The 114,158-nt window shown below is 67.9% G+C and carries 99 protein-coding genes, 1 tRNA gene and 1 riboswitch (2 of these 101 running past the window's edge); of the genes, 49 read left to right on the top strand and 51 right to left on the bottom strand.

The annotated features are described in order from the left end of the window. From C2U31_RS07515 to C2U31_RS07490, 6 genes are all read right to left on the bottom strand, one after another. Positions 1-2,210, bottom strand: the 5' portion of a protein-coding gene (locus C2U31_RS07515) for a multidrug efflux RND transporter permease subunit (RefSeq protein ID WP_103272273.1). 904 nt of this gene lie to the left of the window's left edge; 2,210 of the gene's 3,114 nt are visible here — the first part of the coding sequence; the start codon lies at positions 2,208-2,210; the stop codon falls past the left edge of the window. Continuing rightward, on the bottom strand, positions 2,207-5,305 hold the full coding sequence (locus C2U31_RS07510) for an MdtB/MuxB family multidrug efflux RND transporter permease subunit (RefSeq protein ID WP_103272272.1): 3,099 nt from the start codon (positions 5,303-5,305) through the stop codon (positions 2,207-2,209). Before C2U31_RS07510 ends, C2U31_RS07515 begins: the two co-directional genes overlap by 4 nt. Before the next feature lie 12 nt (positions 5,306-5,317). After that, on the bottom strand, positions 5,318-6,580 hold the full coding sequence (locus tag C2U31_RS07505) for an MdtA/MuxA family multidrug efflux RND transporter periplasmic adaptor subunit (RefSeq protein WP_103272271.1): 1,263 nt from the start codon (positions 6,578-6,580) through the stop codon (positions 5,318-5,320). Positions 6,581-6,701: 121 nt separating this feature from the next. Then, on the bottom strand, positions 6,702-7,454 hold the full coding sequence (zapD, locus tag C2U31_RS07500; protein WP_103272270.1) for a cell division protein ZapD: 753 nt from the start codon (positions 7,452-7,454) through the stop codon (positions 6,702-6,704). Positions 7,455-7,525: 71 nt separating this feature from the next. Then, on the bottom strand, positions 7,526-8,146 hold the full coding sequence (gene coaE, locus C2U31_RS07495) for a dephospho-CoA kinase (protein ID WP_103272269.1): 621 nt from the start codon (positions 8,144-8,146) through the stop codon (positions 7,526-7,528). A gap of 49 nt (positions 8,147-8,195) precedes the next feature. Further along, positions 8,196-9,059 carry an A24 family peptidase gene (locus C2U31_RS07490; protein WP_103276302.1) on the bottom strand — a complete coding sequence of 288 codons (864 nt, stop codon included), beginning with the start codon at positions 9,057-9,059 and terminating at the stop codon, positions 8,196-8,198. Positions 9,060-9,276: 217 nt separating this feature from the next. Between C2U31_RS07490 and C2U31_RS07485 the strand changes: the two genes are divergently transcribed. Continuing rightward, positions 9,277-10,053, top strand: a complete 777-nt coding sequence (locus tag C2U31_RS07485) for a copper resistance protein NlpE N-terminal domain-containing protein (RefSeq protein WP_103276301.1) — start codon at positions 9,277-9,279, stop codon at positions 10,051-10,053. 110 nt (positions 10,054-10,163) lie between these two features. On the opposite strand, the gene C2U31_RS07480 is transcribed toward C2U31_RS07485, so the two are convergent. The 4 genes from C2U31_RS07480 to C2U31_RS07465 all read right to left on the bottom strand — a co-directional run bounded on the left by C2U31_RS07480 (position 10,164) and on the right by C2U31_RS07465 (position 12,633). Continuing rightward, positions 10,164-10,535, bottom strand: a complete 372-nt coding sequence (locus tag C2U31_RS07480) for a response regulator transcription factor (RefSeq protein ID WP_103272268.1) — start codon at positions 10,533-10,535, stop codon at positions 10,164-10,166. A gap of 109 nt (positions 10,536-10,644) precedes the next feature. After that, positions 10,645-11,499 carry a pantoate--beta-alanine ligase gene (panC, locus tag C2U31_RS07475; RefSeq protein ID WP_103272267.1) on the bottom strand — a complete coding sequence of 285 codons (855 nt, stop codon included), beginning with the start codon at positions 11,497-11,499 and terminating at the stop codon, positions 10,645-10,647. 38 nt (positions 11,500-11,537) lie between these two features. Further along, positions 11,538-12,428 (bottom strand): ScpA family protein, encoded by an 891-nt coding sequence (locus tag C2U31_RS07470; RefSeq protein WP_103272266.1) that lies wholly within the window; start codon positions 12,426-12,428, stop codon positions 11,538-11,540. Between the two features lie 16 nt (positions 12,429-12,444). Continuing rightward, positions 12,445-12,633, bottom strand: coding sequence for a DUF3460 family protein (locus C2U31_RS07465; protein ID WP_103272265.1), 189 nt, complete (start codon positions 12,631-12,633; stop codon positions 12,445-12,447). 97 nt (positions 12,634-12,730) lie between these two features. On the opposite strand from C2U31_RS07465, the gene C2U31_RS07460 reads away from it, so the two are divergent. Both C2U31_RS07460 and glpK read left to right on the top strand, forming a co-directional pair. Beyond that, positions 12,731-14,185: a DHA2 family efflux MFS transporter permease subunit gene (locus C2U31_RS07460; protein WP_103272264.1), complete on the top strand. Its 1,455-nt coding sequence runs from the start codon at positions 12,731-12,733 to the stop codon at positions 14,183-14,185. After that, on the top strand, positions 14,172-15,698 hold the full coding sequence (gene glpK, locus C2U31_RS07455) for a glycerol kinase GlpK (RefSeq protein ID WP_103272263.1): 1,527 nt from the start codon (positions 14,172-14,174) through the stop codon (positions 15,696-15,698). The genes C2U31_RS07460 and glpK overlap by 14 nt, the downstream gene beginning before the upstream one ends. 27 nt (positions 15,699-15,725) lie before the next feature. Here the strand turns inward: glpK and C2U31_RS07450 are convergent, their stop codons facing one another. Further along, entirely contained in the window at positions 15,726-16,280 is a 555-nt protein-coding gene (locus C2U31_RS07450; RefSeq protein WP_103272262.1) for a hypothetical protein, read from the bottom strand. Position 16,281: 1 nt separating this feature from the next. Beyond that, positions 16,282-17,217 carry a LysR family transcriptional regulator gene (locus tag C2U31_RS07445; protein WP_103272261.1) on the bottom strand — a complete coding sequence of 312 codons (936 nt, stop codon included), beginning with the start codon at positions 17,215-17,217 and terminating at the stop codon, positions 16,282-16,284. Between the two features lie 172 nt (positions 17,218-17,389). Here C2U31_RS07445 and gtdA point away from each other — a divergent pair, with 172 nt between their 5' ends. The 9 genes from gtdA (at position 17,390) to C2U31_RS07400 (ending at position 25,632) form a co-directional block, all read left to right on the top strand. After that, on the top strand, positions 17,390-18,442 hold the full coding sequence (gene gtdA, locus C2U31_RS07440; protein ID WP_103272260.1) for a gentisate 1,2-dioxygenase: 1,053 nt from the start codon (positions 17,390-17,392) through the stop codon (positions 18,440-18,442). Between the two features lie 59 nt (positions 18,443-18,501). Beyond that, positions 18,502-19,200: a fumarylacetoacetate hydrolase family protein gene (locus tag C2U31_RS07435; protein ID WP_103272259.1), complete on the top strand. Its 699-nt coding sequence runs from the start codon at positions 18,502-18,504 to the stop codon at positions 19,198-19,200. 22 nt (positions 19,201-19,222) lie between these two features. Next, a complete protein-coding gene (gene maiA, locus C2U31_RS07430; RefSeq protein ID WP_103272258.1) occupies positions 19,223-19,861 on the top strand; it encodes a maleylacetoacetate isomerase in 639 nt (212 codons plus the stop codon). 15 nt (positions 19,862-19,876) lie between these two features. Continuing rightward, on the top strand, positions 19,877-20,254 hold the full coding sequence (locus C2U31_RS07425; protein ID WP_103272257.1) for a chorismate mutase: 378 nt from the start codon (positions 19,877-19,879) through the stop codon (positions 20,252-20,254). Beyond that, positions 20,247-21,230: a tripartite tricarboxylate transporter substrate binding protein gene (locus tag C2U31_RS07420; RefSeq protein WP_103272256.1), complete on the top strand. Its 984-nt coding sequence runs from the start codon at positions 20,247-20,249 to the stop codon at positions 21,228-21,230. Before C2U31_RS07425 ends, C2U31_RS07420 begins: the two co-directional genes overlap by 8 nt. Before the next feature lie 27 nt (positions 21,231-21,257). Further along, positions 21,258-22,610, top strand: a complete 1,353-nt coding sequence (locus C2U31_RS07415; protein ID WP_103272255.1) for an FAD-dependent oxidoreductase — start codon at positions 21,258-21,260, stop codon at positions 22,608-22,610. A 69-nt stretch (positions 22,611-22,679) separates the two neighbouring features. After that, complete coding sequence (locus C2U31_RS07410) at positions 22,680-23,903, top strand: 3-hydroxybenzoate 6-monooxygenase (RefSeq protein ID WP_103272254.1); 1,224 nt, start codon at positions 22,680-22,682, stop codon at positions 23,901-23,903. Positions 23,904-23,928: 25 nt separating this feature from the next. Further along, the gene (locus tag C2U31_RS07405) at positions 23,929-25,170 is read left to right on the top strand and encodes an ABC transporter substrate-binding protein (protein ID WP_233772694.1); all 1,242 of its coding nucleotides are present in this window, start codon (positions 23,929-23,931) and stop codon (positions 25,168-25,170) included. Between the two features lie 90 nt (positions 25,171-25,260). Next, on the top strand, positions 25,261-25,632 hold the full coding sequence (locus C2U31_RS07400; protein WP_103272253.1) for a hypothetical protein: 372 nt from the start codon (positions 25,261-25,263) through the stop codon (positions 25,630-25,632). Positions 25,633-25,712: 80 nt separating this feature from the next. On the opposite strand, the gene C2U31_RS07395 is transcribed toward C2U31_RS07400, so the two are convergent. The 8 genes from C2U31_RS07395 to C2U31_RS07360 form a co-directional block, all read right to left on the bottom strand. After that, positions 25,713-27,320, bottom strand: coding sequence for an efflux transporter outer membrane subunit (locus tag C2U31_RS07395; RefSeq protein WP_103272252.1), 1,608 nt, complete (start codon positions 27,318-27,320; stop codon positions 25,713-25,715). A gap of 86 nt (positions 27,321-27,406) precedes the next feature. Next, positions 27,407-30,481: an efflux RND transporter permease subunit gene (locus C2U31_RS07390; protein WP_103272251.1), complete on the bottom strand. Its 3,075-nt coding sequence runs from the start codon at positions 30,479-30,481 to the stop codon at positions 27,407-27,409. 2 nt (positions 30,482-30,483) lie between these two features. Then, the gene (locus C2U31_RS07385; RefSeq protein WP_103272250.1) at positions 30,484-31,683 is read right to left on the bottom strand and encodes an efflux RND transporter periplasmic adaptor subunit; all 1,200 of its coding nucleotides are present in this window, start codon (positions 31,681-31,683) and stop codon (positions 30,484-30,486) included. A 398-nt stretch (positions 31,684-32,081) separates the two neighbouring features. Continuing rightward, positions 32,082-33,098: a tripartite tricarboxylate transporter substrate binding protein gene (locus C2U31_RS07380; RefSeq protein ID WP_103272249.1), complete on the bottom strand. Its 1,017-nt coding sequence runs from the start codon at positions 33,096-33,098 to the stop codon at positions 32,082-32,084. 109 nt (positions 33,099-33,207) lie between these two features. After that, on the bottom strand, positions 33,208-33,948 hold the full coding sequence (locus C2U31_RS07375; protein ID WP_103272248.1) for an amino acid ABC transporter ATP-binding protein: 741 nt from the start codon (positions 33,946-33,948) through the stop codon (positions 33,208-33,210). Positions 33,949-34,008: 60 nt separating this feature from the next. Beyond that, positions 34,009-35,112: an amino acid ABC transporter permease gene (locus C2U31_RS07370; protein WP_103272247.1), complete on the bottom strand. Its 1,104-nt coding sequence runs from the start codon at positions 35,110-35,112 to the stop codon at positions 34,009-34,011. Position 35,113: 1 nt separating this feature from the next. Next, positions 35,114-36,334 carry an amino acid ABC transporter permease gene (locus C2U31_RS07365; protein ID WP_103272246.1) on the bottom strand — a complete coding sequence of 407 codons (1,221 nt, stop codon included), beginning with the start codon at positions 36,332-36,334 and terminating at the stop codon, positions 35,114-35,116. Positions 36,335-36,459: 125 nt separating this feature from the next. Then, positions 36,460-37,476, bottom strand: a complete 1,017-nt coding sequence (locus tag C2U31_RS07360; protein ID WP_103272245.1) for an amino acid ABC transporter substrate-binding protein — start codon at positions 37,474-37,476, stop codon at positions 36,460-36,462. A 292-nt stretch (positions 37,477-37,768) separates the two neighbouring features. Here C2U31_RS07360 and C2U31_RS07355 point away from each other — a divergent pair, with 292 nt between their 5' ends. Both C2U31_RS07355 and C2U31_RS07350 read left to right on the top strand, forming a co-directional pair. Beyond that, positions 37,769-38,473, top strand: a complete 705-nt coding sequence (locus tag C2U31_RS07355; protein WP_103272244.1) for a cell division ATP-binding protein FtsE — start codon at positions 37,769-37,771, stop codon at positions 38,471-38,473. After that, on the top strand, positions 38,470-39,378 hold the full coding sequence (locus C2U31_RS07350) for an ABC transporter permease (RefSeq protein WP_103272243.1): 909 nt from the start codon (positions 38,470-38,472) through the stop codon (positions 39,376-39,378). The genes C2U31_RS07355 and C2U31_RS07350 overlap by 4 nt, the downstream gene beginning before the upstream one ends. Before the next feature lie 706 nt (positions 39,379-40,084). Here C2U31_RS07350 and C2U31_RS07340 read toward each other — a convergent pair. Beyond that, entirely contained in the window at positions 40,085-40,813 is a 729-nt protein-coding gene (locus tag C2U31_RS07340) for a FadR/GntR family transcriptional regulator (protein WP_103272242.1), read from the bottom strand. A gap of 178 nt (positions 40,814-40,991) precedes the next feature. Between C2U31_RS07340 and iaaH the strand changes: the two genes are divergently transcribed. After that, entirely contained in the window at positions 40,992-42,458 is a 1,467-nt protein-coding gene (iaaH, locus tag C2U31_RS07335) for an indoleacetamide hydrolase (protein WP_103272241.1), read from the top strand. Between the two features lie 21 nt (positions 42,459-42,479). Here the strand turns inward: iaaH and metH are convergent, their stop codons facing one another. Further along, positions 42,480-46,253 carry a methionine synthase gene (gene metH, locus C2U31_RS07330; RefSeq protein ID WP_103272240.1) on the bottom strand — a complete coding sequence of 1,258 codons (3,774 nt, stop codon included), beginning with the start codon at positions 46,251-46,253 and terminating at the stop codon, positions 42,480-42,482. A 391-nt stretch (positions 46,254-46,644) separates the two neighbouring features. Between metH and C2U31_RS07325 the strand changes: the two genes are divergently transcribed. The 7 genes from C2U31_RS07325 (at position 46,645) to C2U31_RS07295 (ending at position 56,547) form a co-directional block, all read left to right on the top strand. After that, positions 46,645-48,687: a TonB-dependent receptor gene (locus C2U31_RS07325; protein ID WP_103276299.1), complete on the top strand. Its 2,043-nt coding sequence runs from the start codon at positions 46,645-46,647 to the stop codon at positions 48,685-48,687. Between the two features lie 136 nt (positions 48,688-48,823). Then, the gene (locus C2U31_RS07320; protein ID WP_103272239.1) at positions 48,824-49,708 is read left to right on the top strand and encodes a cobalamin-binding protein; all 885 of its coding nucleotides are present in this window, start codon (positions 48,824-48,826) and stop codon (positions 49,706-49,708) included. A gap of 154 nt (positions 49,709-49,862) precedes the next feature. Next, positions 49,863-50,666, top strand: coding sequence for a thiazole synthase (locus tag C2U31_RS07315; RefSeq protein WP_103272238.1), 804 nt, complete (start codon positions 49,863-49,865; stop codon positions 50,664-50,666). Between the two features lie 61 nt (positions 50,667-50,727). Continuing rightward, positions 50,728-51,549 (top strand): bifunctional hydroxymethylpyrimidine kinase/phosphomethylpyrimidine kinase, encoded by an 822-nt coding sequence (gene thiD, locus C2U31_RS07310; RefSeq protein WP_103272237.1) that lies wholly within the window; start codon positions 50,728-50,730, stop codon positions 51,547-51,549. A gap of 133 nt (positions 51,550-51,682) precedes the next feature. Beyond that, a complete protein-coding gene (locus C2U31_RS07305; protein ID WP_103272236.1) occupies positions 51,683-52,363 on the top strand; it encodes a protein-L-isoaspartate O-methyltransferase in 681 nt (226 codons plus the stop codon). Between the two features lie 82 nt (positions 52,364-52,445). After that, positions 52,446-53,786, top strand: coding sequence for a TolC family outer membrane protein (locus C2U31_RS07300; protein ID WP_103272235.1), 1,341 nt, complete (start codon positions 52,446-52,448; stop codon positions 53,784-53,786). 130 nt (positions 53,787-53,916) lie between these two features. Continuing rightward, positions 53,917-56,547, top strand: a complete 2,631-nt coding sequence (locus tag C2U31_RS07295) for an autotransporter outer membrane beta-barrel domain-containing protein (protein WP_103272234.1) — start codon at positions 53,917-53,919, stop codon at positions 56,545-56,547. 87 nt (positions 56,548-56,634) lie between these two features. Here the strand turns inward: C2U31_RS07295 and rfaE2 are convergent, their stop codons facing one another. From rfaE2 to ubiE, 6 genes are all read right to left on the bottom strand, one after another. Next, positions 56,635-57,120: a D-glycero-beta-D-manno-heptose 1-phosphate adenylyltransferase gene (gene rfaE2, locus C2U31_RS07290; protein ID WP_103272233.1), complete on the bottom strand. Its 486-nt coding sequence runs from the start codon at positions 57,118-57,120 to the stop codon at positions 56,635-56,637. Positions 57,121-57,136: 16 nt separating this feature from the next. Next, positions 57,137-58,015 carry a ferritin gene (locus C2U31_RS07285; RefSeq protein ID WP_103272232.1) on the bottom strand — a complete coding sequence of 293 codons (879 nt, stop codon included), beginning with the start codon at positions 58,013-58,015 and terminating at the stop codon, positions 57,137-57,139. 232 nt (positions 58,016-58,247) lie between these two features. Continuing rightward, a complete protein-coding gene (gene ubiB / locus C2U31_RS07280) occupies positions 58,248-59,801 on the bottom strand; it encodes a ubiquinone biosynthesis regulatory protein kinase UbiB (RefSeq protein WP_103272231.1) in 1,554 nt (517 codons plus the stop codon). Positions 59,802-59,804: 3 nt separating this feature from the next. Further along, positions 59,805-60,446, bottom strand: a complete 642-nt coding sequence (locus C2U31_RS07275; RefSeq protein WP_103272230.1) for an SCP2 domain-containing protein — start codon at positions 60,444-60,446, stop codon at positions 59,805-59,807. A 180-nt stretch (positions 60,447-60,626) separates the two neighbouring features. Beyond that, on the bottom strand, positions 60,627-61,640 hold the full coding sequence (locus C2U31_RS07270) for a Tim44 domain-containing protein (RefSeq protein ID WP_103272229.1): 1,014 nt from the start codon (positions 61,638-61,640) through the stop codon (positions 60,627-60,629). Between the two features lie 157 nt (positions 61,641-61,797). Beyond that, complete coding sequence (gene ubiE / locus C2U31_RS07265; RefSeq protein ID WP_103272228.1) at positions 61,798-62,574, bottom strand: bifunctional demethylmenaquinone methyltransferase/2-methoxy-6-polyprenyl-1,4-benzoquinol methylase UbiE; 777 nt, start codon at positions 62,572-62,574, stop codon at positions 61,798-61,800. Between the two features lie 164 nt (positions 62,575-62,738). Here ubiE and phoB point away from each other — a divergent pair, with 164 nt between their 5' ends. The 9 genes from phoB to serA all read left to right on the top strand — a co-directional run bounded on the left by phoB (position 62,739) and on the right by serA (position 72,964). Beyond that, positions 62,739-63,437 (top strand): phosphate regulon transcriptional regulator PhoB, encoded by a 699-nt coding sequence (gene phoB / locus C2U31_RS07260; protein WP_103272227.1) that lies wholly within the window; start codon positions 62,739-62,741, stop codon positions 63,435-63,437. Between the two features lie 14 nt (positions 63,438-63,451). Further along, a complete protein-coding gene (gene phoR / locus C2U31_RS07255) occupies positions 63,452-64,759 on the top strand; it encodes a phosphate regulon sensor histidine kinase PhoR (protein ID WP_103272226.1) in 1,308 nt (435 codons plus the stop codon). A 50-nt stretch (positions 64,760-64,809) separates the two neighbouring features. After that, complete coding sequence (locus C2U31_RS07250) at positions 64,810-65,484, top strand: heavy metal response regulator transcription factor (protein WP_103272225.1); 675 nt, start codon at positions 64,810-64,812, stop codon at positions 65,482-65,484. 80 nt (positions 65,485-65,564) lie between these two features. Then, positions 65,565-66,959: a heavy metal sensor histidine kinase gene (locus C2U31_RS07245; protein WP_103276298.1), complete on the top strand. Its 1,395-nt coding sequence runs from the start codon at positions 65,565-65,567 to the stop codon at positions 66,957-66,959. A 321-nt stretch (positions 66,960-67,280) separates the two neighbouring features. After that, positions 67,281-67,787 carry a plastocyanin/azurin family copper-binding protein gene (locus tag C2U31_RS07240; protein ID WP_233772692.1) on the top strand — a complete coding sequence of 169 codons (507 nt, stop codon included), beginning with the start codon at positions 67,281-67,283 and terminating at the stop codon, positions 67,785-67,787. 217 nt (positions 67,788-68,004) lie between these two features. Further along, positions 68,005-69,819 (top strand): copper resistance system multicopper oxidase, encoded by a 1,815-nt coding sequence (locus C2U31_RS07235; RefSeq protein ID WP_103272224.1) that lies wholly within the window; start codon positions 68,005-68,007, stop codon positions 69,817-69,819. Positions 69,820-70,062: 243 nt separating this feature from the next. After that, positions 70,063-70,914 carry a copper resistance protein B gene (locus tag C2U31_RS07230; RefSeq protein ID WP_369869781.1) on the top strand — a complete coding sequence of 284 codons (852 nt, stop codon included), beginning with the start codon at positions 70,063-70,065 and terminating at the stop codon, positions 70,912-70,914. A 205-nt stretch (positions 70,915-71,119) separates the two neighbouring features. Next, a complete protein-coding gene (locus C2U31_RS07225; protein WP_103272223.1) occupies positions 71,120-71,578 on the top strand; it encodes a DUF411 domain-containing protein in 459 nt (152 codons plus the stop codon). Positions 71,579-71,764: 186 nt separating this feature from the next. After that, positions 71,765-72,964, top strand: a complete 1,200-nt coding sequence (gene serA / locus C2U31_RS07220; RefSeq protein ID WP_103272222.1) for a phosphoglycerate dehydrogenase — start codon at positions 71,765-71,767, stop codon at positions 72,962-72,964. Between the two features lie 59 nt (positions 72,965-73,023). Here the strand turns inward: serA and C2U31_RS07215 are convergent, their stop codons facing one another. Then, entirely contained in the window at positions 73,024-73,890 is an 867-nt protein-coding gene (locus C2U31_RS07215) for a LysR family transcriptional regulator (protein ID WP_103276295.1), read from the bottom strand. A 183-nt stretch (positions 73,891-74,073) separates the two neighbouring features. Here C2U31_RS07215 and C2U31_RS07210 point away from each other — a divergent pair, with 183 nt between their 5' ends. Genes C2U31_RS07210 through C2U31_RS07195 form a run of 4 tightly spaced genes read left to right on the top strand, consistent with a single transcriptional unit; the run spans position 74,074 to position 77,065 of the window. Continuing rightward, on the top strand, positions 74,074-74,505 hold the full coding sequence (locus tag C2U31_RS07210; protein WP_103272221.1) for a VOC family protein: 432 nt from the start codon (positions 74,074-74,076) through the stop codon (positions 74,503-74,505). Between the two features lie 24 nt (positions 74,506-74,529). After that, positions 74,530-75,264, top strand: a complete 735-nt coding sequence (gene pxpB / locus C2U31_RS07205; RefSeq protein ID WP_103272220.1) for a 5-oxoprolinase subunit PxpB — start codon at positions 74,530-74,532, stop codon at positions 75,262-75,264. Next, on the top strand, positions 75,261-76,250 hold the full coding sequence (locus C2U31_RS07200) for a biotin-dependent carboxyltransferase family protein (protein WP_103272219.1): 990 nt from the start codon (positions 75,261-75,263) through the stop codon (positions 76,248-76,250). Before pxpB ends, C2U31_RS07200 begins: the two co-directional genes overlap by 4 nt. 50 nt (positions 76,251-76,300) lie before the next feature. Next, on the top strand, positions 76,301-77,065 hold the full coding sequence (locus tag C2U31_RS07195; RefSeq protein ID WP_103272218.1) for a LamB/YcsF family protein: 765 nt from the start codon (positions 76,301-76,303) through the stop codon (positions 77,063-77,065). 64 nt (positions 77,066-77,129) lie between these two features. Here the strand turns inward: C2U31_RS07195 and C2U31_RS07190 are convergent, their stop codons facing one another. Further along, a complete protein-coding gene (locus tag C2U31_RS07190; protein WP_103272217.1) occupies positions 77,130-77,831 on the bottom strand; it encodes a GntR family transcriptional regulator in 702 nt (233 codons plus the stop codon). Between the two features lie 114 nt (positions 77,832-77,945). Beyond that, positions 77,946-78,584, bottom strand: coding sequence for a trimeric intracellular cation channel family protein (locus tag C2U31_RS07185; RefSeq protein WP_103272216.1), 639 nt, complete (start codon positions 78,582-78,584; stop codon positions 77,946-77,948). A gap of 222 nt (positions 78,585-78,806) precedes the next feature. Between C2U31_RS07185 and C2U31_RS07180 the strand changes: the two genes are divergently transcribed. After that, positions 78,807-79,676 carry a universal stress protein gene (locus tag C2U31_RS07180; RefSeq protein WP_103272215.1) on the top strand — a complete coding sequence of 290 codons (870 nt, stop codon included), beginning with the start codon at positions 78,807-78,809 and terminating at the stop codon, positions 79,674-79,676. 23 nt (positions 79,677-79,699) lie between these two features. On the opposite strand, the gene C2U31_RS07175 is transcribed toward C2U31_RS07180, so the two are convergent. From C2U31_RS07175 to C2U31_RS07160, 4 genes are all read right to left on the bottom strand, one after another. Further along, entirely contained in the window at positions 79,700-80,989 is a 1,290-nt protein-coding gene (locus C2U31_RS07175) for a muropeptide transporter (protein WP_103272214.1), read from the bottom strand. A gap of 125 nt (positions 80,990-81,114) precedes the next feature. Next, positions 81,115-81,729: a methionine biosynthesis protein MetW gene (metW, locus tag C2U31_RS07170; protein ID WP_103272213.1), complete on the bottom strand. Its 615-nt coding sequence runs from the start codon at positions 81,727-81,729 to the stop codon at positions 81,115-81,117. Continuing rightward, positions 81,726-82,985: a homoserine O-acetyltransferase gene (locus C2U31_RS07165; RefSeq protein ID WP_103272212.1), complete on the bottom strand. Its 1,260-nt coding sequence runs from the start codon at positions 82,983-82,985 to the stop codon at positions 81,726-81,728. Before C2U31_RS07165 ends, metW begins: the two co-directional genes overlap by 4 nt. Further along, positions 82,975-83,056, bottom strand: a riboswitch (SAM riboswitch). It overlaps the preceding gene by 11 nt. 286 nt (positions 83,057-83,342) lie before the next feature. Then, on the bottom strand, positions 83,343-84,089 hold the full coding sequence (locus C2U31_RS07160) for a GntR family transcriptional regulator (RefSeq protein WP_103272211.1): 747 nt from the start codon (positions 84,087-84,089) through the stop codon (positions 83,343-83,345). 198 nt (positions 84,090-84,287) lie between these two features. Here C2U31_RS07160 and C2U31_RS07155 point away from each other — a divergent pair, with 198 nt between their 5' ends. From C2U31_RS07155 to C2U31_RS07135, 5 genes are all read left to right on the top strand, one after another. Next, positions 84,288-84,569 (top strand): UxaA family hydrolase, encoded by a 282-nt coding sequence (locus C2U31_RS07155; protein WP_103272210.1) that lies wholly within the window; start codon positions 84,288-84,290, stop codon positions 84,567-84,569. A 35-nt stretch (positions 84,570-84,604) separates the two neighbouring features. Beyond that, entirely contained in the window at positions 84,605-85,780 is a 1,176-nt protein-coding gene (locus C2U31_RS07150) for a UxaA family hydrolase (RefSeq protein ID WP_103272209.1), read from the top strand. Positions 85,781-85,967: 187 nt separating this feature from the next. After that, the gene (locus tag C2U31_RS07145) at positions 85,968-86,984 is read left to right on the top strand and encodes a tripartite tricarboxylate transporter substrate binding protein (protein WP_103272208.1); all 1,017 of its coding nucleotides are present in this window, start codon (positions 85,968-85,970) and stop codon (positions 86,982-86,984) included. Between the two features lie 18 nt (positions 86,985-87,002). After that, positions 87,003-87,974 (top strand): hydroxyacid dehydrogenase, encoded by a 972-nt coding sequence (locus C2U31_RS07140; RefSeq protein WP_103272207.1) that lies wholly within the window; start codon positions 87,003-87,005, stop codon positions 87,972-87,974. A gap of 32 nt (positions 87,975-88,006) precedes the next feature. Continuing rightward, positions 88,007-89,014: an Ldh family oxidoreductase gene (locus C2U31_RS07135; RefSeq protein WP_103276294.1), complete on the top strand. Its 1,008-nt coding sequence runs from the start codon at positions 88,007-88,009 to the stop codon at positions 89,012-89,014. Positions 89,015-89,051: 37 nt separating this feature from the next. Here C2U31_RS07135 and C2U31_RS07130 read toward each other — a convergent pair whose 3' ends face one another. Further along, complete coding sequence (locus tag C2U31_RS07130; RefSeq protein ID WP_103272206.1) at positions 89,052-89,948, bottom strand: AEC family transporter; 897 nt, start codon at positions 89,946-89,948, stop codon at positions 89,052-89,054. A 124-nt stretch (positions 89,949-90,072) separates the two neighbouring features. Between C2U31_RS07130 and C2U31_RS07125 the strand changes: the two genes are divergently transcribed. Then, complete coding sequence (locus tag C2U31_RS07125) at positions 90,073-90,387, top strand: helix-turn-helix domain-containing protein (protein ID WP_103272205.1); 315 nt, start codon at positions 90,073-90,075, stop codon at positions 90,385-90,387. On the opposite strand, the gene C2U31_RS07120 is transcribed toward C2U31_RS07125, so the two are convergent. Next, a complete protein-coding gene (locus C2U31_RS07120) occupies positions 90,371-90,913 on the bottom strand; it encodes a hypothetical protein (RefSeq protein ID WP_103272204.1) in 543 nt (180 codons plus the stop codon). The genes C2U31_RS07125 and C2U31_RS07120 overlap by 17 nt on opposite strands. Before the next feature lie 60 nt (positions 90,914-90,973). Between C2U31_RS07120 and C2U31_RS07115 the strand changes: the two genes are divergently transcribed. The 3 genes from C2U31_RS07115 (at position 90,974) to C2U31_RS07105 (ending at position 94,075) form a co-directional block, all read left to right on the top strand. Next, positions 90,974-91,867, top strand: coding sequence for an alpha/beta hydrolase (locus C2U31_RS07115; protein WP_199770967.1), 894 nt, complete (start codon positions 90,974-90,976; stop codon positions 91,865-91,867). A gap of 32 nt (positions 91,868-91,899) precedes the next feature. Continuing rightward, positions 91,900-93,471, top strand: coding sequence for a glutamate--cysteine ligase (gshA, locus tag C2U31_RS07110; RefSeq protein ID WP_103272202.1), 1,572 nt, complete (start codon positions 91,900-91,902; stop codon positions 93,469-93,471). A gap of 82 nt (positions 93,472-93,553) precedes the next feature. Next, positions 93,554-94,075, top strand: coding sequence for a lipocalin family protein (locus C2U31_RS07105; protein ID WP_103272201.1), 522 nt, complete (start codon positions 93,554-93,556; stop codon positions 94,073-94,075). Positions 94,076-94,373: 298 nt separating this feature from the next. Here C2U31_RS07105 and C2U31_RS07095 read toward each other — a convergent pair whose 3' ends face one another. The 10 genes from C2U31_RS07095 to C2U31_RS07050 form a co-directional block, all read right to left on the bottom strand. Then, positions 94,374-95,252 carry an alpha/beta hydrolase gene (locus C2U31_RS07095; RefSeq protein WP_103272200.1) on the bottom strand — a complete coding sequence of 293 codons (879 nt, stop codon included), beginning with the start codon at positions 95,250-95,252 and terminating at the stop codon, positions 94,374-94,376. Continuing rightward, on the bottom strand, positions 95,245-96,006 hold the full coding sequence (locus C2U31_RS07090) for a GntR family transcriptional regulator (RefSeq protein WP_103272199.1): 762 nt from the start codon (positions 96,004-96,006) through the stop codon (positions 95,245-95,247). Before C2U31_RS07090 ends, C2U31_RS07095 begins: the two co-directional genes overlap by 8 nt. A gap of 123 nt (positions 96,007-96,129) precedes the next feature. After that, positions 96,130-97,173: a carbon-nitrogen hydrolase family protein gene (locus tag C2U31_RS07085; protein WP_103272198.1), complete on the bottom strand. Its 1,044-nt coding sequence runs from the start codon at positions 97,171-97,173 to the stop codon at positions 96,130-96,132. Positions 97,174-97,187: 14 nt separating this feature from the next. Continuing rightward, the gene (locus C2U31_RS07080) at positions 97,188-97,880 is read right to left on the bottom strand and encodes an ABC transporter ATP-binding protein (RefSeq protein ID WP_103272197.1); all 693 of its coding nucleotides are present in this window, start codon (positions 97,878-97,880) and stop codon (positions 97,188-97,190) included. Next, positions 97,867-98,787, bottom strand: a complete 921-nt coding sequence (locus tag C2U31_RS07075) for an ABC transporter ATP-binding protein (RefSeq protein ID WP_233772690.1) — start codon at positions 98,785-98,787, stop codon at positions 97,867-97,869. Before C2U31_RS07075 ends, C2U31_RS07080 begins: the two co-directional genes overlap by 14 nt. Next, a complete protein-coding gene (locus C2U31_RS07070) occupies positions 98,777-99,757 on the bottom strand; it encodes a branched-chain amino acid ABC transporter permease (RefSeq protein WP_233772689.1) in 981 nt (326 codons plus the stop codon). Before C2U31_RS07070 ends, C2U31_RS07075 begins: the two co-directional genes overlap by 11 nt. A 2-nt stretch (positions 99,758-99,759) precedes the next feature. After that, positions 99,760-100,674: a branched-chain amino acid ABC transporter permease gene (locus C2U31_RS07065; RefSeq protein WP_103272195.1), complete on the bottom strand. Its 915-nt coding sequence runs from the start codon at positions 100,672-100,674 to the stop codon at positions 99,760-99,762. Continuing rightward, a complete protein-coding gene (locus tag C2U31_RS07060; protein ID WP_103272194.1) occupies positions 100,671-101,837 on the bottom strand; it encodes an ABC transporter substrate-binding protein in 1,167 nt (388 codons plus the stop codon). The genes C2U31_RS07065 and C2U31_RS07060 overlap by 4 nt, the downstream gene beginning before the upstream one ends. A gap of 71 nt (positions 101,838-101,908) precedes the next feature. Then, a complete protein-coding gene (locus C2U31_RS07055) occupies positions 101,909-102,820 on the bottom strand; it encodes a fumarylacetoacetate hydrolase family protein (protein ID WP_103272193.1) in 912 nt (303 codons plus the stop codon). 85 nt (positions 102,821-102,905) lie between these two features. Beyond that, positions 102,906-104,030 carry a cupin domain-containing protein gene (locus C2U31_RS07050; RefSeq protein ID WP_103272192.1) on the bottom strand — a complete coding sequence of 375 codons (1,125 nt, stop codon included), beginning with the start codon at positions 104,028-104,030 and terminating at the stop codon, positions 102,906-102,908. Between the two features lie 184 nt (positions 104,031-104,214). Between C2U31_RS07050 and C2U31_RS07045 the strand changes: the two genes are divergently transcribed. Together C2U31_RS07045 and C2U31_RS07040 are read left to right on the top strand one after the other, a co-directional pair. After that, the gene (locus C2U31_RS07045) at positions 104,215-104,460 is read left to right on the top strand and encodes a hypothetical protein (RefSeq protein ID WP_103272191.1); all 246 of its coding nucleotides are present in this window, start codon (positions 104,215-104,217) and stop codon (positions 104,458-104,460) included. Positions 104,461-104,610: 150 nt separating this feature from the next. Further along, the gene (locus tag C2U31_RS07040) at positions 104,611-105,570 is read left to right on the top strand and encodes a tripartite tricarboxylate transporter substrate binding protein (protein ID WP_199770966.1); all 960 of its coding nucleotides are present in this window, start codon (positions 104,611-104,613) and stop codon (positions 105,568-105,570) included. A gap of 56 nt (positions 105,571-105,626) precedes the next feature. Here the strand turns inward: C2U31_RS07040 and C2U31_RS07035 are convergent, their stop codons facing one another. Next, complete coding sequence (locus C2U31_RS07035) at positions 105,627-107,723, bottom strand: bifunctional diguanylate cyclase/phosphodiesterase (RefSeq protein ID WP_103272190.1); 2,097 nt, start codon at positions 107,721-107,723, stop codon at positions 105,627-105,629. Between the two features lie 240 nt (positions 107,724-107,963). Here C2U31_RS07035 and C2U31_RS30460 point away from each other — a divergent pair, with 240 nt between their 5' ends. Then, the gene (locus C2U31_RS30460) at positions 107,964-108,101 is read left to right on the top strand and encodes a hypothetical protein (protein WP_158658323.1); all 138 of its coding nucleotides are present in this window, start codon (positions 107,964-107,966) and stop codon (positions 108,099-108,101) included. Here C2U31_RS30460 and C2U31_RS07030 read toward each other — a convergent pair. Continuing rightward, a complete protein-coding gene (locus C2U31_RS07030; RefSeq protein WP_103272189.1) occupies positions 108,079-111,270 on the bottom strand; it encodes an autotransporter outer membrane beta-barrel domain-containing protein in 3,192 nt (1,063 codons plus the stop codon). The genes C2U31_RS30460 and C2U31_RS07030 overlap by 23 nt on opposite strands. Before the next feature lie 604 nt (positions 111,271-111,874). Next, positions 111,875-111,949, bottom strand: a tRNA-Arg gene (locus tag C2U31_RS07025). 236 nt (positions 111,950-112,185) lie between these two features. Between C2U31_RS07025 and C2U31_RS07020 the strand changes: the two genes are divergently transcribed. Continuing rightward, positions 112,186-113,100 (top strand): cytochrome c5 family protein, encoded by a 915-nt coding sequence (locus C2U31_RS07020; RefSeq protein ID WP_103272188.1) that lies wholly within the window; start codon positions 112,186-112,188, stop codon positions 113,098-113,100. Between the two features lie 186 nt (positions 113,101-113,286). Here the strand turns inward: C2U31_RS07020 and C2U31_RS07015 are convergent, their stop codons facing one another. Beyond that, positions 113,287-114,158, bottom strand: partial view of a 3-hydroxyacyl-CoA dehydrogenase gene (locus C2U31_RS07015; RefSeq protein ID WP_103272187.1) — the 3' portion only. The gene runs 652 nt beyond the window's last position; the window shows 872 of its 1,524 coding nt (coding positions 653-1,524); the start codon falls outside the window, past its right edge; the stop codon is at positions 113,287-113,289.

Raw genomic sequence — 114,158 nt, 5'->3', positions numbered from 1 at the left:
TGGCTGAAGGAATTGTTGAGCACGGTGGAGATGGTGCTCATGCTGACGCCGAGCCGGGTGGCGGCCTCGCGGTCGATCACCAGGTTGATCTGGCGCCCCTTGTCCTCGACGTCGGTGTCGACGTCGGTGATCTCGGGCACCTCGGCCATGGCGCGCTGCACCTTGGGCATCCAGGTCCTCAGCAGCTGCAGGTCGCCGGACATCAGCGTGTAGTCATATGAGCCCTGGCTGGAACGGCCGCCGATGCGGATGTCCTGCTGCGCCACCAGGAACATGCGCGCGCCCGGCATGTTCTGCAGCTTGCCGCGCAGGCGGTTGATGACCACGTCGGCCGATACGCCGCGCTCTTGCAACGGCTTGAGCTGGATCTGCATGAAGCTGCTGTTGCTGCCGCCGCGCCCGCCGGCGAAACCGGTCATGCTCTGCACGGCGGGATCGGCCAGCACCACCTTGCGCAGCGCGTCCAGCTTGGGCACGGTGGCCTGGAACGAGGTGCCCTGGTCGACACGGAAGAAGCCCAGCAGCTGGCCGGTGTCCTGCTGCGGGAAGAAGCCCTTGGGCACCACCGCGTACAGATAGACGTTCAGCCCGACGGCCGCGGCCAGGATCAGCATCATCAGCCGGCCATGCGCCAGCGCCCAGCCCAGCGTGCGACGGTAGCCGTCCTGCATGGCCACGAAGCCGCGCTCGGACCAGCGCGCCAGCCGGCCCGGCGGCCGGGGTTCGGCCGGCTCGGCGCGCAGCAGCCGCGCGCACATCATGGGCGTGAGCGTCAGCGACACCACCAGCGACACCGTGATGGCGGCCGACAGCGTGACGGCGAACTCGCGGAACAGCCGCCCGACCACGCCGCCCATCAGCAGGATCGGAATGAACACCGCCACCAGCGACAGGCTCATGGACAGCACGGTGAAGCCGACCTCGCGCGAGCCGCGCAGCGCGGCGCGCATCGGCGTCATGCCGCGCTCGACGTGGCGCATGATGTTCTCCAGCACCACGATGGCGTCGTCCACCACGAAGCCGGTGGCCACGATCAGCGCCATCAGCGAGATCGTGTTCAGCGTGTAGCCGCACAGGTACATGACGCAGAAGGTGCCGATCAGCGACACCGGCACCGCGACGCTGGGGATCAGCGCGGCGCGCCAGCGGCGCAGGAACAGCAGCACCACCAGCACCACCAGGCCCACCGCGATGACCAGCGTCAGCTCGGCCTCGTGCAATGAGGCGCGGATGCTGGGCGTGCGGTCCTGCGCCACCGACATCTTGACGTCGGCCGGCATCAGCGCGGACAGCATGGGCAGCTGGGCGCGCACCGCATCCACCGTCTCGATGATGTTGGCGTCGGCCTGGCGCCGCAGGATCATCAGGATGGCCTTGCGGTCGTTGAAGAAGCCCGTCTGGTAGAGATCTTCAACCGAATCCTCGACCTTGGCCACGTCCGACACGCGCACCGGCGCGCCGTCGCGCCAGGCCACGATCAGCGGCTTGTATTGCTCGGCGCGGCTGAGCTGGTCGTTGACCATGACCTGCCAGTGATAGCGGTCGTTCTCCAGCACGCCCTTGGGGCGGTTGGCGTTGGCATTGGCCAGCGCCGTGCGCACGTCGTCCAGCGACACGCCGCGGTTGGCCAGCGCGCCGGGCAGCACGGTCACGCGCACGGCCGGCAGCGAGCTGCCGCCCACCGTCACTTCGCCCACGCCGTCCACCTGCGACAGCTTCTGTGCCACGATGGTCGAGGCCAGGTCGTAGAGCTGGCCCTGGCTGAGCGTGTCGGAAGTCAGCGCCAGCGTCATGATGGGCGCGTCCGACGGGTTGGACTTGTGATACGTAGGATTGCTGCGCAGGCTGGTCGGCAGCAGCGAGCGCGCCGCGTTGATGGCGGCCTGCACATCGCGCGCGGCGCCATTGATGTCGCGGCTCAGGTCGAACTGCAGCGTGACGCGGGTCGAGCCCTGCGAACTGCTGGAGGTCATCTCGGTCACGCCGGCGATGCTTCCCAGCGAGCGTTCCAGCGGCGTGGCCACGCTGGAGGCCATGGTCTCGGGGCTGGCGCCGGGCAGGCTGGCCGACACCGAGATGGTGGGAATGTCCACCTGCGGCAGCGGCGCCACCGGCAGCAGGAAGAACGACAGCAGCCCCGCCAGCACGACCGCCAGGGTGAGCAGCGTGGTCGCCACCGGACGGACGATGAAGGGCGCCGAGATGATCATGAAGCGCCCCTGGGCCGCGCCGGCCGCGCGCCGCGCCAGCGACGCGACAGACGGTCGAACATCAGGTAGATGACCGGCGTGGTGAACAGCGTCAGCACCTGGCTCAGCAGCAGCCCGCCGACCATCACCAGGCCCAGCGGCTGGCGCAATTCAGCGCCCGTGCCGGTGGACAGCATCAGCGGCAGCGCCCCGAACAGCGCCGCCAGCGTGGTCATCAGGATGGGACGGAAGCGCAGCAGCGCCGCCTCGTGGATGGCCGCGCGCGGCGACAGGCCGCGCTTGCGCTCGGCGTCGAGCGCGAAGTCGATCATCATGATCGCGTTCTTCTTGACGATGCCGATCAGCAGGATGATGCCGATGATGCCGATCATGTCCAGCTCGGTGCCGCTGATCAGCAGCGCCAGCAGCGCCCCCACGCCGGCCGAGGGCAAGGTCGACAGGATGGTGATGGGGTGGATGTAGCTCTCGTACAGCACGCCCAGCACGATGTACATGGTGACCACCGCCGCCAGGATCAGCCACAGCGTGCTCGTCAGTGAATTCTGGAAGGCCAGCGCCGCGCCCTGGAAGCGCGTCTCCACGCCGGCCGGCATGCCGATCTCGGCCTCGGCGGCCTTGATGTCCTCGACGGCGCCGGATAGCGAGGCGCCCGGCGCCAGGTTGAGCGACACGGTCACCATGGGGAACTGATCCAGCCGGTTCACGGCCAGCACGGTCTTGCCTTCGGTGATGCGCGCCACCGAGGACAGCGGCACCTGTCCGCCGGTCGATGTCGGCACGTGGATCTGGCCCAGCGCCGCCGGATTGGTCTGGAACTGCGGCTGCGCCTCGAGCACCACGCGGTACTGGTTCGACTGCGTGAAAATCGTGGAGATCAGCCGCTGACCGAAGGCGTCGTACAACGCCTCATCGATCACGGCGGCGGTGATGCCCAGGCGCGAGGCCGCGTCACGGTCGATCTCCACCCAGGTCTGCAAGCCCTCGTCCTGCAGATCGTCGGTCACGTCCGACAGGCCGGGCACCTGGCGCAGCCGCTCGACCAGCTTGGGCGTCCATAGACTCAGCACGCCCAGGTCGGGATTGGACAGCGTCATCTGGTATTGCGTGCGGCTGACGCGGTCCTCGATGGTCAGGTCCTGCACCGGTTGCATGTAGACGGTCAGGCCGTCCTGCGTGGCCAGCGAGTCCTGCAGCCGCGCCATGACCGCGCGCAGGTCGCCGCTGCGCTCGGCATGCGGCTTGAGCGCGATCAGCATGCGGCCGGCGCTGAGCGTGGCATTGCTGCCGTCCACGCCGATGAAGGACGACACGGCGGCCACGTCAGGATCCTTCAGCGCCTTGCTGGCGGCGGCCTGCTGGCGCTCGGCCATGGCCGTGAAGGAGATCGATTGCGGCGCCTGGGTGATGGCCTGGATCAGGCCCGTGTCCTGCTGCGGGAAGAAACCCTTGGGGATCATGATGTACAGCAGCACCGTGAGCGCGAAGGTCGCCAGGGCCACCAGCAGCGTCAGCGGCTGGTGCCGCAGCACCACTTGCAGCATGCGGTCATAGGCGGCGATGACGCGGTCGATAAGGCCGCCCGTGATCTGGTGGAAGCGGCCGTGGTGCTGCTCGGATTCGGCGCGCAGCAGGCGCGCGCACATCATCGGCGTGAGCGTCAGCGATACGAACAGGGAAATCAGGATGGACACCGCCAGCGTGATGGCGAACTCGCGGAACAGCCGGCCCACCACCTCGGTCATGAAGAGCAGCGGGATCAGCACGGCGATCAGCGAGAAGGTCAGCGAGATCAGCGTGAAGCCGATCTGCGAGGCGCCCTTGAGCGCCGCCTGCAGCGGGCTCTCGCCCTCCTCGATGTGGCGGGCGATGTTCTCGATCATGACGATGGCGTCGTCCACCACGAAGCCGGTGGCGATGGTCAGCGCCATCAGCGTCAGGTTGTTGATGGAGAAGCCGGCCAGGTACATGATGCCGAAGGTGCCCACCAGCGACAGCGGCACCACCACGCTGGGAATCAAGGTGGCCGTGAGGCTGCGCAGGAACACGAAAGTCACCATCACCACCAGCGCCACGGCCAGCAGCATCTCGAACTGCACGTCGGCCACCGAGTCGCGGATGGTCTGGGTGCGATCGGACACCACGGTCACGTCCAGCGTGGCGGGCAGCGACGCGCGCAGCTGCGGCAGCAGCGCGTTGATCCGGTTGACCACGTCGATCACATTGGCGCCGGGCTGGCGCTGGATGTTCAGCAGGATGGCCGGCTTGTCGCCCGCCCAGGCCGCCTGCCGCACGTCCTCGGCCCCTTCCACCGCGCGCGCCACGTCCGACAGGCGCAGCGGCGCGTTGTTCTTGTAGGCGATGATCAGGCTGTTGTAGTCGGTGGGCGTCTTGAGCTGGTCGTTGGCGTTGATCGTGGTCGAGCGCAGCGGGCCGTCCAGGTTGCCCTTGGGCTGGTTGACGTTGGCGCCGACGATGGCCGTGCGCAGGTCCGACAGCGACATGCCGTTGGCGGCCAGCGCCTGCGGATTGACCTGCACGCGCACCGCCGGCCGCTGCCCGCCGGCCACGCTGACCAGGCCCACGCCCGGAATCTGCGACAGCTTCTGCGCGACGCGCGTGTCCACCAGGTCGCGCACCTGCGGCAGCGGCATGGTCTGCGAGGTGATCGCCAGCGTCAGCACCGCGGCGTCGGCCGGATTGACCTTGTTGTAGGTCGGCGGCACCGGCAGGTCGTTGGGCAGCAGGTTGGAGGCCGCGTTGATGGCCGCCTGCACCTGCTGCTCGGCCACGTCCAGCGGCAGGCTCAGGTTGAATTGCAGCGTGATGACCGACGCGCCCCCGGAACTGGTGGACGACATCTGGTTCAGCCCCGGCATCTGTCCAAACTGGCGCTCCAGCGGCGAAGTGACCAGCGAGGTCATCACGTCGGGGCTGGCGCCGGGGTACAGCGTGGTCACCTGGATGGTCGGGTAATCCACTTCCGGCAGGGCCGACACCGGCAGCAGCCGGTAGGCGATGAAGCCGGCGATCAGGATGGCCACCATCGACAGCGTGGTGGCCACGGGCCGCAGGATGAACAGGCGCGACGGGCTCACGGCGGCGTCCGCTTATCGGGTGGCCGGGGTGGTGCCGGCGGGCGCGCCCGCGCCCAGCGACTTGTCGGTCGACTTGGGTATCGTGTCCGATCCCTTGGCCACGTCGACCTTGGCCCCCGCGCGCAAGCGGTCGGTGCCCTCGGTCACGACCCGGTCGCCGGGCTGCAGGCCCTCGTTGACCGCCACCATGCCGTTGTTGACGGCGCCCAGCTTGACCTGCCGCACGGCCACCGTATCGTCGTCCTGGACCAGGAAGACGAAAGCGCCGGCCGAGCCTTGCTGCACCGCCGCGATGGGAATCGCGGTGGCGTCCTTGCGCGTGGTCACGTGCAGGCGGGCATTGACGAACTGGTTCGGAAACAGCGCGTCGTCGGCATTGTCGAAGCGCGCCTTGAGCTTGAGCGTGCCGGTGGCGACGTCGATCTGGTTGTCCAGCGTTTCCAGCTTGCCGGTGGCGATGCGGCGGGTATCGGCCCGGTCATAGGCCTCCACGGTCAGCGTGTGGCCGGCCGCCAGCTCGGCCCGCACTTCGGGCAGTTGGGTCTCGGGCAGCGTGAACACCACGGAGATGGGCTGGGTCTGGGTGATGACCACCAGGCCATTGGTGTCGGAACTGGACACCAGGTTGCCCTTGTCCACCTGGCGCAGGCCGAGACGGCCACTGATGGGCGCGGTGATGCGCGAGTAGTCCAGCTGCAGCTTGGCATTGTCGACATTGGCCTGGTCGCTCTTGACCGCGCCTTCGTACTGGCGCACCAGCGCGGCCTGCGTGTCGACCTGCTGTTTGGCGATGGAGTCCTGCTTGTACAGGGCCTGGTAGCGCTGCAGGTCGCGGCGGGCGTTTTCCAGCTGGGCCAGATTCTGCATCTGGGTGCCCTGGGCCTGGGCCAGCGCGACCTGGAAGGCGCGCGGATCGACCTGTGCCAGCAGGTCGCCGGCCTTGACCATTTGGCCTTCCTTGAAGGGCACGTCGACCAGCTCGCCGCTGACGCGGCTGCGCACGGTGACGGTGCTATAGGCCGTGACCGTGCCCAGGGATTTGAGATAGATGTCGATGTCCTGCTTGACCGCGGCCGCCGCGCGCACCGGCACGGCCATGTTGGCCATGGCGGCCATCTGGCCGCGTCCCGCGCCGGGGCGGCCCGCGCCGGGCTTGGCCGAAGGCCGCAACGCCAGCCATACGATGCCGGCGACGACCAGCAGCAGAATGGCCCACCCGAGCAAGCGGCGTCGGGTCCAACGGGAAGGCGGAGTAACGGGACGGCTTTGAGACATGGAAGCGGATCCGGCGCGAGCGGGAAAAGCCGTATTGTCTACTAGGCGACGTTGAATTCGTATGATGCCCGGCCGCGCTGAAATAGCCCGCAACAGGAATCAGGGCCTGAAAGGCCCGCGCTCAGGAATTGCAGAGCGTCATCTGGAAGGGCACGTCCCGCGCCACCGGCTGGGGCTTGAAATCCCCGTCCTGGGTGGAAAAACGTATCCAGATCATATACTTATTGGCGCTGATCTCGGGAAACACGCCGTGCGCCGGGTCCACCCACACGCGCAGCATCTGGAACTGCTTGCCGCCCAGCATCTGCTGGTAGGCGCCCTGCTCGGCCACGGTGTCGCTCTTGCGGCCGGACTCGCGCAACAGACGCAGCGCCAGCGTCAGGCCGTCGTACAGGGGAACGAAGGGCGCGGTCCAGGCCTGCAGGTCGGCGCAGCGCGCGGCCTGGGGCTTGTGCTGCCAGGAGTAGTACGAGGGCATGTCGACCTGGATCGCGCCGCCCGCCACCGACAGGCGGCCGCGCAGGCTGGTCAGCCATTCGTTCTCGCGCAACGACTGGCCGGTCTTGCCGGTCGCCGACAGCGTTTGCGCGACCTTCTCCATTTCGCGCAACATGCCCTCGAGCGCGTCCTGCGCCACGCCAGGATGGTCGCGCAATGCGCCAAGCGCCAGGCGCTGCCGTTCCAGGTCCTGCAGCAGCGCGCCCTTGATGTCGGTGCGCTCGCAGGCGTCGAGCAGGTCGAACAAGGCGGTGACGGCAACCTGGTGCTGGCGGAAATCTCCCTCGCGAGCGAAGAAGAACAGCCTGTCGAACAGGTATTCCAGCCGCAGATAAGCGCGGATGCGCTCGTTGAAGGGATATTCGTAAACAATCACGCTATATGCAGGCCCGTCAGGGGTCGGCCGCGTGGGCCGGGTTATTCATGAGCGCCGCATCGGCGCCAGGCTCACGGCCTTGCGGCCGCCAATGCCAACCAACGCTCATGCAAGGTCTTCGTCCGCGCGCGCAGTTGTTCTGGCGTCGTGTCGCCATCGTTGGCGACGACATCGTCCGCGACCGCCAGCCGGCTTGCCCGCGCAGCCTGTGCCGCCATGATACGCCGTATGGCAGGCTCCGTCAGCCCGCTGCGCGACTGCACGCGGGCGATCTGCGTGGCGGGATCGCAATCGACCACGCAGATGCGGTCCACGCGCGACCGCCAGCGCGGCAGCGACTCGACCAGCAACGGCACCACGAACACCAGGTAGCAGCCGCGCGCCGCGTCGGCCTGGCGCTCTGTCTCATCGCCGATCAACGGATGCAGCACGGCTTCCAGCCGCTGCCGCACCGAGACATCGGCGAAGGCGCGCTCGCGCATCCAGGCGCGGTCCAGCGAGCCGTCCTCGGCCAGCGCCTCGGCGCCGAACGCCTGCTCGATCGCGGGCATGGCCGAACCGCCGGCAGCGGTCAGCGCCCGCGCGATCTCATCGGTGTCCACCACGGACGCGCCCCATTCGGCCAGCATGTCCGCCACGCGCGACTTGCCCGAGCCGATGCCCCCCGTCAAACCTATTTTGAATATGCTCATCGCTTCGTCCCATGTATGGCCGCTCGCGCGCCGGCGCCATGCTCGATGGTCATGGCAACAGCCTTGCCAGCCCGGGCTCGCCGCCCAGCAACAGCACCGCCACCCCGGCCAACGCCAGGTAGGGGCCGAAAGGCAAGGGTTGGCCACGGCGGGCTCGGCCGGCCAGCGTCATCGTACCGCCCACCAGCACGCCGGCCAGCGACGCCGCCAGCAGCAGCATGGGCAGCGCGCCCACCCCGAACCATGCGCCCAGCGCGGCCAGCAGCTTGAAGTCGCCGTAGCCCATGCCTTCGCGCCCCGTGAAGTAGCGGAACGCGTGGAAGATCAGCCACAGGAAGCCGTAGCCCGCCACCGCGCCCAGCACCGCCAGCGGCAGCGGCGTGAAACCGTCGCCCAGATTGACCAGCAGCCCGGCCCAGGCCAGCGGCAAGGTGATGGCGTCGGGCAGCAGCGTGCTCTCCAGGTCGATCCAGGCCAGCGCCACCAGGGAGGCCGACAGGCCCATGCCGCACAACGCGATGGGCGTGGGGCCGAAGCGCCAGGCGCAGGCGGCGAACAATACGGCGGTCAGCAGTTCGATCGCGGGATAGCGCCAGCCGATGGCCGCGCCGCAGGCCGCGCAGCGCCCCTTGAGCAGCAGCCAGCCCGCCAGCGGCAACAGGCGCCAGCCCCGGACCGGCGCCGAGCATTGCGGACAATGCGAGACCGGCGCGCGCAGGCCATAGACCGGCGCGCACGCCGGCTCCGTGGCGGCGGCCGGCTCGGCTGACTCCTGGCAATGCGCCTGCCACTCTCGCTCCATCATGCGCGGCAGCCGATGGGTCAGCAGCGTCAGCCAGCCGCCCACGGCCAGGCCGGCCAGCGCCGCCAGAGCCAGGAACAGGGATTGAGGCAGGTCAAAGGCTTGCCACATGGCCGTCATGCGCCCCCGCCGTCCGGCCTGGCGCATGGCCGAGCCCCGCTGATACGCGAGGGGCCGGGCAGGCATGCCAGGCGTTCATGCCTGGGGACGTGTCGTAATTTGGGCATAAAGACTGGCCGCTCGACGGAGCGGCGATTGGATTCGTATCGAATCTTCGCATAAGTGCGTAAAATCGGAGACAGACTCAATTCACGGATAAGCTGCCATGATGACCGCGCGCGACGATACCTCCACCCGCCCCCGCAAATTCAACATCATGGCGCTGCTGCTGGCCGGCTCGGCACTCGGCATCGCCGGCTGCGCGCAACAGCGCACCGAAGGCTATTACGACCCTCCGGCTGAAAGCACCGTCACGGACGCCCAGTCCCAAGGCTCCGGCGCCGGCTACCGCACCGTCCTGCGCGCACCGTCGCAAGTGCAGATCGCGCTCAAGCCCGACGCCCCCCGCAAGACCGCGAGCCAGCAGGCCCAGGCCGCGCAAGCGGGCCATACCACCGAGGACGGCCAGCCCGTGCCCGAAGGCGCCGACAGCGGCGCCGCCTCGGGCGCGGCGCCCGCCCCGGCCCTGCCGGCATCCACGCCCAGCGCCGCCGCGCACAGCCTCGTGCCGCAACCGCAGACCTACATGGGTACGCTGCCCTGCTTCTCGCCCGCCATGCAGTGCACGGCGCAGCGCGTGACGCTGACGCTGGCGCCCAACGGCCGCTGGCGCGGCCGCGTCGCCTACCTGGAAAGCGACGCCAAGCAGGGCGCGCCGGTGGTCGAGCAAGGCTGCTGGGACGCCACCGACGAACGCCCGTCGCGCGTGATCCTGCTGGACGGCAAGGGCAACGTGCGCGCCGAATTCGCCGCCGCCGCCAACAATGTGCTGCGCGTGCGCTCCATCGCCGGCCAGACGCCCAACCTGAACTACAACCTGACCCGCCAGCCCGACCTGGACCCGATCGACGAGCTGGCCAAGGCCGCCGCGCCGCAGTGCCCTTGAGCGCCGCCGGCAACGGCTGAACGCGGCGGGCAGCTATCCCGGCTGCCCGGCTGCGACACGACAGGCCCGCCTTCTGGCGGGCCTGCGCGTTTCCGGACCTGGCGCCCGCGCTAGGACCGGCCCCGGCCGCGCGGGGCGGCCGGACGGACAGGGCGCGAACAAGAACCGGAGGAATCGGACGCAGCGGCGGAGGCGGACGAACCGGAAGCGCCAGCGCAAACCGCGGCCGCGTCGGGATGCCGCAGCAACGGCGACGCTCCCGCGCGCCAGTGCTCGCACAGCCGGCACGCCAGCTGCATGGCGTTGCGGACGCCAAGTTTTTCGAAGATGTGGGCGCGATGGGCCTCGGCCGTGCGCAGCGAAATGCCAAGGTCGATGGCGATGACCTTGTTGGCGCGGCCGGTGGCCACATAGAGGACGATTTCGCGTTCGCGAGGGGTCAGCGAAGCGAGCAGGGAATCGAGATCGGAGCGTAGCTGCATGGGCAAAGACGGCTGGCATTCCTGTGAATACCCGCAGTCTGCCGCGGCGTTGGCCAGGCCGTAAGCTGGCAATTCTGACAGCGGCGGGCCGCGCCCGCCCCCCCGGCGGCTACACCCGGTAGGCCAGTTCCAGGTTGTCGATCAGCCGGGTCGCGCCCAGCTTGGCGGCGGCCAGCGCCACCAGCGGTTCGCCGGCGGCCAGGTCGGCGGCCTCGGGACGCTTCAGGTCGCGCTGGCGGCGCACCGAGATGTAATCCACCAGCCAGCCACGGCGCGCCAGGCTGGCGGCGGCCTCGGCCTCCAGCGCGGCCGAGTCGGTCGCGCCGGCGACCAGCCGCTGCTCGATGGCGCGCAGCTCGGCGTACAGCGCCGGCGCCTCGGCGCGCTCGGCGTCGCTCAGGTAGCGGTTGCGCGAGGACAGCGCCAGGCCGTCGTCGGCGCGCACGGTCTCGTGCGCCAGCACTTCCACCGGCAGCTGGAACTGGCGGCACATGTTGCGCACCACCATGAGCTGCTGATAGTCCTTCTTGCCGAACACGGCCACGCGCGGCTGCACGCAGGAAAACAGCTTCAGCACCACGGTGCTCACGCCCGTGAAGAAGCCGGGCCGGAACTCGCCTTCCAGAATGTCGCCCAGGTCGTCGGGCGGCTGCACGCGGTAGTTCTGCGGCTCGGGATACATCTCGCGCTCGTCGGGCGCGAACAGCACGTAGACGTCGCGCTCGCGCTCCATCTTCTCGATGTCGGCCGCCAGCGTGCGGGGATAGCGGTCGAAGTCCTCGTTGGGCCCGAACTGCAGCCGGTTGACGAAGATGCTGGCCACCACCGGGTCGCCGTGCTGGCGGGCCATCTTCATCAAGGACAGGTGGCCTTCGTGCAGGTTGCCCATGGTGGGCACGAAGGAGACGCGGTTCTGGCCGCGCAGCTGGTCGCGCAGTTCCTGGATGGTGTGGACGACTTTCAAGGGAATTCTCCGGGGTTGGGCGCAGCCCCGCCGGCGGATCAGGCCGCGACGGCGGCCACGCTCGTGTAGGCCAGGCGCACGTAGATCGGCGCGTAGGGCTCGGCCTGCGTGATCTCCAGCAGCGATTCGCGGGCCAGCTCGAGCATGGCGATGAAATGCACGACGACCACGGCCGCGGGCGCGCCTTCGCGGATGCGCTCCATGAAGAGGTCGCCGAACTCCATGAAGCGCACGTCGTTCAGACGCCTCAGGATATGGGTCATGTGGTCGCGCACGGACAGCTGTTCGCGCGTGATGTGGTGGTGCTGGTTGAGCCGGGCGCGCTTCATGATGTCGGCCCAGGCCGCGCGCAGGTCGTCCACATCGACCTCGGGCAGCATGCGCTCCACGCTCAGGTCGGCCACGGCGTGGCTGCTGACGAAATCGCGGCCCAGCTGGGGCATGGCGTCGAGCTTCTGCGCCGCCAGCTTCATCTGCTCGTACTCGAGCAGGCGGCGGACCAGTTCGGCGCGCGGGTCCTCGGGCTCTTCGCCGGTGTCGGTCTTCCTGACCGGCAGCAGCATGCGCGACTTGATCTCGATGAGCATCGCCGCCATGAGCAGGTACTCGGCGGCCAGCTCCAGGTTGTGGATGCGGATCTGGTCCACATACGACAGGTATTGCCGCGTGACATCCGCCATGGGAATGTCCAGAACGTTGAAGTTCTGCTTGCGGATCAGGTACAGCAGCAGGTCCAGCGGCCCCTCGAACGCCTCGAGGAAGATCTCCAGCGCATCCGGCGGGATATACAGGTCCGTCGGCATCTGGAACAGCGGCTCGCCGTAAAGGCGAGCGAAGGCCACGCTGTCGACCGTGTCAGGGGTGCTGTCGACGGGCGGTTCCACGAGCGCGGCCAGGGCGTCGCCTGGGACGGAGCCGTTCTTGGACATGGCTGCCGCGACGGTATCAGTCGGCCTGATACACGTACGGCTTTTGCGGCACGCGGGCCGCGCGGAAGCCTTCCTGCAGTTCCTGGTCCTGCGGCTTGTCCCAGAGGCGGGCGCGGCCTTCGCGCTGGCGCTCCTCGGTGCCGGGATGGGACTTCTTGTAGTCCTTCAGGAAGAGAGTGATCTCGGATTCGTAGTTGGTTGCCATGACACCAATTTCAGCGGGTTTCTGATCCCGGGAGTTTACTGCACCCCGGGCCACCCCCGGCGTTACAATCTTCCGGCACCCAACGCCCCCTCCCGCCATGCCCGCAGACACCGCCGCAGCCGCCCATCCCGCTCCGCCCTCGACCCCGGACGCGCAGCGCGCGGCGCGGATGATTCCCTTCATCGTGGGCTGCGCGCTCTTCATGCAGATGCTGGACGCCACCGTGGTGGCCACCGCCCTGCCGGCCATGGCCCGGGCCCTGGATTCGACCCCGGTGCGACTGAACGTGGCCATCACCTCCTACCTGCTGTCGGTGGCCGTGTTCGTGCCGGTCAGCGGCTGGGCGGCCGACCGGTACGGCGCGCGGCGCGTGTTCGTGGCCGCCATCGGCCTGTTCACCCTGAGTTCCGTCGCCTGCGCCCTGGCCCAGGACCTGCCGCAGCTGGTCCTGGCGCGCATCGTGCAAGGCATGGCCGGGGCCATGATGGTCCCGGTGGGCCGCATCATCCTGCTGCGCACGGTGCCCAAGCAGGATCTGCTGAAGGCCATGTCCTTCCTTTCCATCCCGGCGCTGCTGGGGCCAGTGATCGGACCGCCGCTGGGCGGTTTCATGGTCACCTACATGTCCTGGCACTGGATCTTCCTGATCAACATCCCGATCGGCGTGCTGGGCATCGCGCTGGTGCTGCGCTACGTGTCCGAGATCCGCGAGGAAAGCGCTCCCGGCCTGGACTGGCTGGGCTTCCTGCTGAGCGCTGCCTGTCTGGCCATGCTGGTCAGCGGCTTCGAGGCCATCGGCCGCGACATCATGCCGTTGCCCGCGTTGCTGGGCCTGCTCGCCGCCGGCGCCGCCTGCGGCCTGCTCTACGCCTGGCACGCCAGGCGCGTAGAGCATCCCATCATCGACCTGTCGCTGATGAAGATCCCCACCTTCGCCATCTCCACGCTGGGCGGCAACCTGTGCCGCTTCACCGTGGGCGCCACGCCCTTCCTGCTGGCCATGCTGCTGCAGGTGGGTTTTGGCCTGACGCCGTTCTCGGCCGGACTGATCACCTTCGCCAGCGCCGCCGGCGCGCTGCTGATGAAGTTCGTGGCCACGCCCATCGTCAGGCACTTCGGCTTTCGCCGCGTGCTTACCGTCAACGCGGTGCTGGCCGGCGCCTTCGTAGCCGCCAGCGCCGCCTTCACGCCCACCACGCCGGTCTGGCTGATGATCGCCGTGCTGCTGGTCGGCGGCTTCTTCCGCTCGCTGCAGTTCACCGGCGTAAATACGCTAACCTATGCCGATATCCCGCCGGCCAAGATGAGCCGCGCCAGCAGCTTCGCTGCGATGGCGCAGCAGTTGGGCATCAGCCTGGGCGTGGGGGTGGCCGCCGTCACGCTGAACGTCAGCATGACCTTGCGCGGCGCCGAGACGCTGGCCATACGCGACGTGGTCGCGGGTTTCATCGTCATCGGCCTGATGTGCGCGGCCTCGGTTTTCTCCTTTAGACGCCTCGAGCCTCTGGCCGGGGCACACCTGAACGGCGCAAAGCAAAGTGACGACGAATGAGTTTGTCCTCGCCCTGGACCAGGGCACGACCAGTTCCCGGGCCATCGTGTTCGACCGCGACGGCGTAGTGCGCGGCGTCGGCCAGCGTGAATTCCACCAGCACTATCCCCGGCCGGGCTGGGTCGAGCACGATGCCGGCGAGCTCTGGCACAGCCAGCTCGACGTGGCGCGCGAAGCGCTGCGCAACGCCGCGGCCACCGCGGCCGACGTGGCCGCCATCGGCATCACCAACCAGCGCGAAACCACGCTGATCTGGGAGCGCGCCACCGGCCGCCCGCTGGCGCGCGCCATCGTCTGGCAGGACCGCCGCACCGCGCCGCTGTGCGACCGGCTGCGCGCCGACGGGCACGCCGATTTCCTGCAGTCCCGCACCGGCCTGGTGCTGGACGCGTACTTCTCGGGCACCAAGCTGTCCTGGCTGCTCGACCACGTGCCCGGCGCGCGCCAGATGGCCGAGCGCGGCGAACTGGCCTTCGGCACCGTCGACACCTGGCTGGTGTGGCAGCTGACCGGCGGCGCGGTGCACAGCACCGACCCCAGCAACGCCTCGCGCACCATGCTGTTCGACCTGCACACGCAGGACTGGAACGATGACATCCTGGCGCTGCTGAACATCCCGCGCAGCGTGCTGCCCGGCATCGCGCCGAGCAGCGCGGTGATCGGCAACGCCCTGCCAGAATGGCTGGGCGGCCCCATCCCCATCGCCGGCGTGGCTGGCGACCAGCAGGCCGCCACCTTCGGCCAGGCCTGCTTCACGCCCGGCATGGCCAAGAACACCTACGGCACCGGCTGCTTCATGCTGATGAACGTTGGCGACAAGCCGGTGCGCTCGGCCAACAACCTGCTGTCCACTGTGGGCTGGGGCCTGCCCGATGCCGGCTCGCCCGGCGCCTGGAAACCTGCGTACATGCTGGAAGGCGGCGTGTTCGTGGCCGGCGCGGCGGTGCAGTGGCTGCGCGACGGGCTGGGCATCATCCAGCGCTCGGAAGAGATCGAGGCGCTGGCCGCCAGCGTCGCCGACACCGACGACGTGTTCATGGTGCCGGCCTTCGCCGGCCTGGGCGCGCCGCACTGGGACCCCTACGCGCGCGGCACACTGGTCGGGCTGACGCGCGGCACCACGCGCGCCCACATCGCCCGCGCCACGCTGGAATCCATCGCGCTGCAAAGCGCCGAGCTGCTGACCTGCATGAACGGCGACAGCGGCATCGCCCTGACCGAGCTGCGCGTGGACGGCGGCGCGGCGCGCAACGACCTGCTCATGCAGATGCAGGCCGACCTGCTGGGCGTGCCCGTGGTGCGCCCGCGCGTATCGGAATCGACCGCGCTGGGCGCGGCCGGCCTGGCCGGCCTTGCCGTGGGCTTCTGGTCCGGCCAGGACGAGTTCGCCTCCAAGTGGCAAGCCGAGCGGACCTTCCAGCCAGCCTGGCCGGAATCCGTGCGCGCAGCCCGCATGCAGCGCTGGCGCCAGGCGGTGGAGCTGTCCAAGGGCTGGTCCAACACCGCCAGGTAACGGCCACGCCCGGTACCGCCGGCGCGGTCAGCGCCGGCGGCCCTCGCGCCGGTCCATCGCCCGCCGCGCCATCCGGTAGCCGGCGTAGACATAGAAGGCACTGCTGTCCAGCACCAGCCAGGCGCCCAGTCCGCAGGACAGCGCCAGAGCCGGCCCCACCGCGCGCATGTCGCCCTGGGTCCAGGCGATCAGGCCCAGCGCGCCGGCGGCCGCCAGACCCAGCGCCAGCCGCCTGAGCAGCACCAGCCCGTAGGCGTGTCCGCCCATGAAGGCCACCACGCCGATGGCCAGGACCAGCGCGGTCGCGGCGCAGGCCAGCACCAGCGCGAAGGCCGCCGCCGCCGCGCCCGCCAGCGGCAGCAGCAGGCTCAGCAGGCCCAGCCCCACGCCCACCCCGCCCGCCATCGTCAGCACCGCCAGCGCCAGCGGCGACCACATGCCCGGCGGCGCGCGATGCGCGTCCATCTCGGCGACGAAGCGATGCATCGCCGTCGACTCCCTGGACCCGGCGCCGTCCAGCTCCGCCTCCAGCCGGCGACACTGCGCGATCAGCGCATTCAGGCCACGGCGGGACGCGGGCATGTCAGGACCTCGCCGCGCCCGGCGCGTGTTCGGCCACCGTGGCGCGCAGGGCCGCCATCGCCTCCTGCACGGCCGCCGGCCGGAAGGCATCCTCGCGCCAGTACATCGCCACCGAGCCGAAGCCCGACAGGCGCACCGGCAGGATGCGCATGGCCCGCAGCTCCGAGAAGCGCAGCGCGGCGCGGTGCGAGGCCACGCCGATCATGTCGCTGTTGTTGAGCAGCGTGAGATTGATGGTCACCGAATTGGATTCCACGTGGTCGGCTGCCGCGACCTGGCCGGCGGCGGCCAGCGCGGCGTCCAGCGCATTGCGGATGGGCGTGCCCCTGGGCCACAGGATCCAGCGGTACGACAGCAGCTGCGGCCAGTCCGGCTGCGCGACGGCGAACAGCGGATGGCGCGGCCGCGCCACCAGGTGGATGGGTTCCAGATAGAGCGCCTCGTAGCGGATGGCGGGATCGTGATGCTCGGGCGCCGAGCGCCCCACCACGATGTCCAGCCCACCTTGCGCCAGTTGCTCCAGCAGCCGGTCGGTGGTGCCTTCGACCAGTTTCACGCGCGCCTGCGGCATGCGCTCGAGCAGCTTCATCACCGCCAGCGGCACCGTGTCGGACGCCGACGCGCCCGAGGCGCCGATCACTACCCGCCCGCCGCCGCCCTCACGCAGCGCGGCCATGTCCTCGCCGGCGCGGTCGAGCTGAGCCTCGACGCGGCGCGCGTGGGCGATCAGCACGTCGCCATGCGGCGTGGGCCGCAGCCCGCGCGCGTGCCGCTCGAACAGCGGCAGGCCGATATCGTCTTCCAGATCCTTCAGCCACTTCGACAGGCCGGGCTGCGTGGTATTGAGCATGGCCGCCGAATGGCTGATGTTGCGGGTCTGGTCCAGGCTGAGCAGCATCTTCAGGTTGCGCAGGCGCAACCGGTGGGTCCAGTCCATGCAAGCCCCTTGCTTGTCCCTGAGGTATATATTTCTTCGTATGGATAATAAGATAATTTCATTTCAAAACACATAGCTGCCTGCGCATAATCATCTCCACCATCCGGACCGCGCCCCGCCGCGACGGTCCCGAGCAGAAGCCGGCTTGAACCGGCTCGCCCAGGAGACAAGCATGCAGGACAGCCACACCGCCGGCGCGGATCGCGCCGCCTATTACGCGCGCATCGCCAAGAAGCACATGGCCCCGCTATGGGAGTCGCTGCACAACCTGGTGCCGCGCGAGCCCGCGCCGCGCTGCGTGCCCGCCATCTGGAAGTACGAGGACGTGCGCGCCGACGTCATGGCCTCCGGCGCGCTGATCAGCGCCGAGGAAGCCGTGCGCCGCGTGCTGATCCTGGAGAACCCCGGCCTGCCCGGCCAGGCCAGCATCACGCAAAGCCTGTACGCCGGCCTGCAGCTGATCCTGCCCGGCGAGATCGCGCCCAGCCACCGCCACACCCAATCCGCGCTGCGCTTCATCGTCGAGGGACGCGGCGCCTACACGGCGGTCAATGGCGAGCGCACCACCATGCGCCCCGGCGACTTCATCATCACCCCGTCCTGGACCTGGCATGACCACGGCAACGCCGACAGCGCCGACGGCGGCGAGCCGGTGGTCTGGCTGGACGGCCTGGACATCCCGCTGCTGCGCTTCCTGGACGCGGGCTTTGCCGAGAACTACCCCTCGGCCACCCAGCCCGTCACCCGCCCCGAGGGCGACAGCATGGCGCGCTACGGCCACAACATGGCGCCGGTGCGCCACCAGGCGACGGGCGGCACCTCGCCGATCTTCAACTACCCGTATGAGCGCAGCCGCGAGGCGCTGGACCAGCTCTACCGCCACGGCGAGCTGGACCCTTGGGACGGCGTCAAGCTGCGCTACCTGAACCCGGCCACGGGCGGCTATCCCATGCCCACCATGGCCACCTTCATGCAGCTCCTGCCCGCCGGCTTCCAGGGCAAGACCAGCCGCTGCACCGACTCCACCGTCTACTGCGTGGTGGAGGGCCGCGGCACGGCCCGCATCGGCGAGCAGGAATTCCATTTCGGCCCGCGCGACGTATTCGTGGCGCCGTCCTGGCAGCCGCTGCAGCTGGCGGCGCTGGAAGACGCCACGCTGTTCAGTTATTCCGACCGCCCGGTGCAGGCCGCGCTGGGCGTCTGGCGCGAAGCGCGCGCCGACTGAACGCGCGGCGCCCGCGCGCCTTTCCGTTTTCCGACAGTCCCGCATCAGAAGGGTGATCCATGTCTTTCGTCTTTGCCCCCGCCGCGCCCGTCGCGGTGCCCGTGGCCGGCAGCGCCGACCGCTATCCCGTGCGCCGCGTCTATTGCGTGGGCCGTAACTACGCCGCCCATGCCCGCGAGATGGGCTTCGACCCGGACCGCGAACCGCCCTTCTTCTTCTGCAAGCCGGCCGACGCCGTGGTGCCGGTGGCCGAAGGCGAGACGCTGTCCCTGCCCTACCCGCCCGAGACCGCCAACCTGCACTATGAAATCGAGCTGGTCGCCGCCATCGGCAAGGGCGGCGCGAACATCGCCGTGGAAAACGCGCTGGACCATGTCTGGGGCTATGCCGTGGGCCTGGACATGACACGCCGCGACCTGCAGATGAAGATGCGCGAGGCCGGCCGCCCCTGGGAGCTGGGCAAGGCCTTCGACCAGAGCGCGCCGATCGGCCCGCTGCGCCCCGCCGCCGCGCTGCCCGACATCGCCCGCGCCGGCATCTGGCTGCAGGTCAACGGCCGCGACAAGCAGCGCAGCGACATCGGCAAGCTCATCTGGTCAGTGGCCGAGACCGTGGCCTACCTGTCGAAGTACTTCCGTCTGGAAGCCGGCGACCTGATCTATACCGGCACCCCCGAAGGCGTGGGCCCGGTGGTGCGCGGCGACCTCATGACCGGCGGCGTGGACGGCCTGGGCACGCTCAGCGTGCGCATGGCCTGAGACCTTCCGCGAAGAGCCGCCCATGCAACTGCACAACTTCTTCAACAGCTCCACCTCGTACCGCGTGCGCATCGCGCTGGCGCTCAAGGGACTGTCCTACGAATACCTGCCGGTGAACCTGCGCAAACAGGAACAGCGCGCCGCCGGATATGTGGCGCTGAACCCGTCCGCCGGCGTGCCGCTGCTGATCGACGGCGACACGCAGCTGTCGCAGTCGCTGGCCATCATCGACTACCTGGACGCCACCCATCCCGAGCCGCGCCTGCTGCCCACGGATGCGCTGGCGCGGGCGCGCGTGCTGGAACTGTCGCTGGCCATCGCCTGCGACATCCATCCCGTCAACAACATGCGCATCCTGCGCTACCTGCAGGACGTGCTGGGCGCCAGTGACGCGCAGAAGAACGACTGGTATCGCCACTGGATCGCCGAAGGCATGTCCGCCGTCGAGACGCTGCTGCAGCGCCACGGCCAAGGCGCCTATTGCTTCGGCGACGCGCCCACGCTGGCCGACTGCTGCCTGGTGCCCCAGGTGGCCAACGCGCAGCGCATGGGCTGCGATCTGACGCCATACGCCCATGTCATGCGCGTCCATGAGCACTGCGTCGCCCAGCCCGCCTTCCAGCGGGCCGCGCCCGCCCAGCAGCCCGACTACATCCAATAGCCACAGCAGGAAACCATGCAAGAACCCGATACCCAAGGCCGTCCGCTGCGCGAGTACCTGGACCCGGACTACCGGCCCCTGTGCGCCACGCTGGCCGACGTGCGCGCCAACATCGACCGGCTGGACGACCAGATCGTCAAGCTGATAGCCGAGCGCGCCATGTACGTGAAGGACGCCGCCCGCTTCAAGCGCGACGCCTACCAGGTCAGCGCCCCGGCGCGCCAGGCCGAGGTCTTTGAAAAGGCGCGCCGCCTGGCCGAGCGCCACAACCAGGGCTTCGCCAATCTGGAGCAGGTGGTCGACGCCGCCTACCGCGCCATGGTGGCGGCCTTCATCGCCAATGAACAGACCTACTTCGATGCCATGAAGGACGCGGGAGACAACCATGCATAAGCCCTTGACCCTGGCCGCAAGCGCCGTCGCGCTGGCCCTCGCCGCGCTGGCGCCGCTGGCCGCCGCCCAGGCCCAGGCCTGGCCCAGCCAGCCGCTCAAGGCGCTGGTGCCGTTCGGCCCCGGCTCCAGCCCGGACCAGGTGGCGCGCATCGTCACCGAGAAAGCGGGCGCGCTGCTCGGCCAGAGCATCGTGGTCGAGAACAAGCCCGGCGCCAGCGGCAACATCGGCACCTATGCCATCGCCAATGCCAAGCCCGACGGCTACACCTTCGGCGTGTCCATCACCGGCCCGCTGGTGAACAACACGCTGCTGTTCGACAAGCTGCCCTATGCGCCCGCCACCGACCTGGCGCCGCTGACGCTGGCGGTGCACCAGCCCAACGTGCTGGTGGTGCCGGCCGGTTCCGGCATCGCCAACGTCGGCCAGCTGCTGGACGCGCTGAAGAAGAACCCGGACAAGTACAACTTCCCCTCGACCGGCACGGGCACCGTGTCCCACCTGGCGGTGGAACTGCTGCTGCAGCAGATCGGCGCGCGCGCCACGCATGTGCCCTATCCCTCGTCGCCGGCCGCGCTGACCTCGCTGATGTCGGGCGACACGCAATTCGGCGCGCTACCGCCCATCGCGGTCATGCCCATGGTCAAGGACGGCAGGCTGAAAGCGCTGGCGGTGACCTCTTCCAAGCGCTCGGCGCTGCTGCCAGAGATTCCCACGCTGGCCGAGGCCGGCGTGCAGGGCATCGAGGGCTCGGCCTGGATCGGCTTCGTCATCTCGTCCAAGGTGCCGACCGACATCCAGAAGAAACTGTCCGACGCGCTGATCCAGGCGATCCGCGATCCGGAGGTCGCCAAGCGCCTGCAGGCCCAGTTCATGGATCCGGTGGGCGACACGCCCGCGCAGTTCCGCGCCTACATGGACGACGAGCTGCAACGCTGGAGCCCCATCATCAAGAAACTCGGCATCAAGGGCCAGTAAGCGCGCCGCGCCGGCAAGGAGACACGGATGTACATCACCGAACCCGCCCGCCAGACCCCGCTGCACGGCGAATACGATGTCGTCGTGCTGGGCGGCGGCCCGGCCGGCCTGCTGGCTGCCGTCAGCGCCGCGCGCAACGGCGCCAGCGTGCTGCTGGTCGAGCGCTATGGCTTCCTGGGCGGCATGGGCACGGCGGCCGGCGTGTCGAACTTCTGCGGCCTGCACGCCAACGTGCGCGGCACGATCCGGCAGGTGGTGCACGGCATGACGGATGAGCTGCTGGACCGCATGCGCGCGCTGGACGGGCTGAACGAGCCTCACCTGATCCTGGGCAAGATCCACGCCCAGGCCTACGACATCTCGGCCTTCAAGTGCGCGGCCGACGGCCTGCTGCGGGACAGCGGCGCCGGCGTCCTGTTCCATGCGCTGGCCACCGGCATGGCGCGCGGCGCCGATGGCGACGTGGACACGCTATTCCTGGAAACCAAGTCGGGCCGCCGCGCAGTGCGCGGCCGCGTCTTCATCGACTGCTCCGGCGACGCCGACCTGGCGGCCTGGGCCGGCCTGCCCTTTGAAAAGGGCGACGCCCACGGCGGCATGCTCTATCCCACGCTGATGTTCAAGGTCGGCAACGTCGACGGCGCGCGGGCGCAGGAAGCCTGGAAGACCATACCGGCGCTGATGGACGCGGCCGCCGCCAGCGGCGAATTCACCTTCCCGCGCCGGGGCGCCATCGTGCGTCCGCAGAAGCACGACTACGAATGGCGGGTCAACGTGACCCAGCTGGCCGATGCCGATGGCGGCGCGGCCGACGGCACCGACGCCGAATCGCTGTCGGCCGGCGAGCTGGAAGGCCGCCGCCAGATCGTGCAGTACCTGGCCTTCCTGCGCGCCAAGGTGCCGGGCTTCGAGCAGGCCTATGTGCTGGACATCGCGCCGCAACTCGGCATCCGCGAAACCCGGCGCATCGTCGGCGAGTACATGCTGACGCAGGACGACGTGCTGGGCTGCGCCGACTTCGACGACAGCATCGGCGTGAACGGCTGGCCGCTGGAGATGCACATGGCCGGCGACGTGAAATGGCTGTGGCCGCCCATTCCCGAATCGCGCGGCTACAACCAGCTGCCCTACCGCATGATGCTGCCGCGACGCGGCGCCGGCGTGGCGCGCAACGTACTGGTGGCCGGCCGCTGCGCGTCCATGACGCACGAGGGCCAGTCGGCCGCGCGCGTCAGCGGCAGCTGCTTCGCGATGGGCGAGGCCGCCGGCGCCGCGGCGGCGCTGGCGTTGAAGGCCGGCACGCTGCCGGCTGAACTGCCCATGGCGGTCTTGCAGGCGCGCCTGCGCGAGCAAGGCGCGTTCCTGGGCGGCCAGGACTGAACGGGCAACGCCGCCCTCGGCGGTGGCATGAATCATGACGATGGACACAACGGCGGCAGGGGAACAGGCATGAACACGGCAAGGGCGGACAGCGCCGCGCGACAATCGGTCATCGTGGTGGGCGGCGGCATCGGCGGCCTGGCCGCGGCGCTGGCGCTCACGCGCCAGGGCGTGGAGGCGCAACTGCTGGAACAGGCGTCGCGGATCGGCGAGATCGGCGCGGGCATTCAGCTCGGCCCCAACGCCTTCGCGGCGCTGGACGCACTGGGCGTCGGCCGCGCCGCGCGCGAGCGCGCCGTCTTCACCGACCACATCATCATGATGGACGCGGTCGATGCCCGCGAGGTGGTGCGCATCGATACGGGCGAGGACTTCCGCGCCCGTTTCGGCGGCCCCTACGCCGTCATCCACCGCGCCGACATCCACCTGTCCATCCTGGAAGCCGTGCGACAGAACCCGCTGATCCGCTTCCACACCTCCACCCAGATCGCCGACGTGTCGCAGCAAGGCGGGCGCGTCGACGTGGTGGACACGCAAGGCCGCCGCTACCAGGCCGATGCCGTGATCGGCGCCGACGGCGTCAAGTCCGTGATCCGCCAGCGGATGGTGGGCGATCCGGTGCGCGTCACCGGCCATGTGGTCTACCGGGCCGTGGTCGAGCGCGACAACATGCCCGAGGAACTGCGCATCAACGCGCCCGTGCTCTGGGCCGGCCCGCACTGCCACCTGGTCCACTATCCGCTGCGCGGCGGCCAGCAATACAACCTGGTCGTCACCTTCCACAGCCGCGAGCAGGAGGAATGGGGCGTGCGCGACGGCAGCAAGGAAGAAGTGCTGTCGTACTTCCAGGACATACACCCGCGCCCGCACCAGATGCTGGACCGGCCCACTTCGTGGAAGCGCTGGGCCACCGCCGACCGCGAGCCGGTCGAGCACTGGGGCCAGGGACGCGTCACGCTGCTGGGCGACGCCGCGCATCCCATGACCCAGTACATGGCGCAAGGCGCCTGCATGGCGCTGGAAGACGCCGTGACGCTGGGCGAGGCCGTGCGCGCCTGCGGCCATGACCTGGAAGCCGCCTTTCGGCGCTACGAGTCGGTCCGCATCCCGCGCAGCGCCCGCGTGGTCTGGTCCGCGCGCGAGATGGGCCGGCTGTATCACGCGCGCGGCGTCGAACGCACCGTGCGCAATTCGCTGTGGACCGGCCGCAGCCAGTCCCAGTTCCAGGACGCGTTGCAATGGCTCTACGGCTGGAAAGTGGAGCAATGCCTCGCGGGACCCATCCAGCCATAGAAAAACAGGCACAGGAGGAGACGACATGAAGCACGCATCGACCCGCGGCGCCGTCCGCATTGCCGCAACACCCGCCGCCGGCGCGTCCCGACGCGCCATCCGACGCGTCGCCGCGTCGGCCGTCACGCTGCTGGCGCTGTACGCGCACGCCGCCGGCGCGCAGCAAAAACCCGTGGACATCGGTTTCATCGGCACGCTGTCCACGCCCGCCGGCTATATCGGCGAGGACGAGCGCGACGCCTTCATGCTGGCCGTCCAGGAAGGCGGCGGCAAGCTCGGCGGGGTGCCAGTCAACGTGCGCGTCGAGGATGACGCGCTCAAGCCGGCCAACGCCAAGCAGAGCGCCGACAGGATGGTGCAGAGCGGCGTGCGCCTGTTCACCGGCGTGAACTTCTCGAACGTGCTGGCCGCAGTCGCGCCCGCCGTGCTCAATGCCGGCGGCTTCTACGTCAGCCTGAATGCCGCGCCGTCGAACTACGCCGGCCGCGCCTGCAATCCCAACTATTTCTCGGTGGCGTTCCAGAACGACTCCTACGCCGACACCGCCGGCATGGCCGCCAACGACCTGGGCGCCAGGCGCGTGGTCGTCATGGCGCCCAACTACCAGGCCGGGCGCGACGCCGTGGCCGGTTTCAAGCGCGCCTACAAGGGCGAGATCGTCGAAGAGATCTACACCAAGCTCGATCAATCAGATTTCTCGGTGGAACTGGCGCGCATCCGTTCGCTGGATCCGGACGCGCTGTTCCAGTTCCATCCCGGCGGCGCGGGCATCAACCTGACCAAGCAGTTCGCCAATTCCGGGCTGGCCGGCAAGATCAAGATGATCACGCCGATCTACTCGATGGACGACCGCATGCTGGCCGCCACCGGCAGCGCCGGCAAGGGCTTCTACCTGAGTTCGCTGTGGAGCGCCGATCTGGACAATCCGCAGAACAAGCACTTCGTCGACGCCTTCACCAAGGCCTACAAGCGCGCGCCCACCGCCTACGCGGCCCAGGCCTACGACACGGCCAACCTGATCGGATCCGGCCTGAAGGCGGTCGGCGGCGACATCGCCGGCAAGCCCGACGCATTCCGCGACGCGCTGCGCCGCGCCGACTTCCCCAGCGTGCGCGGCAAGTTCAGGTTCGGCCCCAACCAGCACCCGGTGCAGGACTGGTACCTGCTGCACATCGAGGAAGGCGCCGACGGCAAGCTGGTCTACAAGAACGTCAAGGTGCTGGCGCGCGACCACACCGACGTGCACGCGGCCGAGTGCAAGATGTAGATCGAGGCAGGACAGGCATGGCGGCAGACAAATGCGTGGCGGGACCGTAGTATTCGGAACCTTCCGCATCGCATAGGACACAACGCCGCCATGCCCATCGCCCGAGCCGACTCCTGGAAGCGCCTGCCGGCGCCCGCCAAGCGCGCCGACCTGCCCTTCGACGCCGTCTACGACGCCGACCAGTACGCGCGCCTGCGCCAAGGCCGCATTCCACAAGAGATGGAAGACAAGTGGTTCATCTACCTGGAGGACGGCCAGCTGTGCTTTCACCGCAGCTGGACCGGCACTTGGATCTATGCGCTGCGGCTGGAACCGGAAGACGCCGGCTGGCGCGCGGCGGGCGCCTGGGTCAACCGCGACCCCGACCAATACGGCTGCACCAACCTGGACGTGGACCACCAGCAACTGGCTCGGCTGATCAACGGCCTGCTGGCCGCCCCTCTCGCCGACGAGGACGACTGAACCGGCGTACCAACATCAAGACGGCGAAATGAAAACGGCCCGGCGCTTGAGACGCCGGGCCGTGGATGCTTCTTGCCGTATCAGTTCAGGGTGGCGCCCGAGATCTTGACGATCTCCTGGCACTTGGCCTTTTCATTCTTGACGAACCCGGCGAAGGCTTCCGGCGTCATCGGGCTCGCTTCCGAACCCATGGTCAACAGGCGCTGCTTGACGTCGTCCTGCTTCGTCTCGTCGGCATGGGATTCAACCATCCATCCTCCTCCCAATGCGCGGACGAGCTGAACGACAGTGCGCGCCTGTTCTCCGCGCAGACGCGACGCAGCAAGCTGGTGGCTCAGGAAAGAACGCTCGGCGTCGATAACATCCAACTGGCTGATATGTCCCTCGCGATACTGGAGCCGCGCGAGTTCGGTTGTCCGTTGGGCAGCAGCCCTTGCAGCCTCCTGCGCCACGGCCCGTGTTTTCAGGAACCGAACGCCTGCAAGGCCATCCTCCACTTCGCGAAAGGCAGTCAGCACCGTCTGCCGATAGATGGCCACGTCTTCCTCATACTGCGCGAGACGATAGTCCAACTGAGCGCGTCTGGCGCCGCCATCGAAAAGCGGCAACGACAACGCTCCTCCCACCAACGGTCCGAGCAGGAAGGTTCGGCTCGACCAATCAAAAATCCGCCCGAGTTCCGCAGACTCGAACCCGCCCGAGGCAGTGAGATCCAGCTTGGGAAAGAAGGCCGCTTTCGCCATTCCGATTCGCGCATTGGCGGCCGCCATTGCGCGTTCCGCCGCCGCGATGTCCGGCCGCCGCTCCAACAGACTTGAAGGCAGGCCGGGAGGAATGGAAACGACGACATTCTCCATCTCCTTGACTGGCACAGAAAAATCGGCAGGCAGTTTCCCCGTCAATATCGCCAGGGCATTCTCTGCAATCGCGCGCCGGTGGTCGACAGCAAGCGCCTCGCTGCGCACGCTTTCCAACTCGGTCCGCGCTCGCGAAACATCAAACTCGCTTGCCAGCCCGGCCTCGTGACGATCGAGCACCAATCGGCATGACTCATCACGCAGCGTCACGACCTTGGCGAATATCGCCCTCTCTGCGTCCAATTCCTGGAGCAGGAAATAGTGCTGCGCGATATCTGCCTGCAGCGCCAACAGGACCGATGCGTAGAGCGCCTCATCGCGTTGCATATCCGCCCGCGCAGCGTCTGTCGCGCTCGCCAGTCGCCCGAACAAGTCGGCTTCATATGAAATGCCGGCTTCCACGCGCCATTTGGTTCTAAACGGAGTTGCGGCGTCGTGCGCCACATCTTCGGCCACGGGAGATGGCCGCTCTCGTGAAAGCCCGAATCCTGTTCCGATCCGGGGAAAACGCGCGCCTTTCGCTTCCTGCTGCAGCGCCCGGGCCTTATTGAGCCGTGCCCACGCAGACTGAAGAGATGGATTGGCCTGGCGCGCCGCGTCTTGAAGCAAATTCAACGCAGGGTCGTCGAACAAGCTCCACCATTCTCCACGCACGGAAGCGTCGGCAGGCTGCGCGTCCTGCCAGGCTCCGACGATTTCCCGCTCCGACAGCGCGTACTTGTATTGCGCAGGGAGCGTCATCTGCGGAACGGCATACTCGGGAGCCACGGAACAAGCGGATAGAAAGGCCATGCCACAGATGGCCGACAGCGTCGCGATCTGTCGATACATTCGTCCGGTCATTGCCGAGTCCTTTACATTCAATGGAGCTTTCTGCCTTGCAAGATCCGGTAGCGCGATATTCATGGCGCGCATGTTCACGACATCACCTCCATGTCGCTGAAGCGGCGATCGTTCTTCACAGACGGCGACGCAAGTTGGCGACCAAATCGCGCATAGATGGCGGGAAGCACGAAGAGCGTGAACATCGTCCCGATCAGCAACCCCGTCACCAGCACGGTGGCGATTGCCCGCTGGCTGCCTGCTCCCGCGCCACTGGCAAACATCAGGGGCAGCAACCCGCCAACCATGGCTGCGGTGGTCATCAGAATGGGGCGTATTCTCGTGCGGGCGGCAGCCCGCACCGCATCACCACGAGCGGCGCCAGTACTGCGCTGTTGCGCATTGGCGAATTCCACGATGAGGATGCCGTGCTTTGCTATCAAGCCCACGAGCGTGACCAGGCCGATCTGGGTATAGATGTTCAACGTGCCGAAACCAAAGAACATGGCGGATAGCGCGCCAAAGGCTGCCAGGGGCACTGTCGTCAAAATCAGGAGCGGATCCCTGATGCTTTCGAATTGGGCAGCCAGCACAAGAAAAATAAACGCCAAGGCAAATGCAAAGGTAATCGCAAACCGCCCTTGCTCCTGCAGATATTGACGCGACTCGCCCAGAAAGTCTGATTGCACACCGTCACGCTTCAGCATGTCGGCTTCGGCTTGCAGGAAGCCGACAGCTTGCCCAAGGGTGACGCCCGGATTCGGCACGGCCACCAGCGTTGCACTGTTGAGCTGATTGAACTGCGTCAGCGCGTTTGCCTCGACGCCTTGCTCCAGGCTGACCACGGACGACAACGGAACCATGTCACCCGCCGCGGTGCGTACATGGTATAGCGCCAGCGCGTCCGCGTTGAGACGCAGATGCCGCGGCGCCTGGGGAATAACATCATAGGCGCGGCCTTGAGCTCCAAAGCGATTCACGTATGCCTCGCCCGTCAAGCGGGACAGCGTGTCTCCTATTTCCTTCATGCTCAAGCCCAAATCATGCGCGCGCGCACGGTCTATGCGGACCAACACTGTCGGCTTGGAAAAAGTCAGGTCCGAGTCCACGAATGCGAAGTACCCGCTAGCTCTTGCCGCAGCTTTTATTTTCTCCATCGAGGCATGAACGCTTTCATGCTTGTCGGGAGAGGACAGGACAAATTGAACCGGGAAGCCCCCCACGGAACCAGGCAAGGGCGCCGGCAGGAAAGCGGTGGCGGCGATGCCTTCAACGGTCGGCAGATTTTCTTGCAGAGCGGTCATGATTTCCTTCGCCGAGCGGTGACGCTCCCTCCAGTGGCTCAACATCACGCCGCCCCAGCCACGATTCAGCGCGCTGCCCACGCCCGATACCACGTAGACGATGCCGGATTCCGGAACATCAATCAGAGTTGCCGCCACACGTTTGGCTTCCCCCTCCAGAAATTCCAGATTCGCGGCCTCTGGCGCTTTCATATCCACAATGACTTCGCCTTGATCTTCCGTCGGCGCAAGCTCCGACTGAAGCCCTCCGAAGAGAATGGGGAGACCGACCAAGACGCCCGCGCCAACCATCAGGACTGGTCGCGTGTCGCGCAGCATTTTCCCCAGCAGACGATCATATCGATCCACGATTTTTCCCGTGGCACTTTCAACGGCTTTGCCAAAGCGACTTGTCGCCCCCTTTTGAAGCAACCGGGACGCCGCCATGGGAGAGACGGTAAGGGCGACGATCGCGGATACGACGACGGCCGCAGCCAAGGTGAATGCGAATTCACTGAACAGCGCGCCAGTCAATCCACCCACCAGGCCAAGCGGCGCATAGACTGCCACCAGCGTGGCCGCCATGGTCAGGACGGGAGCGGCAATCTCACGCGCGCCGTGCAGCGCGGCCTCCAGGGCCTTCTCGCCTTCCTCCATTCGTCGATGGACGTTTTCCACCACGACGATTGCATCGTCGACAACCAGCCCGATGGCAAGAACCATCGCCAGCAAGGTCAGGAGATTCAAGCTGAAGCCAAGCGCCAGCATGATTGCGCTTGCGCCCAACAGAGACAGCGGAATGCTGAGCATGGGCACAGCCACCGCGCGGAAAGAGCCCAGGAACAGGAAAATGACCAAAACCACTTCCACGCTGGCAAGGACAAGTTTCAGAAGCACATTGTCGATCGCCGCGTCGATGAATACCGTCACGTCATATGGAATGGCCATGCTGGATCCCGCGGGCAAGTCCAACTTGTTCAATACCGCTTTGACGTCACGTGAAATCGCCAGCGGATTCCCGCTGGGCGTTGCCATTACCTCAAGATAGACAGCGGGTTCGCCGTTCATGCTGGCGACCTGATTCCGGTGCTGCGCGCCTATTTCCACAGTTGCCACGTCTTCCAGGCGTATCGGACTCTTTCCGCTCTTGACCACAAGGCGGCGAAACCCCTCCACACCGTTCAAGTTCGTGTCGGCGTGAACATTGCTGACCGTGAATTCCCCCTTGATTTGCCCCGGCGCCGCCTGATAGTTGTTGTCCTCGATGGCGGCCTGAATATCCGACGCACTGATGCCATGTGCGGCCATGCGCAGCGGATCCAGCCAGATCCTCATGGATAGGGATTGCGCGCCCAGGATGTTGACTGCGGCCACGCCATCAATGGTCGTCAGCATCGGGCGCGCAACGCGTGTGAGATAGTCGGTGATGCGAGTGAGGTTTCCGTCCTCGGGACCATCGAATCCCGCATATATAACGCCGATCGCCCCAGGCGCCTGCCGAACGACAACCGGATCGTAAGCATCCTTTGGCAGCAGATAGCGAACCTCGTTCACCTTTGCAAGCACTTCTGTCAGGGCGGTGTCCGAGTTTTCGTTCAGGCGCAGATGGGCGGTGATAGTGCTGCGCCCTTGCTCTGATGACGACGACATGTATTCCACACCTTGCGTGGTCGCGATCGCCTGAGCCAGCGTGGTTGTGACGAAGCCCTGTATCAGCTCCGCGGAAGCGCCGGGATACTCGGTTGTGACATTGACAACGGCACTTTCTATTTTCGGATATTGGCGCATGGGCAGGTTCAATACCGCGCGCAACCCGACAAGCGCGATAAGCAATGCGAACGCACATGTGAAGACAGGACGCCGAATAAAAACGTCGGTAATGGCCATTTTCACTCTCCCTCAGCAGCGGGGAGATCAAGCGCTTCGCCATCTTGACCTTGTATCCGCAGAGTGACGGGCGTGTTGTCTCGCAAGTTTATTTGGCCTGCCACGACGACGAGGTCGCCCGCACGAAGCTCACCAGCCTTAACGGCCACATCGCCTCCATGATTTTCGCCAACCTGAATGGGCATCAGGCGAGCAACGTCGCGGGCCTGGTCTTTGCGAATGACGAATAGCGACTGCCCCGACAAGGAGTGGCTGATGGCAATCGAGGGTACGTGCAACATGGCCTCGCCTTCAGGTAGTTGCACGCGGACGCGTGCAAAAGCGCCCGGCCATAGATGCCGACGCCCTTCAGCGCTCAGGGTCGCCCTGACAGAAGCTGTGCGATGCGTCGCATCCACCTGCGAATCGATCGACGTGATTCTTCCCTGGACGGTAGGTTGCCCCGTCACCTCGCCAACCAGGGAAATCTGAAGCCCTGGGAAGAGCATGGAGCGATAGCGCTCTGGAACGGCAAAGTCAACATGGAGAGTGTCGAGGTTGGTAAGCGTGGCAATCGGCGTGCCGGCTTCGACGTATTGCCCCAGATTCACTCGCCGGATTCCGAGTTCGCCAGCAAAGGGCGCGCGCACCAGACGCAAGGCGAGCTCGGCTTCTGTCTGCGCAACAAGGGCATTGCTCTCGTCATATGCAGCGACATGCTGCTCATATTCGGCGCGCGACATCGACTGGCCATTCAATCTTTTCGCGCGTTCGAGGCTGAACTGAGCGAGCTGGGCTGTCGCCCGATATCTCTCCAGCTCTTTGATTTTCGCGGCATTGTTGACCTGGAGCAGCGGGGCGCCAGCCTTGACGATTTCGCCACTTTCAAAATGAATCCGGGTCACGCGCCCAGCGGTCTCGGATGCGACAAGCACCTGTTGATCTGCGACCACCGTGCCGACAGCATCAATGGTTTGTTGCGATGCCTTGGCATCTATCCGGCGCACCACCACAGCAACCGCCGCGATTTCGGTGTTCGCTTGCGCCGCTTCGATGGCCGCCCGCTTGCGCAGCGTATCGAACAGAAACAGACCGCCCACTGCGGTGGCGATCATCGTGCCAATCAATACCAGCTTCGCCGGCACTCGACGAACTGGCCTCATGATTTCACCGCGCGGGCGGTATCTGTGATGGCGTCCACATCCCGGCAGACGGGCAGGCATTCACGCTCTTGATGGAAAGGCATGATCCTCGTTTTCAAGTTAGTTAATCTAAATATTCATGAATTCCTCGTGGATTCTAGTTAGCCGAATACATACCAAAAAGCGATATAAAGTAGTCGCTTGATTTAGGAAACCTAAATTCATGACCGTAGAAACTGCGCCACAGGACATGGAATCCTGGCACTTTTCAACCATGCAGACTACGGCCCATGACCGCCGTTGACGTCGTTTGCTTGAAACAGCGTGGCAGCGCCGCGCGCATGATCTGCGAAGACCTTGAGAGGCAGCAGTACCCGTCGCAGACGGCCTGCGAGTCGCCCGTACCAGGCTGATCCCATACTTCAAATACAAACGGCCCGGCGCATGGCGCGCCGGGCCGTCCTTGGTTCAAAGCCGTATCAGTTCAGGCTGGCGCCCGAGATCTTGACGATCTCCTGGTACTTGGCCTTTTCATTCTTGACGAACTCGGCGAAGGCTTCCGGCGTCATCGGGCCCGCTTCCGAACCCATGGTCAACAGGCGCTGCTTGACGTCGTCCTGCTTCATCGCGTCGGCATAGGCCTGGTTCAGCTTGGCGACCACCGGCGCAGGCGTGCCGCCCGTGGTGAAGACGCCGAACCAGGTGCCCAGGTCGAAGCCCTGGACGCCGGACTCTTCCACGGTGGGCACGTCGGCCAGCAGCGAGGAACGCTTGGCGGTGGTCACGGCCAGCGCCTTGACCTTGCCGTCCTTGATCAGCGGCGCGGACGCGGCCAGGTTATCGAACATGAAGTCCGACTGGCCCGACAGCAGCGCCAGCTGCGCGGGCGCGGCGCCCTGGTAGGGAATGTGCTCGACGCTGATGCCGGCGCGCGCCTTGAGCAGCTCGCCCGACAGGTGGCCGGCGCTGCCGTTGCCGCCCGAGCCGTAGTTCAGCTTGCCGGGATTCTTCTTGGCGTAGTCGATCAGGTCGGCCAGCTTCTCGATCTTGTTCTTCTGCGCGAACTCGACGTTCATGACCAGCACGTTCGGCACCGAGGCCACGATGGTGACCGGCGCGAAGTCCTTGACCGGGTCATACGGCAGGTTGGCGAACAGCCAGGGGTTGATGGCGTGGGTCGCCACCGCGCCCATGACCAGCGTGTAGCCGTCGGCCGGCGCCTTGGCCACCAGGTCGGCGCCGATGTTGCCGCCCGCGCCGGAGCGGTTCTCGACGATGACGGGCTGGCCCAGCGAGCCGCGCACCTTCTCGGCCAGCATGCGGGCCATGGTGTCGAGCGGGCCGCCAGGCGGGTAAGGCACCACGAAGCGCAGCGGCTTGGTGGGGAAATCGGTGTTCTGGGCCTGGGCGGGCGCGCCGAAGGACAGCGCGGCGGCCAGCGCCACGGCGCCGCTCAGCAGGACGCGACGGACGGCGCTGCGGGGGGCTTGGTTCATGGGGTCTTGCTCCTGTCTACGCTTGAATGGCGGCTCGTAGCATACCGCAGCGGCCCGACGATGAAAAAACCGCCCGAAGGCGGCTTTTTCATGCCGGATTCGCCGCCCGTCAATGCAGGATCTGGCTCAGGAACAGCTTGGTCCGTTCGTTCTGCGGATTGTCGAAGAACTCGTCCGGGCTGTTCTGCTCGATGATCTCGCCACGGTCCATGAAGATGACGCGGTTGGCCACCTTGCGCGCGAAGCCCATTTCGTGGGTCACGCACAGCATGGTCATGCCGCTTTCCTGGGCCAGGCTCACCATCACGTCCAGCACTTCCTTGACCATTTCGGGGTCGAGCGCCGAGGTCGGCTCATCGAACAGCATGATCTTGGGGCTCATGCACAACGAACGCGCGATGGCCACGCGCTGCTGCTGGCCGCCGGACAGCTGGCCGGGAAACTTCTTGGCCTGGTCGGGGATGCGCACGCGCTCCAGGTATTTCATGGCCGTGGCCTCGGCCTCGGCGCGCGGCTTCTTCAGCACCCACATGGGGCCCAGCGTCAGGTTCTCCAGCACCGTCAGGTGCGGGAACAGGTTGAAGTGCTGGAACACCATGCCCACGTCCTTGCGGATCGTCTCGATGTGCTTGAGGTCGTTGGTGAGCTCGGTGCCGTCCACGATGATGTGGCCCTTCTGGTGCTCTTCCAGCCGGTTGATGCAACGGATCATGGTGGACTTGCCGGAACCCGACGGTCCGCAGACCACGATGCGTTCCCCCGGCGCCACGTCCAGGTTGATGTTGCGCAAAACGTGGAACTGGCCGTACCACTTGTTCACGTCCTGCAAACGAATGATGGCATCAGACATGCCTGTACTCCCGTAGATATCGCTGTGCGCGCCCGCCTCGCGGCGGACGCGCGGTAGTGGCTAGCGCGCGTGGCCAGTGGCCAGTCGCCGTTCCAGCGCCTGGCTGTATTTGGACATGGAAAAGCAGAACACGAAGTAGATGAGCGAGATGAACAGGTACGCCTCCACCCCGAACCCGCGCCATGCCGCGTCGGACAGGGCCGCCTTGGCCGCGAGCGTCAGGTCGAAGATGCCGATGATCACCACCAGCGAGGTGTCCTTGAACAGCGCGATGAAGATGCTCACCAGCGGCGGGATCACGATCTTCAGCGCCTGCGGCAGGATGATCTTGCGCATCTGCTGCCAGTAGTTCAGGCCCAGCGAATCCGCGCCTTCGTACTGCCCCTTGGGGATCGCCTGCAAACCGCCGCGCACGGTCTCGGCGATGTAGGCCGCCGCGAACATGATGATGGCGATCTGCGCGCGCAGCAGCTTGTCGATGGAGAAGCCTTCCGGCAGGAACAGCGGCAGCATCACCGAGGACATGAACAGCAGACTGATCAGCGGCACGCCCCGGATCAGCTCGATGTACACGACGCACAGCGCCTTGATCGCCGGCATCTTCGAGCGCCGGCCCAGGGCCAGCAGCACGCCGATGGGGAAGGCGAAGGCGATGCCGAAGGTCGACAGGATCAACGTGAGCGGCAGACCGCCCCAACGCGCGTTCTCGACGTAGCTCAGGCCGAACACGCCGCCCCACATCAGGAGCGCGACGGCCGTCAGGCCGACGGTCCAGATCAGGGCCAGCTTCCAGTTCCAGAAACGGCGGATGCCGCTGCACACGATCACCGCCACCAGGATGATGGTGGCGATCAGCGGGCGCCATTGCTCGTCGAACGGATAGGTGCCGAACAGGATCAACCGGTGCTTTTCAATGATGAAGGCCCAGCAGGCTCCGCCCACCGACTGGCGGCATTCCTGGGCGTTGCTGGCCGTGTAGTTGGCCTTGATGAAGGCCCACTCCACCAGCGCCGGCACCGCCATCAGCAGGAACCAGGCGGCCAGCACCGTGATGAGGATGTTCAGCGGCGAGGAAAACAGGCGGCTGCGCAGCCAGGCCCAGAGGCCGGTATGCGTCTTGGGCGGCGGCAGGCCTTCACTGGGGGTATGCGTAGTGCTGCTCATCTCAACGCTCCACCAGCGCAATGCGCTTGTTGTACCAGTTCATGAAAATCGAGATCGACAGGCTGACAGTCAGGTAGGCTGCCATGATGATGAGGATGCCCTCGATCGCCTGGCCCGTCTGGTTCAGCGTGGTGTTGACCACCGACACGATGTCCGGATAGCCGATGGCCACGGCCAGCGAGCTGTTCTTGGTCAGGTTCAGGTACTGGCTGGTCATCGGCGGGATGATCACGCGCAGCGCCTGCGGCAACACCACCAGGCGCAGCACCAGCGGACGGCGCAGGCCCAGCGAGCCGGCCGCTTCCCACTGGCCGTTGTTCACCGCCTGGATGCCCGAGCGCACCACTTCGGCGATGAAGGCCGAGGTGTAGATCACCAGGCCGGCCAGCAGCGCGGCGAATTCCGGCGAGAGCGTCAGGCCGCCCGAGAAGTTGAAGCCCTTCAGTTCCGGCATGTCCAGCGTCAGCGAGGCGCCGCTGGCCAGCCAGCCGACCAGCGGGCCGAGCACGATCAGGCCGATGGCGGCGCGGCCCAGCGGGAACACGCGTCCGGTGGCTTCCTGGCGCTTCCTGCCCCAGTGGCCCAGGAACAGGATGGCGACGATGGCCACGGCCAGCCCGACCAGCATCCAGTCCAGCGAGTTGCCCTCCAGCCCCGGCACCTTCAGGCCGCGGTTGGAGATGAACACGCCCGGCAGCGGGTTGTGCGCCTGGCGCGGACCCGGCATGTTTTCCGTGATCAGCGCGTACCAGAAGAACAGCTGCAGCAGCAGCGGCACGTTGCGCATGACCTCGACGTAGATCGAGGTGATCTTGGCGATCAGCCAGTTCTTCGACAGCCGGCCGATGCCGATCAGCGTGCCGAGGATGGTGGCCAGCACGATGCCGATGACCGCCACGCGCAGGGTGTTGAGCAGACCGACCCAGATGGCGCGGCCATAAGTGTCGGCGGGTGTGTAGGAAACCAGTGTCTCGCCGATGGCGAAGCCGGCCTCGCGATTGAGGAAGCCGAAACCGGTGGCGATGTTGCGCACCGCCAGGTTGTGCAGGGTGTTCGATACCAGGAACCACACGGCCAGCGCTACAGCGCCCAGCGCGACCACCTGATACACCACCGCCCGCACGCCCGGATCGTTCCAGTTCAGCCGCCGCTTGGGAGCAAGCTGGGCGCCCGCGGAAGGCCGCGGCGCCGGCTGATGGGCATTATTGTTGGAATTCGTCATGAATCACTTCTACAGAAGTCGGATACCGGGCGGCGGCGCCTTGCGGGTCGCGCCGCCCACTCCTGCCGCCCGCTCGCGGCGGGCAGGGCGGGACATCGGGTCCCGCCCCCGGGCAGCCCCGCGTGTCAGCGCACGGGCCAGCCGTACATCAGGCCTCCGTTCTTGTACGAAGCGTTCAGGCCGCGCTCAAGCTTCATGGCGCTCTTCTGGCCGAGCGTGGTCTCGAAGCTCTCGCCGTAATTGCCCACCTGCTTGATGATGTTGTAGGCCCACTTGTCATCCACGCCCAGGTTCTTGCCCATGCCCGGGGTCACGCCCAGGATGCGCTGGATGTTGGGGTTGGTGCTCTTGGTCATCTCGTCGACGTTGGCCTTGGTGATGCCGTACTCCTCGGCTTCCAGCATGGCGTTCAGCGACCAGCGGACCACGTTGAACCATTGCTCGTCACCCTGGCGCACCATGGGGCCCAGCGGCTCCTTGGAGAAGCCTTCCGGCAGGATCACGTACTTGTCCGGGTTCTCGAGCGTGGTGCGGGTCGAGGCCAACTGCGACTTGTCGGTCGTGAAGGCATCGCAGCGGCCGGCCGAGAAGGCGCGGATGATCTCGTCGTACTTGTCGATCACGACGGGCTTGAATTCGATCTTCTGTCCGCGGAACCAGTCGGCCAGGTTCAGCTCGGTGGTGGTGCCGGGCTGCACGCAGATGGTGGCGCCGTTCAGTTCCTTGGCGCTCTTGACGTTCAGGTCCTTGGAGACCATCACGCCCTGGCTGTCGTAGTAGTTCACGCCCACGCCGATCAGGCCCAGCGTGGTGTCGCGCGTCAGCGTGACGGTGGTGTTGCGGGTCAGCACGTCGACCTCGCCGGACTGCAGCGCGGTGAAGCGCTGCTGCGTGTTCAGCGGCGTGACCTTGATCTTGCTGGCGTCGCCGAACATGGTGGCGGCGATGGCGCGGCACAGGTCCACGTCCAGACCCTTCCATTCACCCTTGCTGTCCGCGATCGAGAACCCCGGAATGCCCGTGGAAACGCCGCACTGTACAAACCCTTTCTTCTTGACGTTGTCGAAGGTCGCGCCCGCATGGGAAGCTGCGGAAGCAGCAAACAAGGCGGCGCCGACAGCAGCGAGTTTCAGTACTTTCATCGTGATCTCCGTGTGGGTGAATCGAAGCCGGTAACCGGGCCGTGTGGGCCCTGCACATGCGCCGAATGGTAGCGGCGGCGCAGCAAGCGGCGCATCGGGGAATTCCCTCGAAATATAGGGACACTGGATCAATAAAACGATCGTCCACCATGAAAAATGGGGACGGCTTTTCGTTGGAAGATCTTGTGTTTCCGCACGGTCACACGCGTGTTTTGGAAACGTCTTCATCACGCGGGAATGCGTCCGCATCCCTGTCCCCGAGTTACTATTGCGGCTTCATCCGACAGCCGCCATGATCGAATTCCAGCACGTCTTCAAATCGTATGGCCGCGGCCGCAACATCCTGGCCGACATCAACTTCCGCGTCAGCGCGGGAGAGTTCATTTTCGTGTCCGGGCCGTCCGGCGCCGGCAAGTCCACCCTGCTCAAGCTGATCGGCGGGCTGGAGCCCGCCAGCCGCGGCTCCATCCAGGTCAACGGGCAACGGCTGGACAAGCTGCCGGCCCGCGCGCGCCCCTATCTGCGGCGCGCCGTCGGCGTCATCCTGCAGGACACCCATCTGCTGTTCGATCGCAGCGCGTTCGAAAATGTCATGCTGCCGCTGGCCGTCACCGGTCAGGCCTGGGACTCGGCGGCCGCGCGCGCCCGCGCGGCGCTGGACAAGGTCGGCCTGTCGGGCAAGGAAGAACTGAACCCGATCGAGCTGTCCGGCGGCGAGCAGCAGCGCCTGGCGATCGCCCGCGCCATCGTCAACCGCCCCGCCATCCTCATCGCCGACGAGCCCACCGCCAATCTCGACCATGACAACGCGCAACGCATCATGAATGTGTTTCGCGACTTCAACCGCGTCGGCGTCACCACGCTGATCGCCTCGCACGACCAGGAACTCATGGCGCGCTACGCCACGCGCACCCTGCGCATCGACCCCGGCAAGTTCTCCGATTCCCACGGCCCGGCCACGCCCGCGCCGGCCGCCGGCGAAGGAGCGCAAGCATGAACGCCTGGCTGCGCCAACACCGCTACGCGCTCATGGTCACCGTGCGCCGGCTGATCAAGCAACCCTTCTCCTCCCTGGCCAACCTGCTGGTCATGGCCCTGGCCCTGGCGCTGCCGCTGCTGGGCAGCGCCATCCTGGTATCGGTGCAGCCGGTGGCGCGCCAGATGTCGGTCACGCCCGAGGTCACGGTCTTCATGCGCGTGGACGCTCCGGCTGGCGCGGCCGCCGGCGTGGCCAAGCGCATCCAGTCCGAGCACCAGAACGACATCCGCGCCGTGCGCGTGGTGGGCCGCGACGACGCGCTGGCCAGCCTGCGCGCCAATCCCGCCTGGCAGCAGGCGCTGGCCGTGCTGCCGGGCAACCCGCTGCCCGACGCGGTGGTGGTCACGCTGGCCGACGGCGAGGACCTGTCGGGCCGCGCGGACCGGCTGGCCAAGATATGGAAGCAATGGGACCAGGTCGACCTGGTGCAGCTGGACAGCGCCTGGGTCCAGCGGTTGGAGGCCATCCTGCGCTTCGCCCGCATCGGCCTGGGCTTCCTGGCCGCCTGCGTGGCGGTCGTGGTGCTGGCGACGGTGTTCAACACCGTGCGCATGCAGGCGCTGTCGCAACGCGAGGAAATCGCCGTGGCGCGGCTGGTCGGCGCCACCGAATCCTTCGTGCGCCGTCCCTTCCTGTACCTGGGCGGCCTGTCGGGCGCGCTGGCCTCGCTGCTGGCCATTGGCGTCGCGGCGCTGGCCTTGTCGCCGCTGAACAACGCCCTGCTCGGCCTGGCCCGCAGCTACGGCGCCGAGTTCGCCCTGCGCCTGCCCGGCACGCCCGTGCTGGCGGGCGCCGTGCTGGCCGCCGCAGTATTGGGCGCGCTGTCGGCGCGCTGGTCGGTCACGCGCAGCACACGTTTCTGAACCGGCGTCAAACGCCGTTCTAAAGCCCCGTATAAAGCACCTTCTTCCCCGTGATCGGGGAAAAGCCGCGCGCAGTCCCCGTGTAGGATGGTCCCAGATCATCCCGGCGGGACCGCGCGCGACTGGCGCGGCCCCTGCCCGCGGAGACGGCGAAACCCAAGTCCGGCCCTGAGGCGGCGGCCTTGCGGCGGCCGCCGCCGTGGAACGGAAAGAACAAAACACAGGAGACGCAGCCAGCCATATAAGCAGGGACGCATTGTCGCCGCCGTTACACAGCATTTCTCCCGCTGGTCTTGCGAATATGCAAGAATAAAGCGCAAATTTTTTACATATTTTGAAACGAATTCTGTTTTCCGTAGCAGTGCACTTCGTGTCCTTATCGTTGCCCTTGCCCAATATTCCGCGCCATGGTCTCCCGTCTTGAAGCTCGCGCAACGCGCCATTACTACGACAGCGCGTTCCAATGTCAGGCGGTGAAAGTACTTGGCGCTTCCTGCGCCCCGGCCGCGCTGGCGGCCGCGAGCAGCGCGACCGCCGCCCAGCGGCGCCATGCGCCGCTCCCCTTGTAATGTCGCTGCATGTCTTGTCTCCTGGTCTTGATGGGCCCGGTTCCGGCCGGCAAGGTATGTTCCCTGCTCGTTCCGGGGGGCCGCCTGCTAAGGCCGCCTCATGGGGCCATGTCGTAGGGTCGCGTCGCGGGTCCGCATCAGCGCCACCCCTGCGCGAATTCACCGATCACGCGCTCCAGATGGCCGCGCATGGCCAGCCGGGCCGCGTCGCCATCGCCCGCCACCAGCGCGGCGAAGATGCGTTGATGGTCTTCCTGCGAGGCCTGGCGCAATTCCTGCGTGTGGAAGTGCTGCTCGATTTTTTCCCAGACGGGGCCGCGCGCCTGGTCCCACATGGACGCCACGGTGGCTTGCAGCACGCTGTTGCCGGTGGACTGCGCGATGTACAGGTGAAAACGCCGGTCGGCCTCTTCGTTGGCGACCTTGTCCATCATCTGCTCGCGCATGGTGCTCAGGGCCTCGAACATGCGGTCCAGGTCCGCGTCCTTGCGGGTGGTGGCGGCCAGCCCTGCGATCTCGGATTCGATCAGGCAGCGCGCGCGCAGCAGTTCGAACGGGCCGGCGCCGGGCTCCTGCGCCATGGGCAGGCGCGCCACGCCCGGCTTGGGCTCGCAGACATAGATGCCCGATCCGCCGCGCACCTCGACCACGCCCTGCAGCTCCAGCGCGATGATGGCTTCGCGCAGCGAGGTGCGGCTGACATCGAAGCGCTCGGCCAGCGCGCGCTCGGCCGGCAGGCGCTGGCCGACCGCGAATTCTCCCTGGACCACCAGGGCCTGGATCTGGGAGGCCAGACGCAGATAGGCGCGGTCCAGTCCCGGCTTTTGCGCGGGCTCTTCGGGCTTGGGGATCAGTTGCAGGTTCATGGCTTCTTAAATTGGTTAGACCAAATTCTAATTGGTTCACCACTTTTCACTATCATGGTTTACCAGAATACAAGTGGTAGACCAAATAACGATCCCGTGGCGCTGCCGATAAGATACGAGCCCGGAGAAGGATCCGCATCACGCATCCCCCGACATCGCAACGCCGCGAGGAGACCGCATGACCGACACGTCCCGCACGCCCCTGCCCGCTCCGGGCCAGGCCCCCGAACTGACCGTGATCCAAGCCGCCGCGCTGATCCGCGAGGGCCGGCTGTCCAGCCTGGACCTGACCCGCGCCTACCTGGACCGCATCGACGCGCGCCAGGACCTGAACGCTTTCATCACCGTGGACCGGGACGGCGCGCTGGCCCAGGCCCGCGCCTGTGACGAGGCCCGCGCCGCCGGGCGGCCGCAAGGTCCGCTGCACGGCGTGCCCGTCGCCATCAAGGACAACATCCACGTGGCCGGGCTGCCCAATACCGCCGGCACGCCGGCGCTCAAGCATTTCCGTCCGACCGAGGACGCGCCCGTGCTGCGCCGGCTGCGCGAGGCTGGCGCGGTGATCCTGGGCAAGACCCATATGCATGAACTGGCCTTCGGCGCGTCCGGCTACAACCATGCCTACCCCGGCCCGCAGGGCCCGGGCACGCGCAATGCCTATGACCCCAGCCGCATCGCCGGCGGCTCGTCCTCGGGCAGCGGCGCGGCAGTGGGCGCGCGTCTGGCGCCCGCCGCGCTGGGCACGGATACCGGCGCCTCGGTGCGCCTGCCGGCCGCGCTCAACGGCGTGGCCGGCTTCCGTCCCAGCGTGGGCCGCTATGACGGCGCCGGCATCACGCCGATCTCGCATACCCGCGACACGCCGGGACCGCTGGCGGCCAGCATGGAAGACATCGCGCTGCTGGACGCGATCCTGGCGGGCGAGGGCCAGCCGGCGCAGACGCTGCCCGCCGCCGGCCTGCGGCTGGGCCTGCCGTCGGGTTTCTGGGCCGGGCTGGAACCGGAAGTGGAACGCGTCACGCGGGCCGCGCTGGACAAGCTGCGCGGCGCCGGCGTGGAACTCATCGCGCTGGAGACGCCGGGACTGGCCGAGGCCAACGCGGCCGTCAGCATGCCGGTCTGCCTGCACGAGGCGAAGACCGATCTGACCGCGTACCTGGAACGCTATGAAACCGGCGTGGATATCACGCAGGTGGTGGCGGCCATCGCCAGCCCTGATGTGAAGGGCCTCTTCGACGGCATGATCATGCCGGTGACCCTGCCCGGCCCGGACGGCGCGCCCACGCCGATGACGCCGCTGTACGAAGCCGCCCTGGCGACGCATCGCGACGCGCTGATCGCGGCCTACCGAAGCGCCTTCGCCAGCCACCGCCTGGACGCGCTGCTGTTCCCCACGCTGCCCATGCTGCCGATCGCGGCCGATGCGCAGGCCAGCGGCATCGAGCACTTCATGCGCCTGATCCGCAACACGGACCCCGGCAGCAACGCCGGCCTGCCCGGCCTGAACATCCCGGCGGGGCTGTCGGCGACAGGCTTGCCGGTGGGCTTGGAGATCGACGGCCTGCCGGGCGAGGACCGCAAGGTGCTGTCCATCGGCTTGGCGCTGGAGGCCGTGCTGGGCAGGCTGGCGCCGCCGGCGGGCTGAACCTCGCGCGGCGAACGCCGCTCACCCCAGGTTCGGCGCCAGCGTGCGGCGCAGGTCCTCGATGCTGCGACCGCTGCGGCGCGCGTAGTCTTCCAGCTGGTCCTCGCCGATCACGCCAACGTTGAAGTACTGCGACTGCGGGTGGCTGAAGTAGAAGCCCGACACGCTGGACGCCGGGTACATGGCGTAGCTGTCGGTCAGCATCATGCCGATATCCTCGCCGTCCAGCACGCGGAACATGTCGGTCTTGACGACGTGTTCCGGGCAAGCGGGATAGCCCGGCGCGGGACGGATGCCCACGTACTTCTCGGCGATCATGTCGTCGTTGGACAGGGCCTCGTCGGGCGCGTAGCCCCACAGGTCCTGGCGCACGCGCGCGTGCAGGCATTCGGCGAAGCCCTCGGCCAGGCGGTCGGCCAGCGACTTGAGCATGATGCTGGAATAGTCGTCCAGGGCGCGCTCGAACTCGGCTTCCTTCTTCTCGATGCCCAGGCCGGCGGTCACGGCGAACATGCCCACGTAGTCCAGCTTGCCGCTGGACTTGGGCGCGATGAAGTCGGACAGCGACTTGTTGCTCACGCCCTCGCGCTTGGCGCCCTGCTGGCGCAGGTTGCGGTACGTGAACAGCACTTCGCTGCGCGTCTCGTCCTTGTAGATCTCGATGTCCTCGTCGTTGACGCTGTTGGCCGGATAGAAGCCCACCACGCCATTGGCGGTGAGCCAGCGGCCCTCGACGATGCGCTTCATCATGGCCAGTCCGTCGGCATAGACCTTGCGCGCCTGCTCGCCCACGACCTTGTCGTCCAGGATGGCGGGGAACGGCCCGAACAGGCTCCAGGTCTGGAAGAACGGACCCCAGTCCACGTACTTCGCGATCTCGGCCAGGTCGTAGCTCTTGAAGGTGCGACGGCCGATGAACTTGGGACGCGGCGGCGTGTAGGCGTCCCAGTCGATCTGCGGGCGCGCGGCGCGCGCCTCGGCCAGCGGCACCAGCGGCGTGGCCTTGCGGTTGGCGTGGCGGCGGCGCACGTCCTCGTACTCCCCGGCCAGCTCGGCCAGGTAGGCGTCGCGCTGCGTCGACATCAGGTTGGTGGCCACGCCCACCGAGCGACTGGCGTCGGGCACGTAGATCACCGGGCCTTCGTAGTTCGGCGCGATCTTCACCGCCGTGTGCACGCGGCTGGTGGTGGCGCCGCCGATCATCAGCGGCACCTTGCGCTCGCGGAAATACGGGTCGCGCTGCATTTCCGAGGCGACGTAGGCCATTTCCTCGAGGCTGGGCGTGATCAGGCCGGACAGGCCGACGATATCGGCCTGCTCTTCCTTGGCCTTCTCCAGGATCTGCGCGCAGGGCACCATCACGCCCATGTTCACGACTTCGAAGTTATTGCACTGAAGCACCACCGACACGATGTTCTTGCCGATGTCGTGCACATCGCCCTTGACGGTGGCGATGACGATCTTGCCCTTGGCGCGCACGTCGCCGCCGGCCGCCGCGATCTGGCGCTTTTCCTCTTCGATGAAGGGAATCAGGTGCGCCACCGCCTGCTTCATGACGCGGGCCGACTTCACCACCTGCGGCAGGAACATCTTGCCCTCGCCGAACAGGTCGCCGACCACGTTCATGCCGTCCATCAGCGGCCCTTCGATCACCTCGATCGGACGGCCTCCGCGCGCGGCGATCTTCTGGCGCACCTCTTCGGTGTCCTCGACGATGAAGGCGGTGATGCCATGCACCAGCGCATGCGACAGGCGCGCCTCGACGGAGGCGGCGCGCCAGGCCAGGTCTTCTTCCTTCTTGGCGCCGGAGCCCTTCACCGTGTCGGCGAACTGCACCAGGCGCTCGGTCGGCGTGCGCTCGTCGTCGGCCTCGGTCTTGCCTACCGGCTCGGCGCGGTCCAGCACCACGTCCTCGACCAGGTCGCGCAGCTTGGGATCCAGGTCGGCGTACACGCCGAGCTGGCCGGCGTTGACGATGCCCATCGTCATGCCTTCCTTGACCGCGTAATACAGGAACACGGTGTGGATGGCTTCGCGCATCGGCTCGTTGCCGCGGAACGAGAAGCTGACGTTGGACACGCCGCCCGAGATGCGCGCATGCGGCAGGTTGTCGCGGATCCAGCGCGTGCCTTCGATGAAGTCGACCGCGTAGTGGTTGTGCTCGTCGATGCCGGTGGCGACGGCGAACACGTTGGGATCGAAGATGATGTCCTCGGGTGGGAAGCCTTCTTCCTCGACCAGGATCTGGTACGCGCGGCCGCAGATTTCCTTGCGGCGCTCCAGCGTGTCGGCCTGGCCCTGCTCGTCGAACGCCATCACCACCACGGCGGCGCCGTAGCGACGGCACAGGCGCGCGTGCTCGCGGAAGATGTCCAGCCCTTCCTTCATGGAAATGGAGTTCACCACCGGCTTGCCCTGCACGCACTTCAGGCCGGTCTCGATGACTTCCCACTTGGAGCTGTCGATCATGACCGGCACGCGGGCGATGTCCGGCTCGGACGCGATCAGGTTCAGGAAACGGTGCATGCAGGCCACCGAATCCAGCATGGCCTCGTCCATGTTGATGTCGATGATCTGGGCGCCGTTCTCGACCTGCTGGCGGGCCACGGCCAGCGCCTCGTCGTACTTTTCCTCGCGGATCAGGCGCGCGAACATCTTCGAGCCGGTCACGTTGGTGCGCTCGCCGACGTTGACGAACAGCGTGTCCTCGTCGATGTTGAGCGGCTCCAGGCCCGACAGCCGGGTCTTGACCGGAATCTCGGGCACAACGCGCGGCGTCAGCGCGGTCACCTTGTCGGCGATGGCGCGGATGTGGTCGGGCGTGGTGCCGCAACAGCCGCCGGACATGTTCACCAGCCCGGCGCGCGCGAATTCCTCCAGCAGCGCCGAGGTGTCGGCCGGGGTTTCGTCGAAGCCGGTCTCGGCCATGGGATTGGGCAGGCCGGCGTTGGGATAGACGCAGACGTAGGTATCGCAGATCTTGGAAAGCTCGGCCACGTAGGGGCGCATCAGCGCCGCGCCCAGCGCGCAGTTCAGGCCGATGGTGACCGGGCGCGCGTGGCGCACCGAGTTCCAGAAGGCTTCCACGGTCTGGCCGGACAGGATCCGGCCCGAGGCGTCGGTGACGGTCCCGGAGATCATGACCGGCAGGCGGATGCCGCGCTGCTCGAACACTTCCTCGGTGGCGTAGATCGCGGCCTTGGCGTTGAGCGTGTCGAAGATGGTTTCGATCAGGACGATGTCGATGCCGCCGTCGAGCAGGCCGTTCAGCTGCTCGACATAGGCCACGCGCAGCTCGTCGAAGGTGACGTTGCGCGCGCCCGGGTCGTTGACATCCGGCGAGATGGAGGCGGTCTTGGGCTGCGGGCCCAGCGCGCCGGCCACGAAGCGCGGCTTGTCCGGCGTGCTGTAGGCGTCACAGGCCTCGCGCGCCAGTCGGGCGGATACCAGGTTCAGTTCGTAGGCCAGTTCCGGCAGGTCGTAGTCGCCCTGGGCGATGGAGGTGGCGCCGAAGGTGTTGGTCTCGATGACGTCGGCCCCGGCCTCCAGGTACTGACGGTGGATCTCGGCGATCACATCCGGCCGGACCAGGGACAGCAGTTCGTTGTCGCCCTTCAGATCCTTGCCGTGGCCGGCGAAGCGCTCGCCGCGGAAATCCGCCTCGCCCAGCTTGTAGCGCTGGATCATGGTGCCCATGGCGCCGTCCAGGATCAGGATGCGCTGGCCCAGCAGTCGGGCGAAGTCGCCGCCGCGGGTAAAGGCCTCGGGCGGATAGGGCAGACGGGGATAAGACACGAGAAAGTCCTGGACGTGTGGCGAAAAGGGGAAAAACGCCGTGAAATCAACCTGTAATCGTAACAAAACGGGGTCTTCCGCGCCCGGCGGTGATACAGTTTCGGCCCCGAACCGGTGCTTTCGGCGCACATTGCCGGCAAGAACGCAACACTTGCCGGCCGCGCGCGAAAGGTAAACGGGAAACAGGAAGGCATCCCCGCCGGCGGTCCATCAAGCCCGCCGACCGAGCCCAGCCTGTGCTGCCCCCGCAACGGTCCCCATGCGCCAGCCGCATGGCAGCCCGATACCGGCCTGTTCGACAGTCAGGACGCCCCCTTCCCGGTCCGCCGGACGCGGCGTCCTCCCATCGTGAATGGCCTGCGGGGTCGCGGGTCGCTTCGAGGTCATGCAGATGAAAGCCCGTACCCTTCGCCGCAGCGCCGGCGTCCTGCTCTGTTCCGCGCCGGCCCTGGCCGCCGCCCAGCAAACTCCCGCCCCCACGGAACTCAGCCCCATCACCGTCACGGCGCAGCGCGTGCCTTCCGACGCCGCCACGCTGCCGGTCGCGGTCTCGGTGATCACCGCCGAGGACATCGCCGCCAGCAGCGCGCGCACCATGCAGGACCTGCTGTCCACGCAGGCCGGCATCCACCTGCTGAACACCAGCAGTTCGACCGACAACGCCATCGTGGACCTGCGCGGCTTCGGCATGACCGGCGCCAGCAACACCCTCATCCTGGTGGACGGCGTCAAGCAGAACACCAACGACCTGTCCGCGCCCAACCTGGGCGTGGTGCCGCTGGACCAGGTCGAACGCATCGAAATCGTGCGCGGCAGCGGCTCCGTGCAATACGGCGGCGGCACCACCGGCGGCGTGATCAACATCATCACCCGCCGCGACTTCTCCAAGGAACCGGTCACCGCCCGCGCCACCGCCACCTTCGGCAGCTATGGCCTGCGCCAGTATGACGCGGCCATCGCCATGAACAACCAGAAGGTCGGCGTCGACGCCTACATGCAGTCGCTGCGCACCGACGGCTACCGCGACCACAGCGGCGAGCGCCGCGAGGGCGGCGGCGGCGGCATCACGCTGCGCCACGACAACGGCTCGATCCGCCTGTACGGCAACACCACCACGCAGCGCCTGGACCTGCCAGGCTCGCGCCTGATCGATCCATACACCGGCAAGAACGAGTTCGAGAGCGACCCGCGCGGCGCCAAGAACGACATCGACCGCATCAGGACCACCACGACCACCATCGGCCTGCAGGTCGAACAGTCCATCGGCGCCGGCACGCTGTACGCCGACGCGTCCTCCCGCCAGAAGAAGCTGGATGGCGTGTCCTACGACGGCTTCGGCGATATCCTGCGCGACCAGAAGCTGACCGAGAACCTCGCCAGCCTGCGCTACCGCCTGCCCATCAACGGCGGCCACAGCGTGGTCTTCGGCGCCGACGCGCAGGAAGCCAAGACCACCTCGGCCCAGGACGCCTATTACTCGCCCACGCCGGCGAAGTGGGAATCGCGCCAGCGCCAGTACGGCCTGTTCGCCGAGGGCACGATTCGCGCCACCGAGAGCACGCTCGTGACACTGGGCCTGCGCCGTCAGTACGCCTCGGACAAGGTGGAGATCCTGTCCGGCATGGACCAGCCGTCCGACCGTGGCAACCACCTGACCGCCTGGCAGCTGGGCGTGCGCCAGGACATCGGCGCCGGCTTCGGCGCCTATGCCAAGGTCGGCCGCAGCTTCCGCGTGGCCAACGCCGACGAACTGGTGTCGGTGAAATCGCCGCTGGCGCCGCAAACCTCCACCGACAAGGAACTGGGCCTGACCTGGAAGTCGGACAAGAGCAGCGCGCGCCTGTCCTGGTTCCGCTACGACCTGCGCAACGAGATCCAGTACAACCCGCTGGGCGATGGCATCTGGGGTCCGGGCACCGGCGGCAACATCAACCTCGACCCGACGCGCCGCCAGGGCATCGAGCTGGAAGGACACCATGCCCTGACCAGCAGCATCACGCTGGACGCCAACCTGACCTGGATGGAGGCGAAGTTCCGTTCCGGCACGTACAGCGGCGTGGACCTGGCCGGCAAACAGGTGCCGCTGGTGCCGAAGTGGCTGGCCAACGCCGGCGTGACCTGGCGTCCCACCGATGCGCTGCTGTGGAACGTGTCGGCCCAGTACGTCGGCAAGTCGCGCATGGACAACGACCAGGCCAACCAGTTCGGCGAGGAACTGAACGCCTATGTGCTGTTCAACACCAAGCTGGCCTACAAGTTCACCCGCAACATCGAAGGCGCGGTGGGCGTGAACAACATTCTGGATCGCAAGTACGCCAGCTACGGCGTGCGCGGCGCCAACACGGACTTCCAGTACCTGGGCTCCACGGCGCGCTACAACCTGTACCCAGCGCCTGGCCGCAACTTCTACGCTTCGCTGACGTTGCGCTACTAGAGTGAAAGCCCACCCCCGAAGCGCTGCGCGCTTCCCCCTCAAGGGGGCATGCCTGCGGACCGGCAAAGCCGGCTCCGCAGCATCCCTCTGGAGTGGCGTCTGCTTCATGCGAAGCATTTGGCGCTATGGGCAAGTAATGAGTGGCTTGCTGCCTGCCTTCGGGCTTGGCATGGCGGTGCTCGCGGGATCGGCACAGGCGCAGACTGCGCCGATCCGGGTCCAGGACGACCGTGGCCGCGCAGTCGTGCTGGCCGAGCCCGCGCGCCGGGCGGTGACGCTGGCGCCGCATGCCACCGAGCTGGTCTACGCGGCTGGCGCCGGCGACCGTATCGCCGCCACGATCCGTGGCAGCGACTATCCGCCGGCCGCGCGCGCGCTGCCGGTCATCGGCGATGGCACGCAACCGGACGCGGAACGCGTGGCCGCCGTCCGGCCCGACCTGATCATCGCCTGGCAACCGGCCGCCGCCGAACCGCTGGTCCGCGTCATGGACAAGCTGGGCGTGCCGGTCTACTACAGCGACCCGCAGACACTGGCGGACATCCCCGCCGCGGTGGAACGGATGGGCGAGCTGTTCGGCACCCAGGACCAGGCTCGGCCCGCCGCCAGGGCGCTGCGCGAACGGCTGGACCGGCTGGCCGCGCGCCATGCCGACCGCCGGCCGCTGCGGGTCTTCATCCAGGCCGGGCTGGATCCCATCTACACGCTGAATCGGACCAGCATCGTCAGCGACGCCCTGCGCTTGTGCGGCGGCGTCAACGTCTTCGCCGACTCGCCCGTGGTGGCGCCCCAGGTGTCGCTGGAAAGCGTGCTGGCGGCCCGGCCCGACGCCGTGCTGGCGGGCGTGTCGCGGCAGGAAGACAAGGCGAACAACCTCGCGGCCTGGCGCAAGCTGGGCCTGCCGGCCGCCCAGGCCGGCCATGTGTACGGCATCGACGCCGATGCCCTGTACCGTCCCGGCCCCCGCCTGATCGATGCTGCCGAGGCGCTGTGCGAGACGCTGGACGCGATGCGGCAATAGGCGCTGCCCCCACGGAATTCCGCCGGGTTCGGCAAATAGTGGAACGCCGCGTTCCGCCCATCGCGCCAGCGTCGCCGCCGCGTGCTTTATCATTCGTGCAACGCTCAGACCGTCCCTCGGGTCCGCTCCCGGTCCCGCTCTTCGAAACACCGCCATGACCACCCAAGACACCCTCACCATCGCCGGCCGCGCCTATTCGTCGCGCCTGCTCGTCGGCACCGGCAAGTACAAGGATTTCGAACAGACCCGCCAGGCGCTGGACGCCAGCGGCGCCGAGATCGTCACCGTCGCCATCCGCCGCACCAACATCGGCCAGCATGCCGGCGAGCCCAGCCTGCTCGACCACGTGCCGCCGTCGAAATTCACGCTGCTGCCCAATACCGCCGGCTGCTACACCGCCGACGACGCCATCCGCACGCTGCGGCTGGCGCGCGAGCTGCTGGACGGCCACGACCTGGTCAAGCTGGAAGTGCTGGGCGATCCGCACACGCTGTTCCCCAACATGCCCGAAACGCTCAAGGCCACCAAGACCCTGGTCGACGAAGGCTTCAAGGTCATGGTGTATTGCACCGACGATCCCATCCAGTGCCGCATGCTGGAAGACCTGGGCGCCGTGGCGGTGATGCCGCTGGCCTCGCTGATCGGCTCGGGCATGGGCATCCTGAATCCCTGGAACCTGCGCCTGATCATCGACCAGGCGCGCGTGCCCATCGTGGTCGACGCCGGCGTGGGCACCGCGTCCGACGCCGCCATCGCCATGGAGCTGGGCTGCGACGCCGTGCTGATGAACACCGCCATCGCCGCCGCCCGCGACCCGATCCTGATGGCCAGCGCCATGAAGAAGGGCGTGGAGTCCGGCCGCGAGGCCTTCCTGGCCGGCCGCATGCCGAAGAAGCTCTACAGCGGCGCGCCCAGCTCGCCCACCGAAGGCCTGATCGCCGCGGGCGCCGCGAAATGAACGCCGTCGCCCCTCGGCGCGCAGTGAACGCCGCCGCCTCCTGGCGCCAAGGACACGCCCGATGAACGCCCGCCCCATCCCCAACACGCTCAGCATCGCGGGCGTCGATCCGTCCGGCGGCGCCGGCAGCCTGGCCGACGTCAAGACCATGAGCGCCCTGGGCGCCTACGGCTGCGCCGTGATCGCCGCGCTGACGGCGCAGAACACGCAGGGCGTGACCGGCATTTCACCCGTGCCGCCGGCCTTCGTCGGCCTGCAGATCGACACGCTGTTCGCCGATGTGCCGATCGCGGCGGTCAAGATCGGCATGCTGGGCCAGCAGCCCGTGACGCTGGTGGTGGCGGAGAAGCTCGCCAAATGGAAGCCGGCCCACGTGGTGCTGGACCCGGTCATGGTGGCCAAGAGCGGCGACCTGCTGCTCGAGCGCGACGCCGTGAGCGCCATGCGCGAGGCGCTGCTGCCCCAGGCCACGCTGCTGACCCCGAACCTGCCCGAGGCCGGCGTGTTGCTGGAAGAGCGGCCGGTGGAAAGCGTGAAGGAAATGCGTCGCGTGGCCGAGCGCCTGCGCAACAAGATGGCCTATGACGGCGAGCGCTGGGTCATGGTCAAGGGCGGCCACCTGCCCGGCAACGACACCATCGACCTGCTGCACGACGGCGACCGCATGATCGAGCTGCCCGGCCACCGCATCGAGACCGCCAACACGCACGGCACCGGCTGCACCCTGTCGGCCGCGCTGGCCGCGCTGCTGCCGCAGACCGGCGACGTGCCCGAGGCGGCCCGCCGCGCCAAGGCCTACCTGACGGAAGCCATCCGCCAGTCCGGCCGCCTGTCGGCCGGCTCGGGCCACGGCCCGGTGCACCACTTCCACGCCTGGTGGTGAGCGGCGCGCGGTTACATTGCCCCCGGCCGGAGGCGGCCTGACCCCTCCCCGGCCGGGCCCGCGCCCCATGGCGTCACAGGACGCTACGAATCGGTACAATGGTCAGTTGATTCCTCTGTTTTCTCTGACCGTCATGAACGCTTCGACCCTGCCCGACGTAGAACAAGCCCGCTTCAACATGGTGGAACAGCAGGTCCGCCCCTGGGACGTGCTTGACGCCAATGTGCTGCAAGCCCTGTTCGATGTGCGTCGCGAACAGTTCGTTCCGCCGGCCCTGCGCGCGCTGGCGTTCTCCGACCTGGAGATCCCGCTGCAGATCAACGGCGTCGACTCCCGGCAGAACATGCTGGCCCCGAAGATCGAGGCGCGCCTGGCTCAGGAACTTCAGCTGACCAAGTCGGACTGCGTGCTGGAAATCGGCACCGGCTCGGGCTACCAGGCCGCGCTGCTGGGCTATCTGGCGCAGCAGGTGACCTCGGTCGAGATCGACAGCCGCCTGGTGACCTTCGCGCAGCAGAACCTGCAGATGAACAACGTCACCAACGTCAAGGTCGAAACCGGCGACGCCCGCAACGGCTGGGGCTCGACCGAATACGACGCCATCCTGGTGACCGGCTCGGTGCCGGCCGTGCCCGACGCGCTCAAGTACCAGCTGCGCGTGGGCGGCCGCCTGGTCGTCATCGTGGGCCAGGCGCCCGTCATGACCGCCTGTCGCATCACCCGCACCACGGCCGCCAGCTTCGAAACCGTCAACCTGTTCGAAACCGTCATCAAGCCGCTGCGCGGCGCGACGGTGTCCCAGTTCAAGTTCTGATCCGGCGCCGCCCGCGCCGTCCCCGCCCGGCGCGGGGATGCGGGGCGGACGTCCTGGAGCCGCACGACTCCCACGAAACATCATGCGCGTCCGATCGCTTACGGCATTACTGGTCTTCACCTGCGCCGCAAGCGTCGGTCCGTCGCGCGCCCACGCCGCCGACGACCTGATGCAGGTCTGGCGCACCGCGCTGGGCAGCGACCCGGTCTATGCCGCCGCGCGCGCCAACTACCGCGCCAGCCTGGAAAAGGAACCCCAGGCCCGCGCCGGACTGCTGCCGCAGATCAGCGCCGAGGCCGGCGGCGCCTACCGCGAAACCCGCAGCACGCAGGGCTTCGGCATGGCCTACAGCGGTGGCCGCGGCACCTGGGACCTGGCGCTGACGCAGCCGCTGTTCAACTGGTCGCGCTGGCAGGCCTACGAGCAATCCAAGCTGCTGACCGCCGACGCCGAAGTGCGGCTGCAGCAGGCCTTCCAGGATCTGCTGCTGCGCGTGGCCGAAGCCTATTTCAACGTGCTCTACGCCCAGGACGCCCTGACGGCGACCGAAGCCGAGAAGGCCGCCGTCGCGGGACAGCTGGAATCGGCCAAGCGCAATTTCGAGCTGGGCAACGCCACCATCACCGATACCTACGAGGCGCAGGCGCGCTACGACCTGGTGCTGGCGCAGGAACTGCGGCTGCAGAACGATCTGGACGTGCGCCGCGACGTGCTGGCCCAGATCCTGGGCTCGCCTGCCGGCGCGCTGGCGGAGCTGCCGCCCGGCGTGCGCCTGCCCTCGCCCCAGCCGGCCCGGCTGAACGACTGGAGCACGCAGGCCGAGGCCTCCAGCCTGGACGTGCTGCGCGCCCAGCTCCAGACCCGCATTGCCGGCCGCGACATCCAGATCGCCAGGAGCGGCCACTACCCCACCGTGAATCTGCGCGCCACCAGCGGCAGCGCCAGCGACGCGGTCATGAGCAACGGCAGCAGCGCGCCCGGCAAGCCCATCAACAACAGCGTGGGCGTGGTGCTGTCGATTCCGCTGTATTCGGGCGGCGGCGTCTCGTCCCAGGTGACCGAGCGGGTGCAGCTCGAACAGAAGGCGCGGCACGATTTCGAGGCCGCCCGGCGCCAGGCCGTCCAGGCCGCGCGCCAGCACTACACGGGCGTGACCAGCGGCCTGGCGCGCATCGACGCGCTGGAGGCCGGCGAGAAATCCAGCCGCGCCTCGGTCGAGGCCAACCGCACCGGCTACGAAGTGGGCGTGCGCATCAGCCTGGACGTGCTCAATGCCCAGCAGCAGCTCTATGCCACCCAGCGCGATCTGGCGCTGGCGCGCTACACCACGCTGCTGTCCGGGCTGCGGCTGAAGGCGGTCAGCGGCATCCTGGCCGAGACCGACCTGGAAGCGATCAACCGGCTGCTGCGCGAGCCGCGCTGAAAACCCCTGCAAGGCAGTGGCATTCTTGCGACATAGTGAGAAATGATAAAAAACTTTGTTTCTTAACCTGTTACGATTCGCGCCGCAGAACGAGGCCGTCCGATGCTTCGTTCCATGAGACGACGCCTCCATGACTACACGCTATGCCCGCGTTTCCGACGATCAGATCGCGCTGACGTCCACGCCTCGCCCCCCATTCCTGCCTCGCCTGACCACCGCGTTGTTGAGCGCCGCGCTGACCCTGGCCGCCAGCCAGGCCCTGGCCGGCGGCGCTGGCGGCGGCGGCGACAATCCGGGCGGCAAGGGCGGCGGCTGGGAAAACCAGGGCAATGGTGAAAACATCGACCCGAACGACGGCAAGGCCACGGTGTCCGACCTGTCCGCCAACACCGTCCGTGAATTCACCACCATCACCCATGGCGGCGTGGGCGGGACCTCTCCCACCTTCGGCGGTGGCGGCGGCGGCGCGGCCGCCTACTTCGGCGGCGCCAATGCCACCATCACGGTCCGATCCAACCTGCTCGGCGGCTCGGGCTGGGTCGGTTATTCATCGACAGATGGCAGCGGCGGCGGCGGCGATGGCCTGATCGTGATGGACGGCAAGGTCAATGTCACCGCCACGGGTCAGTTGGTGGGCGGCGACGCCACCTATTCGATGGGCGGCAGGCCAGGCAGTGGCGGGGCCGCGCTATACCTGGACAAAGGCACGATCCAGAATGCCGGCCTTATCGTCGGCGGCACGGGCGGCTACAACAACGGCGCAGCCCCCTCCGGCATCGCCCCAGGCGGCAATGGCGGAGACGGGGCCGTGCTGCGCAATGGCCGCATGGTCAATGAAGGTCGCATCACGGGTGGAGAGGGCGGCATGAGCATGACCCCCAACTCCCGTGGCGGCAACGGTGGCAACGGCGTTGTCATCATGGCCGGCTCGAATACGCCGCGCCTGCCCGGCTCCGCGCTCGGTCTGCCGGACCTGGTCAACCGTGGCCAGATCACGGGCGGCAATGCCGCCAACAACAGCGACTACCCCAGCCCATATCACTCCGGCACCTCGGGCGCCGGCGTTGTCGCCAAGGACAACGTCTACATCGTCAACTACGGCACCATCACCGCGGGGGGAGACGGTTCCGGCGCCAACGGCGTCGCGGTCAGGCTGACCGGCGATGGCAATCGCCTGGAACTGGCGAACGGATCCAGCATCATGGGCCATATCCTGTCGACCGGCCGCAACACGCTGGCGCTGAACAGCGCGGATGGCAAGCCCACCACCGCCTCCATGACCGGCGACCTGTACCTGGGTCCCGGCGACACCTTCGAAGTCCGCGCCACCCCCACCGCCGCCGACCGCCTCGATGTCAACGGCAAGGCGCAAATACACGGCACGGTCAGCGTGGTCGCCGGCACGGGCACGTATGCGGAAAGCACGCGCTACACCATCCTGACGGCGCAGACCTTGAGCAACAAGTTCATGTCGACCACCTCCAACCTGGCCTATCTCAAGCCCACCGTGGCCAACGAAGGCAACACGGTGGTGCTGACGCTGGCCCTGCGCCAGGCGCCCAAGCCCGACCCGGATCCCGATCCCGTCACCCCCACCCGCCCCATCCGTTTCGAGGATCTGGCCGACACCAGCAACCAGCGCGCCGCGGCGCGCGGGGTCCAGAGCCTGCCCGCCAGCAATCCGCTGTACCAGGCCGTGCTCAACCTGCCCGTGGGCGCGCCCGCGCCGACGTTCACCGCGCTGTCCGGCGAAACTCATGCCAGCAACGCCGCATCGCTACGCAACGTCGCCAACACGTCCGCGATGCTGCCGCTGGAACACTTCCGCAGCAACATGACCGCCGCCCTGCTGCCCGGCCAGCCCAGCGCCGCCGCGGGCGCCAGCGACGCCGTGCCCGACGCAGCCACCTTGCCCGGCTCCACCGTGCGCCCGGTCTGGGCCCAGGTGATCGGCAACTGGCAACGCGCCAGCGCCACCGACAACACCGCCGAGGTGCGCCAGCACACGGGCGGCCTGTTCATGGGCGCGGACCGCCCGCTGGGCGGCGGCTGGCGCATGGGCGGCGCGGTGGGCTACACCGACTCGCGCGCGCGCGCCGACGCCGTCGATTCCAAGGCCGACATCAGCAACTACAGCCTGACCCTGTACGCCGGCAAGTCCTTCGAGGCGGGCGCGGGCAAGCTGAACTTCCTGGCCGGCGGCGCCTATACCTGGCACGACCTGAGCACCGAACGCATGGTCCGGATCGGCGGCGGCACGCAGAAACTGCAGGCCGACTACGGCGCCAGCACCGCGCAGCTGTTCACCGAGCTGGGTTACGCCATGCGCGTCTCGCCCGCGCTGACGCTGGAACCGTACGCGGGCCTGATCTGGAGCGACCAGCGCATCCGTGGCTTCTCCGAATCGGGCGGCTACGCGGCCCTGTCCGGCCAGAGCCAGCGCAACGCCCTGACCACCACCACGCTGGGCCTGCGCGGCCGCCAGGACATCATGCTGGGCTCGATCAGCGCCGCGCTGCGTGCCGGCCTGGGCTGGCGGCATACCTTCGGCGACGTGCAACCCAGCACCACCATGGCCTTTGCCGGCGGCGATTCGTTCTCGGTGACCGGCGCGCCCATCGCCCGCAATGCGGCGCTGGTGGAACTGGGCCTGGACGGCAACCTGTCGCGCAGCACCACGCTGGCGGTGGGCTACAGCGGACAGTTCGGTTCGGGCAACCGCGACCAGACCGCGTCGATGACGCTGCGCTGGAAATTCTGATCGCGGCCAGCACCGCGCGCAGATGACAAAGGCGGCCCCATGGGGCCGCCTTCTTTTTTGCATGACAGAGGATCGACGCGCGACCGCTCAGCCGCCCTGGATCTTCTTCACCAGCGCCGTCGTGGAACGCTCGAACTCGAACGGGATCGCCACCGCGCGGCCGCCCCAGCTCTTGACCAGCGCGGTCTCGGGCAGTGTTTCCATGTCGTAGTCGCCGCCCTTGACGATCAGGTCGGGCTTCAACTGGCCGATCAGGACCTCGGGCGTGTCCTCGTGGAACGAGGTCACCACGGCGACGCAGCCCAGCGCCGCCAGCAGCGCGGCGCGGTCCTCCATGCGGTTGAGCGGGCGCTCGGCGCCCTTGCCCAGGCGGCGCACGGATTCGTCGGTGTTGACCGCCACGATCAGCGTGCCGCCCAGCTGGGCCGCCTGGTCCAGGTAGGTGGCGTGCCCGCGATGCAGGATGTCGAAGACGCCATTGGTGAACACCAGCGGGCGCGCATAGCGGCCGGCGGCGACGGCGGCGACGCAGTCTCCGCGGGACAGGATCTTGGATTCGAAACGGGCGGTCATGGCCGGATTGTAGCGGTCAGGCGCCCGCCAGGATGATTTCCTTTTCCTTGGGGACGAGCAGCGCCGTCATTTCCTTGCGGTAGCGATTCAGATCCTTGACGGTCTCGAAGCTGCGGTCCATCAGCTTGGACAGGATGTGCAGGATGCGCGAGGCGACCTTCTGCTCCCAGACGCCATCGAAGCGGATCTGCGTGTCCAGCCAGTGCTCCAGCCAGCCCGGCTCGGGCAGGCGCGACTGCACCGTGTCGTTGGGGAACAGCTGCTTGTTCACGTGCAGGTTGGTCGGGTGCAACGCCTGCTGCGTGCGCGCGGCCGACGCCATCAGCACGCCGATCTTCGAGAACGCCAGGCGGGCCTGCTCGCTGGTTTCCTGGCCACGATCATGCAGCGCGCGGCGCATGTACTGCAGATAGGCGCCGGCGTGGCGGGCCTCGTCCTGCGCCACGGTCTTGTAGATGGCCTTGATGACCGGCTCGGTATGCCATTCGGCGGCGCGGCGGTACCAGTGGTTCAGACGCACCTCGCCGCAGAAATGCAGCATCAGGGTTTCCAACTCGGGCGCCGGATCGAATTCAAAGCGCACCTTGTGCAGCTCTTCCTCGGTCGGCATCAGGTCCGGGCGGAAGCGGCGCAGGTATTCGATCAGCACCAGGGAATGCTTCTGCTCTTCAAAGAACCAGACCGACATGAATGCGCAGAAATCGCTGTCGCCGCGATTGTCGCGCAGGAACATCTCCGTCGCAGGAAGCGCCGCCCATTCGGTGATGGCGTTCATCTTGATCGTCTGAGCCTGCTCGTCCGAGAGCTTGCTGCGATCAAAATCATCCCAGGGGATGTCATGCGCCATGTTCCAGCGCACGGCTTCCATGGTCTTGAAGAGTTCAGGATAAAGCATGGTCTGCCCTTGTATATGTCCCGCGTGGGGCTATAGAAATAAATCGAATGGCGCCGCGGCCTGGAAGCCGCGCTGCGCGCCTGCGGGCGGCATGTTCCGTCTGCGCGCGGCGCAGGATGGAGCCTGGGTGGCGCCGACTCCCGCGAGCGCTATTTTTCGCCGCGTCCCGCGAAGCTATGATGACTGTTTCATGAACGAAACATGACAGGAACCGTCTAGAGCATCGCGCCGCCTACCGGGTCAATGCCCACAGCGCCACCCCGACAGCCAGCGCGATCACGCCGACCAGGGCCGCGACGAGCCGGTTGTTCTGCTCTTGCGCCCGGCGCAGCTGGACCATTTCGGCCAGCAGGGCGGGCGAGACGTTCGGGCGGTTGAGATGGTCGTGGACCAGCCTGGGCAGCGCCGGCAGCATCTGCGACCACTGCGCCGCTTCCTTTTCCAGGCTCTGGCGCAGGCCCTTGATGCCGACGCGCTGGCGCATCCAGCGTTCCAGATAGGGCTTGGCCGTCTTCCAGAGATCGAGATTGGGATCCAACTGCCGTCCCAGGCCCTCGACGTTGAGCAGCGTCTTCTGCAGCAGCACCAACTGCGGCTGGATCTCGACATTGAAGCGCCGCGAGGTCTGGAACAGGCGCAGCAGCACCTGGCCCAGCGAGATTTCGGACAGCGGCCGATCGAAGTACGGCTCGCACACGGCGCGCACCGCGCCCTCCAGCTCTTCCTCGCGCGTGTCGGGCGGCACCCAGCCTGACTCGATATGCAGCTGCGCCACGCGGCGGTAGTCGCGGTGGAAGAAGGCCAGGAAATTCTGCGCCAGGTAGTTCTTGTCGAACTCGGACAGCGAGCCGACGATGCCGAAGTCCAGCGCGATATAGCTGCCCAGCGTCTCGGGCCGGTCGGACACGTAGATGTTGCCCGGGTGCATGTCGGCGTGGAAGAAGCCGTCGGTGAACACCTGGGTGAAGAAGATCTCGACGCCGGTGCGGGCCAGCGTGGGAATGTCGATGCCGGCCGCGCGCATGCGCTCGACCTGCCCCACCGGCATGCCGTACATGCGCTGCATGGTGAACACGGTGGCGGCGGTGTATTCCCAGATCACCTCGGGCACGATCAGCATGTCGCCACGGCCCGATTCGGGGCCGAAATTGCGGCGCAGCTGGCTGCAGTTGGAGGCCTCGCGCACCAGGTCCAGCTCGTCATGCAGGTACTTGTCGAATTCCGCCACCACCTCGCGCGGCTTCAGGCGGCGGCCGTCCGGACCCAGCCGCTCGATGATGCGGGCCACGATCTTCAGCAGAGACAGGTCCTTTTCGATGATGCTCAGCATGCCCGGGCGCAGCACCTTGACCGCCACCTCGCGACCGTCGTGCAGCACCGCGAAGTGCACCTGGGCGATCGAGGCCGAGGCCACCGGATCGACATCGAATTGCGCGAACAGCTTGTCCGGCGGCGCGCCGAGCGCGGCCTCGACGCAGGCGGCGGCCTGGGCCGACGGGAACGGCGGCACGCGATCCTGCAGCAGCGCCAGCTCATTGGCGATATCGGCCGGAATCAGGTCGCGGCGGGTGGACAGCACCTGGCCGAACTTGACGAAGATGGGGCCCAGCGACTCCAGCGCCAGGCGCAGCCGCAGTCCGCGCGGCTGGCGCGGACGAGTGCCCAGCCGCATGACGCGCAGCAGGCAGGTGGCCAGCGGGTGGTTCAGGCTGGAGAGCACCAGCTCGTCCAGGCCGTAGCGCAGGGAAACCAGGATGATGCGTAGCAGGCGCAGCAGAGGGAACATGGATCAGGCGCCCCGCTTGGCGCCGGCGGCGGCCAGTTTCGTCTGCAAGGCGGCGGCGGACCGCGCCAGCGCCTCGGCGCGCGCGTCCAGCTCGGCCAGGTCCAGGCGCCATTGCGCCAGCGCCGGACGGCCCAGCAGCAGGCCGCTTTCCTCGGCCAGGTATTCGGACACATTCTCGGCCGCGCGCTGGCCTGCCTGCAGCGTGCCGCCCGCCAGCTTGCGCGCCCCGCCCACCAGGCGCAGCGCGGCGATGTCGCCCACCACGCGCGCCAGCGCGTCTTCGGGATCCCAGCGCAGCTGCTTGGACAGGTCGGCCACCACCTGGGCCAGCGCCGCGTCGCCGGAAATATGCGTGGCCTCGGCCATGTCCGGCGCCTCGCCGCCGGACAGGCGCGGCAGCGGCAGCGGCAGTTTTTCGGGTGAGACGGTCAGCGTCACATCCGGCACCACGGCCGGATCGGACAGCTCGGCCAGCCCGTCGCTGCCGATGGTCAGGCCCAGCGAGGATCCGCCCAGCGCGAAGCGCACCGTCTTGCCGGCGTGGCGGACCAGGCGCTCGCGCGCCCAGTCTTCGCGCTTCAACAGCATGTTGAGCGCCTGGGTGGCCAAGCGTGACGGCGTGGGCAGAAACGGAAGAGGCAGCATGAAAGGCAATCGGCAACGGCCAAGGGGCGGGGTTGCCGGTTTTTTACAGTGGGCAAGCCTGGAGTGTAACGGGTCGGGGCGTAGCGTGGCTTTGCGCCCGGACATGGAAAAACCGGCCCAGAAGGGCCGGTTGGGACCGGACGGCCAGGGCCGTCCGGATCGGTGCAGCAGACGTCAGGCTCAGCTGGCGTAGTCGACCGGGATCTGCTGGATGCCGGCCAGCAACCAGCCGCCGTTGGCCGGCTTGTACAGGTTCCAGACTTCCTCGAAGCGGAAGGCCTCGGCGCCGGGGGCCTCGCGCAGCATGCCCGAGAAGCGGACGCTGGCCAGGTGGCCGTCGGAAACGGTCTCGATGCCCAGCAGTTCGGCGTTCAGCAGGACCACTTCGGTCTTGTTGGCGGCGCCGCCGCGTTCGGCCAGCTGCGGCTTGAGTTCGACGATCAGGTCGTCGGTCAGGAACTCGCGCAGGCGGTCGGTTTCACCACTGTCCCAGACGGCCTGGATACGCACGAACTGCTCCTTGGCCTGCTTGAGGAAGCTGACGGTGTCGAAGTCGCCCGGCACGTACCAGTTGCCGTCTTCACCAGCCTTGGGCAGCGCGGCCGCGGCGGGCGCGGCAGCAGCAGCCGCCACAGGCGCGGCGGGAGCCGCCGGAGCCGGCTGCAGCGTCTCACGCCACATGGGCTGTTGCTGCGGCTGGCCGGGGGCCTGACCCGCGCCGCCGAAGGCGGACTGCGTGGCCGGACGCGGGGCGGCGCCACGCAGGCGGCGCACGATGAACAACACGGCGAAGACGGCCAGCGCGATCAGCAGCGCGGACGACAGGAACTCGGCGAAGGCGCCGGACAGGCCCATGCTGGAAAGCAGCGCGGCGATGCCCAGGCCGGCGGCGATGCCGGCGATGGGGCCGAGCCAGCGCGAGGCGCCGCTCTTGGCCGCGGCGCCGGCCGTGGCCGCGCCCGCCGTGGCGGCGCCGGCGGCTGCCGGCGCGGCGGTGGCGCCGGCGGTGTTACTGCCGGCGGCCGGCGGCGTGGTGGCCTGGCGCTGCTGGGTCACGTTGCTGGACTGACGGCCCACGCTGCTGCCGCCGCCAGCGCGGCGCGCCTCGGCGTCAAACGAAGCCGTCACCAGCGCCGCGCCGGAAACGGCGATCAGCGCTGCGGCGAAAAACCGCGAAAGACAGAATTTGGTCATGGTTGGTGTGCTCCTCGTACTCGCGAAGGCAGCGCCCCGTAGCGCCGCACCCGCGAAGTTTCCTTACAACAATCTGAATTGCATAAGAATAACGGACAAGATCCCGCCCCACAAGTTCCCTCTGGGTAAGGGGGTCGTCCGAAAAAAGTGGGGGGTATCAGCCCAGGCGCACACCCTCGTGCAGCGCGGCGATGCCGGCGGTCAGATTGAAGTACTGCACGCGCTCCAGACCGGCCGTGCGCATCATGTCGGCCAGGGTTTCCTGGTCGGGATGCATGCGGATCGATTCCGCCAGGTAGCGGTAGCTGGCCTCGTCCTTGGCGACGGTCTTGCCCAACCAGGGCAACACGTTGAAAGAATACCAATCATAGACCGGCGCCAGCGGCTTGGCGATGCGGGAGAATTCCAGCACCAGCAGCTTGCCGCCCGGCTTGAGCACCCGGGTCATCTCGGCCAGCGCGCGGTCCTTGTGGGTCATGTTGCGCAGGCCGAAGGCCACGCTGACGCGGTCGAAATAGCCGGTGGGGAACGGCAGGCGCTCGGCGTCGCAGACGGCGGCCGGGACGATCTGGCCGGCGTCGGTCAGACGGTCGCGGCCCACGCGCAGCATGGAATCGTTGATGTCGGTCAGCCAGACTTCCCCGTCCGGACCGGCGCGCTTGGCGAAGGCGCGCGCCAGGTCGCCCGTGCCGCCGGCGATGTCCAGCACCTTCATGCCAGGACGGATCGCGGCGCGGCCGATGGTGAAGGCCTTCCAGACGCGGTGCAGCCCGGCCGACATGAAATCATTCATGATGTCGTAGCGCTGGGCCACGGAATGGAAGACTTCGGCGACTTTGCGGGCTTTGTCGCCTTCCGGCACGGTCTGGAAGCCGAAATGCGTGGATTGCGAGGCGGAATCCGCGGAATGTTGCGATTCGGAGGGGGTTTGCATGGTGAATTCCCGATATATCGCCCAATGGTAGCCTATCGGACGCACGGAGGCGGTCCGCCACGCGCCATACTATTGCGCTACGGTCACATACCTGAAATATTGCGGCCATACTATCGCAATGTTCGCGCCGCGCCGGCGCTCCGCATCGTGCCCAAACAGCCACCATGTCCAGCACCATTCTCGTCGTCGAAGACGAACCCGCCATCCAGGAACTGATCGCCGTCAACCTGTCCTTCGCCGGACACAAGGTGCTGCGCGCCTTCGACGCCGACCAGGCCCAGACCCTGATCCGCGCCGAGCTGCCCGACCTGATCTTGCTGGACTGGATGCTGCCCGGCACCTCCGGCCTGGCCGTCGCGCGCAAGCTGCGCAACGACGAACGCACCCGCGCCGTCCCGGTCATCATGCTCACCGCCAAGGGCTCCGAGCAGGACAAGGTCGACGGCCTGGAAGCCGGCGCCGACGACTACATCACCAAGCCCTTCTCGCCCAAGGAGCTGATGGCCCGCATCAAGGCCGTGCTGCGCCGCCGCGCGCCCCAGCTCACCGACGACGTCATCGACGTGGGCGGCCTGAAGCTGGACCCGGTCACGCACCGCCTGTCCGGCAACAGCCAGTCGCTGCAGATCGGCCCCACGGAATTCCGCCTGCTGCATTTCTTCATGACGCATCCGGAACGCGTGTTCTCGCGCTCGCAGCTGCTCGACCAGGTCTGGGGCGACCACGTGTTCGTCGAGGAACGCACCGTCGACGTCCATATCCGCCGCCTGCGCAAGGCGCTGGAGCCCAGCGGCCACGACGCCCACGTCGAAACGGTGCGCGGCAGCGGCTACCGCTTCACGGCACAGGTTCCTGCACGCTAAGACTTCCTCCCACGATGATCTGGCTGCGCACCCTTTTCCTGGTCGCCCTGTGGGCGGTCGCGGCGCTGCTGGCGCACTGGCTCATCGGAGACCCGGCAGGCTGGATCGTCTTCAGCGTCGCCATGGTCGCCATGCTGCTGTGGCGCAGCTGGCGGCTGCACCTGGTGTCCCACTGGGCCCACCATCCCGATACGTCCCCGCCGGCCTCGGTCGGCCCCTGGGACGACATCCTGGCGCCGCTGTACCGCTACACCCGCGCCCGCGCCCGTGAACTGGCCGAGACCCGCGACACCATGCAGGGCATGCTGGCCGCGGCCCAGGCCCTGCCCGACGGCGCCGTGACGCTCAATGAGGATTTCCAGATCGACTGGTGCAACCGCATGGCGCGTCAGCACCTGGGCCTGCGCCTGCCGGCCGACCGCGGCCACAACCTGCTGAACCTGCTGCGCGCGCCAGAGTTCGTCGAATACGCGCACCGCGCTTCCTGGCCCGATCCGATCCTGGTGCGGCTGGGCCAGAACGGCCAGGAACGGCTGATGATGATGCAGCTCACAGCCTACGCCAGCAACCAGCGGCTGCTGATCACGCGCGACGTCACCCAGATCGAACGGCTGGAAACCACCCGCCGCGACTTCGTCGCCAATGTCTCGCACGAGCTGCGCACGCCGCTGACGGTGCTGGCGGGCTTCCTGGAGACACTGCGCGACATGCCCGACGACGCCCTGCCCGCCGAGCAGCGCGCGCAGTACCTGGACATGATGCACGAGCAGGCCCAGCGCATGCAGGCCATCGTCGAGGACCTGCTGACCCTGTCCACGCTGGAATCCTCGCCCGGCGGCGACCCGCGGGCGGTGAACATCGGCGCGCTGCTGCAGAAGGCGCGCCAGCAGATCGAAGCCCTGTCCGGCGGACGCCACAAGCTGGAATGGCATGTGGACGAGTCCCTGGACGTGCTGGGCGCGGAGACCGAGCTGACCTCGGCGCTGTCCAACCTGCTGACCAACGCCGTGCGCTACACCCCCGACGGCGGCACCATCACCGTGCGCTGGGAACGCGAGGACGACGGCGGCGCGCACTACAGCGTGCAGGACACCGGCATCGGCATCCCGGCCCGCCACATCCCCCGGCTGACCGAGCGCTTCTACCGCGTGGATCGGGGCCGTTCGCGCGCCGTCGGCGGCACCGGACTGGGCCTGGCCATCACCAAGCACATCGCCATGCGGCACGACGCCGAGCTGCTGATCAGCAGCGAACCCGGCAAGGGCAGCACCTTCGCGCTGCGCTTCCCGCCCGAACGGATCGCGGTGGAAGGCAGCGTCTGATTTCGCGGCGCGCTGCGCCGCGCGCGCGAGCCGGGTGGTACATTCCGGCCATGCGCATCCTGGTCATCGAAGACGAACCCAAGCTGGCCGACTACCTGAAAAAAGGCCTGTCGGAGCAAAGCCACGTCGTGGACCTGGCCCGCGACGGCGTGGACGGCCGCCATCTCGCGCTGCAGGGCAACTACGACCTCATCATCCTGGACGTCATGCTGCCCGGCGTGGACGGCTTCGAGATCCTGGCCTCGGTGCGCGAGCACAAGGACACGCCCATCCTCATGCTGACCGCGCGCGACGCCGTCGAAGACCGCGTGCGCGGGCTGGAAGGCGGCGCCGACGACTACCTGGTCAAGCCCTTCGCCTTTTCCGAATTCCTCGCGCGGGTGCAGGCGCTGCTGCGCCGTGGCCGCGCGCAAGAGCCTTCTGTCCTGCGCCTGGCCGGCCTGGAACTGGACCTGGCCCGACGCCGCGCCCAGCGCGACGGCCGCCGCCTGGACCTGACCGCCAAGGAATTCAACCTGCTCGTGCTGCTACTGCGCCGCCAGGGCCAGGTGCTGTCGCGCACCACGCTGGCCGAGCAGGTCTGGGACATGAATTTCGACAGCGACACCAACGTCATCGACGTGGCGGTGCGCCGCCTGCGCGGCAAGCTGGACGATCCCTTCGACGCCAAGCTGCTTCATACCGTGCGCGGCATGGGCTACGTGCTGGAGTCGCGCCCCGAATGAGCGTCCGGGCCGCGACCGGCGCGTCGTCCTCGGAATCCGATCCAGGGCCGGAACCCGCGCCCGCCGGCCGGACGCGCTCCATGCAGGCGCGGCTGACGCTGCTGCTGGGCGCCATCGCGCTGCTGGTCTCCAGCCTGGCCGGCGCCACGTTGTTCTGGGCGCTCAAGCGCGAGGTCGCGCGCCAGGAGATCACCGAAGTCACCGGCAAGTTCGAGCTCATCGAGCACCTGGTCGACATGCAGCGCGGCGCGCGCGGCATGGACGAACTGGCCGCCGCGCTGGACAACATGCGCGCGGGCCACGGCCACCTGGGCATCTGGATCGAGGACAGCCGCGGCCGCCAGGTATATGGCGGCGAGCCGCCCGTCATCCTGGAACGGCTGGCGGGCAACGAAGTGGAGCTGCACGCGCCCGACGGCTCGCGCATGCGCGGCTTGCGCGTGGCGCTGGACGAGCGCCTGGCGCCAGGCGCCGTCCTCACCGTGGCCGTGTGCGTGGGCGCCGGCGCGCGGCTGCTCTATGCCTACGGCACCGCGCTGCTGCTGATCTGCGTGCTCTGGGTCGGCGCCACCGTGATGCTGGCGGCCTGGGCCGTGCGCCGCAGCATGGCGCCTGCTCGCCGGCTGTCGGAACAGGCGGCGCGCATCCAGCCCGACAACCTGGCCCCGCGCCTGCCGCTACAGGACACCGACCGCGAATTGCAGGATTTCGTGCGTTCCTTCAACCGCACGCTGGACCGCCTGCAATCGGCCTACCAGCAGATGGAAGGCTTCAACGCCGACGTGGCGCACGAGCTGCGCACGCCGCTGGCCACCCTGATCAACGGCACCCAGGTCATGCTGTCCTCGCCGCGCGATGCGGCCGAGCTGCGCGACGCGCTGGAGTCCAACCTGGAAGTGCTGGAAGACCTGAAGACCATGGTCAACGACATGCTGTTCCTGGCGCGCGCCGATCGCGGCGAACGCGCCGCCGACCTGTCCGCGATCTCGCTGGCCGCCGAGGCCCGGCGCGTGGCCGAGTACTACGACGCCGCGCTGGAAGAGCGCGGCATCCGCCTGCGCTGCGAAGGCGACGCGGCCGTCGCGGCCAATCCCGGTCTGGTGCGCCGCGCGCTGGCCAACCTGATCTCCAACGCCATCAAGGCCACCCCCGCCGGCCACGAGATCCTGCTGCGCTGCGAGCCCGTCGCCGACGGCGCGCGCGTGGAAGTGCGCAACCCCGGCGCCTCCATCGCCCCCGCCGACCTGCCCCGCATCTTCGACCGCTTCTTCCGCGCGGGCCAGGGCCGTGCCCCGCGCACCGAAGGCCACGGCCTGGGCCTGGCCATCGTCCGCGCCATCGCCCGCATGCACGACGGCGACGTGGACGCCCGCTCCACCGCCGGCGAAACCGTGATCGGCATCACGCTGCGCGGCCAAGCCGACAAACGAGCTGCAACAAGCCAAGACGCCGACGCGCCCTCCACGCGCCAATAACGCCGCCACGCCACCGGCCCAACACCAGGCCAACGCCCCCATCAATCGGCCGCTGATGCCCAAAATTCCCAAGGAACGCACCAGCCCCACGCCCCCCAATCGCTTCCTCGAAGCTACATCGCACAATCCAGGCACGCCCTCCCCAAGCCAGGCCGCGCGGATCCGGCTTTGCCGGTCCGCAGCGGCGCCCCCTTGAGGGGGAAGCGCCAACGGCGCTTCGGGGGTGGACTTCATTACAGAAAAGTAATCTTTGCGACAGAGCCGGGTCACTCCGGTTTTTCTACATTGCCGTCACCGCCACTCCTGCAAGAAAGGACCATCGTGAAAGGCAATCTGCTCCGCACCTCCCAAGCCGCCGCCTGCGCCGCGCTTCTGGCCATCGGCCTCGCCCTGCCCGCCCATGCGGCCGGCGAACACGACGGCGGTCATGGTGGCCACGCCATGCCGGCCGCCGCGGCCTCGATCGGCAAGCCCGGCGACCCCGCCCGCGCCACCCGCACCGTGAACGTCGACATGGACGACAGCATGCGCTTCACCCCCGACCGCATCGAGGTCAAGGCCGGAGAAACCGTGTGCCTGAACGTGCGCAACGCCGGCAAGATCCGCCACGAACTGGTGCTGGGCACGGACGCCGACCTCAAGGCGCACTACGACATGATGATGAAGGACCCGGGCATGCGCCATGAGGAAGCCAACTCCATCTCGCTGGATGCGGGCAAGAGCGGCCAGATCGTGTGGCGCTTCGACAAGGCCGGCACCGTGTCCTTCGGCTGCCTGGAGCCCGGTCACTACGCGGCGGGCATGAAGGGTTCAGTCACTGTGATGTAAGCCCACCGAAGCGCTACGCGCTTTCCCCAAAAGGGCGCAGCCACGGACCGGCGGAGCCCGATCCGTGCTGCCCTGCTCGGGACGGGTGGGGTCCGCAGCGGCGCCTGGGCTTCATGGCAACGATGCCGTAGACGCGAATCGCTCCGCCATGCGGCATCCCATTGAGGCAACCTTTGTTCCTGCGCCGCGGATTTTGCGCGGCACCGTGGATGACTAAATGAAAGACACACTCCCTCCCATCGCACGCCGGCGCTTCGTTCAAGGTCTGGCCGCCGGCGGCGCGCTGGCGGCGCTGGGCGGCTGGCGCGCGGCGCTGGCGCAACCCGCGCGACAGGCGGCCGAACTGCGCGGCACCGAATTCCATCTGGAAATCGGCGAAACGCCGGTCAATTTCACGGGCGCGACCCGCGTCGGCACCACGGTGAACGGCCAGATTCCCGCGCCGCTGCTGCGCTGGCGCGAGGGCGACACGGTCACGCTGCACGTCACCAACCGGCTGCGCGAGCAAAGCTCCATCCACTGGCACGGCATCCTGCTGCCCACCGACATGGACGGCGTGCCGGGCCTGAGCTTTCCGGGCATCGATCCCGGCCAGACCTACACCTACCGTTTCGACGTGCGCCAGAGCGGCACCTACTGGTATCACAGCCACTCCGGCTTCCAGGAACAGACCGGCCTGTACGGCGCCATCGTCATCGAGCCGCGCAGGCGCGACCCGATCGCCTTCGACCGCGAGCACGTGGTGCTGCTGTCCGACTGGACCGACGAAGATCCGATGAGCGTGTTCCGCAAGCTGATGGTGCAGCCGGACTACTACAACCGCATCCGTCCCAGCGTGCAGAGCCTGGCGCGCGAGGCCGAAACCAAGGGCTGGGGCGCGGCCTTGTCGGAACGGCTGATGTGGGAACAGATGCGCATGACGCCGACCGACCTGGCGGATGTTTCCGGCGCCACCTACACCTTCCTGACCAACGGCGCCACGCCGGCCGGCAACTGGACCGGCCTGTTCAAGCCCGGCGAGCGCGTGCGGCTGCGCTTCATCAACGGTTCGGCGATGAGCTACTTCGACGTGCGTATCCCCGGCCTGAAAATGACCGTGGTGGCCGCCGACGGCCAGGACGTGCGGCCGGTGGAGGTCGACGAGTTCCGCATCGCCGTGGCCGAGACCTACGACGTGATCGTCGAACCGGCCGAGGACCGCGCCTACACCATCTTCTCTCAGGCCATGGACCGCTCCGGCTACGCGCGCGCCACGCTGGCGCCGCGCCCCGGCATGCAGGCCGACGTGCCGGCGCTGGACCCGGTCCAGCTGCTGACCATGATGGACATGGGCATGGCCCATGACATGAGCGGCGGCATGGCCGGCATGGATCATGGCGCGATGCCGGGCATGGGCCAGGCCAGCGCGCCGGCCGCCTCGGGCATGGATCACGGCGCGATGCCGGGCATGGACCACGCGGCGATGTCCGGCATGAACCATGGCGACGCCGCCGGCTCGGGCGGCATGGTGGAGGTCAAGCACCCCTACCCCGCCGAACGCGGCGTGGGCAATTCCATGCTGCCCGACGTGGTGTCGACCCGGCTGGACGATCCCGGCGTCGGCCTGCGCGACAACGGCAGGCGCGTGCTGACCTACGCCGACCTGCGCTCCATGGTCGAGCCCGCGGACAACACACCACCGACCCGCGAGATCGAACTGCATCTGACCGGCAACATGGAACGCTATATGTGGTCCTTCAACGGCGTGAAGTTCTCCGACGCCAAGCCCATCGTGCTCAAGCATGGCGAGCGCGTGCGCTTCGTGCTGGTCAACGACACCATGATGACCCACCCCATCCACCTGCACGGACTCTGGAGCGATCTGGAATCGGCCGACGGCGCCTTCCAGGTGCGCAAGCACACGATTTCGCTCAACCCCGCGCAGCGCCTGACCTATCGGGTCAGCGCCGATGCGCGCGGCAAGTGGGCCTACCACTGTCATTTGCTGTATCACATGGAGGCCGGCATGTTCAGAGCGGTCGTGGTGGAGTAGACGATGCGACACAAGACACAGAACCGTATTCCCGCCGTCGCCCGATGTGCCGCGCTGGCGCTGGCCTCCAGCCTGGCCGGCCCCGCATTGGCGCAATCCGGCGGCATGGACCATGCCAACATGCCGGGCATGAACCATGGCACGGCCACGCCCGCCCCCGCGCCATCCGGTGCAATGGACCATTCCAGCATGCCCGGCATGAACCATGGCGCGGCCACGCCCGCGCCGGCATCATCCGGCGCGATGGATCATTCCAACATGCCCGGCATGAACCATGGCGCGGCCACGCCCGCGCCGGCATCATCCGGCGCGATGGATCATTCCAACATGCCCGGCATGAACCATGGCGCGGCGCCGTCCCCCGCCGCGCCGCCGGTGGGCGGCCTGCCGTCCAGCGACGGTTCGGACGCGCGCGGCTACGACACCTATGGCATCCGTCCTCACATGATGATGATGGACAACATGCCGGCGGCGCAGCTGCTGCTCGAGCGGTTCGGCTGGTCGCGCAACCGCGACGGGCAGAACGCGCGCGAGTGGGAGGGCCGCTTCTGGTACGGCACGGCGACCAATCGCCTGACGATCAAGAGCGAAGGCGAGGCCGAGAATGCCAACGGCGGCTCCAGCGGCCGCGTCGAGGCGCTCTGGAGCCACGCGATCACGCCGTTCTGGGACCTGCAGCTGGGCGCGCGCCGCGATTTCGGCACCGGGCCCAAACGCAACTGGGCGGCGTTCGGCATCGAAGGCATGCTGCCTTACCGGATCGAGCTCGAAGCGACGGGCTATGTCGGCCCATCCGGGCGCACGGCGCTGGGGCTGAAGGCGGAATACGATCTGCTGCTGACGCAGCGGTTGGTCTTCACGCCCGAACTCGAAGCCAGCCTCTATGGCAAGAGCGACCCCGAGCGTGGCATCGGCTCCGGCCTGTCTTCGGGTTCCCTGTCGCTGCGGCTGCGCTACGAGGTCACGCGCCAGTTCGCGCCGTATGTTGGCGTATCCTTCGAACGGAAATTCGGCCAGACCGCCGACTATGCATCCGCGGCCGGCGCCGGCCGTTCGCAAACCGCGATCATGGCCGGCATACGGTTCTGGTTCTAGAGGGGATGAGCCCCCCCGAAGCGCTCGCGCGCTTCCCCCAGGGGGCATGCCTGCGGACCGGAGGGAGAGTCCCCCCGAAGCGCTCGCGCGCCTCCCCCGGGGCATGCCTGCGGACCGGCAAAGCCGGCTCCGCGGCATCCCGATAATCGGCGTGCCAGGTTGGGGCGCCGGGATAATGGCAGTTGAATTGATCATAGGAGCATTGATGACCATCGCCCCTCTCGTCCGCCGGCTCGCGCTTGCCGCCGCGCTGGGTCTGCCCGGCCTGGCCGCGGCCCAGGCGCCCACGCCCGTGGAGGTCTGGAAGACGCCCACCTGCGGTTGCTGTGAAGACTGGGTCAAGCACATGCGCGACAACGGTTTCGCCGTGACCACGCATGACGTCACGGACACCGGTCCCATCCGCCGCAATGCCGGCATGGCCGACCATGGCTCCTGCCATACGGCGGTCGTCGGCGGCTACGCCATCGAAGGCCATGTGCCGGCCAGCGACGTGCGCCGGCTGCTGCGGGAGAAACCCGAAGCCGCCGGGCTGGCGGCGCCCGGCATGCCGCTGGGCTCGCCCGGCATGGATGGCCCGGAATATGGCGGACGCAAGACGCCGCACGACGTGCTGCTGGTGGACAAACGGGGCGGCTCGACGGTGTTCCAGGCCTATCGCTAAGACCGATTCGTCATTGCCGGCCACGGACGGGACGGGCCGTGGCCACCCAGGGACGACGCTTGCCGCGTCCGAGGATCCGCGCGTTGAAACAATTCACCCACAACGCGCCAGGGGGTTCTCCTTGCACCGCAGCAAAAATGCGCCACAATCAATCAAACGCATTCCCCACCCCTCCCCCAGGCAGTCATGGCACAAATCGTCCTGTTCGAGAACATCCACCCCAGCGCCCGAGCCGTCTTCGAGGCCGCTGGCTACAGCGACATCGTCACGCACGCCGCGGCCCTGCCGCCGGCCCAGCTGCGCGGCGCCCTGAAGGGCGCGCAGGTGGCGGGCATCCGTTCTCGCACCCACCTGGACGCCAGTCTGCTGTCCGACAACCCCGACCTGCGCGTCGTGGGCTGCTTCTGCATCGGCACCAACCAGGTCGATCTGGACACGGCCATGCAGCGCGGCATCCCGGTGTTCAACGCCCCCTTCTCCAACACGCGCTCGGTCGCCGAGCTGGTATTGGGTGAAGCCATCCTGCTGCTGCGCCGCATTCCTGAAAAGAACGCGCGCGTGCATCTGGGCCATTGGGACAAGAGCGCGTCCGGCGCTTTCGAAGCGCGCGGCAAGACGCTGGGCATCGTGGGCTACGGCAATATCGGCTCGCAGATCAGCACGCTGGCCGAAGGCCTGGGCATGCGCGTGGTGTTCCACGACGTGGAAGCCAAGCTGCCGCTGGGCAATGCGCGCGCCGCCGGCTCGCTGAACGAGCTGCTGGAACAATCCGACGTGGTCACGCTGCACGTGCCGGGTGGCAAGTCCACCGAGAACATCATGAACGCCGAGACCATCGGCCGCATGCGTCGCGGGTCCATCCTGATCAACGCCTCGCGCGGCGCCGTGGTCGACATCGACGCGCTGCACCAGGCGCTGAAGTCCGGCCATCTGGCCGGCGCGGCGCTGGACGTGTTCCCCACCGAACCCAAGGGTCCGGACGAACCGCTGGACAGCCCGCTGATCGGCCTGCCCAACGTGATCCTGACGCCGCACATCGGCGGCAGCACGCAGGAATCACAGGAGAATATCGGCCGCGAGGTGGCCGAGAAGCTGGTGCGCTTCCTGCAGGCCGGCACCACCAAGGGCGCGGTCAACTTCCCCGAGCTGCCCTACCTGGAGCGCGGCGAGGGCACGCGCATCCTGCACGTGCACCGCAATGCGCCGGGCGCGCTGGGCACGCTGGACAACCTGATGGCGCAGCACGGGCTGAACATCGTCAGCCAGACGCTGCAGACCAAGGGCCAGATCGGCTACGTGATCACCGACGTCGAAGGCCAGGTCGACGACCTCGTGATGAGCACGCTGCGCCAGCACCCCATCACGGTCCGCTGCGACCGGCTGTAGTCCGCGCCAGCCGCTACGCAAGCGCCCCATCCGGGGCGCTTTTTTCTTGGCGGCCGGGATCAGGGTTCGGCGGCGGCCGCCAGCAGGCATTCGGCGATCTTGCCGCGCATGCTGCCGGGTTCGAACGGCAACCGCCCGATCAGGCCGATCTCGCGCTGGAACGCGGCCTCGCCCAGCGGCAGCAGACGCAGGCCCGTCATGTCCAGGCGGCGCAACCTTGGCAACAGCGCCACGCCCAGGCCGTGTCGCACCATGTTGGCGATGGCCTCGATCTCGTCCAGCTCCACGGCCTCGTGCACGCGGATGCGGTGCTTCTTCAGGAACAGATCCACCACGCGGCCGCCGAAGGACGCGCGGTCGTAGCGGATGAAGGGCTGCGTGGCCAGCAGTTCGCGCCACGGCGCCTCGGGCATGGCGGCGGGCACGGCCAGCGCCACCGGCTCGGACAGCAGCGGCTGCCAGCCCAGCTCCGGCGGCAGCGCGAAAGGCGGGCGGATCAATACGGCCAGATCGACTTCGCCGGCATCGACCTGCCCCAGCAAGGACAGCGACACGCCCGGCACGATGCGCACGCGCACGTCGGGATACTGGGCGCGGAACAGGCCCAGCGCGCGCACCAGCAGATCCTGCTGCACCGAGGCGATGGCGCCGATGCGCAACGACCCGCTGACGTGCCCCGCGCCGCCGGCGCTGGCCATGCGCTCGGCCATGGCCACCAGCTCCTCAGCCTGCGGCAGCATCTCGCGCCCGTGGGCGTTCAGCACGGCGGCGCGCGCCCCCCGGTCGAACAGCGCCACGCCCAGGTAGTCCTCCAGGCGACGGATCTGCGCGCTGACGGCGGACTGAGTCAGGCCCAGCTGGGCCCCGGCGCCGGTGAAGGTACCGTCCCGCGCCACCGCGATGAAGGTCTTGAACTCTTTGATCACTATCAATATTTTTGATGCTAAGGCACAAAAAATATCGTTTTTCAATCGAAAAAACAATACCTAAACTAGCCGTGCATGCCAAGGCGCGAGCGCCGCGATGCCAGCCGGATCCGACATCCGGCGGCCTCCCGGCAAGCCGCGCCGGCAGAGTTCCCGACTACCCAGCCTCCCTGGAGACTACGCATGACCGCTCAGACCAACCTGCCGCCGTTCCACCTGGCCTTCCCGGTGCGCGACCTGGAAGAAGCCCGCGCCTTCTACGGCGTCAAGCTCGGCTGTCCCGAGGGCCGCAGCTCGCCCGAATGGATCGACTTCAATTTCTACGGCCACCAGATCGTCGCCCACCTGGCGCCCAGCGAGTGCGGCCACAAGGCCACCAGCGCCGTGGATTCGCATAATGTGCCCGTGCGCCATTTCGGCGCCGTGCTTTCCATGGAACAATGGGAAGACATGGCCAAGCGCCTGACCGATGCCGGTACCGAGTTCGTGATCGAACCGTACATCCGTTTCAAGGGCGAGGTCGGCGAACAAGCCACCATGTTCTTCCTCGACCCGTCGGGCAACGCGCTGGAATTCAAGGCCTTCAAGAACCTGGATTCCCTGTTCGCCAAATAATCTCTCCAATCAGGTTTCGTGCCGTTGAACGCAATATCCGCACCACCTTCTCCGGCCGAACCCCCCTGGCGCATCGAACCGCAGGGGGACCGCAGCCTGATCATTTCGTTCGGCGACCAGATCGACGCCGCGATCGGCCGGGCCTGCCTGGCGACGGCGCGCATGTTGCGCGACGCGCGCCTGCCCGGCGTGACCGACGTGGTGCCGTCCTTCTGCACGGTGGCGATCCACTACCGCCCTGATGCCAGCGCCGACAGCCCCAGCCATGGCGCGCTGGCCGAGCGCATCGGCCAGCTGCTGGCCGGCGGCCTCCCGGAAGGCGAGCTGGGCGGCCGCGAGATCGACATCCCCGTCTGTTACGGCGGCGAGCACGGGCCCGACCTGGCCGAGGTCGCCGCCGCGGCCGGCCTGACGCCCGATGACATCATCCGGCTGCACAGCGAACCGCGCAGCATGGTCTTCATGCTGGGCTTCGCGCCCGGCCACGCCTATCTGGGCGTGCACGACGAACGCCTGAACATCCCGCGCCGGCCCTCGCCGCGCACCGCGGTGCCCATCGGCTCGGTGGCCGTGGCCAACCGCCAGACCGTCATCTATCCCAACCGCCTGCCCGGTGGCTGGAACATCATCGGCGCCACGCCGCTGGCCATGTTCGACCCGGCACGCGAACCGGCCGCGCTGCTGCAGCCCGGCGACTCGGTGCGCTTCGTACCCATCGCCGAGGACGAATTCCAACGGCTGCGCGAGGCCGGCGCATGAGCCTGACCGTGATCAAGCCCGGCATGCTGTCCAGCTTCCAGGATCGCGGCCGCGACGGCTACCAGCACCAGGGCATCCCCGCCGCCGGCGCCATGGACGAGCGCGCGCACCGACTGGCCAATGCACTGGCCGGCAACGAAGACGACCGCGCCACCCTCGAAATCACGCTGACCGGACCGACGCTGCGCTTTGACGCCGCCGCCTGTTTCGCGCTGGCCGGCGCCGATCTGGGCGCGCAGCTCAACGGCCAAGACATCCCCATGCACCGGCCGCTGGTCGCCCGGCCCGGCGACACGCTGGCCTTCGGCGCCCGTCCCGCCTCGGGCGCGCGCGCCTACCTGGCCGTGCATGGCGGCTATGCGCTGCCTCTGGTGATGGGCAGCGAGACCACCTATCTGCGCAGCGGCTTCGGCGGCTTCCAGGGACGCGCCCTGGCCCGTGGCGACGTGTTGCCGCTGCACGCCCCGCTGGACGTCGGGCGCGATCTCGCGGCGCTACAGGAAGCGCTGTGGCAGATCCGCGTCTACCTGCCCGCCACGCTGTCCGGCAAGCGGCGCGACACCATCCGCTTCCTGCCGGGCCGCCACTGGCATGAGTTCTCCGACGCTTCCCGCGCCGCCTTCGCCGGCCAGGCGTTCCGCATCAGCCCGCAGTCCGATCGCATGGGCTACCGGCTGCAGGGGCCCGCGCTGGCCATGGCGCAACCGCGCCAGACGCTGTCGGAAGCGGCCTGCTTCGGCACCGTGCAGGTGCCCTCCGGCGGCGAAGCCATCATCCTCATGGCCGACCGGCAGACCACCGGCGGCTACCCCAAGATCGCGCAGATCGCCTCGGTGGACCTGCCCGCGCTGGCGCAATCGCTGCCCGGCCAGGAGCTGCGTTTCCAGCAGATCGAGCTGGACGAGGCGCAGCGCCTGGACGTCGAGCGCGAGCGCGCCTTCGCCCAGCTGCGGGACGCGCTGGCGCCGATGCGCACGCTGCTCTGACACGATCGACGCCTCCGGGCGCCACCCCACTCCGGACCAGGAAGACCACTATGAATCCCAGCATCGACTTGAACTGCGACATGGGCGAAAGCTACGGCGCCTGGGTGATGGGCAACGACGCCGCCGTGCTGCGCTATGTCAGCTCGGCCAACATCGCCTGCGGTTTCCACGGCGGCGACCCCGCCACCATGCGCAAGACCGTGGCCGCCGCCCTGGCCCAGGGCGTGGCGCTGGGCGCGCATCCCGGCCTGCAGGATCTGTCCGGCTTCGGCCGCCGCGTCATCCCGACCAGTCCGCAGGAAGCCTACGACCTGGTGGTCTACCAGCTCGGCGCGCTGGCGGGCGTGGCCGCCTCGCAGGGCGCGCGCCTGCACCACGTGAAGGCGCACGGCGCGCTGTACAACATGGCGGCCAAGGATGAAGGCCTGTCGCGGGCCATCTGCCAGGCGGTCAAGGACGTGGACGGCACGCTGGTACTGTACGGGCTGGCGGGCAGCCGGCTGGTGAGCGTGGCGCGCGAGATCGGCCTGGCCGCCGCCAACGAGGTCTTCGCCGACCGCAGCTACCAGGACGACGGCTCGCTCACGCCGCGTGGCAAGCCTGGCGCCATGATCGAGGACGTGGATCTGGCCGTGGCGCAGGTGGTGCGCATGGTGCGCGAGGGCAAGGTGCGCTCGGTGGACGGCAAGGACGTGGCGGTGCAGGCGGACACGCTCTGCATCCATGGCGACCAGCCCAACGCGCTGGTGTTCGCCAGCGGCATCCGGCAGGCGCTGGAAGACGCCGGCATCGAAGTGCGCGTGCCGCGCGCCTGAGCTACCCGCGATCGGAACCTGCCGCGGGCAGGTCCGGCCGGTTCAGGGGCGGCGCGGAGCCGGGTCAGGCCCGCCGCAGCCGCGGCGCCTGTTCCTCGGCATCCTGTTCCGAGGCACGGCGGTAGGCCTGCAGGATCCCGGGCAGCACATCCTGCACATAGCCGCGCGTCAGCTCGGCCGCGCGCTCGAAATCACGCCCGTCCAGGGCCTCGATGATGCCCGAGGTATAGCCGTGGATGCCGCCCCGCTCCATCGACTGGCGCGCCAGCAGGTAGCGCAGCGGCTCGACCTGCTCGTACAGCTTGGCCAGCGTGCTGGCCAGCGGCGCGTTGCCGGTATGGCGGGCCCCGGCCAGATAGAACTCGCGCAGGCCGCCGATGTAGGCGCGCACGTCGCGCCGCGTCAGGGCGGTGGCGACGACCTCTTCGTAATCGCGCAGTTCGGCCACCAGCGGCGCCAGATCGTCCATCTCGGCGACCTGGCGGATGCAATAGGCCTCCAGCTCCGCGCGCAGCAGATAGAGATGGCGTATCTGTGTTTCGGAATAGAGCGTTACCCGGAATCCCTTGCGCTGCACATGCGTCACCAGGCCGCTCAACTCCAGCAACCGCAACGCTTCCCGGATGGGGCTGCGGCTGGTGCCGAAACGCTGCTCCAGTTCCTGTTCCCGCAAGGGCTGCCCGGGCCTGATAGTGCCGTCCACTATCAGTTCACGAATCTGTTCCTGTAGGAAATACGGAATCGTGGCGGGCGCTTTGACGTCCAATCGGCTCCCCTTGTTACTGCGTGATGCGTGTGTGAGATGCGAGAAGATACTCGAAATTTATTGAAACACAAATAGGAAAATTGTTGCAGAGCATGGACACATTCCGGAACGGGATCAATCCCAATCGTCGCGGTACACGAACTTGGGCATCTGCCAGTTGAAGCGCAGCGCCAGCAGCCGCAGCGCCAATCCCACGGGCAGGGCGATCAGCACGGCGGCATTCGCGTTCAGCCCGAGCGCCTGCGCGCCCAGGTACAGAGCGCCCGTCACCACCGACACGCTGGCATAGAGTTCCTTGCGGAACAGCAGCGGCACTTCGTTGCACAGCACATCGCGCAGCACCCCGCCGGCGCAGCCGGTGATCATGCCGCTGATGATCACCACGGTCACCGGCAACTGCATCAACTGCGCCACCTGGCAGCCGATCACCGTGAACGCCACCAGGCCCAGCGCGTCGGCCAGCAGGAACAGGCTGCGCAGGCGCCGCATCACCGGGGCGATCAGGGCCGTCAGCAGCGCCGCCCCGGCGGTCATCCACAAATATTCGGGATGGATCACCCAGGTCAGCGGGTAGTGGCCCAGCAGCACATCGCGCAGCGAACCGCCGCCCAGCGCGGTGACGCAGGCGATGATGCAGACCCCCATCCAGTCCATGTCGCGGCGGCCGGCGGACAGCGCCGCCGTCATGGCTTCCGCCACGATGGCCACCAGGTACAGCGTATGCAGCAGGACGGGTGAAATATCGAAAAACATGGAACGGGCCGAGGAAATCGAGGCTCCCATTGTATTGAGCCGGCACGCCGGCCAGGAACCGGATCGCAGCGGCCGGATCCGTCGGCGGCCGTCCACACGTTGACCTGGGTCAAGCCTGGCCGGGGCGGACGGCGGGACAATGAAGGCGTGCCCGCGAGGGCGGCACAGGCCGGACCGCGGATGCGGGATCCGCTGCCCCGGCCCCAATACGGGAGAAAACCTATGTCCAAGCAAACCGGCCCCATTCTTCTGGCCACGGACCTGAGCGCGCGGGGCGACCGCGCGCTGGACCGGGCGCTGCAGTTGGCCAAGGAACGCGGCACCCAGCTGATCGTGCTGCACGTCATGGAATCGCACGGCGGCACCGCCAGGCTGACCACCCCCGTCTGGCGGCGCCTGTCGGCCGATCACAAGGCGCTGGCCGAACGCGAACTGGCCGAGGACCTGGCGGCTTCGGGCGTCTCCACCGAAGTGGTGGTGGTCTCGGGCGACCCGCTGGCCCGCATCCTGGAAACCGCCGACGCCTATGGCTGCTCGCTGATCGTCACCGGCACAGCGCGCGACGAGACCCTGGGCCGGCTGCTGCTGGGCACCACGGTCGAGAAGCTGGCGCGCCAGGCCCGCCAGCCCGTGCTGGTCGTCAAGAACCGCCCGCGCCGGCCCTACCGCGACGTGCTCGTGGCCACCGACTTCTCGGCCGGCTCGCGGCAGGCGCTGCGCGCCGCCCTGTATCTGGTGCCCAAGGCGGACCTGACGCTGTTTCATGCCTACGACGTGCCCTTCCAGGGCAAGAACGTGCCTGACGAAGCCGTGACGCGCAATTTCTACAAGGCGGCGGAACAGAATTCCAAGGAATTCCTGGCCGAAACGCCCGAACTGGCCGAGCGCGCCAGGCCCAAGGTGGTGCTCGAATGCGGCCAGCCGGAGACGGTGCTATCGGAGTATTCGTTCAACCACCGCTCAGACCTGGTGGTCACCGGCACGCACGGCCGCACCGGCATCCTGCGCACCGCCATCGGCAGCGTGGCCGAACGACTGCTGGAGTCGCTGCCCAGCGATGTGCTGATCGTGCGCCTGACCGCCGGGGAATAGGTCCACCGCCGGCGACGGCCCGATCATTGGCTGTCGCCGCCCCTGACCATGTCCTCGATGCGATCGCGCAGCAGGTACAGCAGCACCAGGCCGGGCACGGCGATCAGCACGGTGATCAGGAAGAAGCCCGGCCAGCCGAACAGCTCAACCAGCGGCGGCGTGAGCGGTCCGGCCAGATAGGTGCGCCCCACCGCCGACAAGGCCGACAGCAGCGCGAACTGCGTCGCCGAGAAGCGCTGGCGACACAGCGCCATCAGCAGGCCCACGAAGGCGGCGGTGCCCAGCCCGCCGCACAGGTTCTCCAGGCCCACGCCGGCGGCCATGAGCCACAGGCTGCGCGGGCTGACGGCGATCAGCCAGTACGCCAGGTTCGACACGGCCTGCAACAGGCCGAAGACCATCAGCGAGCGGTACAGCGTCCAGCGCGCCATCAGCATGCCGCCGGCCAGCGCGCCCACCACCGTGGCGGCGATGCCCATGATCTTGTTGACCGTGCCGACCTCGGTCGGCGAATAGCCCACGCCGCGCAGCAGGAAGGTGGTGGACAGCGCGCCGGCGAACGCGTCGCCCAGCTTGTACAGCACGATCAGCAGCAGCACGGCCAGCGCGCCGCGCCGCGTGAAGAACTCGCGCAGCGGCTCGGCCACCGCCTGGCGCAGGCTGCGCGGCGGCGGCGCCAGCACCTCGGGCTCGGGCGCCCACAAGGTGGCCAGCGCGCAGGCCAGCATCAACGCGCCCATCAGCATGTAGGTATAGCCCCAGCCCAGCCACTGGTCCGCCAGGATCAGCGCCAGCCCGCCGGACACGATCATGGCCAGCCGGTAGCCCATGACCTTGATGGCCGCGCCCGCGCCGCGCTCGTCCTTGCGCAGCACGTCAGTGCAATAGGCGTCGAAGGCGATGTCCTGGGTGGCCGACAAAAAGGCCACGGTCACGGCCAGCAGGGCCAGCGGCAGCAGCGCCGACGACGGCGACAGCAGACCCATCGCCATGATGCCCAGCGCCAGCAGCACCTGCGTCAGCAGCATCCAGCCGCGCCGGCGGCCCAGCAGCGGCGGCGCATAGCGGTCCACCAGCGGCGCCCAGAGGAATTTGAGGGTATAGGCGGTGCCGACCAGGGTCAGGAAGCCGATCTGCTGCAGCGGCACGTTCTCCACCGTGGCCCAGGCCTGCAGGGTGCCGCTGGTCAGCGCCAGCGGCAGTCCGCTGGCAAAGCCCAGCACCAGCAGGGGCGCGACTCGGGGACTGGCGTAGACATTGGCTGCGGCGGTAATGGCAATCTCCTGGAACTGGCCGCGCCGCGCGCCGTGCATGGACAACAGGCACGCGCTCTCGGCGTGCCGCAATTGTAGGGCGTGGCGGGCGGCGGCGTCAGTCCGTCAGTAACGGATCCGGCGCCGGCTGTTCCGTGCGTGGCGGGCCGCCCGCGAGGACGCGCCTAGTCCGCCGCGAAGCGGTAGACCGCCAGCGTGCTGCGCCAGCTGGGCATCAGCTTCACTTCACGCGCCTCGTTGAAGGTGGCGCGTTCCAGGATGCGCAGGCCCAGCTCGCCGGCCAGCTGCTCGAAATCGCGCAGCGTGCACAGGTGGATGTTGGGCGTGTTGTACCACTGGTAAGGCATCTGCCCCGTCACCGGCATGCGGCCGCGCAGGATGGCCCAGCCGTGCGGCCAGTAGCCGAAGTTGGGAAACGAGACCACGCCGTGCCGGGCCACCCGCGCCATTTCGCGCAGGATGTGCTCGGTGCGGTGCATGGACTGCAAGGTCTGCGACAGCACCACGGTGTCGAACTGCTTGTCGTCGAACAGCGCCAGCCCGTCTTCCAGGTTCTGCTGGATCACTTCCACGCCACGCCGCACGCAGGAGATCACGCAGGTGTCGTCCAGCTCGACGCCGGCGCCGCGCACCTGGCGATGGTCGCGCAGGTGCGCCAGCAGCGCGCCGTCGCCGCAACCCAGGTCCAGCACGCGGCTGCCCGGCTCGATCCAGCTGGCGATGCGGGCCAGGTCGGGCCGCAGCGCGTCGGCGGCATAGCGCGGGGTGGCGGTCGTCATGCGGAAAGTCCTTGGTTCTGCGCGGCGGCGTCCAGCTTCAGCTCGCGGGCGATGCGCTCGTAGTAGCCGCGCACCACCGCGTGATAGCGGGCATCTTCCAGCAGGAAGGCGTCGTGCCCGTGCGGTGCGTCGATCTCGGCGTAGGTGACCGGGCTGCCGTTCTTGAGCAGGGCGCGCACGATCTCGCGCGAACGCTCCGGCGGAAAGCGCCAGTCGGTGGTGAACGAGACCAGCAGGAAATTGGCCTGCGCCGGCGCCAGCGCGCGCGCCAGATCGCCGCCGGTGGCGCGGGCCGGATCGAAGTAATCCAGCGCGCGCGTGATCAGCAGGTAGGTGTTGGCGTCGAAATAGCGGGTGAACTTCTCGCCCTGGTAGCGCAGGTACGACTCCACCTCGAACTCGACGTCATAGCCATAGTGGTAGGCGCCGTTCTCGCCCGGCGCGCGCTGGGCGCGGCCGAATTTCTCGGCCATGTCGTCGTCGGACAGATAGGTGATGTGGCCGATCATGCGCGCCACCGACAGGCCGCGGCGCGGCACCGTCTCCTGCGCGTAGTAGTCGCCGCCGTGGAAGTCGGGGTCGGTGATGATGGCGCGGCGCGCCACCTCGTTGAAGCCGATGTTCTGCGCCGACAGGCGCGGCGTGCTGGCGATCACCAGGCAGTTGGCCACGCGCTCGGGCAAGGTGATGGCCCAGCTCAACGCCTGCATGCCGCCCAACGATCCGCCCATGACGGCGGCGAAGCGCGCGATGCCGAAGTGGTCGGCCACGCGCGCCTGCGCCTGCACCCAGTCCTCCACGGTCAGCACCGGAAAGGCAGCGCCCCAGGGCTTGCCCGTGGCCGGATTGATGCTGGCCGGGCCGGTCGAGCCGAAGCAGGAGCCCAGGTTGTTGACGCCGATCACGAAGAACACATTGGTGTCCACCGGCTTGCCGGGACCGACCATGTTGTCCCACCAGCCGACATCGCTGGGCGTGTCCGCCGCCTGGCCCGCCACGTGATGCGAGGCGTTCAGCGCATGACAGATCAGCACCGCGTTGCTGCGCTCGGCATTGAGCGTGCCGTAGGTCTCGACCGCCAGCTCATAGGCGGCCAGCGACTGTCCGCTGGCCAGCGGCAGCGGCTCGTCGAAACGAAGGAAGACGGGAGAAACGAGGCCGACGGAGCCGGGATCAACGGCGTCGGATCGCGTAAGGGTAGCGGGCGCGAACCCGCTGGCCGAATCACCGGCCGGATTCTGGGCAGGAGTGGTCATACAGACCTCTTTAGCTGGATTTATTGGAAGGCGCCCGCAAGCGGATCAGGCAAATCGGCGCCGAATTAGATAATGCCGGAGCATTCTAGCACTGCTTGCCAGCGGCTTTGAAGCCGCTGCGCGGCATTGCCGCGAAGCGCCAACGCATCCATCCCACAGATGCATTCTCATCGCGGGCACACGATCCGCCCCCAAGCCAGCTGGCCGCCAAACAGAAGAAACGCGCCTCATCGCGGCACGCCCTCCCAAATCCAGGCCGCACGGATCCGGCTCCGCCGGTCCGTAGCGGCGCCCCCTGGGGGGAAGCGCCGCAGGCGCTGCGGGGGGGAAGCGCCGCAGGCGCTGCGGGGGGGGACTCTACCCCCAGGGTTGATTGCCCAGATACTCGTATGCCGCCGTGTTCACGCGCGAAATCCGCCATTCGACCGGCTGCCGGTTGTAGGAGTACGCCACGCGCCGGATCTCCAGCAGCGGCTCGCCTTCCTGCACGCCCAGCCAGCGCGCCTGCGCGCGGTCCGCCAGGCCCGCGCGCAACCGTTCGTCGGTGCCGATGACGTTCACCCCGAACACGTCCTGGTACAGCGCGTACAGCGTGCTGGGCCGCTCGCGCAGGTGCGCTTCCGTCAGGCCGGGAAAGCGCGATTCAGGCAGGCAGATCTCGTCCGTCATCACCACGTCGCCGTTGAGCGACAGCAGGTTCACGAATTCGAACACCTGCGCGCCGGCCGGCAGCTCCAGCTTCTCGCGCGCGGCGGCCGAGGCGCGCACGCGCCGGAAACGCAGCAGCTCGGTGACGGGATAGCTCTTGTGCCCGTCCTGCCGCAGGATGCGGAAGAACTTGAAGAAATGATGGTTGCGCGTATGCGCGGCCACGTAAGTGCCGCGTCCCTGGTGGCGCACCAGGATGTTCTCGGCCGCCAGTTCGTCGATGGCCTTGCGCAGCGTGCCGATCGACACGCCGAAGCGCTCGGCCAGGAGTTTTTCCGGAGGGATGGCGTCGCCCTGCTTCCATTCGCCCTGCGCCAGCGCGGCCAGCACGGCTTGCTTGACCTGCTCGTACAAGGGACTGCCCAAAGACTCAGTCGCAGACAGGCTGGTGTTCATGGATGCGTCGCAGTGATCAAGGAGCCGACAGTGTAGCGGCGGCCAAACCCGGCGCTCAAGTGCGGTATCTTCATTCATACAATTCATATATATGATTTAGTTGACACACGATAAGCACGGCCATAAGATTTGCCGGACGTTGTTATCCGCGCACCGGGCGGCAGCGCCCGCGGCGCCCGACACCAGGAGAGCAAGACCATGATTCACGCCGTATTGCACGATGCGAAGGACACCGTGGCGGTCGCCGTGGTGGAAGGCCTGACGGCCGGAACCGAACTCAGCGCCTGGATCATGGACGAGGACAGGATCGTCCATGTGCGCGCCTCGCAGGACATCCCCATTGGCCACAAGGTCGCCATGAAGGACATGGCCGTGGGCGACACGGTCTACAAGTACGGCGTGGACATCGGCCGCGTGGTCGCGCCGATCCAGGCCGGCCAGCACGCCCACGTGCACAACATCAAGACCAAGCGCTGGTAGCCCGCGGCTCCCGCCCACGCACAGAGGAATCCGCCATGTCCCTCATCACCGCTTCCACCACCTTCCAGGGCTATCGCCGCGACAACGGCCGCGTCGGCGTGCGCAACCACGTCATCGTGCTGCCCGTGGACGACATCTCCAACGCGGCGGCCGAGGCCGTCGCCCACAACATCAAGGGCACGCTGGCCCTGCCCCATCCCTACGGCCGCCTGCAATTCGGCGAAGACCTGGAGCTGCATTTCCGCACACTGATCGGCACCGGCTGCAATCCCAACGTCGCGGCCGTCGTGGTCATCGGCATCGAGGAAGGCTGGACCCGCCGCGTGGTCGACGGCATCGCCGCCACCGGCAAACCCGTGGCCGGCTTCAGCATCGAGCTGCACGGCGACCACGACACCATCATGCGGGCCTCGCGCCAGGCCAAGGAATATGTGCACTACGCGACCTCGCTGTTGCGCAGCGAGTGCCCCATCGCCGATCTGTGGGTCTCGACCAAATGCGGCGAATCGGACACCACCTCGGGCTGCGGCGCCAACCCCACCGTGGGCAACGCCTTCGACAAGCTCTACGCGCTGGGCTCCACGCTGGTGTTCGGCGAAACCTCGGAGCTGACCGGCGGCGAGCACATCGTGGCCGAACGCTGCGCCAACGACGCGGTGCGCGAGCGCTTCATGTTCATGTTCAACCGCTACCAGGCCATGATCGACCGCTGGAAAACCAGCGACCTGTCCGAATCGCAGCCAACCAAGGGCAACATCGCCGGCGGCCTGACCACCATCGAGGAAAAGGCGCTGGGCAACATCCAGAAGATCGGCAAGCGCTGCCGCGTCGACGGCGTGCTGGACAAGGCCGAGATTCCGGACGGTCCCGGCCTGTGGTTCATGGACTCGTCCTCGGCGGCGGCCGAGATGGTGACGCTCTGCGCGGCCTCGGGCTATGCCGTGCATTTCTTCCCCACCGGGCAGGGCAACGTGATCGGCAACCCGATCCTGCCGGTCATCAAGATCTGCGCCAACCCGCGCACGGTGCGCACCATGTCCGAGCACATCGACGTGGACACCAGCGGGCTGCTGCAACGCGAGATCGACCTGGACCAGGCCGGCGATCAGCTGTTGGCCTGCATGCTGGCCACCGCCAACGGCCGCTGGACGGCGGCCGAGGCGCTGGGCCATCGCGAGTTCGTCCTGACCCGCATTTTCGAAAGCGCCTGAACCCGGCGCCGCGCGCGGCCCAACGATAGAAAAAGGGCCACGCCGCTTTCCCTTCCCGCGCCGGCACCCGCCGGCGCGGCGGCATCACGCAGCATCGCAACATCCACGCATCCAGAACCGCAGCCCTGAGCGCAGGCCGCCAGGCGGGCCGCGCGTCCCATCGGGGCGCATCCCAGGAGGAAGACAGATGAACCGCGAGCAGCAGCCCCCCACTAACCCATCCCGGCGCCGCGTGCTGGCCGCCATCGGCGCGGCCGGTCTCGGCGCGTCCGGCCTGCTGTTGCCGGGCGGGCAGGCCCTGGCGCAGAAGCCCTGGCCCGAACGACCCATCAACTACATCGTGCCGTTCCCACCGGGCGGCCTGACGGACGTGGCCGCGCGCCAGGTCGGCAAGGCGCTGGGCGACGCCGAGCGCTGGAACGTGGTGGTGGAAAACAAGCCTGGCGGCGCCGCCAACATCGGCGCGGCCCACGTATCGCACGCCGCGCCCGACGGCCATACCTGGCTGGCGATCACGCTGTCGCACGCGGCCAACGCCACGCTCTTCGCCGGCCGCGCCGGCTACGACCTGATCCGCGACCTGACCCCGCTGGCCGGCCTGGCCTCGTCGCCCATCATGGTGGTGGTCAATGCCAAGAGCAACATCCGCAGCATGGAAGACCTGGCGCGCGCGGCCCGCGCCAAACAGCTGTCGGCGGGCTCCAGCGGCAATGGCACGCCGCCGCACCTGACGCTGGCGCTGTACCAGAAGCTGACCGGCACGGCGCTGATGCACGTGCCTTACAAGGGCGGCGCGCCCTCGCTCACCGACCTGATCGGCGGGCACCTGGACGTGGTGTTTTCCAACTACCCGGAATCACTGCCGCACGTAAAGGGCGGCGCGCTGCGGGCGCTGGCCATCACCACGCGCGAGCGCACGGCCGACCTGCCCGAGGTGCCCACCGTGGCACAGACCGGCCTGCCGGACCTCATCGTCGAGAACTTCACTGGCGTGCTGGCGCCGGCCGGCACGCCACCGGCCTTGGTGAACCGCATCGGCGCAGCCATCGTCCGGCAAATGTCACAGCCCGCCTTGCAACAGTCGCTGGCGCAACTGGGCTTCGTGCCGCAGCCGCGCGGGCCGGAGGCCTTCGGCGCCTACCTGAAAGCGGAAGTCGAGCGCTGGGCCCGCATCATCCGCGACGCCAACATCCAGATCGCCTGATCCCGCCGGAGCACCGCCATGCGCATCGTCATATCGGAATTCATGGACACCCCCGCCGTCGATGCGCTGCGCGCGCGCTTCGACGTGCGCTACGAGCCGGAGCTGGTGGACCGCCGCAACGGGCTGCTGCAGGCCATGGCGGAAGCGGACGCGCTCATCGTGCGCAACCGCAGCCAGGTGGACGCCGCCCTGCTCGCCAGCGCGCCCCGGCTGCGGGCGGTGGGCCGGCTGGGCGTGGGCCTGGACAATATCGACCTGACCGCCTGCGCCGCGCGCGGCATCGCCGTGGTGCCGGCGACGGGCGCCAACGCCCGCGCCGTCGCCGAGTATGTGATCGGCACGCTGCTGGTCCTGCTGCGCGGCGCCTATGGCGCCAGCGCGGCGGTGGCCGACGGGCAGTGGCCGCGCTCCGCGCTGTCCGGGGGACTGGAGGCGCATGGCCGCACGCTGGGCGTGGTGGGCTTCGGCGGCATCGGCCGCCTGGTCGCGACGCTGGCGCGCGGCCTGGGCATGCGCGTCGTCGGCCACGACGCGGCGCTGCCGGCCGGCCATCCTTCCTGGGGCGAATGTGGCGTGGAATCGTGCTCGCTGGACGCCCTGCTGGAACGCGCCGACGCGGTCAGCCTGCACCTGCCGCTGACCCCGTGCACGCAGCGCCTGTTCGACGCCGCGCGCATCGGCCGCATGCGCGCGGGCGCGGTGCTGATCAATACCTCGCGCGGCGGCATCCTCGACGAGCCCGCCCTGGCCGAGGCCCTGCGCGCCGGCCGGCTGCGCGGCGCGGCGCTGGACGTGTTCGAGGCCGAGCCGCTGCCGGCCGGCGGCCCGCTGGCCGTCCTGCTGGCCGACATCCGTCAGGGCAGGCTGACCGCCCCGCCCGGCCTGATCCTCACGCCCCATATCGCCGGACTGACACGCGAAGCCAACGCCCGCGTTTCCGACATGGTGGCGTCCGGTGTGACAATAGCCCTTACCGGCGGCGACCGATGAACGATTCCGGCGCGCCCACTGACGAGAAGGATATGGCTCACATCTATCTGGACGAACTGCAACACCTGGCGGCAGCCGGCCTGGCCGCCGCCGGCGCCAACCCCGCCATGGCCGACAGCACCGCCCGCGCGCTGGTCTTCGCCGAAAGCCAGGGACTCAGCTCGCACGGCCTGTCGCGCGTGCCCTTCTATGCCGGCCACCTGCGCGCCGGCCGGGCCATCGGCTCGGCGGTGCCGCGCATCGTGCGCGAGCGCGGCGGCGCGGCGCTGATCGACGCCGGTTCCGGGCTGGCCTTTCCCGCCTGCGCGCTGGCCGTCGAGCAGGCCGGCCTGCGTGCCCGCGAGCACGGCGTGGCCTTCATCGGCGTCACCAACAGCCATCACTTCGGCGAGGCCGGCTACCACCTGGAAGCCATGGCCGACCTGGGCCTGGTTGGCCTGGCGCTGAGCAATTCGCCCGCCGCCATGCCCGCCTGGGGCGGCAAGCGGCCACTGTTCGGCACCAATCCCATCGCCGCCGTCTTTCCCCGGCGCGGCGGCGCGCGGCTGGTGATCGACCTGTCGCTGTCGCAGGTGGCGCGCGGCAAGCTGATGATCGCCGCGCGCGACAACCAGCCCATTCCGCTGGGCTGGGCGCTGGACGCCGACGGCAATCCCACCACCGATCCCAAGGCCGGGCTGGCGGGCAGCATGCTGCCCGCCGGCGGCGTCAAGGGCGCCATGCTGGCGCTGATCGTCGAACTGCTGGCCTGCGCCCTGACCGGTTCGCACTTCGGCTTCGAGACCGAGTCCTTCTTCGTCGACGAAGGCGGCCCGGCGCGGCTGGGCCAGGCCTTCATGGCGATCGATCCCGGCGCCCTGGCCGGCAACGATGCCTACCTGGAACGGGTGGAGACGCTGGTTGACGTCATGCTGGAAGATGAGCACGTGCGCCTGCCCGGCGACCGCCGCCGCAAGCTGCGCGACGAGGCGCTCAAGCACGGCGTGGAATTGCCCGAGGCGCTGATGGCGCAGCTGCGCGCCATGGCAGGCGCATCATGATCCAACAAAATGAGGCGGCTGGATCCACCCACCCCGGTCAATGCCCGTGACTGAACCAAAGCATCAACGGCGCCAGCAGCAGGAACACCACCGTCGACACCAGCACCGCGCCGGCGGCGGTGTCGCCCAGGTCCGTATAGCGGCGCGCGTACATGTAGCTGACCACGGCGCAGGGCATGGCCATCTGCAGCGTCAGCGCGCCGGCCAGGACGGCCTCCAGGTCCAGCGCCCACACCACGAGCAGCCCGGCGGCCAGCCCCGTGATCAGGCGAATGGCCGCCACCTTGGCGCCGTCGCGCACGCCGCCTGACGGGATCAGCGCCAGCGCGTGCCCCAGGCTCAGCAGCATCAGCGGCACGGTGACCGCGCCCAGCATGCGCGCGGTCTCGATCAGCCAGTCGGGCACCGGCACGTGCGCCACGCGCATGCCCACCGCCGCCAGCGAGGCCAGCAGGATCGGGCTTTTCCAGCTGCCGCGCGTATTCACGCCGGGCAGCAGCCGCACCGCCACCGTGTGCATGATGAAGGAGTTCACCGCGAAGAACGCCACCGCCACCGACAGGCCCGCGTCGCCGAAAGCCAGCTGCGACATGGGCAGCCCCAGATTCCCGGCGTTGGGCAGGAAGGCGGTGGGCAGCAGCGTGCGCACCGGCAGTTTCAGCACTTTGAGCAGCAGCGCGCCGGCCAGCGCGCACAGCAGCAGCGCCAGCACCGTGGCGGCCGCCACGTCGGCCAGCGCGCGATCGTCCAGCCGCGTGGTGACGAAGGTATGGAACACCAGGGCGGGCGTGGTCACCGACGTGACCAGCGTGGTGATGAAGGAGCCGCCGAACGGCAGGTCGCGCTTGCCCCAGTAGACGCCGATGCCCACGCAGAACAGCAGGGGCAGCATCAGCACGATGGCCGAGAGATAGAACTGGACGATGGCCGGCATGCGACGATTCCGTCAAAGATCAAGTGGGCAATACGTACAGGCGCGAAGGTTTGCGGCTTTCTGGGATGACGGCCGAACATGGTCCGCATCATCCACCCGCCAGCGCCCGCCGGCGCCAGACGCCATGCCGCAATCCCTTCCCGGTTCCGCCGACCGACCCGCCGACGCGCCGGCCGATACTCCTGCCACCCCTGCCCGCGCCGCGCCAGGCTCGCGGCCCGCCGCCCTGCCGCTGTCGCCTCGGCAGGCCCAATGCCTGCGCTGGGCGGCCATCGGCAAGACCAGCTGGGAAACCTCCCGCATCCTCGGCCTGAGCGAAAGCACGGTCAACTTCCACCTGCGCAACGCCTGCGAACGGCTGGGCGTGCGCGGACGGCGCGCCGCCGTGGCCAAGGCCCTGCAGGAAAAACTGCTGGATGCGTTCACGGCGTCTTCTTGAGCACGACCGAATCCAGGAATTCGCGCGCGCGCTCGCGCGGCAGCCCTTTCTCGCTGCCGGCCGCGATGGCCTCGATCAGCATGGTGTCGGTCACCCAGACGCGCGCCAGCATCCAGAAAGGTTGGCCGCCGCTCTGGCCCCGTATCTCGATGACCTGGCCATAGGGCGGAAACTCCAGCGGCGGCTGCACCTGCAGATTCAGGTACAGCGACCGCATCGCCGCCACGCCCAGCCCCCGGCTCGCGCCCGGGCTGGCGGCGATCTCCGCCGGCAGCGGCGCCGAGACCACGGCGAACATGCCGTCGCCGACCTTGGCGCTGGCCATAGTGACGGGCATGGTCATGGTGTCGACCCGGGTGTCCCGGGTCTCGGTCTTCACCGTGTCGGGAAAGGCGGCCCGCACATGGCCATCGGCCACGTCCAGCTCGCGCCAGTTGTAACTGGGCGAACAGGCCACGATGGCGGCCAGCGCAACGATCGCGCCGGCTTTCTTGAACGTGAAACGAAACAGCGATGAAATCGTCATTGTCCGCAGGGCCTCACGACCTGTTCAAACCAAGGAAGCCAGAAATTGTCGCCGATTTCGATGACCCCCGCGCCCGACGGCACGCCACTGGCCAATTATCTCTGGCCGGCCGCCCCCAACGTCCCCCCGCCGATCGACGGCCCGGGCACGCCCAGCATCTACCTGCTGCATGGCCTGAGCGAGCATGCCGGCCGCTATGACCGGCTGGCCCGCTGGCTGACCGCGCGCGGCTGGGTGGTGGGCGCGCACGACCACCGCGGCCATGGCCGTTCCAGCGGGCGGCCCGCCACGCTGGTCCAGGAAGATGACCTGGTGACCGACGCCGTGGACCGGCTGCGGGCCTGGACCCGCGCGCAGGGCCGCCCACCCATTCTGCTGGCCCACAGCCTGGGCGCGCTGGTGGCTGTGCGGATCGCGCTGCGGCGCCTGGTGGAACTGGACGCACTGGTGCTCAGCTCGCCGCCCTTCGTGGTGCACGTGCCGCCCTGGGTGCGACGCACGCTGACCTGGATGTCGCGCCACACGCCCGATCTGCGCGTGCCGCACGGCTTGGCGCCGGCCCGCATCTCGCACGACCGGGCCGTGGTCAAGGCCTACCGCAGGGATCCGCTGGTGCGTCGCAGCATGACGGGCCGGCTGGCGCGCTTCGTCGACGAAGGCGGCGCCGCCTCGCTGCGCGAAGCCCATCTGCTGTCCTGCCGCACCCTGCTGATGGTGGCGGGCGACGATTCCATCGTGGCCGCCGAAGGCAGCCGCCAGTTCGCCCAGCGCGCGCCGGCCGAGCTGCTGACCCTGCGCTGGTACGACACCGCCTGGCACGAGATCTTCAACGAAACCGCCCCGATCGCGGACCCGGTCTACGCCGACCTGGATGAATGGCTGGCGCGCACCGCGCAGGCATTGTCCCTGTCCCCAGTATTGACTCCCTCGGCAGAGGAGGCCAGCACCCCGTAAAATCCGGCGACAGACCCGAACGAGAAGACTCCGTGACCGATACCGCCGCCAACCGCTACGCCCGCCTGGAAGCCAACCTGCCGCTGCTCAAGGACACCCTGCGGGGCATCGAGAAAGAAGGCCTGCGCGTGGACGGCCAGGGCAAGCTGGCCCTGACGCCCCACCCCGCCCGCCTGGGCTCGGCGCTGACCAACGAACACGTCACCACGGACTACTCCGAGTCGCTGCTGGAACTGATCACCGGCACCCACCGCGACGTCGACGCGCTGCTGGGTGAGCTTAGCGATACCCACCGCCACGTCTACAGCGTGCTGGGCCAGGAGCTGATCTGGAACCAGTCCATGCCGGCCACGCTGCCCGGCGAAGCGGACATCCCCATCGCCTGGTACGGCACCTCCAATACCGGCATGCTCAAGCACGTCTACCGCCGTGGCCTGGCCGAGCGCTATGGCAAGACCATGCAGTGCATCGCCGGCGTGCATTACAACTACTCGCTGGCCGACGGGCTGTGGGACGTGCTGGACACCGCGCCCGGCACCACCCAGGACCGCCGCTCGCGCGGCTATATCGGGCTGATCCGCAACTTCACCCGCTATTCCTGGCTGCTGATGTACCTGTTCGGCGCGGCGCCGGCGCTGGCGCGTGATTTCCTGCGCGGCCACGAACACCCGCTGCAAAGCCTGGGCGACCACACGCTGTACCTGCCGCACGCCACCAGCCTGCGCATGAGCGACCTGGGCTACCAGAACAAGGCCCAGTCGCAGCTCAAGCTCTGCTACAACGACCTGGACACCTTCCTGGGCCGCCTGTTCGATGCCGTCACCCAGCCCTGGCCCGATTACCAGAAGATCGGCACCCACCGCGACGGCCAGTGGATCCAGCTCAACACCAACGTGCTGCAGATCGAAAACGAGTACTACTCGAGCATCCGCCCCAAGCGCGCCACCGGCCGCTGCGAGCGCCCGATCACCGCGCTGGCCGAGCGCGGCGTGCAGTACGTGGAAGTGCGCTGCCTGGACATCGACCCCTACGCGCCGGTCGGCATCCAGGCCGAGACCGGCCGCTTCGTCGATGCCTTCCTGCTGTTCTGCGCCGCATCCGACAGCCCCTACTTCCCCGCCAGCGGTTATTGCCAGCGCAGCGCCGACAACTTCTCCACCGTCGTCAAGGAAGGCCGCAAGCCCGGCCTGCAACTGGACCGCGAAGGCCAGCCCGTGAGCCTGGCGCAATGGGGCAACGAACTGCTGGACCGCATCGCGCCCTACGCCGCCCTGTATGACTCGGCGCTGGGCGGCGACGCCTACGCCCGCGCGCTGGCCGCCCAGCGCGCCAAGCTCGGCGATCCCGATGCCACGCCCTCGGCGCGCCTGCTGCGCGAGCTGGTCGACGGCGGCGTCTCGTTCCACGACTACTCGCTGGACCTGAGCCGCAAGCACGCCGAGACGCTGCGCGCGCAGCCGCTGCCCGCCGCGACGGCCGCCGCCTATGAGCAGGCCGCGCGCGACTCGGCCGCCGAGCAGATCCGCATCGAGCAGGCCGACACGGAGGATTTCGACACCTATGTCGCCCGTTACCACGCCGCGCTCAAGGCGCCGCGCAAATAAGGCGTATCGTTAGGGTTTTGGTCCGAGGCGCGGCGATGCCCGCCGGCGGGCCGGTCGTTCGTCACACCAGGAGGTCTTACTCATGCGCCGCATCGCAACCGCCCTGCTGGCCCTGGCCGCCAGCATGGCCAGCGTCGCCCACGCCGCCCCGCCGCCCATGCAAACCGTGGAGTCGGTGGACCTGAAACGCTACGCCGGCATGTGGTACGAAATCGCCAACTTCCCCATGGTGTTCCAGCGCGACTGCGTGGGCGACACCACGGCCGAATACACGCTGCATCCGGACGGCAGCGTGGGCGTGAACAACCGCTGCCGCAACAAGGACGGCGAGGTCGATTCCGCGTCCGGCACGGCCACCGTGGTCGAAGGCAGCAACAACGCCAAGCTGGAAGTCACGTTCCTGCCCCCCTTCAAGGGCGACTACTGGATCATCGGCCTGGACCCGGAATACCGCTGGGCCGTGGTCGGCACGCCCGACCGCAAGTATCTGTGGATCCTGTCGCGCTCGCCCCAGCTGCCGCAGGAAGACCTGGACCGCGCGCTGGCCGCCGCCAAGGCGCAGGGCTATCAGCTGGATGAGCTGCGGTATACGCCGCAGAAGTAGCGTTCACGTCTCCCCCAGCCATCATTTTCTGAGAGCGCCTCGTCGCGCAAGCCCGGCGCGCAGCCCCCACGCAGCTCATGTCCCCAGACGCCTCGCGCCAGGCCTCAGGGCATGATGCACAACTCAGCGCAACCGGGCGAAATCCTGCGTGGAGTCATCGAGGCATTGGGCCTGGCTGGCGATGCAGGCCAACTACGACTTGTGGCAGGCGCAACAGCATGAGCAGCCGCCGGTACGGTCATTGGCGGCCACGGACTGATATTTCGCAGGAAGACGCGCAACGCTTCGGGACTGGCGCTCACCGCAGCCCCATCATCTCCAGGGTCGCCCGCGTCAGATCGCTGTCCGGATCCTCCAGCTCATTGACCAGATCGAAGTGATTGCACTGCGGCGTGGCGATGCGCGTGGCCGACAGGCCGGCGGCGCGCCAGGCGGCCTCATAGGCATCGGTCTGATTCTTGAAACCCTGCGTCTCCAGGCCGCCCACGGCCAGCAGCATGGGACCGGCCTGCGCGGGCAGGTGAAAGATCGGGCTTTGCAGCCTGGCCTGCTCGGGCGTCAGGCGCAGCCAGTCGCTGACGCTGATGTCGCACAGCGGGCGCAGGTCGAACAGGCCGCTCAGGGCCAGCGTGCCCTTGATCACGTCGTCCGGCACGCCGTAGCGCGCCTGCCAGTCCGGCGCGGCCAGCATGCCCGCCAGATGGCCGCCGGCCGAGCTGCCGCTGACGTAGATGCGCGCGGGATCCACGCCATAGGCGGCGGCGTTGCGGTACAGCCAGGCCACGGCGGAGCGGACCTCGCGCACCACCTCGGGCAGCGTGGCTTCGGGCAGCAGCGTGTACTCCAGCGTGGCCACGGCGGCGCCGGCCGCGTTGAACGCCTCGGCCATGACGGGCGCGTCTTCCTTGCGCTGCGAGCGCCAGTAGCCGCCATGGATGAACACGAACAGCGGCGCCGAAGCCTGCGCGGCGGCCGGCAGGAACAGGTCCAGCCTTTCGTCCTGGCCCATGCCGTACCGCAGGTTCAGCACGGCCGGCCGGCGCGTGCGCACGCGCGCCGCCGATTCCGCGTAGCGGCGCACGCAGGCGTCGAAATCCGCGACCGAGGCGCGCGCGTTGTACTGCACCTCGCGCTCGGCGATCGAGGCGAAGAAAAGATCGGGAGTGACGTCACGCATGAAGGGCCTGCCTGTCCTGGGTCGAGATGATGTGTTCGATGAACTGCGCGGTCTTGCGGTAATGCGCGGCCAGCATGGCCGCCGACTTGTCGGCGTCGCGCGACAGCGCCGCGTCCAGCAGCTGGCGGTGCTCGTCGTCGACATTGCGCTCCGGCCCGTAGGCGGTCGCGCCGGCGCGCGCCGGACGGCGGTAGCGCTCGGTCTGCGCATACAGCTGCGTGGACAGATCCAGCAGCCAGTGCGAGCGGCAGGCCCCGATCAGCGCGTGGTGGAAATCCAGGTGGCGCGCTTCCAGCAGCTCTTCCAGTTCCTGGTCCGGCGGGACGGCCTCGCCGGCTCGCTGCGCGGCCAGCGTCAGCGCGTGATAGGCGCCCACCAGCCGCGCCTCCCAGGCGTCGTCGGCGTTGCCCAATGAACGCCGCAGCGCCTCGCAATCGATCAGGATGCGGGTTTCGCAGGCGTCCCACATTTCCTCGACCGACAGCGGCGCGATGCGAAAACCGCGCGAGGTGGTGCTGACCACCATGCGCTCGCTGCGCAGGCGGTTGAGCGCCTCGCGGATGGGCGAGAAGCTGCTGCCGTAGCGCTGCTTGAGCAGCTCCAGGCGCAGCGACTGGCCCGGCGCGAAGGCGCCGCTCATGATGTCCCGCCGCAGCAGCCGGTAGACCTGCTCGGACAGCGTGATTTCTTCTATTTCGGGGCTTCCGTCCGACCCGGGCTCGTCCAGGCGGGACGCTTTGATTCTTGGTCTCAAGATGCTCTCCAGACAGGCGGCTTGGTCCGCGCGCGGCGCGGGCGCGCCGGCGAGCCGGCCGCGCGGCGTGCGCGGCTGGCTGATTGCGGCCGCTGCGGCGCGGCGACGCGCGGGCGGCTCATTCTACCCGCGCGCCCTGGCCTCGGCCGGCGTCTTGCCCTCGTCCAACCCCTCGTCCAGCCCCTCGTTCAGGTCCGGCTCCTGTCCGTCGTCAAAGCGGGCGGCCCGCAACGGCCGGCGGTTCACCCGCAGGTCGAACACGTCGAAGCGGTTGTAGTGGCCCACGATGTCGTGCATCTGTCGCGGCTGGATGCAGCGCGACAGGTCGATGTCGGCATAGACAATGCCTTCATCATCGATCAGCGGTTCGCCGATGACACGGCCGTCCGGCCCGATGATGCCGGAGAACGCGCTGTTGCGGCGGGCCAGCGTCTCGCGGGCCTGCGGGTGGCTGGCGCCGATGGCATCCTGAATCTCTTTCGAGATCGTGGAGCAGGACACCACGGTGAACACCTTGCCCTCGAAGCTGTGGGCCGAGGCCCGCAACCGGATCGCCTCGGCCATGTCGTAGTCGGGCGGCGCCACCGGCAGCGAGATGTAGCTGGCCACGTGCACCATCTCGCCCTGCGCCAGCAGCGAGAAGCGCGCCAGGGTGTTGGTGTTCTCGCCGCAGGCCAGGCCGCCCAGCTTGCCGACCGGGGTGTCGTACACGCGCAGCGACTCGCCGTCGCCGTGCGCCCAGGTCAGCTTCTCGGCCCAGGTCGGCACCAGCTTGCGATGCCGGCCCAGGATGCGGCCTTCGTCGCTGATGAACACCATGGTGTTGTAGATGGTGCTGACGCCATGGCGGCTGCGCTCGTTCACGCCCATCACCACGTGGACGTGATGCTGGCGCGCGGCCTGGGCGATGCGGCGGATTTCCGGGCCGGGCAGTTCGATGGCGCTGCGGCACAGCTTCTCGAACCAGGGGCTGGCCTCGACCGGGTTCATCACCCAGCTCCAGTACGGATAGGCCGAGATGTAGACCTCCGGGAACGCGACCAGCTTGGCGCCGTTGCCGGCGGCCTCGGATATCAACGCGCAGGCCTTGTCGACGGTGGCGTCGGTGTCCAGGAATACCGGCGCGGCCTGGACCGCGGCGGCCTTGAATACAGGCAGGTTCAACATGCGTTCGTCTCCGTTCAGATGCCCAGGTAGCGCTGCGCCAGTTCCGGCTGCGCCGACAGCTCGGCGGGTTTGCCGGACCAGGCTACGCGCCCCTTGTCCACGATGTAATGCCGGTCGACCAGGGTGGCCATTTCCGGCAGGTTCTTGTCGATCACCAGGATGGTCTGGCCCTCGGCCTTCAATGCGCGCAGGCAACGCCAGATTTCCTGGCGGATCAGCGGCGCCAGACCTTCGGTGGCCTCGTCCAGGATCAGCAGCTTGGGATTGGTCATCAGCGCGCGGCCGACCACCAGCATCTGCTGCTCGCCGCCGGACAGCGTGCGCGAGGACTGGCCGCTGCGTTCCTTCAGCCTGGGAAACAGTTCATACACGCGCTCCAGCGACCAACCGCCGGACGCGGGCCGCGCCGTGGCCACCAGGTTCTCGCGCACGCTCAGCGAACCGAACACGCGCCGCCCCTCGGGCACCAGGCCCACGCCCAGGCGCGCCACCGCGCTGGGCGCCGAGCGGCCCAGCACGCGGCCACGGAAGGTCACGCTGCCGCCGGTGGCGGGCAGCATGCCCATCAGCGTCTTGACGGTGGTGGTCTTGCCCATGCCATTGCGGCCGATCAGCGAGATGACTTCGCCCTCGCTGGCCTCGAAGGCCATGCCGAACAGCACCTTGCTGGACCCGTACCCGCCGGTCAGCTCCTCAACCTTCAACATGCGCTTCTCCCAAAGCCCGCGCCTCGCCGACGCTTTCCTCGCCCAGGTAGGCGGCGCGCACCTCCGGATGGCGGCGCACCGCGTCGGGCGGCCCGCTGAACACCACCTTGCCGTACACCAGCACGCTGATGCGGTCGGCCAGCGCGAACACGGCGTCCATGTCGTGCTCGACCAGCAGGATGCCGTACTGCCCCTTCATGCCTTGCAGCAGCCGGGTCATGCGGGCCGATTCCTCCGGCCCCATGCCGGCCATGGGCTCGTCCAGCAGCAGCAATCGCGGCGAGCGGGCCAGCGCCACGGCCAGCTCCAGCTGGCGCTTCTCGCCATGCGCCAGGTCGGCGGTGCGCACATGGCGGCGGTCGCGCAGGCCCACGTGCTCCAGCCAGCCCAACGCCTGCTCCTTGAGCCCGGCGTCGCGGCGCGGGTCGGACCAGAGCTGAAAGGCCCGGCCGGTCTTGAGCATGCAGGACAGGATCACGTTCTCCAGCGCCGTGTATTCCTGGCACAGCTCGGTGATCTGGAACGAGCGGCCCAGGCCCAGCCGCGCGCGCTCGAAGGCGCGCAGCGCCGTCACGTCGCGGCCGTCCAGGTGGATGGAGCCGGAATCGGGCCGGATCTCGCCGCAGATCTGCGCGATCAGCGTGGACTTGCCTGCGCCGTTCGGGCCGATGATGGCGTGGATCTCGCCGGCGCGCACGTCCAGGTCCACGCCGTTGGTGGCCACCACCGCGTCGAAGGCCTTGCGCAGGCCGGACAGGCGCAGCAGCGCGCCGGCCTCACCATGAGCAGCAGCGTCGCCATCGCGACTGTTTCTACCGGGGCCGCGCGGATCCGGCTCCGCCGGTCCGCCGAGGCGCCCCCTTGATGGGGAAGCGCGCAGCGCTTCGGGGGTGGGCTTAATCAGCATGGCGCGTCTCCAAGAGGCTGCCGAACAAGCCCTTTTGGCCGCACAGCACCACCAGCACCAGGATCGGCCCCATGTACAGCAGCCAGTGCTCGGTCAGCGACGTCAGCACCTGCTCCAGCCCCAGGAACACGGCGGCGCCGGCGATCGGCCCCAGCAGCGTGCCCACGCCGCCCAGGATCACGATGGCCATCAGCTCGCCCGACTTGGTCCAGGCGGCCATGTCCGGCGTCACCAGGCCGGCATAGTTGGCCCACAGCACGCCGGCCAGGCCGGTGCCCACCGCCGACAGCACGAAGGCCCCCAGACGGTACGGCGTGGGCGCCACGCCCAGATTCAGCGCGCGCCGCTCGCTCTGGCGCAGCGCCTGCAGCACCATGCCGAAGCGCGAGCTGGTGATGCGCATGCACAGGAGCGTCCAGGCCGTCAGCAGCGCCAGGCACACGTAGTAGAAAACCAGCGGGCTTTCCAGGTTGATGCCCGGCAGCGTGTTGCGCGCCGAGATCATCAGCCCGTCGTCGCCGCCGTAGAACTGCAGCGACACCAGGATGAAATACACCATCTGCCCGAACGCCAGCGTGATCATGATGAACTGCACGCCGCGCGTGCGCAGCGCCAGAAAGCCGAAGACCCAGCCAGCCAGCGCGCACACCGCCAGCGCGATCGGCCAGACCACCAGCGCCGCGTTGCTGCCGGCCCAGCCGAAGATGGGTCCGGCCTCGGACGTGTGGAAGGCGATGATGCCCACGGCATAGCCGCCCAGGCCGAAGAACATGGCGTGGCCGAAGCTCACCATGGCGCCATAGCCGATGACCAGGTCCAGGCTGACGGCTGCCAGGCCATAGATCAGGAAGCGCGTCACCACGCCGATCAGGAACGGCGAGCCCGATGCCGCCGCCGCGGCCGGCAGCAGGATCAGCAGGGCCAGCCCCGCCAGGCCCCAGCGGCCGCGATTGGAAAGTGTCATGCCCATGCTCATCCTCGCGCCGGGAACAACCCGCCCGGCTTGGCGATCAGCACGATCGCCATCAGTACGTAAATGCTGGCCGAGGCCAGGCCCGCGGCCAGCGGATCGGCGGTGGCCGGCGAGAACACCGCGCCCAGCAGCTGCGGCAGAAAGGCGCGCCCCAGGCTGTCCACCATGCCCACCAGTAGCGCGCCGGCCAGCGCCCCGCGCACCGAGCCCACGCCGCCGATCACGATGACCACGAAGGTGGTGATCAGGATGCGCTCGCCCATGCCGATCTCGACGGCCAGCAGCGGCGCGGCCATCACGCCCGCCAGGCCGCACAGCAGCGCGCCCAGGCCGAACACCAGGGTGTAGAGTTTCTTGATATCCATGCCCAGCGCGTCGACCATCTCGCGGTCGTCGGCGCCGGCGCGGATCAGCATGCCGACGCGGGTGCGGTTGACCAGCCACCACAGGCCCAGCGCCACGGCCGCGCCGATGGCGATGAAGGCCAGCCGAATGATCGGGTACTGGAAGCCCGGCGCCAGCGTCGCCGCGCCTTCCAGGAAGGACGGGATGCCGACCAGCGGCGGACGGCGGCCGAAGATCAGGCTGACCGCCTCGTTGCTGAACAGCAGCAGGCCGAAGGTGGCCAGCACCTGGTACAGGTGATCGCGCTTGTAGAGCCGGCGTATCACCAGGATCTCGACCGTCAGGCCGTACAGCCCCGCCCCCAGCAGCGCCGCCAGTACGCCCGCGAGGAACGAGCCGGTGGTGCCGATGGCGTAGGCGGCGCAGTACGCGCCCACCATGTAGAACGAGCCGTGGGTCAGGTTGACCACGCCCATGATCCCGAAGATCAGGGTCAGTCCGGCCGCCAGCATGAACAGCATGGCGCCGAACTGCAGCCCGTTGAGCAACTGCTCGAACAATAGCGTCATGACGGCATCTTGCAGAGTTGGGCGTAGGCGTCCTTGTCATCGGACACCAGCTTGCGGACCAGGCGCGGCGACAGGCTGCCGTCGGCGCCCTTCTCGACGCGCATCAGGTACAGGTCCTGGATCGGGTGCTGGTTGACGTTCATGCTGAACTTGCCACGCAGCGAGGCGAACTCGGGCTTGCGCAGCGCGGCGCGGAATTCAGCCGCCTTGGACAGGTCGCCGCCGGTGGCCTTCAGGCCCGCGCCGATCAGCTGGGCCGTGTCGTAGGCCTGCATGGCGTAGTCGGTGGGCGCGCGGCCATAGGCCTTCTTGAACGCTTCCACGAAGGCCTTGGACTGCGGATTGTCGAAGTCCATCGACCAGATGCCGGTGGTGTAGGCGCCCAGCGAGGCGTCGCCGGTGGCCTGGATCATGCGGGCATCCATCGAGAAGCTGGGCATCAGCATGGGGATGGTCTTGTTCAGCCCGGCCGCCGCGTACTGCTTGACGAAGTTGATGCCGGTGCCGCCGGGATGGAACTGGTAGATCGCGTCGGGCGCCAGCGAACGCAGCCGCGCCAGCTCGACCGAGAAGTCCGACTGGTCGAGCTTGGTGTAGATCTCGGCCGCGACCTCGCCCTTGTAGGTGCGCTTGAAGCCCTCGATGGCGTCGCGGCCGGCCTGGTAGTTCGGCGCGAGCAGCACCACGCGCTTGTAGCCCAGTTCATTGGCCGCCACGCCGCCGGCGGTGTGGAAGGCGTCGTTCTGGTAGGACGCGACGAAGTAGTTGGGATCGCACTTCTCGCCGGCGAAGTTCGACGGGCCGGGGTTCAGGCTGACGTAGAACGCGCCCGACTTCACCACGCCCGGCACGACTGCCGCCAGCACGTTCGAGAAGTTCACGCCGGTGTAGAGCCTGACGCCCGATTGCAGCAGCCGGTCGGCGGCCTGCTTGGCGTTGGCGGGCTTGAGCCCGTCGTCCTCGATCACCAGCTCGACCGGCACGCCGCCCAGCTTGCCGCCGCCCTGCTGGATGGCCAGGTTGAAGGCGTCGCGCTCGTCCTCGCCGATGTACCCGGCCGGCGTGGACAGCGTGGCGATGAAGCCGATCTTCACCGGACCGGCCGCCTGCGCCGACGCGCCCGCGGCCAGCGCCAGGCATCCCAGGATCATTTTGCAGTTCATGTTTTTCCCCTTGGAGACTGCATGGCCCGGCGTCTCGCGCCGGGCGGATTGATTGCGTGGAATGCCGGCCTTTACACGGCCACGACCGGATGGCGCAGCGTGCCAATGCCCTCGACGCCGGCCTCGACCACGTCGCCCGGCCACAGCCATTCCTGCGGGCTGCGACCCGCGCCCACGCCTTCCGGCGTGCCGGTGGCGATGATGTCGCCCGGCTCCAGCGTGATCCCGGCGCTGATGTCCGAGATCAGGAACGGCACCTTGAACAGCATGTGGCGCGTGTTCGAGCCCTGCTTCTTCTCGCCGTTCACCGTGAGCCACAGGTCCAGCTTCTGCGGATCCGGGATCTCGTCGGCGGTCACGATGCAGGGACCGAACGGCGCATAGGTGTCCTGGCCCTTGGAATAGATCCACTGGCCGGCGCGGCGGCAGTCGCGCGCGCTCATGTCCAGCATCACGCTATAGCCGAACACGTAGGACAGCGCGTCGGCCTCGGCCACGCGCGCGGCGCGCCGGCCCATGATCACGGCCAGCTCGACTTCCCAGTCCAGCTGCTGCGTGATGCGGGCGTTGTGCTCGATCGCATCGCCCGGGCCGATCACGGTGGTGGGCGGCTTGGAGAAGATCACCGGCTGCTTGGGCAGGTCGGCGGACGTATCCAGCGTGCGGCTGGATTCCTCGACGTGCTCGACATAGTTCAGGCCGATGCCGAAGATGTTCTTGCGCGGGCGCGGGATGGGCGCCAGCAGCTTGACGTTCTCCTGCGGCAGCGCGGCGCCCACGGGCCAGGCGCCACGGAACTGTTCGAGCAGGCGCGCGGCCTGCGCCAGCGCGGCCGGGCCCAGGTCGATGAAGCTCAGCATGTCATCGGGCAGCGCCACGCCGCCGGCCTGTCCCAGCAGGGCCAGGTCGATCACATAGCCGTCGGCCAGCGCGCCAAGACGGCCAGCGGCGGCGGGATGGGCGCGAAAAGTCACCAAGCGCATAGGAACTCCAGAAAATTCAAGACGAGTGGATACGGGCGTCCCGGCGGGCCGGGGCGTCGGAGAGAAAATCGTTGTTGGAACCGCGTCAGATCAGCGTCTGATGACCGTCGTTGTCCTTGAGCGCCTCTTCGCGGTACAGCGACAGCGCGCGCATGACCGGCAGGTCGTTGAAACAGAACAGGCAGGCGTCGTCGTTCGAGGACAGGTTGACGTGCTCGTGCATGGCCCAAGACGGCACGCAGAAGATGTCGCGCTCGGTCCAGTCGTAGCGCCGGCCCTCGATGATGGAATAGCCGCTGCCCTTGGCCACCTGGTAGATGAAGCTGCCGGTGTGGCGGTGCGCCTTGGTGTGTTCGCCCGGCCGCAGCAGCTGCATGCTGGCGCCGATGGTCGGCATCACCGGCCCGCCGGTCATGGGATTCACGTACTCCAGCAGCACGCCGTCATAGGGGCTGCCGGCGGTGACGCGCGCGTAGTGGCGCAGCGCCTCGTAGGTGGGCTCCCATTCGTACTTGAACAGCGGCGAGTAGGGCTTGGTCCAGCCCGAGGCCTGCGGACGCAGCGCCACGCCGCCCCAGGTGGCGGTGGTGTCGTCGACTGGATGCGTGACGGCCTGGTTCAGGTCCGGATGCACGGCATAGAAGCCGGCTTCCAGCGCGTTGACCAGCGGGATGTCCAGGCCGTCCTGCCAGATGCAGGTGGTGCCGTCCTCGGACACGCCGTGTTCGTGCCAGGTGCCGTTGGGCGTGAGCACGAAGTCGTTCGCGCCCAGCGTCATCTTGTGGCCGTCGACGATGGTGTATGCGCCGCTACCTTCCATGATGAAGCGCAGCGCGGAATGCGAGTGCGCGTGCGCCGAGGCCAGCTCGCCGGGCTTCATCACCTGCAGGCCCGAGTACAGCCAGCCCACGGCGGCGGCCACGTCGCGGCGGCCGGGATTGTTCAGGTAGATCACGCGGCGGCCGGCTTCCTCGGGCGAGACCAGCTCGGCCGAGCGCAGCACGTGGCCGCGCAGGTCCTGGTAGCGCCAGACCACAGGCACCGAGGCCGAGCGCGGCGCCCAGGGTTCGATCTTGTTCGCCACCGTCCACAGCGCGCCGGTCTCCAGCCGCGCCAGCTCCTGGTAATAGGCGACGCGCTCCGGCGAGTCGGCCACATTGGCGCGGCCTGCCCGGTCTTCGCGGTATGCGTCGTACCTGTTCGTCTCCATCCCAGCCTCTTTTTATAAAAAGATTTAGATTTTCGAAAATATTAAATCCGGGGATGGCGCCTGATCAAGAATCGCGCGCTAGGGGTTTTCCTGGGGACAATCAGCCTGCAAAAACCACTGTACAAAATCACAGTTGTCCTGATACATTGCGCTCGCCTGTGCAACCCGTCGCCTGGAGACGCTCATGTCCGAAGCCGCTCACGTCATGCAATACATCGTCGTACCCTATCGCGCCGCCGCCGGCGGCGTCGCCCCCGGCGAGATCCGCCCCGCCAGCAGCGAGTTCGGCGCGATCCGCATCGCCAATTCCATGGCGGCGAAATTCGCCGGCGTGGCCGCCTACGAGGTCATGGTGGACAAGGAAACCGGCGACATGGGATCGCCTCGCATCCTGGCGCAGATCGGCACCGTGCCCGCGCTGGACGATTGAGCCGGCGGCGCATGAACGGACGGGCCGACGCCCGTCCGGCCTGACGCGGCCCGAGGTCGGGAAAGCCATGAGCCGCTACGGCTTGCGCCGCTCGCGCGCGCATGGGTAAGGTGGGCGCCTGCCGTCGCGGCATCCACCGGAGACGAAACCTTGGCCCGACTTCACCGCTTCCTGTCGCGCTGCGCGCTCGTCGCCTGCGCGTTCGGCCTGCCCGTCGCCGCCCAGACCCCGCCCGTCAAGCTGGTGGTCGGCGCACCGCCCGGCGGCACCACGGACACTGTGGCCCGCAACATCGGCCAGCACATGAGCCAGACGCTCCGGCGCACCGTCGTGATCGAGAACCGTCCCGGCGCCGGCGGCAACATCGCCGCCGACTACGTCGCCAAGAGCGCGCCCGACGGCAACACGCTGCTGGTCACCTTCACGAGCTTTTCGATCAACGCCTCGCTGTACCGCAAGCTGCCCTTCGACCCGGTCCGCGACTTCACACCCATCAGCATGCTGGCCCGGGTGCCCAGCCTGCTGGTGACGCGCAAGGACTTCCCCGCTCAGGACATGGCCACCTTCGTCGAACAGGTCCGGGCGCATCCTGGCAAGTACACGATGGCGGTCGGCGCGCTGGGCTCGTCGCTGCACATGGCCGGCGAGCGTATGAAGATGATGGCCGGGCTGGATATCCTGAATGTGCCCTACAAGGGCACGGCGCCGGCGATCACCGACCTGCTCGGTGGCCAGGTCGACATGATGGTCGCCAGTTCGCTCAACGCGCAGCCGCATATCAAGTCCGGCGCGCTCAAGGCGCTGGGCCTGACCAGCCCGCAGCCGCTGCCGCAGTTTCCCGGCGTGCCGCCCATCGGCGACACGATCAAGGGCTTTGAATCGAATGCCTGGTTCGCGCTGTTCGGCCCGGCAGGCATGCCGGCCGACGTTGTGGCGGCGCTCAACGACGCGGCGCGCCATGCCGTGGCGTCGCCGGATTTCCGTCGCCTGCTCGACGCCGAGGCCGCCACCGCGGTCAGCAGCAGCCCGCAGGAACTGGACGCCTTCGTGCGGCAGGACATCACGCGCTACGCCGAGATCGTCAAGTTCACGGGCGCGACACTGGACTGAGCGCCGGGGATCGGCGTCGGCATGCAGTGACCGGAATCGGCCGCTGCCGGCGGCCTTCAGCCAGCCTTGCCCGCATCGATGGTCAGCCTGTCCTGCGTCATCAGCGATTCGACAGACTCCACGTTCATCGGCTTGCCCAGCAAAAAGCCCTGCAGCGAATGGCAGCCCAATTCGGTCAGGAACTCGCGCTGTTCGGGCGTTTCCACGCCTTCGGCCACGACCTGCACCTTCAAGGCGTTGCCGAGCGCGATGATGGCCGACACGATGGCGGCGTCCTCGGTGTCCTGCTCCAGGTCTCGCACGAAGCCGCGATCGATCTTCAATTCCGTGGCCGGCAGGCGCTTCAGGTACAGCAGGCTGGAATAGCCGGTGCCGAAGTCATCGATGGAAATGCGCACGCCCATCTCGTGCAGCTGCTGCAGGATGGCCAGGCTCGCGTCCGCGTTCTTCATGGCGGTGGATTCTGTGACCTCCAGCGTCAGATAGCTGGCGTCCAGGCCATGACGCCGCAGCACGTCGGACACGGTCCCCACCAGGTCCGGATGGCCGAACTGCACCGCCGACAGGTTGACCGCCACGCTCCAGCGAATACCGTGTTCCCGGTGCCAGGCCGCCAGTTGCCGGCAGGCTTCGTTCAGCACCCACTTGCCCAGCGGAATCACCAGTCCGGTCTTCTCCACGATGGGGATGAACTCGTCCGGCATCAACAGGCCCAGCGTGGGATGCTGCCAGCGCACCAGCGCCTCGACGCCGATGATGGGGCCGTCGGGCGCCATGAACTTGGGCTGGTAGTGCAGTCGCAATTCGCTGTTTTCCAGCGCGCGGCGCATGTCCTGCACCAGCTGCAGCTGGCGATGCACATTGGCGTTCATCGACGACTGGAAGAAGCAGTACGTATCCCGGCCCATGCCCTTGGCGTGGTACATCGCCGCGTCGGCGTTGGTCAGCAGGTCGTCCTGGTCGATGCCGTCGTTGGGATAGATGGCGATGCCAATGCTCAGCGAGATGGCGAGCTGATGGATATCGATGCGGAACGGCTCGCGGATCGCCTCGATCAGGTCTTCCGCCAGGCGGCCCGCGCTGGCCGGATCCATGTTGAGCGCCAGGATCACGAACTCGTCGCCGCCCATGCGGGCGACGGTGTCTTCCTCGCGCAGGGCGCCGCGTATGCGCTGCGCCACTTCGATCAGCAGCAGATCGCCCACGTGATGGCCGTAGACGTCGTTGATGGCCTTGAAGCCGTCCAGGTCCAGGAACATCAGCGCGAAAGTCAGGTCCTTGTCGCGCCGCGCCGTGCGCAGCGCCTGCTTGAGGCGGTCATCCAGCAGCAGGCGGTTGGCCAGCTTGGTCAGGTTGTCGTGCAGCGCCAGATAGGTCAGTTCCTCGTTCGCCTTGACCAGGGAACTGGACAACGTCGAGGTCGTGGTCTCCAGCCGCAGGTCCTGCAGCGACACCAGCAGCGCCGTGCCCATCACCGACATGGTGACCGTGACGATGAACAGCGCCAGCCATTCCGGGCTGAGACCGCCGGCGAAGGCGCCGCAGATGCTGCCCAGCGGGAAATTGGCGGCCGCCATGCCCGTGTAGTGCATGCCGACGATGGCGATGCCCATGACCACGGCGCCCAGCAGGCGCATGCGCCGCACGCGCGTGGTGTTGTGCCGGAGATTGAACGCGATCCACAGCGCCGCGCCCGATGCCAGCACCGCGATGAGGATGGAAAGCGCGAACAGGGCCGGGTCGTAGGCGATGCCCGGCGCCATGCGCATGGCGATCATGCCGGTGTAGTGCATGCCGGCCACGCCGGCGCCCATCAGCAGCGCGCCCACCGCCAGCTTCTGCCAGGGCAGGCGCTCCTGGCAGACCAGGTGCAGCGAATAGGCGGAAAACGCGATGGCGATCAGCAGCGACAGCAGCGTGATCCACGGGTCGTAGCCCAGCGGGATCGGCAGGCTGAAGGCCAGCATGCCGACAAAGTGCATGGACCAGATGCCCAGGCCCATCGCCGATGCCCCGCCGGCGAGCCAGTATTTCGCGGCCCGCCCACGGACATTGCTGATCCTCCCCGCCATGTCCAGCGCCGTATACGACGCAACAATCGCAACAATTAAAGAAAGAAAAACCAGGAGGGGACTGTATTCACCGATCAGCATCGCTATTCCTGCAAGCCTGCGGCCCAGCTTCGATCTTGCCGGCCCCGCAGTGAGCCAATGCTACCAGCGGATTGATCACGGAAGCACCGGCGCGATGCGCGCGCTGGCGGCTTTTCATGCTTCTGTTGTTTTTTTCTGGCAAACGGGAGGAAAAGACGCCAGGGCGCGCGTGGCGGCGCGATTTCGCGTCATGGCGCGCATTCGATTACTCGCAATATTGCCGGTATCTGGATCCGTTCAATGTTCGAACTGCGCGACGGCATTTTCCAAAAGACCCTGCATGCCGCCGCGCGACATGCCGCGGATACCATCCAATCCCTGCAGGAGCCCGCCATGCGGACGGGCTCCGTCACCGCTACCAGCGATAACTCAGGTTGAGCATGCCGCCATAGCCGCGCTCCTTGCCGCCTGCCGTGCCCACGAGCTGGGCCGACACCTGCACATTGCGCGCAATGCTCGCCTGGGCGCCGAGCTTGAGTTCCAGCGCGTTGCGCGCCTGGGCGACGTCCAGCGTGTTCGACCCCATGCGCACCGACGGCGAGCCGGCATTGCGGATCCAGTTCGCTTCCAGGAACGGCTGGATCCTGGCGGGCGCGGCGTCCGGCGCGGGCTTGGGATAGATGCGCACGCCGGCGCGCATCACGGTATCGCTGCGCGAACCGTTGCGCATGCGCATGCCTTGCAGCGTGGCATCTTCGGCCTTGTCGCGGCTGTGGATGAGCTGCGCCTTGGGTTCCACCACGATATCGGCCAGCGCCGAACCGGCCGCGAAAGGCTTGAAGGCATAGCCGGTTTCCAGCGAGGCGGTCCAGACGCTGGAGCCATAGCGCGCGGTGCCCAGTTCACTGCTGACGCGGTTGTCGTAGCGCCCGTATTGCAACCAGGCATCGGCATAGGCGCCCAGGCGCGTGACGTCATTGGCATACACGGTGGCGTACAGGCCGGCGGCATAGCCGGAAATCGAGCCGGTGGCGCGCACTCGTGTCCTTGCCTGCGCGCCGGGCAGGCGCAGCGTGGAAGTCGAGCGCGTGCGCGCATCGCCATAGCCGGCCATCAGGCCGATGCGCAGCGCTGCATCAGCGCCGAGCGGGGCGCGCAGCAAGTCCACGCCCAGTTGCGCCATGGCGCTGTCGGTCTCGATATCGACGCGACCCTCGGCCATGCGCAGGCCGCTGTCGTGGCCTCCATGGATGCGGGTCCACAGCGCGCGCCCGGCGCTGCCCGCATCGGCGTCGGCGGCACGGGCGTCGCGGTCGCGCAGGCTGTGCGAGAACAGGCGCAAGGCGGCGCGCCGGTTGCCGGCCCAGGCACCGCTTTCCGGCGAGACGTTCCTGTCGCCCGCGCCTTCTGTCGGAGGCAGGGTAACGCCGGGGTCTGTCGGATCGGCAGGATCGGTGGGGTCCACCGGATCGGAGGGGTCGATGGGACCGGGCGGCGGCGCGTCCGAGGACGTCAGATACCAGTCGTCCGCCACGCCGTCGTTGCCGCCTCGCACCAGGCTGTAGTCGTAGCCATTCAAGGCCAGCGTGTCCCCACTGGCGCGGTAGCCGGTGGAGCCGGCGTCCAGGTGGAAGGCGTCGGCTGCCGTGGTGGCGCCGTTGATGGTCTGGACCAGGCGAATGCCGCGGGTCGTGTAGGCGCCCTCGCCGCCGGCGTTGATCACGCGCAGGCCGGTGTCGCCGCTGGCGCTTCCGCCGTCGATGACCAGCCTGTCGGTGGGCGAGCTGTCGTCGCCCAGCTGGCTGTTGAGCACCAGCGTGCCGTCCCCCTCGTAGTTCTCGACGGTCAAGGTCTTGAAGCCGTCAGCCCCCGGCGGGGAAAAGGCCACGGTGCCGGCATTGCTCAAGGTGCCCAGCGTGGAATCGCCGCGCGCGTTCCACGTGCTCGTGCCGTCCAGCGCCAGGCTGTTGACGCGTCCCGTTCCACTCTCCCTGATGGCGCCGGACAGCGTGCTGCCATTGCTCAGGCGCATGTCCAGCGTGCCGCTGGCGGCGATGACGTGGCCGTTCAGCGCGGAAGCGCTGGCGCTCAGATCGACCTGCCCGGTTTCCACCATCGTGACGACGCCGCCGCTGGTGACCTTGGCCGGGCGTATGTGCAGCAGCACGCCGTCCTCGGCCTTGCCGCCCTGGCGCGCCATGATGTCGGCATCTTCCAGCATCACACGGTGATCGCCGCCGCTCACCTGCAGGCCGATGCCGTCCTGCGTATCAATGACCGTGCCGGGCCCCAACGCGAGCGTATTATCCGCGTCGGCGCGGGTCGTGTAGCTCCAGATTCCGTGCGCATCGGCGCCCATGGCACTGATGCGCACGCCGTTCAGGGAAAAATGACTGGATCGTCCGGGCGTCTGGCCGATGTTTCCGTTACCCGCGACCAGGCCGATCGCGCCATCGCCTCGGGTGGTCAGGCGAGTATCCCGCAGCGTGACCTCGGCGCCCATGCCCCGGGAAATCAGCCCGTAGGCGCCCGTGCCGTAGGTGTCGATCAGGCTGTCGCTCAAGCGGGTGTCGCCGCCCGCCATGTCGATGCCGATGCCCGTGGATTCGACGGTCAGTCTTTCCGCCTCCAGTTCGCGGGCCAGGCGATGGGAGAACACAATGCCCTGACCCTGGCTGCCCAGGGCCGTTATGGACACATCGCTCAGCCTGGCATAGCTGTCCCCGCTACCGCCGCGTATGCCATAGCCACTTTCGGATGTCAGGGTCGCCCCTGACAGCACCGCGCCGGAAGCTTCTCCGATCTCGATCGCGTTCCGCTCGGCATGCACTTCCAGCGCCTGCGCATCCAGCAGGCTGACACTGTTCAACTGCATGCCGATGCCGCCTCGGATCGTCACGTCCTTCAGCGCCGCCTGTGAACTGGACAGGTACACGCCGACGCCCGGCGTGAAAATACCAGCATCCTTCAGGTCGATCTGCGCCCCCTGGCTGCCGACCACGCCTGTTCGCCCCTGTTCCGACGCATTGGTGATCGTCACGCCGTCGGCCTTGAGCGTCGAGCCGACGCCGTTCACCCGGATCCCGTTGGCGAAATCGCCGTGCGTGGTGACTTCGACATTCTTCAGTGTGACGAGGGCGCCCCGTTCCACCTGCACGCCGTCGGCATTGATGCCGTGGGTGACCAGGCGGGAGTCGGTGGCGGTGATGGCGCTGCCGGCGTCCTCGGCGTGCAGCGCATGGCCGCCCCGGCTTCGGTCGCCTTCCGTGGTGACGGTGCTATCCAGCAGCGTGACGGTCCCGCCGCCGGTGGCGCGCACGCCCACAGGGTTGGCCAGGAGGTTGCCGTCGTTGGGCCGGGACGTGCTGATGGTGACGCCCTCGGCATGAACGCTATTGCCCGCAACGGAAACATCCACCGCGGCACCCAGACCCGTGAGCTGGTCCGCGTTGGTGACGGTATCGCCGGGACGCAGGAAGATTTCGCTGGAGCCCGAGGGATCGTTGACGAGGATATGGTCGTAGTCAATCGCCCAGGAAGCATGAGGCAGGACCGGCAGCGCTGCGGCAAGCACGGCCCGCATGATGGGATGAAGATGACGTCGCATGGCTAGGGATCGGGCCGCGAGCGCAGGGCGCCGGCGCGTACCACAAGCCAATCACGAAGTGGAAAAGGGTACTGTCCGGCGCCCTGCGAGCAGCGGCGTAGTGAAGGAAGCCCTCATCTTCTTTGCCACAACCTACGAGCAACACCGGATGATTCTTAAACGTCATGCAACGAATGACAATTTCGTTAGTGTTTGTACGAAGCTCAAAAATGATTTGAACTTGTATTTGGAACTGATGGGTTTGCGATATTGATGCCCGCGACGCAGGCGGCAAGGTCAGTCGCCGGGTTCGCCTGGGCAGCGGTTGCCGTATGACGACCGCCAGGACGATGCGTCGAACTTCTTGCATGAACGGATCCGATACGCGTCCGTCAGCACGGACCAACGCGAACCGGCGTCATGGCATGCCAACAGACCAAAGTCCGAATCGCCTGGCGGCTTGTTCGACGCACGCGCGCATCAGCCGCGCCGCAAATGGGCTGGGGCTGGACGGCAGGGAAACTCAGCGGGGGAATTTGACCGGGGCGCAGGCGAGGCGGCAATTGCGCGTCACGAATTGCGCATCACAAATTGCGCATCACGCCTGGCATTGGAAATGAAATGGTGGCGCGCCCGACAGGAATCGAACCTGTATCAAGAGCTTCGGAAACTCTCATTCTATCCATTGAACTACGGGCGCAGCGCAAGGGAGGCGGTATTGTACCCAAGTTTGAGCAGCGTGCATGAAATAGATCAAATCCCCGCGCAAACTGCTCGAAAACCCGGCCCGATCCATTGGACGGGCGTCCATGACACCGTTATATAATCCAGCGTTTGCTTGCTGGGCGATCCGCTGTTCGCCGCCCGAATGTGCAGTACTGATCTTTCTCTGTTGCCGCCACCAGGCGCCCCGGTACCCGTTTGCAGGATTTGGTCATGAGCAACCAGCAGGAACACATAGAAGAGCATTCCTCCCCCATCAAGACCCCCAAGCAACTGATCGTCACGGCCATACTGGCGTTCGTGGTGCCGATCGGGATCATCATCCTACTGGTGAACATGGTCGTCTCCGGCACCAAGGTCGGCGCCGGCTCGGACACCCTGACGCCTGAAGCCGTCACCAAGCGCATTGCCCCTGTCGCCGGCTTCGAGCTGGTCGACGCCAACGCGCCCAAGGTCTTCAAGACCGGAGAACAGGTCTTCGCCGCCGTCTGTACGGCCTGTCATACCGCCGGCGTGGCGGGCGCTCCCAAGATCGGCGACAACGCCGCCTGGGCGCCTTTCATCAAGGCCGGCTACGAGTCCCTGCTGAACGTCGCGCTGCATGGCAAGGGCGGCATGCCCGCCAAGGGCGGCAATCCCACGCTGAGCGACTACGAAGTGGCGCGCGCCGTGGTCTACATGGCCAACAAGTCCGGCGCCTCGCTGCCCGAACCGGCCGCGCCGGCCGAGGAAGGCGCGAAGAAGGAAGAAGCCGCTGCTCCGGCCGCTGCTGCTCCGGCCCCCGCCGCGCCGGCTCCTGCCGCTGCCGCCCCGGCCGTCGCGGCTCCCGCAGCCGCAGCGCCCGCCCCCGCCGCTGCTGCGCCCGCGCCGCAACAGGCCGCCGTCAACCCGGCCGGCGAAAAGCTCTATAAGAGCGTCTGCTTCGCCTGTCACGCCACCGGCGTGGCCAACGCGCCCAAGTTCGGCGACAAGGCCGCCTGGGAGCCCTACATCAAGACCGGCATGGACGCGATGGTGAAGATCGCCATGCAGGGCAAGCCGCCCATGCCGCCCAAGGGCGGCGCGGCCACCGCCACCGAAGAAGATATCCGCGCGGCCGTGCAATACATGGTGGACGCGGCCAAGTGATCCTCTGATCCGCCCCCTCGGCACGACAAAAAGCCCCTTGGAATACCAAGGGGCTTTTTCGTGGGCAGGCGCCGGAAGCCATCGGCGTCAATCGCGACAATGCCGACGTCCTTTCCCGCGCGGGCGCGGTGCAGGCGCCTCGTTGCATCGACCCGTGCTTGCGCGCGCGGGCCGATGCGCTGCCCATCAGGCCGCCGCCGGCTCCAGCAGCGACATGCCCAGTTGCACGCGGCGTTGCAGCCACAGGCTGGGACGATAGCGCTGGTCGCCGGTGACGCGCTCGATGTTCTTGAGCACTTCCAGGATGCGCGTCGCGCCCAGCGCGTCGCCCAGCGCCAGCGGACCCGTCGGATAGCCCAGGCCCAGCGTCACGGCGCGGTCGATGTCCTCCGGCGTGGCGATCTGCTGCTGCGCGATGTCGCAGGCGATGTTGACGATGGTGGCCACGATGCGCTGCGCGACGAAGCCCGGCGAATCCTGGATCACGGTGACCGGCACGCCGTCGGCGGCCAGCGCGGCATGGGCCGCGTCGCGCCACTGCGGTTGCGTGGCCGGCGACAGCATCAGGCTGCGGCGCTTGGCGCCGTCCAGCGCATACAGCGTGTCCAGGCCCACGCTGCGGGCCGGATCCAGGCCCTGCGCCGAGACGGCGGTGGACACGTCCTCGCCGTAAGGCGTGACGATGATGAGCGCGTCGGCCGCCGGCGTGGAGCCGGAGATCAGCGGTGCGCCCAGCTTTTCCAGCAGCGCGGTGGCGCGCGCATAGCCTTCGGGATGCTTGGGGCTGACCCAGATCTTCAGGTTCTGCGGCAGGGCCGGCGCGGGCGTTTCGGCCGGCACCTGCTTCTGGCCGTCGACATAGGTGTAGAAGCCTTCGCCGGCCTTGCGGCCGATCAGGCCGCCGGCCAGGCGCACGGCGGTGATGGGCGAGGGACGGAAGCGCGTCTCGTCGTAGAACTGGCGGTAGATGGATTCCATCACCGGATGCGACACGTCCAGCGCGGTCAGGTCCAGCAGCTCGAACGGGCCCATGCGGAAACCGGCCTGCTCGCGCATGA

It is taken from the genome of Achromobacter sp. AONIH1 (assembly GCF_002902905.1).
Taxonomy (GTDB): domain Bacteria; phylum Pseudomonadota; class Gammaproteobacteria; order Burkholderiales; family Burkholderiaceae_B; genus Achromobacter.
Note: the sequence above shows the minus strand (reverse complement) of the source record. Positions and strands in the feature narration are given on the sequence as shown.

Excerpts from the sequence above, each read along its gene's own strand:
- C2U31_RS07355 (WP_103272244.1), top strand. The coding sequence starts at position 37,769 with ATGATCGAATTCCAGCACGTCTTCAAATCGTATGGCCGCGGCCGCAAC.
- gtdA (WP_103272260.1), top strand. The coding sequence starts at position 17,390 with ATGCAGGACAGCCACACCGCCGGCGCGGATCGCGCCGCCTATTACGCG.
- C2U31_RS07400 (WP_103272253.1), top strand. The coding sequence starts at position 25,261 with ATGCCCATCGCCCGAGCCGACTCCTGGAAGCGCCTGCCGGCGCCCGCC.
- C2U31_RS07360 (WP_103272245.1), bottom strand. The coding sequence starts at position 37,476 with ATGAAAGTACTGAAACTCGCTGCTGTCGGCGCCGCCTTGTTTGCTGCT.
- C2U31_RS07480 (WP_103272268.1), bottom strand. The coding sequence starts at position 10,535 with ATGCAGCTACGCTCCGATCTCGATTCCCTGCTCGCTTCGCTGACCCCT.
- C2U31_RS07165 (WP_103272212.1), bottom strand. The coding sequence starts at position 82,985 with ATGACCACTCCTGCCCAGAATCCGGCCGGTGATTCGGCCAGCGGGTTC.
- C2U31_RS07300 (WP_103272235.1), top strand. The coding sequence starts at position 52,446 with ATGCGCGTCCGATCGCTTACGGCATTACTGGTCTTCACCTGCGCCGCA.
- serA (WP_103272222.1), top strand. The coding sequence starts at position 71,765 with ATGGCACAAATCGTCCTGTTCGAGAACATCCACCCCAGCGCCCGAGCC.
- C2U31_RS07380 (WP_103272249.1), bottom strand. The coding sequence starts at position 33,098 with ATGAACCAAGCCCCCCGCAGCGCCGTCCGTCGCGTCCTGCTGAGCGGC.
- C2U31_RS07315 (WP_103272238.1), top strand. The coding sequence starts at position 49,863 with ATGACCACCCAAGACACCCTCACCATCGCCGGCCGCGCCTATTCGTCG.
- C2U31_RS07295 (WP_103272234.1), top strand. The coding sequence starts at position 53,917 with ATGACTACACGCTATGCCCGCGTTTCCGACGATCAGATCGCGCTGACG.
- C2U31_RS07485 (WP_103276301.1), top strand. The coding sequence starts at position 9,277 with ATGACCGCGCGCGACGATACCTCCACCCGCCCCCGCAAATTCAACATC.
- C2U31_RS07415 (WP_103272255.1), top strand. The coding sequence starts at position 21,258 with ATGTACATCACCGAACCCGCCCGCCAGACCCCGCTGCACGGCGAATAC.
- C2U31_RS07035 (WP_103272190.1), bottom strand. The coding sequence starts at position 107,723 with ATGCTGATCGGTGAATACAGTCCCCTCCTGGTTTTTCTTTCTTTAATT.
- C2U31_RS07420 (WP_103272256.1), top strand. The coding sequence starts at position 20,247 with ATGCATAAGCCCTTGACCCTGGCCGCAAGCGCCGTCGCGCTGGCCCTC.
- C2U31_RS07405 (WP_233772694.1), top strand. The coding sequence starts at position 23,929 with ATGAAGCACGCATCGACCCGCGGCGCCGTCCGCATTGCCGCAACACCC.
- C2U31_RS07390 (WP_103272251.1), bottom strand. The coding sequence starts at position 30,481 with ATGGCCATTACCGACGTTTTTATTCGGCGTCCTGTCTTCACATGTGCG.
- C2U31_RS07045 (WP_103272191.1), top strand. The coding sequence starts at position 104,215 with ATGTCCGAAGCCGCTCACGTCATGCAATACATCGTCGTACCCTATCGC.
- C2U31_RS07425 (WP_103272257.1), top strand. The coding sequence starts at position 19,877 with ATGCAAGAACCCGATACCCAAGGCCGTCCGCTGCGCGAGTACCTGGAC.
- iaaH (WP_103272241.1), top strand. The coding sequence starts at position 40,992 with ATGACCGACACGTCCCGCACGCCCCTGCCCGCTCCGGGCCAGGCCCCC.
- C2U31_RS07365 (WP_103272246.1), bottom strand. The coding sequence starts at position 36,334 with ATGACGAATTCCAACAATAATGCCCATCAGCCGGCGCCGCGGCCTTCC.
- C2U31_RS07305 (WP_103272236.1), top strand. The coding sequence starts at position 51,683 with ATGAACGCTTCGACCCTGCCCGACGTAGAACAAGCCCGCTTCAACATG.
- C2U31_RS07395 (WP_103272252.1), bottom strand. The coding sequence starts at position 27,320 with ATGTATCGACAGATCGCGACGCTGTCGGCCATCTGTGGCATGGCCTTT.
- C2U31_RS07185 (WP_103272216.1), bottom strand. The coding sequence starts at position 78,584 with ATGTTTTTCGATATTTCACCCGTCCTGCTGCATACGCTGTACCTGGTG.
- C2U31_RS07450 (WP_103272262.1), bottom strand. The coding sequence starts at position 16,280 with ATGCCCGCGTCCCGCCGTGGCCTGAATGCGCTGATCGCGCAGTGTCGC.
- C2U31_RS07245 (WP_103276298.1), top strand. The coding sequence starts at position 65,565 with ATGCAGGCGCGGCTGACGCTGCTGCTGGGCGCCATCGCGCTGCTGGTC.
- C2U31_RS07180 (WP_103272215.1), top strand. The coding sequence starts at position 78,807 with ATGTCCAAGCAAACCGGCCCCATTCTTCTGGCCACGGACCTGAGCGCG.
- C2U31_RS07225 (WP_103272223.1), top strand. The coding sequence starts at position 71,120 with ATGACCATCGCCCCTCTCGTCCGCCGGCTCGCGCTTGCCGCCGCGCTG.
- C2U31_RS07505 (WP_103272271.1), bottom strand. The coding sequence starts at position 6,580 with ATGTCTCAAAGCCGTCCCGTTACTCCGCCTTCCCGTTGGACCCGACGC.
- C2U31_RS07230 (WP_369869781.1), top strand. The coding sequence starts at position 70,063 with ATGGATCATTCCAACATGCCCGGCATGAACCATGGCGCGGCCACGCCC.
- C2U31_RS07050 (WP_103272192.1), bottom strand. The coding sequence starts at position 104,030 with ATGGAGACGAACAGGTACGACGCATACCGCGAAGACCGGGCAGGCCGC.
- C2U31_RS07460 (WP_103272264.1), top strand. The coding sequence starts at position 12,731 with ATGCCCGCAGACACCGCCGCAGCCGCCCATCCCGCTCCGCCCTCGACC.
- C2U31_RS07235 (WP_103272224.1), top strand. The coding sequence starts at position 68,005 with ATGAAAGACACACTCCCTCCCATCGCACGCCGGCGCTTCGTTCAAGGT.
- metW (WP_103272213.1), bottom strand. The coding sequence starts at position 81,729 with ATGACGACCGCCACCCCGCGCTATGCCGCCGACGCGCTGCGGCCCGAC.
- C2U31_RS07285 (WP_103272232.1), bottom strand. The coding sequence starts at position 58,015 with ATGCTTTATCCTGAACTCTTCAAGACCATGGAAGCCGTGCGCTGGAAC.
- C2U31_RS07490 (WP_103276302.1), bottom strand. The coding sequence starts at position 9,059 with ATGTGGCAAGCCTTTGACCTGCCTCAATCCCTGTTCCTGGCTCTGGCG.
- ubiE (WP_103272228.1), bottom strand. The coding sequence starts at position 62,574 with ATGCAAACCCCCTCCGAATCGCAACATTCCGCGGATTCCGCCTCGCAA.
- C2U31_RS07080 (WP_103272197.1), bottom strand. The coding sequence starts at position 97,880 with ATGTTGAAGGTTGAGGAGCTGACCGGCGGGTACGGGTCCAGCAAGGTG.
- C2U31_RS07140 (WP_103272207.1), top strand. The coding sequence starts at position 87,003 with ATGCGCATCGTCATATCGGAATTCATGGACACCCCCGCCGTCGATGCG.
- C2U31_RS07030 (WP_103272189.1), bottom strand. The coding sequence starts at position 111,270 with ATGCGACGTCATCTTCATCCCATCATGCGGGCCGTGCTTGCCGCAGCG.
- C2U31_RS07095 (WP_103272200.1), bottom strand. The coding sequence starts at position 95,252 with ATGCGTGACGTCACTCCCGATCTTTTCTTCGCCTCGATCGCCGAGCGC.
- C2U31_RS07195 (WP_103272218.1), top strand. The coding sequence starts at position 76,301 with ATGAATCCCAGCATCGACTTGAACTGCGACATGGGCGAAAGCTACGGC.
- C2U31_RS07130 (WP_103272206.1), bottom strand. The coding sequence starts at position 89,948 with ATGCCGGCCATCGTCCAGTTCTATCTCTCGGCCATCGTGCTGATGCTG.
- C2U31_RS07120 (WP_103272204.1), bottom strand. The coding sequence starts at position 90,913 with ATGACGATTTCATCGCTGTTTCGTTTCACGTTCAAGAAAGCCGGCGCG.
- C2U31_RS07160 (WP_103272211.1), bottom strand. The coding sequence starts at position 84,089 with ATGAACACCAGCCTGTCTGCGACTGAGTCTTTGGGCAGTCCCTTGTAC.
- C2U31_RS30460 (WP_158658323.1), top strand. The coding sequence starts at position 107,964 with ATGTTCGAACTGCGCGACGGCATTTTCCAAAAGACCCTGCATGCCGCC.
- maiA (WP_103272258.1), top strand. The coding sequence starts at position 19,223 with ATGCAACTGCACAACTTCTTCAACAGCTCCACCTCGTACCGCGTGCGC.
- C2U31_RS07325 (WP_103276299.1), top strand. The coding sequence starts at position 46,645 with ATGAAAGCCCGTACCCTTCGCCGCAGCGCCGGCGTCCTGCTCTGTTCC.
- C2U31_RS07055 (WP_103272193.1), bottom strand. The coding sequence starts at position 102,820 with ATGCGCTTGGTGACTTTTCGCGCCCATCCCGCCGCCGCTGGCCGTCTT.
- C2U31_RS07070 (WP_233772689.1), bottom strand. The coding sequence starts at position 99,757 with ATGGGCATGACACTTTCCAATCGCGGCCGCTGGGGCCTGGCGGGGCTG.
- C2U31_RS07470 (WP_103272266.1), bottom strand. The coding sequence starts at position 12,428 with ATGTCCAAGAACGGCTCCGTCCCAGGCGACGCCCTGGCCGCGCTCGTG.
- C2U31_RS07370 (WP_103272247.1), bottom strand. The coding sequence starts at position 35,112 with ATGAGCAGCACTACGCATACCCCCAGTGAAGGCCTGCCGCCGCCCAAG.
- C2U31_RS07210 (WP_103272221.1), top strand. The coding sequence starts at position 74,074 with ATGACCGCTCAGACCAACCTGCCGCCGTTCCACCTGGCCTTCCCGGTG.
- C2U31_RS07125 (WP_103272205.1), top strand. The coding sequence starts at position 90,073 with ATGCCGCAATCCCTTCCCGGTTCCGCCGACCGACCCGCCGACGCGCCG.
- C2U31_RS07275 (WP_103272230.1), bottom strand. The coding sequence starts at position 60,446 with ATGCTGCCTCTTCCGTTTCTGCCCACGCCGTCACGCTTGGCCACCCAG.
- C2U31_RS07410 (WP_103272254.1), top strand. The coding sequence starts at position 22,680 with ATGAACACGGCAAGGGCGGACAGCGCCGCGCGACAATCGGTCATCGTG.
- C2U31_RS07065 (WP_103272195.1), bottom strand. The coding sequence starts at position 100,674 with ATGACGCTATTGTTCGAGCAGTTGCTCAACGGGCTGCAGTTCGGCGCC.
- C2U31_RS07150 (WP_103272209.1), top strand. The coding sequence starts at position 84,605 with ATGTCCCTCATCACCGCTTCCACCACCTTCCAGGGCTATCGCCGCGAC.
- C2U31_RS07200 (WP_103272219.1), top strand. The coding sequence starts at position 75,261 with ATGAGCCTGACCGTGATCAAGCCCGGCATGCTGTCCAGCTTCCAGGAT.
- phoR (WP_103272226.1), top strand. The coding sequence starts at position 63,452 with ATGATCTGGCTGCGCACCCTTTTCCTGGTCGCCCTGTGGGCGGTCGCG.
- C2U31_RS07175 (WP_103272214.1), bottom strand. The coding sequence starts at position 80,989 with ATGCACGGCGCGCGGCGCGGCCAGTTCCAGGAGATTGCCATTACCGCC.
- C2U31_RS07445 (WP_103272261.1), bottom strand. The coding sequence starts at position 17,217 with ATGGACTGGACCCACCGGTTGCGCCTGCGCAACCTGAAGATGCTGCTC.
- phoB (WP_103272227.1), top strand. The coding sequence starts at position 62,739 with ATGTCCAGCACCATTCTCGTCGTCGAAGACGAACCCGCCATCCAGGAA.
- C2U31_RS07115 (WP_199770967.1), top strand. The coding sequence starts at position 90,974 with ATGACCCCCGCGCCCGACGGCACGCCACTGGCCAATTATCTCTGGCCG.
- C2U31_RS07435 (WP_103272259.1), top strand. The coding sequence starts at position 18,502 with ATGTCTTTCGTCTTTGCCCCCGCCGCGCCCGTCGCGGTGCCCGTGGCC.
- C2U31_RS07320 (WP_103272239.1), top strand. The coding sequence starts at position 48,824 with ATGAGTGGCTTGCTGCCTGCCTTCGGGCTTGGCATGGCGGTGCTCGCG.
- C2U31_RS07145 (WP_103272208.1), top strand. The coding sequence starts at position 85,968 with ATGAACCGCGAGCAGCAGCCCCCCACTAACCCATCCCGGCGCCGCGTG.
- coaE (WP_103272269.1), bottom strand. The coding sequence starts at position 8,146 with ATGAGCATATTCAAAATAGGTTTGACGGGGGGCATCGGCTCGGGCAAG.
- C2U31_RS07060 (WP_103272194.1), bottom strand. The coding sequence starts at position 101,837 with ATGAACTGCAAAATGATCCTGGGATGCCTGGCGCTGGCCGCGGGCGCG.
- C2U31_RS07105 (WP_103272201.1), top strand. The coding sequence starts at position 93,554 with ATGCGCCGCATCGCAACCGCCCTGCTGGCCCTGGCCGCCAGCATGGCC.
- thiD (WP_103272237.1), top strand. The coding sequence starts at position 50,728 with ATGAACGCCCGCCCCATCCCCAACACGCTCAGCATCGCGGGCGTCGAT.
- C2U31_RS07465 (WP_103272265.1), bottom strand. The coding sequence starts at position 12,633 with ATGGCAACCAACTACGAATCCGAGATCACTCTCTTCCTGAAGGACTAC.
- rfaE2 (WP_103272233.1), bottom strand. The coding sequence starts at position 57,120 with ATGACCGCCCGTTTCGAATCCAAGATCCTGTCCCGCGGAGACTGCGTC.
- C2U31_RS07270 (WP_103272229.1), bottom strand. The coding sequence starts at position 61,640 with ATGACCAAATTCTGTCTTTCGCGGTTTTTCGCCGCAGCGCTGATCGCC.
- C2U31_RS07385 (WP_103272250.1), bottom strand. The coding sequence starts at position 31,683 with ATGCCTGCCCGTCTGCCGGGATGTGGACGCCATCACAGATACCGCCCG.
- C2U31_RS07250 (WP_103272225.1), top strand. The coding sequence starts at position 64,810 with ATGCGCATCCTGGTCATCGAAGACGAACCCAAGCTGGCCGACTACCTG.
- C2U31_RS07020 (WP_103272188.1), top strand. The coding sequence starts at position 112,186 with ATGAGCAACCAGCAGGAACACATAGAAGAGCATTCCTCCCCCATCAAG.
- C2U31_RS07375 (WP_103272248.1), bottom strand. The coding sequence starts at position 33,948 with ATGTCTGATGCCATCATTCGTTTGCAGGACGTGAACAAGTGGTACGGC.
- C2U31_RS07155 (WP_103272210.1), top strand. The coding sequence starts at position 84,288 with ATGATTCACGCCGTATTGCACGATGCGAAGGACACCGTGGCGGTCGCC.
- C2U31_RS07340 (WP_103272242.1), bottom strand. The coding sequence starts at position 40,813 with ATGAACCTGCAACTGATCCCCAAGCCCGAAGAGCCCGCGCAAAAGCCG.
- C2U31_RS07135 (WP_103276294.1), top strand. The coding sequence starts at position 88,007 with ATGGCTCACATCTATCTGGACGAACTGCAACACCTGGCGGCAGCCGGC.
- ubiB (WP_103272231.1), bottom strand. The coding sequence starts at position 59,801 with ATGTTCCCTCTGCTGCGCCTGCTACGCATCATCCTGGTTTCCCTGCGC.
- C2U31_RS07350 (WP_103272243.1), top strand. The coding sequence starts at position 38,470 with ATGAACGCCTGGCTGCGCCAACACCGCTACGCGCTCATGGTCACCGTG.
- C2U31_RS07085 (WP_103272198.1), bottom strand. The coding sequence starts at position 97,173 with ATGTTGAACCTGCCTGTATTCAAGGCCGCCGCGGTCCAGGCCGCGCCG.
- C2U31_RS07075 (WP_233772690.1), bottom strand. The coding sequence starts at position 98,787 with ATGCTGATTAAGCCCACCCCCGAAGCGCTGCGCGCTTCCCCATCAAGG.